General features: G+C 68.6%; 104 protein-coding genes, 2 tRNA genes and 1 other RNA gene (2 of these 107 only partly in view). 49 read left to right on the forward strand and 58 right to left on the reverse strand.

Going from position 1 to position 114409, the window contains the following annotated elements:
• Window positions 1-483, reverse strand: partial view of a DNA gyrase subunit B gene (locus tag HD599_RS08015; protein WP_184235706.1) — the start only. 1605 nt of this gene lie to the left of the window's left edge; the window shows 483 of its 2088 coding nt (coding positions 1-483); it begins with the start codon at window positions 481-483; its stop codon lies beyond the left edge, outside the window.
• A gap of 215 nt (window positions 484-698) precedes the next feature.
• On the opposite strand from HD599_RS08015, the gene HD599_RS08020 reads away from it, so the two are divergent.
• The 3 genes from HD599_RS08020 to alr are packed head-to-tail and all read left to right on the forward strand — an operon-like array spanning window position 699 to window position 2824.
• Window positions 699-932 carry a DUF7455 domain-containing protein gene (locus tag HD599_RS08020; RefSeq protein ID WP_184235709.1) on the forward strand — a complete coding sequence of 78 codons (234 nt, stop codon included), beginning with the start codon at window positions 699-701 and terminating at the stop codon, window positions 930-932.
• Window positions 913-1719: an alanine racemase C-terminal domain-containing protein gene (locus tag HD599_RS08025; protein WP_184235712.1), complete on the forward strand. Its 807-nt coding sequence runs from the start codon at window positions 913-915 to the stop codon at window positions 1717-1719. The genes HD599_RS08020 and HD599_RS08025 overlap by 20 nt, the downstream gene beginning before the upstream one ends.
• Window positions 1712-2824, forward strand: a complete 1113-nt coding sequence (gene alr / locus HD599_RS08030) for an alanine racemase (RefSeq protein ID WP_184235715.1) — start codon at window positions 1712-1714, stop codon at window positions 2822-2824. The genes HD599_RS08025 and alr overlap by 8 nt, the downstream gene beginning before the upstream one ends.
• Window positions 2825-2865: 41 nt before the next feature.
• Here the strand turns inward: alr and HD599_RS08035 are convergent, their stop codons facing one another.
• The 5 genes from HD599_RS08035 to HD599_RS08055 all read right to left on the reverse strand — a co-directional run bounded on the left by HD599_RS08035 (window position 2866) and on the right by HD599_RS08055 (window position 8769).
• Window positions 2866-3615, reverse strand: a complete 750-nt coding sequence (locus HD599_RS08035; protein ID WP_184235718.1) for a cobyric acid synthase — start codon at window positions 3613-3615, stop codon at window positions 2866-2868.
• Window positions 3612-4892, reverse strand: a complete 1281-nt coding sequence (locus HD599_RS08040; protein WP_184235721.1) for a MurT ligase domain-containing protein — start codon at window positions 4890-4892, stop codon at window positions 3612-3614. Before HD599_RS08040 ends, HD599_RS08035 begins: the two co-directional genes overlap by 4 nt.
• Window positions 4893-4896: 4 nt before the next feature.
• Window positions 4897-6234: an RNA polymerase sigma factor gene (locus tag HD599_RS08045; protein ID WP_246376126.1), complete on the reverse strand. Its 1338-nt coding sequence runs from the start codon at window positions 6232-6234 to the stop codon at window positions 4897-4899.
• A 179-nt stretch (window positions 6235-6413) separates the two neighbouring features.
• Entirely contained in the window at window positions 6414-7748 is a 1335-nt protein-coding gene (locus tag HD599_RS08050) for an MFS transporter (RefSeq protein WP_184235725.1), read from the reverse strand.
• A 97-nt stretch (window positions 7749-7845) separates the two neighbouring features.
• Window positions 7846-8769, reverse strand: a complete 924-nt coding sequence (locus HD599_RS08055) for a proteasome assembly chaperone family protein (RefSeq protein ID WP_184235728.1) — start codon at window positions 8767-8769, stop codon at window positions 7846-7848.
• Window positions 8770-8871: 102 nt separating this feature from the next.
• Between HD599_RS08055 and HD599_RS08060 the strand changes: the two genes are divergently transcribed.
• From HD599_RS08060 to sucB, 3 genes are all read left to right on the forward strand, one after another.
• Entirely contained in the window at window positions 8872-10365 is a 1494-nt protein-coding gene (locus HD599_RS08060; RefSeq protein ID WP_184235731.1) for a leucyl aminopeptidase, read from the forward strand.
• 96 nt (window positions 10366-10461) lie between these two features.
• Entirely contained in the window at window positions 10462-11835 is a 1374-nt protein-coding gene (lpdA, locus tag HD599_RS08065; protein WP_184235734.1) for a dihydrolipoyl dehydrogenase, read from the forward strand.
• Window positions 11836-11918: 83 nt separating this feature from the next.
• Window positions 11919-13406: a 2-oxoglutarate dehydrogenase, E2 component, dihydrolipoamide succinyltransferase gene (sucB, locus tag HD599_RS08070; RefSeq protein WP_184235737.1), complete on the forward strand. Its 1488-nt coding sequence runs from the start codon at window positions 11919-11921 to the stop codon at window positions 13404-13406.
• A 25-nt stretch (window positions 13407-13431) separates the two neighbouring features.
• On the opposite strand, the gene HD599_RS08075 is transcribed toward sucB, so the two are convergent.
• Window positions 13432-14964, reverse strand: coding sequence for a protein kinase domain-containing protein (locus HD599_RS08075; RefSeq protein ID WP_184235740.1), 1533 nt, complete (start codon window positions 14962-14964; stop codon window positions 13432-13434).
• A 130-nt stretch (window positions 14965-15094) separates the two neighbouring features.
• Between HD599_RS08075 and HD599_RS08080 the strand changes: the two genes are divergently transcribed.
• Entirely contained in the window at window positions 15095-15805 is a 711-nt protein-coding gene (locus HD599_RS08080; RefSeq protein WP_184235743.1) for a DUF4191 domain-containing protein, read from the forward strand.
• Window positions 15806-16100: 295 nt separating this feature from the next.
• Here the strand turns inward: HD599_RS08080 and HD599_RS08085 are convergent, their stop codons facing one another.
• Window positions 16101-16541: an RDD family protein gene (locus HD599_RS08085; protein ID WP_184235746.1), complete on the reverse strand. Its 441-nt coding sequence runs from the start codon at window positions 16539-16541 to the stop codon at window positions 16101-16103.
• Window positions 16542-16675: 134 nt separating this feature from the next.
• On the opposite strand from HD599_RS08085, the gene glnA (HD599_RS08090) reads away from it, so the two are divergent.
• Window positions 16676-18100 carry a type I glutamate--ammonia ligase gene (gene glnA / locus HD599_RS08090; RefSeq protein ID WP_184235749.1) on the forward strand — a complete coding sequence of 475 codons (1425 nt, stop codon included), beginning with the start codon at window positions 16676-16678 and terminating at the stop codon, window positions 18098-18100.
• Between the two features lie 159 nt (window positions 18101-18259).
• Here glnA (HD599_RS08090) and HD599_RS08095 read toward each other — a convergent pair whose 3' ends face one another.
• The 5 genes from HD599_RS08095 to glnA (HD599_RS08115) form a co-directional block, all read right to left on the reverse strand.
• A complete protein-coding gene (locus HD599_RS08095) occupies window positions 18260-19687 on the reverse strand; it encodes a UDP-glucose dehydrogenase family protein (RefSeq protein WP_184235752.1) in 1428 nt (475 codons plus the stop codon).
• A gap of 59 nt (window positions 19688-19746) precedes the next feature.
• The gene (locus HD599_RS08100; RefSeq protein ID WP_246376127.1) at window positions 19747-21498 is read right to left on the reverse strand and encodes a glycosyl hydrolase; all 1752 of its coding nucleotides are present in this window, start codon (window positions 21496-21498) and stop codon (window positions 19747-19749) included.
• Window positions 21485-23065 (reverse strand): glycosyltransferase family 2 protein, encoded by a 1581-nt coding sequence (locus HD599_RS08105; protein WP_184235755.1) that lies wholly within the window; start codon window positions 23063-23065, stop codon window positions 21485-21487. The genes HD599_RS08100 and HD599_RS08105 overlap by 14 nt, the downstream gene beginning before the upstream one ends.
• A 586-nt stretch (window positions 23066-23651) precedes the next feature.
• Window positions 23652-26588 carry a bifunctional [glutamine synthetase] adenylyltransferase/[glutamine synthetase]-adenylyl-L-tyrosine phosphorylase gene (locus HD599_RS08110; RefSeq protein WP_184235758.1) on the reverse strand — a complete coding sequence of 979 codons (2937 nt, stop codon included), beginning with the start codon at window positions 26586-26588 and terminating at the stop codon, window positions 23652-23654.
• A gap of 5 nt (window positions 26589-26593) precedes the next feature.
• A complete protein-coding gene (glnA, locus tag HD599_RS08115) occupies window positions 26594-27931 on the reverse strand; it encodes a type I glutamate--ammonia ligase (RefSeq protein WP_184235761.1) in 1338 nt (445 codons plus the stop codon).
• A 57-nt stretch (window positions 27932-27988) separates the two neighbouring features.
• Here glnA (HD599_RS08115) and HD599_RS08120 point away from each other — a divergent pair, with 57 nt between their 5' ends.
• From HD599_RS08120 to panB, 3 genes are read left to right on the forward strand one after another with little or no spacing between them, the layout of a single operon-like run.
• Entirely contained in the window at window positions 27989-29719 is a 1731-nt protein-coding gene (locus HD599_RS08120; protein ID WP_184235765.1) for an NAD+ synthase, read from the forward strand.
• A gap of 16 nt (window positions 29720-29735) precedes the next feature.
• Complete coding sequence (locus HD599_RS08125; RefSeq protein WP_184235768.1) at window positions 29736-30182, forward strand: hypothetical protein; 447 nt, start codon at window positions 29736-29738, stop codon at window positions 30180-30182.
• 22 nt (window positions 30183-30204) lie between these two features.
• Entirely contained in the window at window positions 30205-31020 is an 816-nt protein-coding gene (gene panB, locus HD599_RS08130; RefSeq protein ID WP_184235771.1) for a 3-methyl-2-oxobutanoate hydroxymethyltransferase, read from the forward strand.
• 15 nt (window positions 31021-31035) lie between these two features.
• On the opposite strand, the gene HD599_RS08135 is transcribed toward panB, so the two are convergent.
• Window positions 31036-31212 carry a methionine aminopeptidase gene (locus HD599_RS08135; RefSeq protein WP_184235774.1) on the reverse strand — a complete coding sequence of 59 codons (177 nt, stop codon included), beginning with the start codon at window positions 31210-31212 and terminating at the stop codon, window positions 31036-31038.
• Window positions 31213-31244: 32 nt separating this feature from the next.
• Between HD599_RS08135 and map the strand changes: the two genes are divergently transcribed.
• The 8 genes from map to HD599_RS08175 all read left to right on the forward strand — a co-directional run bounded on the left by map (window position 31245) and on the right by HD599_RS08175 (window position 41026).
• Window positions 31245-32114: a type I methionyl aminopeptidase gene (gene map / locus HD599_RS08140; RefSeq protein WP_184235777.1), complete on the forward strand. Its 870-nt coding sequence runs from the start codon at window positions 31245-31247 to the stop codon at window positions 32112-32114.
• A gap of 25 nt (window positions 32115-32139) precedes the next feature.
• A complete protein-coding gene (ppgK, locus tag HD599_RS08145) occupies window positions 32140-32901 on the forward strand; it encodes a polyphosphate--glucose phosphotransferase (protein ID WP_184235780.1) in 762 nt (253 codons plus the stop codon).
• A 427-nt stretch (window positions 32902-33328) separates the two neighbouring features.
• Window positions 33329-33418 carry a K(+)-transporting ATPase subunit F gene (gene kdpF, locus HD599_RS18325; RefSeq protein WP_184235784.1) on the forward strand — a complete coding sequence of 30 codons (90 nt, stop codon included), beginning with the start codon at window positions 33329-33331 and terminating at the stop codon, window positions 33416-33418.
• A complete protein-coding gene (kdpA, locus tag HD599_RS08155) occupies window positions 33418-35094 on the forward strand; it encodes a potassium-transporting ATPase subunit KdpA (protein WP_184235789.1) in 1677 nt (558 codons plus the stop codon). The genes kdpF and kdpA overlap by 1 nt, the downstream gene beginning before the upstream one ends.
• 3 nt (window positions 35095-35097) lie before the next feature.
• Window positions 35098-37209 carry a potassium-transporting ATPase subunit KdpB gene (gene kdpB / locus HD599_RS08160; RefSeq protein WP_184235792.1) on the forward strand — a complete coding sequence of 704 codons (2112 nt, stop codon included), beginning with the start codon at window positions 35098-35100 and terminating at the stop codon, window positions 37207-37209.
• An 11-nt stretch (window positions 37210-37220) separates the two neighbouring features.
• Entirely contained in the window at window positions 37221-37829 is a 609-nt protein-coding gene (gene kdpC / locus HD599_RS08165; RefSeq protein WP_184235795.1) for a potassium-transporting ATPase subunit KdpC, read from the forward strand.
• A gap of 18 nt (window positions 37830-37847) precedes the next feature.
• Entirely contained in the window at window positions 37848-40346 is a 2499-nt protein-coding gene (locus HD599_RS08170; RefSeq protein ID WP_184235798.1) for a DUF4118 domain-containing protein, read from the forward strand.
• Window positions 40343-41026: a response regulator gene (locus tag HD599_RS08175; RefSeq protein WP_184235801.1), complete on the forward strand. Its 684-nt coding sequence runs from the start codon at window positions 40343-40345 to the stop codon at window positions 41024-41026. The genes HD599_RS08170 and HD599_RS08175 overlap by 4 nt, the downstream gene beginning before the upstream one ends.
• A gap of 15 nt (window positions 41027-41041) precedes the next feature.
• On the opposite strand, the gene HD599_RS08180 is transcribed toward HD599_RS08175, so the two are convergent.
• Entirely contained in the window at window positions 41042-41401 is a 360-nt protein-coding gene (locus HD599_RS08180) for a DUF1801 domain-containing protein (RefSeq protein WP_184235804.1), read from the reverse strand.
• A 51-nt stretch (window positions 41402-41452) separates the two neighbouring features.
• Here HD599_RS08180 and HD599_RS08185 point away from each other — a divergent pair, with 51 nt between their 5' ends.
• The 3 genes from HD599_RS08185 to HD599_RS08195 all read left to right on the forward strand — a co-directional run bounded on the left by HD599_RS08185 (window position 41453) and on the right by HD599_RS08195 (window position 42911).
• Window positions 41453-41845, forward strand: a complete 393-nt coding sequence (locus tag HD599_RS08185; RefSeq protein WP_184235807.1) for an SRPBCC family protein — start codon at window positions 41453-41455, stop codon at window positions 41843-41845.
• 112 nt (window positions 41846-41957) lie between these two features.
• The gene (locus HD599_RS08190) at window positions 41958-42422 is read left to right on the forward strand and encodes a DUF2000 family protein (RefSeq protein WP_184235810.1); all 465 of its coding nucleotides are present in this window, start codon (window positions 41958-41960) and stop codon (window positions 42420-42422) included.
• A gap of 18 nt (window positions 42423-42440) precedes the next feature.
• On the forward strand, window positions 42441-42911 hold the full coding sequence (locus tag HD599_RS08195; RefSeq protein ID WP_184235812.1) for a GNAT family N-acetyltransferase: 471 nt from the start codon (window positions 42441-42443) through the stop codon (window positions 42909-42911).
• Here the strand turns inward: HD599_RS08195 and rnpB are convergent.
• From rnpB to HD599_RS08215, 4 genes are all read right to left on the reverse strand, one after another.
• Window positions 42909-43281, reverse strand: an RNA gene (gene rnpB / locus HD599_RS08200) — RNase P RNA component class A. The genes HD599_RS08195 and rnpB overlap by 3 nt on opposite strands.
• A 21-nt stretch (window positions 43282-43302) precedes the next feature.
• A complete protein-coding gene (locus HD599_RS08205) occupies window positions 43303-44043 on the reverse strand; it encodes a zinc ribbon domain-containing protein (protein ID WP_184235815.1) in 741 nt (246 codons plus the stop codon).
• Between the two features lie 62 nt (window positions 44044-44105).
• The gene (locus HD599_RS08210; protein WP_184235818.1) at window positions 44106-44927 is read right to left on the reverse strand and encodes a Nif3-like dinuclear metal center hexameric protein; all 822 of its coding nucleotides are present in this window, start codon (window positions 44925-44927) and stop codon (window positions 44106-44108) included.
• A gap of 28 nt (window positions 44928-44955) precedes the next feature.
• Window positions 44956-48411 carry a cytosine permease gene (locus HD599_RS08215; protein ID WP_184235822.1) on the reverse strand — a complete coding sequence of 1152 codons (3456 nt, stop codon included), beginning with the start codon at window positions 48409-48411 and terminating at the stop codon, window positions 44956-44958.
• 194 nt (window positions 48412-48605) lie between these two features.
• On the opposite strand from HD599_RS08215, the gene HD599_RS08220 reads away from it, so the two are divergent.
• Window positions 48606-50516 (forward strand): clostripain-related cysteine peptidase, encoded by a 1911-nt coding sequence (locus HD599_RS08220; protein ID WP_184235825.1) that lies wholly within the window; start codon window positions 48606-48608, stop codon window positions 50514-50516.
• A gap of 47 nt (window positions 50517-50563) precedes the next feature.
• On the forward strand, window positions 50564-51439 hold the full coding sequence (locus HD599_RS08225) for a DUF1206 domain-containing protein (RefSeq protein WP_184235827.1): 876 nt from the start codon (window positions 50564-50566) through the stop codon (window positions 51437-51439).
• A 37-nt stretch (window positions 51440-51476) separates the two neighbouring features.
• Here the strand turns inward: HD599_RS08225 and HD599_RS08230 are convergent, their stop codons facing one another.
• The 3 genes from HD599_RS08230 to HD599_RS08240 all read right to left on the reverse strand — a co-directional run bounded on the left by HD599_RS08230 (window position 51477) and on the right by HD599_RS08240 (window position 55806).
• The gene (locus HD599_RS08230; RefSeq protein WP_184235831.1) at window positions 51477-53534 is read right to left on the reverse strand and encodes an acyltransferase family protein; all 2058 of its coding nucleotides are present in this window, start codon (window positions 53532-53534) and stop codon (window positions 51477-51479) included.
• Window positions 53535-53929: 395 nt separating this feature from the next.
• The gene (locus HD599_RS08235) at window positions 53930-55180 is read right to left on the reverse strand and encodes a hypothetical protein (protein ID WP_184235834.1); all 1251 of its coding nucleotides are present in this window, start codon (window positions 55178-55180) and stop codon (window positions 53930-53932) included.
• A 71-nt stretch (window positions 55181-55251) separates the two neighbouring features.
• Window positions 55252-55806 carry a recombinase family protein gene (locus tag HD599_RS08240; protein WP_184235837.1) on the reverse strand — a complete coding sequence of 185 codons (555 nt, stop codon included), beginning with the start codon at window positions 55804-55806 and terminating at the stop codon, window positions 55252-55254.
• A 162-nt stretch (window positions 55807-55968) separates the two neighbouring features.
• On the opposite strand from HD599_RS08240, the gene HD599_RS08245 reads away from it, so the two are divergent.
• Window positions 55969-56862, forward strand: a complete 894-nt coding sequence (locus HD599_RS08245) for an AbiTii domain-containing protein (protein ID WP_184235840.1) — start codon at window positions 55969-55971, stop codon at window positions 56860-56862.
• A 129-nt stretch (window positions 56863-56991) separates the two neighbouring features.
• Here HD599_RS08245 and HD599_RS08250 read toward each other — a convergent pair whose 3' ends face one another.
• From HD599_RS08250 to HD599_RS08265, 4 genes are all read right to left on the reverse strand, one after another.
• Window positions 56992-57288 carry a hypothetical protein gene (locus tag HD599_RS08250; protein ID WP_184235843.1) on the reverse strand — a complete coding sequence of 99 codons (297 nt, stop codon included), beginning with the start codon at window positions 57286-57288 and terminating at the stop codon, window positions 56992-56994.
• Window positions 57289-57320: 32 nt separating this feature from the next.
• Window positions 57321-57716 carry a hypothetical protein gene (locus tag HD599_RS08255; RefSeq protein WP_184235846.1) on the reverse strand — a complete coding sequence of 132 codons (396 nt, stop codon included), beginning with the start codon at window positions 57714-57716 and terminating at the stop codon, window positions 57321-57323.
• 435 nt (window positions 57717-58151) lie between these two features.
• Window positions 58152-59462: a HipA domain-containing protein gene (locus HD599_RS08260; RefSeq protein ID WP_184235848.1), complete on the reverse strand. Its 1311-nt coding sequence runs from the start codon at window positions 59460-59462 to the stop codon at window positions 58152-58154.
• Window positions 59459-59932: a helix-turn-helix domain-containing protein gene (locus tag HD599_RS08265; RefSeq protein WP_184235851.1), complete on the reverse strand. Its 474-nt coding sequence runs from the start codon at window positions 59930-59932 to the stop codon at window positions 59459-59461. The genes HD599_RS08260 and HD599_RS08265 overlap by 4 nt, the downstream gene beginning before the upstream one ends.
• Window positions 59933-60445: 513 nt before the next feature.
• Here HD599_RS08265 and HD599_RS17800 point away from each other — a divergent pair.
• Both HD599_RS17800 and HD599_RS08275 read left to right on the forward strand, forming a co-directional pair.
• Complete coding sequence (locus tag HD599_RS17800; protein ID WP_221420461.1) at window positions 60446-60637, forward strand: GNAT family N-acetyltransferase; 192 nt, start codon at window positions 60446-60448, stop codon at window positions 60635-60637.
• 291 nt (window positions 60638-60928) lie between these two features.
• Complete coding sequence (locus HD599_RS08275) at window positions 60929-61717, forward strand: hypothetical protein (protein ID WP_184235854.1); 789 nt, start codon at window positions 60929-60931, stop codon at window positions 61715-61717.
• A gap of 211 nt (window positions 61718-61928) precedes the next feature.
• Here HD599_RS08275 and HD599_RS08280 read toward each other — a convergent pair whose 3' ends face one another.
• Window positions 61929-62573, reverse strand: a complete 645-nt coding sequence (locus HD599_RS08280) for a hypothetical protein (RefSeq protein ID WP_184235857.1) — start codon at window positions 62571-62573, stop codon at window positions 61929-61931.
• A 424-nt stretch (window positions 62574-62997) separates the two neighbouring features.
• Window positions 62998-63070 (reverse strand) — tRNA-Val (locus tag HD599_RS08285).
• Window positions 63071-63126: 56 nt separating this feature from the next.
• Here HD599_RS08285 and HD599_RS08290 point away from each other — a divergent pair.
• Complete coding sequence (locus HD599_RS08290) at window positions 63127-63822, forward strand: DUF1345 domain-containing protein (RefSeq protein WP_184235859.1); 696 nt, start codon at window positions 63127-63129, stop codon at window positions 63820-63822.
• Window positions 63823-63847: 25 nt separating this feature from the next.
• On the opposite strand, the gene HD599_RS08295 is transcribed toward HD599_RS08290, so the two are convergent.
• On the reverse strand, window positions 63848-65110 hold the full coding sequence (locus tag HD599_RS08295) for a M18 family aminopeptidase (protein ID WP_184235862.1): 1263 nt from the start codon (window positions 65108-65110) through the stop codon (window positions 63848-63850).
• A gap of 36 nt (window positions 65111-65146) precedes the next feature.
• Window positions 65147-65626, reverse strand: a complete 480-nt coding sequence (locus tag HD599_RS08300; RefSeq protein WP_184235865.1) for a peroxiredoxin — start codon at window positions 65624-65626, stop codon at window positions 65147-65149.
• 231 nt (window positions 65627-65857) lie between these two features.
• Here HD599_RS08300 and aceE point away from each other — a divergent pair, with 231 nt between their 5' ends.
• The 7 genes from aceE to fabF all read left to right on the forward strand — a co-directional run bounded on the left by aceE (window position 65858) and on the right by fabF (window position 74554).
• On the forward strand, window positions 65858-68584 hold the full coding sequence (gene aceE / locus HD599_RS08305) for a pyruvate dehydrogenase (acetyl-transferring), homodimeric type (RefSeq protein ID WP_184235868.1): 2727 nt from the start codon (window positions 65858-65860) through the stop codon (window positions 68582-68584).
• Between the two features lie 2 nt (window positions 68585-68586).
• Window positions 68587-69777 (forward strand): PucR family transcriptional regulator, encoded by a 1191-nt coding sequence (locus HD599_RS08310; RefSeq protein WP_343061969.1) that lies wholly within the window; start codon window positions 68587-68589, stop codon window positions 69775-69777.
• A gap of 154 nt (window positions 69778-69931) precedes the next feature.
• Complete coding sequence (locus tag HD599_RS08315) at window positions 69932-70780, forward strand: alpha/beta fold hydrolase (RefSeq protein ID WP_184235871.1); 849 nt, start codon at window positions 69932-69934, stop codon at window positions 70778-70780.
• A 193-nt stretch (window positions 70781-70973) separates the two neighbouring features.
• Entirely contained in the window at window positions 70974-71897 is a 924-nt protein-coding gene (locus HD599_RS08320) for an acyltransferase domain-containing protein (RefSeq protein WP_184235874.1), read from the forward strand.
• A complete protein-coding gene (locus HD599_RS08325) occupies window positions 71894-72898 on the forward strand; it encodes a beta-ketoacyl-ACP synthase III (RefSeq protein WP_184235877.1) in 1005 nt (334 codons plus the stop codon). The genes HD599_RS08320 and HD599_RS08325 overlap by 4 nt, the downstream gene beginning before the upstream one ends.
• Window positions 72899-72976: 78 nt before the next feature.
• A complete protein-coding gene (locus tag HD599_RS08330; protein WP_184235880.1) occupies window positions 72977-73225 on the forward strand; it encodes an acyl carrier protein in 249 nt (82 codons plus the stop codon).
• Window positions 73226-73309: 84 nt separating this feature from the next.
• Window positions 73310-74554, forward strand: a complete 1245-nt coding sequence (gene fabF / locus HD599_RS08335) for a beta-ketoacyl-ACP synthase II (protein ID WP_184235883.1) — start codon at window positions 73310-73312, stop codon at window positions 74552-74554.
• A 68-nt stretch (window positions 74555-74622) separates the two neighbouring features.
• On the opposite strand, the gene HD599_RS08340 is transcribed toward fabF, so the two are convergent.
• The 8 genes from HD599_RS08340 to HD599_RS08375 form a co-directional block, all read right to left on the reverse strand.
• Window positions 74623-75126 carry a DUF3145 domain-containing protein gene (locus tag HD599_RS08340; RefSeq protein WP_343061970.1) on the reverse strand — a complete coding sequence of 168 codons (504 nt, stop codon included), beginning with the start codon at window positions 75124-75126 and terminating at the stop codon, window positions 74623-74625.
• A 143-nt stretch (window positions 75127-75269) separates the two neighbouring features.
• Window positions 75270-76940 (reverse strand): bifunctional 3'-5' exonuclease/DNA polymerase, encoded by a 1671-nt coding sequence (locus HD599_RS08345; protein WP_184235888.1) that lies wholly within the window; start codon window positions 76938-76940, stop codon window positions 75270-75272.
• Between the two features lie 134 nt (window positions 76941-77074).
• Complete coding sequence (locus HD599_RS08350) at window positions 77075-77764, reverse strand: hypothetical protein (RefSeq protein ID WP_184235891.1); 690 nt, start codon at window positions 77762-77764, stop codon at window positions 77075-77077.
• Window positions 77765-77816: 52 nt separating this feature from the next.
• Window positions 77817-78221: a DUF779 domain-containing protein gene (locus HD599_RS08355; protein ID WP_184235894.1), complete on the reverse strand. Its 405-nt coding sequence runs from the start codon at window positions 78219-78221 to the stop codon at window positions 77817-77819.
• Window positions 78222-78290: 69 nt separating this feature from the next.
• Window positions 78291-79814: an acetaldehyde dehydrogenase ExaC gene (gene exaC, locus HD599_RS08360; protein WP_184235897.1), complete on the reverse strand. Its 1524-nt coding sequence runs from the start codon at window positions 79812-79814 to the stop codon at window positions 78291-78293.
• A 164-nt stretch (window positions 79815-79978) separates the two neighbouring features.
• Window positions 79979-81190 carry a helix-turn-helix domain-containing protein gene (locus HD599_RS08365; RefSeq protein WP_246376128.1) on the reverse strand — a complete coding sequence of 404 codons (1212 nt, stop codon included), beginning with the start codon at window positions 81188-81190 and terminating at the stop codon, window positions 79979-79981.
• Window positions 81191-81256: 66 nt separating this feature from the next.
• Window positions 81257-83230: an SGNH hydrolase domain-containing protein gene (locus HD599_RS08370; RefSeq protein WP_184235900.1), complete on the reverse strand. Its 1974-nt coding sequence runs from the start codon at window positions 83228-83230 to the stop codon at window positions 81257-81259.
• Between the two features lie 135 nt (window positions 83231-83365).
• On the reverse strand, window positions 83366-84199 hold the full coding sequence (locus HD599_RS08375; RefSeq protein ID WP_184235903.1) for a DUF1684 domain-containing protein: 834 nt from the start codon (window positions 84197-84199) through the stop codon (window positions 83366-83368).
• A 121-nt stretch (window positions 84200-84320) separates the two neighbouring features.
• Between HD599_RS08375 and HD599_RS08380 the strand changes: the two genes are divergently transcribed.
• Complete coding sequence (locus HD599_RS08380) at window positions 84321-84515, forward strand: hypothetical protein (protein ID WP_184240700.1); 195 nt, start codon at window positions 84321-84323, stop codon at window positions 84513-84515.
• Between the two features lies 1 nt (window position 84516).
• Here HD599_RS08380 and HD599_RS08385 read toward each other — a convergent pair whose 3' ends face one another.
• Window positions 84517-85188 (reverse strand): Pr6Pr family membrane protein, encoded by a 672-nt coding sequence (locus tag HD599_RS08385; protein WP_184235906.1) that lies wholly within the window; start codon window positions 85186-85188, stop codon window positions 84517-84519.
• Window positions 85189-85329: 141 nt separating this feature from the next.
• Between HD599_RS08385 and HD599_RS17985 the strand changes: the two genes are divergently transcribed.
• Genes HD599_RS17985 through HD599_RS08405 form a run of 5 tightly spaced genes read left to right on the forward strand, consistent with a single transcriptional unit; the run spans window position 85330 to window position 90809 of the window.
• Window positions 85330-86370 carry an acyl-CoA dehydrogenase gene (locus tag HD599_RS17985; protein ID WP_246376129.1) on the forward strand — a complete coding sequence of 347 codons (1041 nt, stop codon included), beginning with the start codon at window positions 85330-85332 and terminating at the stop codon, window positions 86368-86370.
• Window positions 86364-87716, forward strand: coding sequence for a bifunctional PIG-L family deacetylase/class I SAM-dependent methyltransferase (locus HD599_RS17990; protein WP_246376130.1), 1353 nt, complete (start codon window positions 86364-86366; stop codon window positions 87714-87716). Before HD599_RS17985 ends, HD599_RS17990 begins: the two co-directional genes overlap by 7 nt.
• Window positions 87713-88429: a glycosyltransferase family 2 protein gene (locus HD599_RS08395; protein WP_184235909.1), complete on the forward strand. Its 717-nt coding sequence runs from the start codon at window positions 87713-87715 to the stop codon at window positions 88427-88429. Before HD599_RS17990 ends, HD599_RS08395 begins: the two co-directional genes overlap by 4 nt.
• Before the next feature lie 21 nt (window positions 88430-88450).
• Window positions 88451-89005 carry a Dps family protein gene (locus HD599_RS08400; RefSeq protein WP_184235912.1) on the forward strand — a complete coding sequence of 185 codons (555 nt, stop codon included), beginning with the start codon at window positions 88451-88453 and terminating at the stop codon, window positions 89003-89005.
• A 4-nt stretch (window positions 89006-89009) separates the two neighbouring features.
• Entirely contained in the window at window positions 89010-90809 is a 1800-nt protein-coding gene (locus tag HD599_RS08405) for a glycoside hydrolase family 15 protein (protein WP_184235916.1), read from the forward strand.
• Here the strand turns inward: HD599_RS08405 and HD599_RS08410 are convergent.
• Window positions 90796-91683 (reverse strand): SMP-30/gluconolactonase/LRE family protein, encoded by an 888-nt coding sequence (locus HD599_RS08410; RefSeq protein WP_184235919.1) that lies wholly within the window; start codon window positions 91681-91683, stop codon window positions 90796-90798. The two genes, HD599_RS08405 and HD599_RS08410, sit on opposite strands and share 14 nt — an antisense overlap.
• A gap of 85 nt (window positions 91684-91768) precedes the next feature.
• Between HD599_RS08410 and HD599_RS08415 the strand changes: the two genes are divergently transcribed.
• Window positions 91769-92569 (forward strand): SDR family NAD(P)-dependent oxidoreductase, encoded by an 801-nt coding sequence (locus HD599_RS08415; RefSeq protein ID WP_184235922.1) that lies wholly within the window; start codon window positions 91769-91771, stop codon window positions 92567-92569.
• 88 nt (window positions 92570-92657) lie between these two features.
• On the opposite strand, the gene HD599_RS08420 is transcribed toward HD599_RS08415, so the two are convergent.
• The 3 genes from HD599_RS08420 to HD599_RS08430 form a co-directional block, all read right to left on the reverse strand.
• Window positions 92658-93551 (reverse strand): SDR family oxidoreductase, encoded by an 894-nt coding sequence (locus HD599_RS08420; RefSeq protein ID WP_184235925.1) that lies wholly within the window; start codon window positions 93549-93551, stop codon window positions 92658-92660.
• Between the two features lie 50 nt (window positions 93552-93601).
• Window positions 93602-94342 (reverse strand): response regulator, encoded by a 741-nt coding sequence (locus HD599_RS08425; protein ID WP_184235927.1) that lies wholly within the window; start codon window positions 94340-94342, stop codon window positions 93602-93604.
• A 245-nt stretch (window positions 94343-94587) separates the two neighbouring features.
• Entirely contained in the window at window positions 94588-96831 is a 2244-nt protein-coding gene (locus HD599_RS08430; RefSeq protein ID WP_184235930.1) for an Ig-like domain repeat protein, read from the reverse strand.
• An 808-nt stretch (window positions 96832-97639) separates the two neighbouring features.
• On the opposite strand from HD599_RS08430, the gene HD599_RS08435 reads away from it, so the two are divergent.
• Window positions 97640-98461, forward strand: a complete 822-nt coding sequence (locus tag HD599_RS08435; protein WP_184235932.1) for a VOC family protein — start codon at window positions 97640-97642, stop codon at window positions 98459-98461.
• 5 nt (window positions 98462-98466) lie between these two features.
• On the opposite strand, the gene HD599_RS08440 is transcribed toward HD599_RS08435, so the two are convergent.
• The 3 genes from HD599_RS08440 to HD599_RS08450 form a co-directional block, all read right to left on the reverse strand.
• Window positions 98467-98955, reverse strand: coding sequence for a nucleoside 2-deoxyribosyltransferase (locus HD599_RS08440; protein ID WP_184235935.1), 489 nt, complete (start codon window positions 98953-98955; stop codon window positions 98467-98469).
• A 70-nt stretch (window positions 98956-99025) separates the two neighbouring features.
• Window positions 99026-99646 carry an NAD(P)H-dependent oxidoreductase gene (locus HD599_RS08445; protein ID WP_184235938.1) on the reverse strand — a complete coding sequence of 207 codons (621 nt, stop codon included), beginning with the start codon at window positions 99644-99646 and terminating at the stop codon, window positions 99026-99028.
• Window positions 99647-99661: 15 nt separating this feature from the next.
• Window positions 99662-100072, reverse strand: coding sequence for a RidA family protein (locus HD599_RS08450; RefSeq protein WP_184235941.1), 411 nt, complete (start codon window positions 100070-100072; stop codon window positions 99662-99664).
• A gap of 76 nt (window positions 100073-100148) precedes the next feature.
• Here HD599_RS08450 and HD599_RS08455 point away from each other — a divergent pair, with 76 nt between their 5' ends.
• Window positions 100149-100532, forward strand: a complete 384-nt coding sequence (locus HD599_RS08455; RefSeq protein WP_184235944.1) for a winged helix-turn-helix transcriptional regulator — start codon at window positions 100149-100151, stop codon at window positions 100530-100532.
• A 275-nt stretch (window positions 100533-100807) separates the two neighbouring features.
• Here the strand turns inward: HD599_RS08455 and HD599_RS08460 are convergent, their stop codons facing one another.
• Entirely contained in the window at window positions 100808-101683 is an 876-nt protein-coding gene (locus HD599_RS08460) for a helix-turn-helix transcriptional regulator (protein ID WP_184235947.1), read from the reverse strand.
• 125 nt (window positions 101684-101808) lie between these two features.
• Between HD599_RS08460 and HD599_RS08465 the strand changes: the two genes are divergently transcribed.
• From HD599_RS08465 to HD599_RS08475, 3 genes are all read left to right on the forward strand, one after another.
• Complete coding sequence (locus HD599_RS08465; RefSeq protein WP_184235950.1) at window positions 101809-103005, forward strand: MFS transporter; 1197 nt, start codon at window positions 101809-101811, stop codon at window positions 103003-103005.
• Window positions 103006-103072: 67 nt separating this feature from the next.
• Window positions 103073-103597 carry a cyclophilin-like fold protein gene (locus tag HD599_RS08470; protein ID WP_184235954.1) on the forward strand — a complete coding sequence of 175 codons (525 nt, stop codon included), beginning with the start codon at window positions 103073-103075 and terminating at the stop codon, window positions 103595-103597.
• Between the two features lie 4 nt (window positions 103598-103601).
• Window positions 103602-104336 (forward strand): SDR family NAD(P)-dependent oxidoreductase, encoded by a 735-nt coding sequence (locus tag HD599_RS08475; RefSeq protein ID WP_184235957.1) that lies wholly within the window; start codon window positions 103602-103604, stop codon window positions 104334-104336.
• A gap of 56 nt (window positions 104337-104392) precedes the next feature.
• On the opposite strand, the gene HD599_RS08480 is transcribed toward HD599_RS08475, so the two are convergent.
• Together HD599_RS08480 and HD599_RS08485 are read right to left on the reverse strand one after the other, a co-directional pair.
• Window positions 104393-105436, reverse strand: coding sequence for a zinc-binding dehydrogenase (locus HD599_RS08480; RefSeq protein WP_184235960.1), 1044 nt, complete (start codon window positions 105434-105436; stop codon window positions 104393-104395).
• Between the two features lie 26 nt (window positions 105437-105462).
• Entirely contained in the window at window positions 105463-105783 is a 321-nt protein-coding gene (locus tag HD599_RS08485; RefSeq protein WP_184235963.1) for a carboxymuconolactone decarboxylase family protein, read from the reverse strand.
• 128 nt (window positions 105784-105911) lie between these two features.
• Between HD599_RS08485 and HD599_RS08490 the strand changes: the two genes are divergently transcribed.
• Window positions 105912-106310 (forward strand): (R)-mandelonitrile lyase, encoded by a 399-nt coding sequence (locus HD599_RS08490; RefSeq protein WP_184235966.1) that lies wholly within the window; start codon window positions 105912-105914, stop codon window positions 106308-106310.
• 611 nt (window positions 106311-106921) lie between these two features.
• Here HD599_RS08490 and HD599_RS08495 read toward each other — a convergent pair.
• The 4 genes from HD599_RS08495 to HD599_RS08510 all read right to left on the reverse strand — a co-directional run bounded on the left by HD599_RS08495 (window position 106922) and on the right by HD599_RS08510 (window position 110123).
• Window positions 106922-106995, reverse strand: a tRNA-Ile gene (locus tag HD599_RS08495).
• Between the two features lie 219 nt (window positions 106996-107214).
• A complete protein-coding gene (locus tag HD599_RS08500) occupies window positions 107215-107811 on the reverse strand; it encodes an NUDIX hydrolase (RefSeq protein ID WP_184235969.1) in 597 nt (198 codons plus the stop codon).
• Window positions 107812-107935: 124 nt separating this feature from the next.
• The gene (locus tag HD599_RS08505; protein ID WP_184235972.1) at window positions 107936-109198 is read right to left on the reverse strand and encodes a glycosyltransferase; all 1263 of its coding nucleotides are present in this window, start codon (window positions 109196-109198) and stop codon (window positions 107936-107938) included.
• The gene (locus tag HD599_RS08510) at window positions 109161-110123 is read right to left on the reverse strand and encodes a DMT family transporter (RefSeq protein ID WP_184235975.1); all 963 of its coding nucleotides are present in this window, start codon (window positions 110121-110123) and stop codon (window positions 109161-109163) included. The genes HD599_RS08505 and HD599_RS08510 overlap by 38 nt, the downstream gene beginning before the upstream one ends.
• A gap of 40 nt (window positions 110124-110163) precedes the next feature.
• Between HD599_RS08510 and def the strand changes: the two genes are divergently transcribed.
• Window positions 110164-110730 carry a peptide deformylase gene (gene def / locus HD599_RS08515; protein ID WP_184235978.1) on the forward strand — a complete coding sequence of 189 codons (567 nt, stop codon included), beginning with the start codon at window positions 110164-110166 and terminating at the stop codon, window positions 110728-110730.
• 3 nt (window positions 110731-110733) lie between these two features.
• Here def and HD599_RS08520 read toward each other — a convergent pair whose 3' ends face one another.
• From HD599_RS08520 to HD599_RS08540, 5 genes are all read right to left on the reverse strand, one after another.
• Window positions 110734-111123, reverse strand: a complete 390-nt coding sequence (locus tag HD599_RS08520) for a response regulator (protein ID WP_184235981.1) — start codon at window positions 111121-111123, stop codon at window positions 110734-110736.
• On the reverse strand, window positions 111120-112034 hold the full coding sequence (locus tag HD599_RS08525) for a sensor histidine kinase (RefSeq protein ID WP_343061975.1): 915 nt from the start codon (window positions 112032-112034) through the stop codon (window positions 111120-111122). Before HD599_RS08525 ends, HD599_RS08520 begins: the two co-directional genes overlap by 4 nt.
• Before the next feature lie 64 nt (window positions 112035-112098).
• The gene (locus HD599_RS08530) at window positions 112099-112419 is read right to left on the reverse strand and encodes an SHOCT domain-containing protein (RefSeq protein ID WP_184235984.1); all 321 of its coding nucleotides are present in this window, start codon (window positions 112417-112419) and stop codon (window positions 112099-112101) included.
• A 173-nt stretch (window positions 112420-112592) separates the two neighbouring features.
• Window positions 112593-113258 carry a response regulator transcription factor gene (locus HD599_RS08535; RefSeq protein WP_184235987.1) on the reverse strand — a complete coding sequence of 222 codons (666 nt, stop codon included), beginning with the start codon at window positions 113256-113258 and terminating at the stop codon, window positions 112593-112595.
• On the reverse strand, window positions 113255-114409 hold the 3' portion of the coding sequence (locus HD599_RS08540) for a sensor histidine kinase (protein WP_184235990.1). Its footprint extends 114 nt past the window's final position; 1155 of the gene's 1269 nt are visible here — the last part of the coding sequence; the start codon falls outside the window, past its right edge; it ends in the stop codon at window positions 113255-113257. Before HD599_RS08540 ends, HD599_RS08535 begins: the two co-directional genes overlap by 4 nt.

Genomic DNA, 114409 nt, shown 5'->3' on the forward strand with positions numbered 1-114409 from the left:
GGGGCTCGGTCCGTCGGTATCGGCGAAGTTACCGGGCTCGCCGCGGTGGAACGACATGGCGTAGGTCTTGCCGTCGCGGTCGACCTCGACGTCGAGGCGGGCGGAGAGCGCGTTGACGACGGAGGCCCCGACGCCGTGGAGTCCGCCGGATGCCGCGTAGGAACCGGAACCGAACTTGCCACCCGCGTGCAGCTTGGTGAAGACGACCTCCACGCCGCTGAGCCCGGTCTTGGGCTCGATGTCCACGGGCACGCCGCGGGCACGGTCGCGCACCTCGACGCTGTCGTCGGAGTGCAGGATGACGCTGATCTCGCTGCCGTGGCCGCCGAGCGCCTCGTCGACGGAGTTGTCGATGATCTCCCAGAGGCAGTGCATCAGACCGCGGGAGTCGGTGGAACCGATGTACATACCGGGGCGCTTGCGGACGGCCTCGAGACCCTCGAGCACGGAGAGATGTCTCGCCGAGTAATCCGAACTCGCCACGGGCACTCCTTCAATCGGGAACAAACTGGCCAGTGGCCGTCGTTAACCCTACTGAATCAGAGGCCGGCGACACGTTCCGACACCCGAACCGGCCGGCAACCTGCCAAAGCGATACGCGTTCAGCGAAATACCCGGCAAATGTCGCACCGTCGTAACAACGGCGTGCTTGGATAGCTAGACGTAATCAGTTGTGACCACGCCCGAAGGAGCACTCCATGTCTCAGATCTCCACCGAGAACACCGCCCCCGAGCGTGAGTCTGTCTACACGCTCACCGCTCTCGACCGCTGCGACAGCTGCGGCGCCCAGGCCTACGTGCGTGTGACCATGCAGAGCGGCGAGCTGCTCTTCTGCGCTCACCACGGTGCCGAGTTCAAGGAGAAGCTGTCCGCGACGGCTCTCCACTGGCACGACGAGTCCGACCGCCTCGTTGACGCTTCGCGCAACTAGCGGCATCAGTACTGTCAACGGCAGTACGGCCGGGGCCCGTCGCACGGCGACGATCGATCTGGCCGCACTCACCCGCAACATCACACTTCTCACCGACGCCCTCGGAATCGACGATCCTCTCGTCGACCTGAGGGCGTCGGCGTATGGTCACGGCCTCGTGCCCGTCGCGCGGGCGGCGGTCGCGGCCGGAGTCGTCGCCCTGCGCGTGTCGTTGCTCGACGACGCGCTCGAACTCCGCTCCGCCGGCATCGGCTGCGACATCCTCAGCCCTGAAGCCGCCGAGGGAATCACATTGCTCGCCGACACGCCAGAGGCTCAGGATGCCGCGGCGGCACGCGATCTCGGAGCGGGTGTCTACGGCCTGGCCTCGCTCGGCGGCGTCCCGACCCACGCGGTCATGACACTGAGCGCGGAGGTCATCGCGGTCAAGCACGTCACGGCCGGCACCGGTGTCTCGTACGGGTACACCTACCGTGCGGCATCCGACACCGCCGTCGCCCTCGTGTCGATGGGGTACGCCGACGGACTCCCCCGCCTGGGCTCGAACACCGCGGTCGCGTCGCTCGGCGGCGGGATCCACCCCGTGGTGGGCCGCATCGCCATGGACCAGCTCGTGCTCGATATCGGCGCGACCCCGGCCGAGCCGGGCGACAGCGCCGTCCTCTTCGGCGACGGGTCGCTCGGCCTGCCCACCGCGCTCGACTGGGCGCTGGCCACCCGGCGCTCCCCCCTCGCCCTCACCGCCGGCTTCGGCCGCAGAATCACCCGGGTGCACACCGATGACTGAGCTGCCGAACGGCGCCGCCGCCGTGATCGACCTCGCCGCGTTCCGCCGCAACGTCGAATCGCTCGTCGCGACCGCCGCGCCCTCCGAGGTCATGCTCGCCGTCAAGGCCAACGCCTACGGGCACGGCATGCTGCCGATCTCGCTCGCCGCCCTCGAGGCCGGCGCCACGTCGCTCGGCGTGCTCGAGGTGGGCGCGGGACTCGAACTCCGCGAGGCCGGCATCACGGTGCCGCTCTTCGCCTGGCTGCACGGCACGGGCACCGACTTCCGCGCGGCGGCCGAGAACCGGATCGACCTCGGAGTCTCCGCCGTCTGGCAGCTCGAGGCCATCGCCGAGAGCGGTGCCAGTGTGCCCGCCCGCGTGCACCTCAAGATCGACACCGGCCTCAGCCGCAACGGCGCGAGTGCCGAGGACTGGCCCGAGCTGGTCGAGACCGCCCTGCACCTCGAGTCGCAGGGGTTCCTCGAGGTCTACGGCGCGTGGTCGCATCTCGCCGACGCGTCCGTCGCGGACGACGAGATCGCCCTCGCCAAGTTCGTCGTCGCCGTCGAGGTGGCGACGTCGCTCGGCGCGAGATTCAGCACGTTGCACTTGGCCGCGAGCTCGGCGGGGATCCGCATGCCGGAGGCCCGCTTCGACTTCGTGCGCTTCGGCATTGCCGCGTTCGGCATCTCGCCCTTCGACGACGTCGACGCGCAGGGACTCGGGCTCGAGGCGCCGATGGCGCTCACGGCGCCAGTGCTCTCGCTGCACGGGCTGCCAGCGGGACCGTTCCACCTCGGCGACGTCGCCGTCGACCTGGACGAGCCGGCGACACTCGCCCTCGTCGCCGTCGGCTACGGCGACGGCGTGCAGTCCCCCGCGATCGGCCGCGCCGAGGTGTTGCTCGGCGGGGAACGCCGACGCATCGTGGCACTGGGCGTCGACCGCATGCTCGTGGACGCCGACGACCTGGAGGTCGCTGTCGGCGACCGCGCCGTGGTCTTCGGCAGCGCCGAGCGCGGCGAACCGACCGCGGAAGAGTGGGCCGCCCACGCCGACAGTATCGGCGACGAGATCGTCGCCAGCATCACGCCGCGCGTGCCGCGGGTGTACGTGGGTTGAGCCTCAGGCGGGTTGAGCCTGTTTCGACGGGCTCGATCCAGTCAGAGGCCGAGGCGCTTCGCGATCGCGGCGCGCGCGTTCGACGCGGCGAGATCGACGCTCGCGGCACGCTCGTCGGCCGCCAGGGTCGGGTCGAGTCCGCGCAGCGTGAGCGCCGCGGCCAGAAGCCGGTCCGCCCACTCCGGGTTCATCGGCAGGAACGGGCCGTGCAGATTGGTTGCGATGCTGGCACCGTCGACGACCCCGTCGACCTCAGGCCCGTCGGATGACGCGGCTCCCGCATTTCCAAAGCCGGCGACGACCGTCCCGAGCGGGATTGCACCCGGCTCGAGTGTCGTGACGGCCCCGTGGTTCTCGAACCCGGCCACGCGCCCGTTCTCGGTGGAGAGCACGATCTCGCCCACGGCCCGCTTGGCCACGAGAACGCTCGCCGACGGGAACAGTCCGGCCCCCGGCATCCGCTCGCCGTTCTCGTCTGTCACGGTCGAGCCGAGCAACTGCCAGCCGCCGGCGATGGCGAGCACGGGAACACCCTGTGCCTTCCACTCGCGCAGCCGCGGGGCGATCGACGCGAGGTCGGCCACGACGGCGAGCTGGGCGGTCCGCGGCCCGGAGCCGATGTGGATGAGGTCCACGCTCTCGGGCAGGGTGTCGCCGACGTTGTGGTCGACGACGGTCACGTCGATGCCGCGCCAGCCGGCACGGGTCGCGAGGGCGAGCACATTGCCCGAGTCGCCGTTGATGCCGAGCTGCCGCGGGTAGAGCGACAGGATGGTGAGCGAGCGCGTCACGGTGCGTTCTCCAACTCGAGGAAGCCCAAGAGCTTGCGGATGAGCATCATCTGCTCGTAGTTGACGATCATGGTCTTGGTGCCGCGCCCGGGCTTGGGCAGCGCGAGGAAGGCCTCGAGCGCCGGCTTCAGTTCGGGAACCACTCGGCCGACGGCGATCTCGCCGTAGCCGAAGCGTGTGGCGAGCTGCCAGGCCTTCGTGCCCGAGACGATGTCGACGTGGTCGATGTGGCTGAAGTCGGTGTCGTACATCCACGACGGGTCGGGCGTGCCCTCGTCGACGGCGACGAACAGCTGCTCGGGCGCCTCCTCGAGGTAGTCGAGGTTGAGCTGCAGGCTCGGCGGGTTCTTCATCATGATGACTTCGATGTCTTCGCCGTTGTAGCTGAGCACCTCGCCACGTCCGTAGACGGTGTCGAGGGAGAGCATGGCGGATGCCACGAGCTCGGGCCGGAACGACTCCCCGAGGAGGCGCTCGGCCATCGCGGCCGCGCCCGCCACGTCGACCGCGTAGTGCAGGCCGCGCGCGGGCAGGCGCACGTCGACGTTCGCACCGGCGACGGTGAGCGACGCGTCGATGCCCGAGAGGCGCTCGACGACGACCGAGGGCACAGGGGCCGCGGCATCCGTGGGGCTCGTGCCGAGCGCGGAGTAGACCTCGGCGTTGGCGAGACCGTTGGGCGAGCCGCTGAGCAGCGCGGGATCGACGCCGAAGTAGCTGACCTCGGCCGCACCCGTGAGCGCCGCCGCCACGGCGACGAGGTTGTCGTCGTTCGCGTTGACCACGACGTGGGCGTCGGCGGCTCCCGCGATCGTGGCGAGCATCTTCACGACGCGGTCGGGCTCGAAGAAGCGGTTGAGCTGGTCGATCTGCACATTCAGCAGCAGCACGCTCGACGGACGCAGCACCTTCGCGAGGTTGACGCCGTAGGCCTCGTCGACCTCGAGCACGGCGATCTGCTCGCGCAGCCGGCCGTCGAGGGGAACGCTCGCGAGCAGCGCCGACGCGATGCCCTGCGGGAGATTGCCGCCCGAGGGGTTGCTGAAGACGTCGACGCCGTGGGCACGGAGGATGCCGACGAGCATGTTCGTCGTGGTCGACTTGCCGTTCGACCCGGAGACGAACACGACGCCGAGCGGCATGCGTTCGACGGCGCGCTCGAGCGCGTTCGGGGAGACCGTGAGCAGCACCCGTCCGGGTACCGCCGATCCCCCGCCACGCAGTCGGGTCGCCCAGCGGGCAGCCCTGCCGAGCAGGATCCCGGCAGCGGTTCTCACCGGTTTACTCGAGGTAGTCGCGCAGAGACTGCGACCGGCTCGGGTGACGCAGCTTGGCCATGGTCTTCGACTCGATCTGGCGGATGCGCTCACGCGTCACACCGAAGGTGTCGCCGATCTGGTCGAGGGTCTTGGGCATTCCGTCGCCCAGACCGAAGCGCATGCGGATCACGCCGGCCTCGCGCTCGGAGAGGGAGTCGAGAAGGCTCTCCAGCTGCTTCTGCAGCATGGTGAAGCCCACAGCGTCGGCGGGGACGACGGCCTCGGTGTCCTCGATGAGGTCACCGAACTCGCTGTCGCCGTCTTCACCGAGCGGCGTGTGCAGGGAGATCGGCTCGCGACCGTACTTCTGCACCTCGATGACCTTCTCGGGGGTCATGTCGAGTTCGCGGCTGAGCTCTTCGGGCGTGGGTTCGCGACCGAGGTCCTGCAGCATCTGGCGCTGCACGCGGGCGAGCTTGTTGATGACCTCGACCATGTGCACCGGGATCCGGATGGTGCGCGCCTGGTCGGCCATGGCACGGGTGATCGCCTGGCGGATCCACCAGGTGGCGTAGGTGGAGAACTTGAAGCCCTTGGTGTAGTCGAACTTCTCGACGGCACGGATGAGGCCCAGGTTTCCCTCCTGGATGAGGTCGAGGAACTGCATGCCGCGGCCGGTGTAGCGCTTGGCGAGCGATACCACGAGGCGCAGGTTGGCACCCAGCAGGTGGCTCTTGGCGCGTGCACCGTCCTTCGAGACCCAGATCAGTTCGCGGCCGAGCTGCGACTTCTTCTCGGCGTCGCTCATCTGCGAGAGCTTGTCTTCGGCGAACAGACCGGCCTCGATACGCATGGCGAGCTCGACCTCTTCGGCCGCGTTCAGCAGGGCGACCTTACCGATCTGCTTCAGGTAGTCCTTGACCGGGTCGGCGGTGGCGCCGGTGATCGCGGACGAATAGACGGGGATGTCGTCTTCCTCGTCGGCGATCGAGATCACGAGGGCGCCCGTGGGCAGGGCCTCGTCCTTACCGGTGGACTTCGGCTCGGTGTCGGCCTCGTCCTCGGTTTCCTCGGTGTCCGCGTCCTTGACGTCTTCGGTGTCGGGGACGACCACGGCTACGACGTCGTCATCGTCGTCGTCGCCGTCGATGGGCTCGGTCGGCTCGTCGCCGTCGGGGTCGATCGCCTTGGGGGCGCGCTTCGTCGTGGTCTTCGCGGCAGCCGGCTTCTTAGCGGCCGGTGCCTTCTTCGCTGCGGGGGCCTTCTTGGCCGGGGCCTTCTTCACGGGAGCAGAATCGTCCTTGACCTGCTCGACGTCGACGGCCTCTGCAACGGCCGCGGTCTTGGTTTGGGTTGCCATTAGAACACCTTTCAGGGTTTTCGGGCAGTACTAAGACCCATGTCAAGTCCTTCTTCACAGCACGACGAAGTCGACGTGTGAACTAACGGAACCTGAACGGGTCTTAGTTCAATTATTGCACGAGTTGGCGGTGGAAACCGCCACGGCTATTGACAAGCGAGTCCGGACGGGCAAGCCCGTCAGCCGTTGGCGCGTCTCCTGCGCCATCCACGTACTAATGCAACCCAGAGGGGGGCCACTTGTATTCCCTCGTCCTGGTGCATCCGGCGTCGTGTCCGGCGGCGCGCGAGCAGCAGGAACACGACTCCGAGGCCCACGACGGGGAACTGGACGAGGAACGCGATGCGGAACGAATCGAGCGCGTACAACTCGGCGGGGACACCGCTGCCGCCGTGCGACCGGTCGATGGCGTCGAGCACGACACCGATGAGGAACACCATCACGAAGCTGGCGAGGAAGCCGCCGACGTTGACCACGCCGCTGGCCGACCCGAGGCTGCGGGCGGGATTGAAGGTGCGGGCGAAATCGAACCCGATGAGCGAGCCGGGCCCGCCGACCGCGACGACGACCACGAGCAGGACGACGAGCCAGAACGGAGGCTGGCCCGGCCAGAACAGCACGGCCGCCCACGCGACGCCCATCGACACCACGATGCCGAGGACGAGATTGCTGCGACGGTACGGATGACGCGCCGACAGTATCCCGAGGATGGGACCGGCGATCACGGCCGTGACCACGATCAGGGTCAGGAGGAGTGACGCCGTCGACGGGCCGTAGCCGAGGCCGACGGAGAGGAACGGGAAGCCCCAGAGCAGGGTGAAGACGGTGCCGGGCGACTGGGTCACGAAGTGCGACCAGAAACCGAGCTGCGTGCCCGGCCGGGCGAGGCTCTCGCGCAGCTGGTGGAGCGCCGCGGGCCAGCCGGTGGGCCGGTCGATCTGGGCCGTGCCCTCCGGCGCGTTGGAGACGACGACCAGGACGAGCACGAGGGCGACGACCGAGAGGGCGGCGGCGCTGAGGTACGCGGGCTCCCAGCCGAAGTTGTGGAGCACGATCGAGAGCGGGATCGCCGAAAGCACCTGGCCGAGGGCGCCGATCGTGCCGGTGGCCTGCGAGAGAAGAGGGAGTGTGCGGCCGCTGAACCAGGACGCGACCAGCCGCGAGACGGAGATAAAGGTCATGGCATCGCCGGCACCGACGAGGATGCGCCCGACGACCGCGACCCCGATGCCCGGGGCGAGGGCGAGCGTCGTCTGCCCCGCGATCATCAACACGGCGCCCGCAACGATGAGGATGCGCGGGCCGTGACGGTCGAGCACGACCCCGACCGGGATCTGCAGACCCGCGTAGACGACGAGCTGCACCACGGTGAGGCTGGAGAGCGCGGCCGCCTGCACGTCGAAGCGCTCGGTGGCATCGACGCCGGCGATGCCGAGCGACGTGCGCTGCATCACGGCGACGAGGTACGCGAAAACGGCGACCGAGAATACGATCCAAGAGCGCCGAGAATTCACGGTTTCAGCGTACCCGGGCGGGAGGGTGGTTCCGGACTGCGCCGCCGGTCACCGACAGTGACTACGGCTACGGCTACGGCTACGGCTACGGCTACGGCTACGGACGAAGGTCGTCGTCGCCGCTGCGGCGCAGGGCGAGGAAGTTCTCCAGTTCGGCGGCGATGTCGTCGGCGCTGGGCAGTTCGCCGTCGACGTCGGTCAGCGGGGAGCGCAGCGGGTTGTCGATCATGTAGCTGTCGTGACGCTCTTCGAGCGTGCCGACGAGCTTCGCGAGCTCCTGGTTGCTCTCGACCTGGCCGTCGATCTTCGCGATGAACTCGCGGCCGTCTTCGCGCAACTGGTCGGTCGGGAAGATCAGCCCGGTCGCGGCGCTGACGCTCTCGAGGGCGGTGACGGCGGCGACGGGGAACTCGGTGTCGGCGAGGTAGTGCGGGATTAGGAGGACGAATCCGGCGATCGGGTGGCCCAGCTCCTGCAGCCGGTACTCGACGAGGTGCAGAGCGTTGGCGGGCACCTGGGTCTGCGGCTTCCAGATCGACATCGAGTCGATCAGCTCGGAGCGGTTGCCGCTCACGGTGACGCCGATCGACCGGGTGTGCGGCACGGGCATCGGGATGGCGTGCACCCACGTCGTGGTCTTGACCCGGTACAGCTCGATGAGCCCGAGCACGGCGGCGGTGAAACGCTCCCACTGGAAGTCGGGCTCGTAGCCGGTGAGCAGGAGGAAGGGCTGGCCCACCTCGTCGGTCGCCAGATAGAGCTTCAGCGTCGCGGGGCGGTAGTCGCTCAGGTGGTCGTGGTCGAAGTAGATCAACGGCCGGCGGGCACGGTAGTCGAGCAGCGCGTCGCTGTCGAAAGTCGCGATCTCGCGGTAGTCGAGCGTGTCGAGCAGATACTCGCTCAACTGGGTCACGGCCGAACCGGCGTCGGCGAACCCGGTGAGTCCCGCGACAAGGTGGAGCCCCTCCGGGACGTCAATGACGTCGGAGGTGAGGTCGTAGAGGCCAGCCGGATCTCGCATAGTCCAACTCTAACCGCGGGCTCCCCGCGAGGCTCGGTGCTGCGCGCGGCGCGCGTGATGCTCACAGCGAACAGGCCCGAGAGGCATCGGTACGATGAAGCAATGACTGTTGCGGCGCTCAGCGTCTCCCCCGAACCCATCCTCTCCATCGATGCCGACGTCCTCGTGATCGGTGTCGCGTCCTCCGACGACGGCCCCGTCCTGCTGACGGACGTCGCGGAGATCCTCGAGCTCGCCCCGTCACTCGCCGGTATCGGCGTGAGCGGCGGCGCCGACGAACTCGTCCGACTTCCCTTCGCGGGAGCTGCGGCCGGCAGCCTCGCGCTGATCGGCGTGGGCAGCAAGAACGTCACCGCCGATTCGCTGCGGAGCGCGAGCGGTTCCGCCGCCCGCCAGTTGCGCGGCATCTCGTCGGTAGTCATCGCACTCCCCGCCGCCGACGACACGCAACTGCTCGCCGTGCTCGAGGGCGCGGCGATCGGCGCCTACGGCTACACCGACTACCGCTCGAGCACGCTCGAGTCGACCAAACTGACCGCGTCCACCATCGTCGTCGCGAGCACCCTCGACGCCGGCGCTCTCGTCGAGCGTGCCACCGTCGTCGCCGGAGCCGTACACACCGTGCGCGACCTCGTGCACCAGCCGCCGTCCGACCTCTACCCGGCCACCCTCGCCGACGCGGCCGTGGCGCTCGCCGCACACACCGACATCGAGGTCACCGTCTTCGACGAGGCCGCGCTCGAGGAGGGCGGCTTCGGCGGCATCCTCGGCGTCGGCAAGGGCTCCTCACGCGGGCCCCGCCTCGTCAAACTGGCCTACTCCCCCGCCGGTGCCGCGAAGCATCTCGCGCTCGTGGGCAAGGGCATCACGTTCGACTCGGGCGGGCTCTCGCTCAAGCCCGCGGCATCCATGGTCACTATGAAGACGGACATGACCGGAGCTGCCACCGTGATGTCGGTCGTCATCGCCGCCGCGGAGCTCGCTCTTCCCGTGCGCCTGACCGCGTGGATGTGCATCGCCGAGAACATGCCGTCGGGCACCGCCGCCCGTCCCGACGACGTCTTCCGCATCCGTGGCGGCAAGACCGTCGAGAACCTCAACACCGACGCCGAAGGCCGCCTGGTTCTCGCCGACGGACTCGTCGCGGCGAGCGAGGAGAACCCCGACGCGATCGTCGACGTCGCGACGCTCACCGGCGCGCAGATGGTCGCGCTCGGCAACCGCTACGCCGGCGTTCTCGGCGAGGACGCGCTCGTCGGCCGGGTCGTCGCACTCGGCACCGAGGTCGGCGAGACCCTGTGGCCGATGCCGATCCCCGCGGAGGCCCGTCCGCTACTCAACTCGGACATCGCCGACATCGCCAACGTCAAGCCCGGAAACACGGCCGGCGGAATGTTGATCGCCGCCGCGTTCCTCCGCGAGTTCGTCGGCACGACCGGCGAGGGCGACGACAAGCGCCAGATTCCGTGGGCGCACCTCGACATCGCCGGCCCGTCCTGGAACGGCGGCGGAGGCTACGGCTACACGCCCAAGGGTCCGACCGGAATAACTGTGCGAACGCTGATCGCGCTGGCCGAGGAGTTTTCCCGCGCGTAGTACAGTCAATGGGGCGGGTTAAGCCCGCCCCATTCGGCCGGGGCATACGAGCCACCGGTCGACTCCACTACCCGAAACACCAAGGGAGTTGCGTAAGTGTCGGAACAGAATTTTGACCTTGTGATCCTGGGCGGCGGAAGTGGCGGCTACGCGGCCGCGCTTCGCGCAAGTCAGCTCGGAATGACCGTAGGACTCATCGAGAAGAACAAGCTCGGCGGCACCTGCCTCCACGTGGGCTGCATCCCGACGAAGGCGCTCCTGCACTCGGCAGAGGTCGCGGACGTCACCCGCGAGTCCGCCAAGTACGGCGTCACCGCGACCTTCGGCGGCATCGACATCTCGGCCGTCACCGCGTACCGCCAGGGCATCGTCGCCAGCAAGTACAAGGGACTGCAGGGTCTGATCAAGGCCCGCGGCATCACCGTCATCGAGGGCTCGGGCCGTCTGGTCTCCCCGCACTCCGTGCAGGTCGGCGACGACGTGATCACCGGCAAGAACGTGATCCTCGCCACCGGTTCCTACTCCCGCTCGCTTCCCGGCCTCGAAATCGGCGGCCGCGTCATCACCTCCGAGCAGGCGCTCGAGCTCGACTTCATCCCGAAGAAGGTAGCCGTGCTCGGCGGCGGTGTCATCGGCGTCGAGTTCTCCAGCGTCTGGAAGTCGTGGGGTGCCGACGTGCACATCATCGAGGCGCTCCCCCACCTCGTTCCCAACGAAGACGAGTCCGTCTCCAAGCAGTTCGAGCGCGCGTTCCGCAAGCGCGGCATCGGCTTCACGCTCGGCGTCCGCTTCCAGAGCGTCACGCAGAACGAGAGCGGCGTCGTCGTCACGCTCGAGAACGGCGAGACGATCGAGGCCGACCTGCTGCTCGTCGCCGTCGGCCGTGGTCCGTCGACCGCGGGCCTCGGCTTCGAAGAGGCCGGCGTCACCGTCGACCGCGGCTTCGTCATCACCAACGAGCGCCTCGAGACGAGCGTGCCCGGCGTCTACGCCGTCGGCGACATCGTCCCCGGCCTGCAGCTCGCGCACCGCGGTTTCCAGCAGGGCATCTTCGTCGCCGAAGAGCTCGCCGGCCTCAACCCGATCGTCGTCGACGACCTCAACATCCCGAAGGTCACCTACAGCGACCCCGAGGTCGCGTCCGTCGGACTCTCCGAGGCCAAGGCCGCCGAAAAGTACGGCGCCGACAAGATCTCCTCGTACGACTACAACCTCGCCGGCAACGGCAAGAGCCACATCATCGGCACCGCCGGCTCGATCAAGGTCGTCCGTGTCAACGAGGGCCCGGTCGTCGGCGTCCACATGATCGGCGCCCGCGTCGGCGAGCTCATCGGCGAAGCGCAGCTCGCCGTGAACTGGGAGGCATACCCCGAGGACATCGCTCCTCTGGTCCACGCGCACCCGACCCAGAACGAGGCGCTCGGAGAAGCGTTCCTCGCCCTGGCCGGAAAGCCGTTGCACGCAATCTAAGAAAATTTCGACCTGTGCCAATCCGGTACGGGGCAGAACTAAGCTGGCTAGAACAAGATTTTGGTTACTAAGGAGCATCACTGATGAGCGAATCCGTCAACCTCCCGGCACTCGGCGAGAGTGTGACCGAGGGCACGGTGACCCGCTGGTTGAAAAACGTGGGTGACCGTGTAGAGGTCGACGAGCCATTGCTCGAAGTGTCGACCGACAAGGTCGACACCGAGATCCCGTCCCCGATTGCGGGCGTGATCGAGGCAATTCTCGTAGCAGAGGACGAGACGGTCGAGGTCGGCACGGCACTCGTGACGATCGGTGCCGGCGAATCCGCACCGGCCGACGAGGCACCTGCCGCCGAGGCACCCGCCGCCGAGGCACCGGCCGAAGCGCCCGCCGAGGAAGTACCGTCGACGGATGCTCCGGCTCCCGGCGAGTCCGAGGCACCCGCCGAGGCTCCCGAGCCCGCACCGGTCGACCCCGCGCCCGCCGTGCAGGAAGAGGCACCGGCCGCTCCCGCGCCCGAGCCGGTCGCAGCCCCCGCTGCAGCGGAGCCCGCCGCGGCGCCCGCTCCGGCCGCGGCAGCCCCCGCGCCCGAGCCCGTCGCAGCCCCGGCTGCGGCAGCTCCCGCTCCGGCCGCAGCACCGGCACCCGCCGCAGAGCCCGCAGCGGCCCTGTCGGCCAACGCCGGCTACGTGACCCCGATCGTGCGCAAGCTCGCCAACGACCGCGGAATCGACCTCGCGTCGCTCACCGGCACGGGCATCGGCGGACGCATCCGCAAGCAGGACGTGCTGGCGGCCACCCCCGCGGCGGCCCCGGCAGCAGCGGCATCCGCCCCCGCCGCTCTCGAGACCTCGCCGCTGCGTGGAACCACGGTTCCGATGTCGCGACTGCGCAAGGTCATCGCCGAACGCGCGGTCATCTCGATGCAGGCGTCGGCCCAGCTCACCTCGGTGATCGAGGTCGACGTGACCAAGGTCGCCGCGTTCCGCGACAAGGTCAAGGGCGAGTTCGCCGAGAAGGCCGGCGTCAAGCTGTCCTTCCTCCCGTTCTTCGCTCTCGCCGCCGCCGAGGCCCTCAAGGCCTACCCGATCGTCAACGCGACGATCGACGGCGACTCGATCGTCTACCCGGCACACGAGAACATCTCGATCGCCGTCGACACCGAGCGCGGACTGCTCACGCCCGTCGTGAAGGACGCGTCGTCGCTCGACCTGGCCGGCATCGCCAACCAGATCGCGGACCTCGCCGCCCGCACCCGCGACAACAAGCTCAAGCCCGACGAGCTCGCCGGCGGAACGTTCACGCTGACCAACACCGGTTCGCGTGGCGCGCTGTTCGACACCCCGATCGTGTTCCTCCCGCAGAGCGCCATCCTCGGAACCGGCGTCGTCGCCAAGCGTGCGGTCGTCGTCACCAACGACGGCACGGACTCGATCGCGATCCGCTCGATGGTCTACCTGGCACTGTCCTACGACCACCGCATCGTCGACGGCGCGGACGCAGCCCGCTTCCTCGTCGCGGTGAAGAACCGCCTCGAGGGCGGCGACTTCGCCAGCGTTCTGGGTATCTAGTTCTGGACACACCCATTCGGCCGTCTTAGGGCGGCAGATACGCACGGATCCGCCAACCGGCCTCGCCCCTCATCACGAGGGTCGAGGCCGGTGTGGTTTCCGGACCGTTCCCGAGGCCGACGAGCGCCGAGTCGCCGAGGCGCTCGACCAGAGTCAGCGTGCCGACGGGGACGGACGCCCCGGGCGGACGCTCACCGCCGGCGCGGATCGACTCGACCAGGGCCGTGTCGGCGGCCATCGCCGCGGATCCCGGTTGCAGCACCCCTTCCAGGCAGGCGAGCGAGAGTTCGCGCAGACACTGCTCCCGTTCGTCGAGGAGCACTGCGACGGCCGCGACCGGGTCGTCGGGTGCGCTGCCGTCGTCGGGTGCGCTGCCGTCCTCGGGTGCGCTGCCGTCGAGGGGGCCGTCCACGTCGGGCACCTCGCTGGCGTCCGACGGCGGACTGGCGACCGGCGACGGTGCGCCGGTCGTGGAGCCCGCGACCACCGCACCCTGCGAGCCCTCCGACGACTGGGGCACGACGGCGAGGGCGACGACGAGGCTCAGCGCGACGCCGCCCGCGGTGAGCCAGAACCGCGGGCGGATGTTCCGCAGCTGCCCGAGGAACGCGGTGAGCGCGGTCGGCCCGCGACGTGCTGCGCGCGGCTCCCGCCGCGGTCGTGCTCTGGGCGGTCTCGTCGCGGGCAGGGGTGGCGGAGTACGCGGCGCGACCTCCCAGCGCGGCCCCCGGGCGGCGACCGCGGCGTCCTGACCCGTGTCCGCGGGATCCGGCGCCTCGAGATGCGCGCCCGAGCGACGCAGCATCCGCACGGGCTCCGGCTCGGCGAGCTCGAAGATGCGGTCGGCCAGCGAAGCGCTTTCGGTCGTGGGCGCGAGGACGCCCGAGGCGAGCGACTCGGCCAGCACGGCGGCGGCGGGTGCGGCGACCCGGGCGAGCACCGCGGCAGCCAGCTCGCCGAACGCCTCCCGGTCGCGCGCGGCCGCCGCGTTGGCCGACCGGGCCGCCCGAGACTCCCCCGGCGCGAACACCGCGGCGTGGCCGAGACCGACGAGCACCGGGGCGCCGGTCTCCCGGAAGGCGACCGACGGCACGCGGAGTCCTCCGTGGGCGACCCCCGAGCGGTGCAGAGTGTCGAGCGCGTCGGCGATCGGCGCGAGGATCGTGACCGCTTCGCCCCCGGTGAGCGTCGACCGCTCGCGGAGCAGCCGGGCCAACCCGCCGCCGGCGAGACGTTCCAGGACGAGGCACTGCTGGCCGCGCGACGTCGTGGCCAGGTCGCGCACCGCGACCACGTGCGGGTGGGACGCGCGACTGAGGGCTTCGAGCTCGGTCGAGATGTCGTCGTCGGCGACGTCGGCCCGGAAGACTTTGACCGCCGCGGTGGCGGGAGCCGCGGCATCCGGACTCGACTGGGCGACGCCCAAATAGATCTCTGCGCGAGAGCCCGCGCCGATCAGCCGCACCAGACGGTACCCGCCCACGCTGTCGCCGGGCGAGAACCCCGTGTCGCCCGCGTGGGCGGACGGCGGGGCGAGCGGAGGCCGGGCGATCGACATCTCCCGATCATCGCTGCAGCGGCGATTTCCCGGGGCGGAAGTCCGCAATCTGCGTGCTGATCGCTGGAAGCGGAACTGTGGAGGACCCGGCGCGGATTCGCGGCCGCAAACTGCCCGTATCCTAGTAACCATGGCACGCACCAAGAAGGACCCGAACAAGGAACCCGGCCGCATCAAGCAGATGTGGTCCGTACTGCAGATGACCCGGCGCTACGACTCGCTCGCGGTCTGGTACCTGACTCTCGCCTTCCTGCTGCCCGTGCTGCTCGGCGTCGCGCTGGCGTTCATCTTCTCCAACCCGGGCGAGCAGATCATCGGGTTCATCCTCTTCATCGTCGCCGGTGTACTCGGCGGGCTCCTCGCCTTCCTGATCGTGCTCGGACGCCGCGCCGAGAAGGCTGCCTACTCGCAGATCGCGGGCCAGCCCGGAGCCGTCGGCGCCGTGCTGAAGAGCTCGCTGCGCCGTGGCTGGGCCGCGAGCGAGATGCCCGTCGCCGTGAGCCCGAAGACGCAGGACGCCGTCTACCGTGCCGTCGGCAAGGGCGGCATCGTCCTCATCGGCGAGGGCCCGCGCAGCCGTACGCAGCGCATGCTGGACGACGAGCGCCGCTCCGTCGTGCGCATGCTGCCGAACGTGCCGGTCAACTTCCTCTACGTCGGACCCGACGCCGACTCGGTGCCGCTGCACAAGCTCTCCGGTCGCCTGAACAAGTTCAAGACCGCGCTGCGCAAGCAGGAGATCCTCGCCGTCAGCAACCGCCTCAACTCGCTCGGCAAGAACCAGCTGCCGATCCCCAAGGGCGTCGACCCGTTCAAGGTGCGCTCTAGCCGACCGCGCTGACCCGTTCCGCACGAATGCCCCGCGTCCTCTGGGACCGGGGCATTTCCGCGTCTGCGGGCGGTGAGTCTGGGGCAGTTCGTCCGCGTGCTGCTCGCCGCGGGGCGTCGCCGCGCCACCCCGCCCCCGCGCGCGATCGGAAACTCAGGAAGAGTGACCTTGGGCCGGCCGCGCTCCCCCGGATCTCCGCGGGCGGTGCGCCGCGGCATCCACGTTCTTCCTGAATTTCCGAATTCGCGGGTCGGCGTTCGGGGCGATGGATGGCGCGGCCGCGGTCGCCGCAGAGAGCGCGAGGCGCTCAGCGGCGCACCAGCACCGTGCCCACGAGGCGGTCGTGCAGGCCGCGGTGGTCGCGGTCCCAGATGACTGCGGGGATGAACAGGCAGAGCAGCACGGTGCGGGCCGCGGGCTTGAAGACGCCCACCCAGGCCGGGTTGAGCGGCACGACGCGCATGCCGAAGACGAGATGGCCGACGCTGCCGCCCAGGGTTGCTATGAAAATGATCTGTAAAACGGCGAAGATTCCCAGCGTCGCGAAACTGTTCGACTCGAGGATCCGGTCGGCGAGGTCGCCGTGCGTGGTCGGGAAGAAGCCGACGGAGATCGCCGAGGCGAGCACCCAGTCGAGCACGATGGCCAGCAAACGCCTGCCTCCGCGGGCGATCGAGCGCGGCCCGCGCTCGGGAAGTCCGAGTCGTTGACCCGGCCAATCGGCTGAAGCGGGGGTCGCGGAAGGCATTCGCTAATCCTAAACCGGAACATTCTCGTAACATGCCGGAAACATTTGCGTCACCACGGCGAAACTCCCTACGCATAACCTCGTGGGTGGCTGCGATTGCAGTCACCCGCACCAAGCTCATTGGAGTCCCTCACATGTTCAGTGATTCTTCCGAAGTGCTCAAGTTCATCAAGGACACTGACGTCAAGTTCCTTGATATTCGCTTCACCGACCTTCCCGGCGTGCAGCAGCACTTCAACATTCCCGCGTCCACTGTCGATGAGGAGTTCTTCTCCGTCGGCCAGCTCTTCGATGGCTCGTCGATCCGCGGATTCGCGTCGATCCACGAGTCCGACATGCAGCTCATCCCGGACGTCACCACGGCGTACCTCGACCCGTTCCGTGTCGAGCGCACGCTGATTATGATCTTCGACATCTACAACCCGCGTAACGGCGAGATCTACTCGCGCGACCCGCGCCAGATCGCCAAGAAGGCGGAGAAGTACCTCGCGTCCACCGGCATCGCCGACACCGCGTACTTCGCCCCCGAGGCCGAGTTCTACATCTTCGACGACGTGCGTTACGAAGTGAAGCAGAACTCGAGCTTCTACTCGGTCGACTCCGAAGAGGGAGCCTGGAACACGGGCCGCGTCGAAGAGGGCGGAAACCTCGCCAACAAGACGCCGTTCAAGGGCGGCTACTTCCCCGTCAGCCCCGTCGACAAGCAGGCCGACCTCCGCGACGACATCAGCCTCAAGCTGATCGACGCCGGCCTCATCCTCGAGCGCGCCCACCACGAGGTGGGCACCGGCGGCCAGGCCGAGATCAACTACCGCTTCGACACGATGGTGCACGCGGCAGACGACATCCTCAAGTTCAAGTACATCGTGAAGAACACCGCCGAGCAGTGGGGCAAGACCGCGACGTTTATGCCGAAGCCGCTCTTCGGCGACAACGGCTCGGGCATGCACACGCACCAGTCGCTGTGGAACGGCTCGACGCCGCTCTTCTACGACGAGTCCGGCTACGGCGGACTGAGCGACATCGCGCGCTGGTACATCGGTGGCCTGCTCAAGCACGCTCCGGCAGTGCTCGCGTTCACCAACCCGACGCTCAACTCGTACCGTCGCCTCATCCCCGGATTCGAAGCCCCCGTGAACCTGGTCTACTCGGCCGGCAACCGTTCGGCCTCGATCCGCATCCCGATCACGGGTACCAACCCGAAGGCCAAGCGCATCGAGTTCCGCGCGCCCGACGCCTCCGGCAACCCGTACCTCGCTTTCGCCGCGCAGCTCATGGCTGGCCTCGACGGAATCAAGAACAAGATCGAGCCGCACGAGCCCGTCGACAAGGACCTGTACGAGCTTCCCCCCGAGGAAGCCAAGAACATCCCCCAGGTTCCCGCGTCGCTCGAGGAGGCGCTCCGCGCTCTCGAGGCCGACCACGAGTTCCTCACCGCGGGTGGCGTGTTCACGAACGACCTGATCGAGACCTGGATCGCGTACAAGCGCGAGAAGGAGATCATCCCGGCCGCTCAGCGCCCGACCCCGTTCGAGTACGAGCTGTACTACAGCGTCTAACCTCGGCACCAGCGACGGCCGCATCCCTCGGGGGTGCGGCCGTCGTCGTTTAAGAGCGGGCGGGATGGCGCAGCCGGCGCCGCCCGGAAACGACGAACGGCCGCACCCTCCTGGACGAGGGTGCGGCCGAACGAGTCGGTGGGGCTGAGGGTCTGCCGGCTAGCGGGCGCCGACCAGCGTGCGGATCGGTCCCGTGGTGAGCGCCGCCGGCTGCTCGTCGACGGGCACCGGGCGACCGAGGGCACGGAACTTCCAGCCCGCCGCGCGCCAGGCGTCGGCGTCGAGGCAGTTGCGGGCGTCGATGACGACCGGCGTGTGCACCAGGTCGAGCATCGCGACGGGGTCGGCGTCGACGAACTCGGCCCACTCCGTGAGCACGAGCAGGGCGTCGGAGTCGGTGACCGCGTCCTCGATGGTGTCGACGTAGGTGAGCGTGGGGAACATCGCCTTCGCCGTCGCGCCGGCCTCCGGGTCGAACACCACGACCTGCGCGCCCCGCAGGTGCAGGGCGGCGGCCACGTTGAGCGCCGGCGAGTCGCGGACGTCGTCGGTGTGCGGCTTGAAGGCCGCGCCGAGGACGCCGATGCGACGGTTGAGCACCGATCCCCCGAGCGCCGTCAGCGCCAGGTCGATCACGCGCTGCCGCTGCCCCATGTTGATCTCGTCCACCTGCTGCATCAGCGACGCGGCCGAGTAGGCGCCGAGTTCGCTCGAGCGGTACATGAGGGCGCGGATGTCCTTCGGCAGGCAGCCGCCGCCGAAGCCGAGCCCGGCGTTGAGGAACTGGCGTCCGATGCGCACGTCGTGGCCCAGCGCGTCGGCGAGCACGGAGACGTCGGCGCCGGCGGCTTCGCAGACCTCGGCGATCGCGTTGATGAACGAGATCTTCGTCGCGAGGAACGCGTTCGCGCTCACCTTGACCAGCTCGGCCGTCGGCAGGTCGCAGGCGATCACCGGGGTGCCGGTGGCGATCGGTGCGGCGTAGACCGTGCGCAGCAGGGCCTCCGCTTTCTCCGAGGCGCCTCCGAAGACGATGCGGTCGGGCGTCAGCGTGTCCATGACCGCCTTGCCCTCGCGCAGGAACTCGGGGTTCCAGACCAGCTCTGCGGTGATACCCGCGGGGATGACCGACGCGACGATGTCACGCAGGCGCATTCCCGTACCGACCGGAACCGTCGACTTGCCGACGATCAGGCCGTCGTGGGTGAGGTTGGCCGCAACGGCTGCCGTGGCATCCTCGACGAACTTCAGATTGGCGGCGTTGCTGCCACGCTGCTGGGGCGTACCCACGCAGATGAAGTGCACGTCGGAGAGGGCGGTCGCTTCGGCGATATCGGTGGTGAACCGCAGGCGACCGCTCTTGACGTGCTTGAGGATGAGCTCGGGCAGACCGGGCTCGAAGAACGGCACCTTGCCGGCGCTGAGCGCCTCGACCTTCTTGGGGTCGACGTCGACGCCGAACACCTCGAAGCCCATCTCGGCCATCGCGGCGGCGTGGGTGGCCCCCAGGTAGCCGGTGCCGATCACGCTGATGCGCGGTGCGTTGACTGAACGGTCGATCTCTGGTGCGTCTGTCGTGGCTTTCATTGTGGACCTCCCTGATGGCGTTGCGTGGGGTGTGCGGTTGTGGTTGTGGGGTGAGCGGGTCATGGGGCGGGTATCGGTGTCAGGTTGAAGTTCTCGTCGGGCCTGACGACACCGATCTTGAAGGCGGCGAGTGTCTCCGGTCGGGAGTCGACGCGCCAGTCGTTGGTTCCGAGTTCGCCCTCGATGTAGCTGGTGACCGCGAGGTTGAACCAGGCCACACCGACGATGTCGTTGTTCTTCGGGTCGGCGAGACTGTCGAACATGCTCTCGACCCACTGGGCCTTCTTGCCGCCGATCTCGGACGCTCCCACCTCGGCCAGGACGATCGGCTTGCTGGTGATCGCACGCAGCGCGTCGAGGCTCCGGTCGAAGGTGTAGTCGAACTCGAAGGGGTTGTCCGGCTCGTACTCGGGACGGAGGTAGCCGGAGAGGCCGACCCAGTCCACGTAGTCGTCGCCGGGGTAGAGCGCCGCGAGGAACTCCGGCGTCTTGTTGGCGGCGGGCAGCTTGTTCACGATGTTCGGAGCCCAGGTCCAGATGACGAGGTTGTTCGCACCCTCCTGTTCGAAGATGTCGTGCACGTGCTGCCAGACCTTCACGTAGTCGCCGACACGGTTGCCGTTGATCGGGTCGCCGTTGCCCTTGGTCTCGGACCAGGGGTACCAGACGCCGTTCATCTCGTGGTCGAAGCGGATCGCGAGCGGGAGCCCGGTGGCGACGATGTCTTTCGCGTACTGGTGCAGGTAGGCGTCGTACGAGCCGGGTATGCCGGATGCCGCGTCCCCGAGGATGTCGGGAAGCTGGTAGTCCGGCTCGTCGATCTGGCTGTTCGGCGATCCGATCGGGCGCGACTCCCAGGTGAGCATCGGCAGGGTGCCGCGGTCCCAGGCACGGGTGACCGCGTTGGCACGGAACGCCTCGTCCCAGCCGCCGAAGTAGCCGACGAGACTCGGCTCGGCGCCGATCTTCGTGGCCGCGTCGTCGTACGTCGCCCAGTTGAACGGGGCCTGCGCGGTGTAGAGACCGAAGTAGCGCGACGTCGGGTTGACGATCTCGGCCTTGGTCGGCACCACCACGGGCACCACGACCGGCGGGGTGACCGGTGGCGTCGTGGGTTCCGGAGCGGGGGTCGGCACCACGGGCGGCGTGACCGGCGGGGTCGTCGGTTCCGGGGTCGGCACCGGTGCGGTCGTCGGCTCCGGCGTCGGACTCGCCGAGGGCTTCGGTGTCGCAGAGGGCTTCGGCGTCGCAGAGGGTTTCGGGGTCGCAGAGGGCTTGGGCGTCGAGGACGGCTTCGGCGTCGCCGAGGGCTTGGGCGTCGAGGACGGCTTCGGGGTGGTCGTCGGCTTCGGGTCGTCGGCGGTCGGATCGGTCGTCGACGGCTTCGACGGCTTGGACGGGGTCGTCGTGCTGCTGCCCGGCGCCTTCACGAACGGGGCGGACGCGGTCGGCGGGGTCGAAATGCGGATCGTGACCGGCGGAATGCCCTGGATCTCGGCGAGTTTGCGCTTCGAGCTCTCGTAGGCGCTGGTGAGCCGGGCGAGCTGGCCGTTACGGTCGTCGACCTTGCTCTGCAGTTCCACCGTGCGGCTGAGGAGCCGGTTGCGCTCGTCGGTCATGGAGTTGACCGCGCCGGTCTCCTCGACAACGGTCTCGATGCCGGCACGGACCTGGCTCGCCGGGCTGGCGGGCGACATCCAGACGAAGTAGCTGACGCCGGCGAGGGCGAGTCCGATGAGCGTCGCGCCCACCGCCGTCCGCCTGGCGCTGCCGGTGCTGGATGCCCACCACGAGTTATCAGACTTGGACAAGGAGTACCGCCTCTACAAAAAAGATGGTGAAGCCGATGAGATAAGGGAACGCCGCTTTGGGGTTGAGACGACGCCGCGGAGTTGTCTGTCGCATGACGGGCTTCTGAACATTTGGTCGGATGATTTCTGCCCGGCGCTCGTCGACGAGTACGCTTCCGACCGCGAGCGGCTGGGTGCCGTCGGTCGTCGCCGTCACCGTGCCGCCGGAGAGCGTCCACGCGGCGTCGATGTCGCCGAGATCCGCGGTGCCGGGGGCCGCGAGGCGGCCGGGTTCGTCGACCGCGTGTTCGCGGGCGGCGTCGGCCGCGTCATCCTGAGCCCCGCCGGCGTAGGCGCCGGCTCTCGTGCCCCAGCCGCTGGCGTGACCCATGCGGAAGAAGCCGATGAGACGCACGGGCATCAGGAAGAACGTCGAGGCGAGGATGAAGACGGGGAGGCGGAAGAAGTCGGAGGGCTTCTCGCCGAGGTGCCGCATCTGGCGGATGCCCATGCTGAGCACCGACGAGACGACCATCAGGGCGATGATCACGAACAGGCCGGACTGCACGCCGTATTCCTGCAGCAGTCCCTCGTAGAAGTTGATGCCCTCGCCGGTGAAGGCGCGGTAGACCCAGCCGCCGATCACGCCGGCGAGGAGGAACGGCAGGATGATGTCCATCACGAAGAACAGCGCGAGCAGCGGCGCGTGCCCGAGCATCCAGGGCAGCATCCGCAGGGTGTTGTACTGGCTGCCGCGTGCCCAGCGCAGCTGCTGCTTGAACAGCTTCTTCACCTGCAGGGGCGCGTCGGTGTAGACGAGGCTGGTGTGCTGGTAGACCGTGCGGTAGCCCTCTTTGAGGGTGAGGTTGGTGAGCGTGCGGTCGTCGGAGACCTCGAGGAAGACGCCCATGAAGCGCTCGGTCATGAATTTGTCCATCACCGTCATCAGGATGCTGCGGCGGAAGGCGATCGTGCGGCCGGGGAGGCAGCCGACCTGGCCCATCACGCTCTGCGCGGGCATCGAGTACAGCGATCGCGAGTTCTCGAGCCAGTCGGCCCAGCGGGTGATCCACGAGCGCTCCGGTTCGAGGATGCGCTGGCGGGTGGTGACCCCGCCGACGCGGCTGTCGGCGAAGGGCTTCACGAGCTCGTCGAGCGCGTTCGGCATCCACACGGTGTCGGAGTCGACGAGCACGGTGATGTCGCCCGTCGACATGTTCGTGCCGATCATGACCGCGTTGCGCTTGCCCGGGATCGGGGTGTGCACCCAGCGGACGAGCGGCGCGTACTCCTCGCACACCGCCTGCAGCGCGGGGTTCTCGGCGCCGTTGATGACGACGATGATCTCGCCCGGCTTCTGCTCGACCATGCGCTCGATGACGTCGCGGAAGAGGTCGAGCGGCTCGTCGACCACGGGGACGACGACGCTGGTCGTTCCGGTGAAGGTACCCGTGAACGGCCGGTAGCGGCGCGAGACGAGGACCTTGATGATCCAGAGGCCCCAGATGCACGCGGAGTAGACCGTGAACAGGTAGAGCTCGGGGTGGCCTTCGATGAGATGGCGCAACTGAAGGATGAAAATAAACATCTGTCCCCAACGTTGGTGTGAAGAAAAGCGGCTTCCACAACATCGGGGAACTGAATGGTGACGCGTCGGGTAGGCCCCAGTATGTGTGCCCCTATCGGGGGGCCGCAAGCGACGAAAGCGCGTGACCGTAGCGTTGCGATACGGCGCGGCCGGGTCGCCGACGCGGGGGTGGAATCTCCGAGTCCCCGTTAAGGGGGACTCGGTTTTCGAGGCCGAAATCGGGATGCCGCGGCCGCCCCGCGCGCCCCGGAAAAGCCGCCCGTAGAAATGTCGGGCCGCGCGACAAACAGCCGGTCACCCGCCCCTCGACCGGTGCCGCCCCGACGCCGGCGGGCGACGTCCCTCGACTGGATGAGGGTATTAGCCAGCTGCCCGAGCGAGGTACAGAATCCGGAAACGGGGTACAGGAATGTTTGACCGTTTCAACGGCCGAACCGGGGTCGAAAATTGGTTAAAGAATATTCCGCTCACCATTTGCCGACGCGGGATTAATGACCTCGAACAGCTTCCCGTGCAACAAACCTGCGTGAGAAGACTCTCATCTGCGACCCTCGGGGGGTGACCCCGGGGCACGCCGCGAAGCGACTCAGGCCGTGGTGGGAGCCGGATTCGACGGCAGACCGTAGAACTCGCGCTCGAAAACGTGCCGGGCGAGCCGGGTCGTGCGCAGGTAGTCCTCTTCGAGCAGCGACGCGGAGCCGGGGGCGTATTCGAGCAACCGGGCGACGCCCTCGAGCTGGGCGCGGTCGGTGGGCAGCACGTCGGCGGTCTTCGAACTCCAGAGCGTGATCGCGCTGCGCGCGCGCGAGGCGAGGACCCAGGCATCCCGGAGCTTCGCGGCATCCGCCGGGGTCACCAGGCCGGCGTCCACGGCCACCGCGAGGGCGCCGAGGGTCGAGGTGGTGCGCAGTCCGGGGATACGGGCGCCGTGCTGCAACTGCAACAGCTGCACGAACCACTCCACGTCGCTGAGCGAGCCGCGGCCGAGCTTGAGGTGGCGCGAGGGATCGGCGGCCTGCGGAAGGCGCTCGGACTCGACCCGCGCCTTGATGCGCTTGATCTCGCGCACGTCCCGGTCGGAGATGGACGGGGGGAACCGCACCTCGTCGGCGAGCTTCTCGAACTCGGCGATGAGCGGGTCGTCGCCGACAGCGCCGCGGGCACGCAGCAGGGCCTGCGCCTCCCAGGTCAGCGACCAGCGGGCGTAGTACGCGCGGTAGGAGTCGAGCGAGCGCACGATCGCGCCGGTCTTGCCCTCGGGACGCAGGCCGATGTCGAGGTCGAGCGGGGTGCGCAGGTCTTCCGTGAGCCGGGAGAGCGACCGCACGATGTTCTCGGCGCGTGACTGCGCCTCGCCGTCGGTCGCGCCCGCGGGGCGGTAGACGTACATCACGTCGGCGTCGGAGCCGAACCCGAGCTCCGCTCCCCCGTACCGCCCCATCGCGATGACGGCGAACTCGATGCCGTCGCCGTAGCGATGGGCGATCGCGAGCGCGCCGGTGAGGACCGCCGTCGTGATGTCCGACAGGGCGCGGCCGAGCTCCTCGATCGTGATGGTGCCGAGGATGGCACCCATCGCGACGCGGAGGATCTCGCGCCGGCGGGCGGTGCGCAGCACGAGCGCCGCGGCGTCCGCGTCGTCGTAGTGCCGGGCCACGGTGGCCCGCGCCTCGTCCAGCAGCACCGCGGTGGGCCGGGGGCGCAGCTCGGAGTCGCTCTCCAGCCAGGCGGCGGCCTCGGGGATGCGCTCGAAGAGGTCCCCGACGAACCGGGAGCCGGAGAGCACGTGGGTGAGCCGCTGGGCCGCGCCCGACGAGTCCCGCAGCATCCGTAGGAACCAGTAGGCCTCGCCCAGGTCGTCGCTGAGCCGGCGGAAAGCCAGGAGCCCGTGGTCGGGGTCCGCGCCCTCGGCGAACCACTGCAGCATGACGGGCAGGAGGTTGCGCTGGATGGTCGCGCGGCGCGAGACTCCTCCGGTGAGCGCGGCGATGTGGCGCAGGGCGCCGGCGGGGTCGGTGAACCCGATGGCAGCCAGGCGCGCGGTCGCCTGGGCGCTGCTCAGTGCCAGGCCGTCCTCGGGGAGCGCCGCGACGGCGGAGAGCAGCGGCCGGTAGAAGAGGCGCTCGTGCAGCCGGCGGACGGCGTTCTTGGTGCGCTTCCACTGCTCGGCGAGTTCGACGCCGCTCGCTGACACCCCGCTCGCCCGCGCGAGGATGCGCAGCGCCTCGGGGTCGGTGGGCATGAGGTGCGTGCGGAGCAGCTTGGTGAGCTGCAGGCGGTGTTCGAGCAACCGGAGGAACCGGTAGTCGCGGGAGAACTCGGCGGCTTCGACGCGGCCGATGTACCCCTGGTCCGCGAGGGCGATGAGCGCGGGCAGCGTGGCCGCCTGCCGCACGAGCGGGTCGCTCTGGCCGTGCACGAGCTGCAGCAGCTGGATGGTGAACTCGACGTCGCGGAGCCCGCCCGGGCCGAGCTTGAGCTGCACGTCCAGCTCGTCGCCGGGGATGTTCTGGGTGACCCGCTCGCGCATCCGCTGCACCGAGTCGACGAAGCCGTCGCGGCTCGCGCTGGACCAGACGAGCGGCGCGACGGCCTCGACGTACCGGGTGCCGAGCACGAGGTCGCCGGCGAGTGGCCGCGCCTTGAGCAGGGCCTGGAACTCCCAGCTCTTCGCCCAGCGGTCGTAGTACGCGAGGTGCGACTCGAGCGTGCGGACGAGGGCGCCGTCCTTGCCCTCCGGGCGCAGGTTCGCGTCGACCTCCCACAGTTCGGGTTCGTAGGCCGGTTCGTGGATGCCGCGCATGGTCTCCATGGCGAGGCGGGTGGCGATCTCGACCGCACGGTCGTTCGACAACCCGTCGGCCGCTTCGCCGACGAAGATCACGTCCACGTCGCTCACGTAGTTGAGCTCGCGGGCGCCGGCCTTGCCCATACCGATCACCGCGAGGCGGGTGAGCGCCACGTCGGCGGCCGGGAAACGCACCACGGTGCGCGCGTGCGCGAGGGAGGCGTCGAGCGCGGCGCCGGCGAGGTCCGCCAGCGCGGCGGCGACGACGGAGACGGCGGCGAGGGGGTCGGACTGCTCGAGATCCCACGCGGTGAGCTGCACGAGGTGGCGCCGGTAGCGCACCCGCAGCGCGGTGACCGCGGCGTCGCCCTCCAGCCCGGCCATCGAACCGAGGATGTCGGCGGTGTACTCGGCAGCGCCCGGCGGCCCCGCGATGGGATCGCTGATCGCGGAGAGTTCGGACGGCCGGCGGCTGAGGAAGTCGCCGAGCCCCATCGAGGCGCCGAGCACGCGCACGAGCCGGGCAGCGGCCGCGTCATCCCGCATCACCGACTCGAGCTCCGTCGGGGCTCCCTCCCGCAACCGGCCGAGCAGCAGCAGGGCCTGGTCGGGGTCGGCGGCGTGCGCGAAGAACGGGATGACCGAGTCGTCGAACTCGGCCAGCCGCTCCCGCGACGTCTCCAGATCGGCGAAGCCGAGCCGGGCCAGATCAGTCAGCGTTGTCTGATGGCGCATGGTGCCTACAGGATCTCGAGATTGCTCTCCAGCTCGTACGGCGTGACCTGGGCGCGGTATTCCTTCCACTCGCGACGCTTGTTCAGCAGCACGTAGTTGAAGACCTGCTCGCCCAGGGTTTCCGCGACGAGCTCGGAGTCTTCCATGAGGGAGACGGCGTGGTCGAGGCTCGCCGGCAGCTGGTTGTAGCCGAGGGCGCGGCGCTCGGCGTCGCTGAGCTCCCAGACGTTGTCTTCGGCCTCGGCGGGAAGCTCGTATCCCTCTTCGATGCCCTTGAGCCCGGCCGCGAGCAGCAGCGAGTAGGCGAGGTACGGGTTCGCCGCGGCGTCGAGCGCGCGGTACTCGACGCGCGCGCTCTGTCCCTTGTTGGGCTTGTAGAGCGGCACGCGCACGAGGGCGGACCGGTTGTTGTGGCCCCAGGTGACGAAGCTCGGAGCCTCGTCGCCGCCCCACAGGCGCTTGTACGAGTTGACGAACTGGTTCGTCACGGCCGTGATCTCGGGGGCGTGCTTGAGCAGGCCCGCGACGAACTGGCGGCCGATCGTGGAGAGCTGGTAATGCCCGCTCGCGTCGTAGAACGCGTTCGAGTCGCCCTCGAAGAGCGAGAGGTGCGTGTGCATTCCACTGCCGGGCTGGCCCGACATCGGCTTCGGCATAAACGTCGCGTAGACACCCTGCTCGATCGCGACCTCTTTGATCACGGTGCGGAAGGTCATGATGTTGTCGGCCGTGGTGAGGGCGTCCGCGTAGCGCAGGTCGATCTCGTTCTGGCCGGGGCCGGCCTCGTGGTGGCTGAACTCCACCGAGATGCCGAGGTCCTCGAGCATGCGCACCGAGCGGCGGCGGAAGTCGTGCGCCGTGCCGCCGGGGACGTTGTCGAAGAAGCCGGCGGAGTCGACCGGTTCGGGCTTGCCGTTCTTCAGCTTCGACGACTTGAGGAGGTAGAACTCGATCTCGGGGTGCGTGTAGAAGGTGAAGCCGCGGTCGGCCGCCTTGGCCAGCGTGCGCTTGAGCACGTGGCGGGGGTCGGAGACGGCGGGCTGGCCGTCGGGCGTGGTGATGTCGCAGAACATGCGCGCGGTGGGGTCGATCTCGCCGCGCCACGGCAGGATCTGGAACGTCGTGGGGTCGGGCTGCGCGAGCATGTCCGCCTCGTACGCGCGGGTGAAGCCCTCGATGGCCGAGCCGTCGAATCCGAGACCCTCGGAGAACGCGCCCTCCACCTCGGCGGGGGCGATCGCGACGCTCTTCAGCGTGCCGACGACGTCGGTGAACCATAGGCGGATGAACTTGATGCCTCGTTCTTCAATGGTTCGAAGAACGAAGTCTCGCTGCTTGTCCATCCGGCTCCTCATGTTGCTCTGGGGGTAGTCGTTTACCGCGCTATTAGGCTACTGGCTATGCCCCGTCTCCGCTTGGCACTCGCCCAGTCGAATCCTATTGTGGGGGACCTCGCGGCCAACGCCGAGCAGATCCTCGCCGCGGCCCACGACGCGGTATCCCGGGGCGCCGACCTGCTCGCGGTGGGCGAGTGCGCGATCTCCGGCTACCCGATCGAGGACCTGGCATCCCGGCCGAGTTTTCTCGCGGCCTCGCGTGTCGCGGTCGCCGACCTCGCCAAGCGGCTGCAGGATGCCGGGCTCGGCGACCTGCCGGTGATCGTCGGCCACCCCGACGGTCCGTTCGAGCCGCGGCTGCTGGGCACGAGCAACGCCCCCACGGCGATCGCCCAGAACTGCGCGAGCGTCCTGCAGCACGGCCATGTGAAGGCCCGCTACGCCAAGCACCACCTGCCCAACTACTCGGTGTTCGACGAGTACCGCGTCTTCATCCCCGGCGACGAGCTGCTCGTGCTGCGCCTCAAGGGCGTCGACGTCGCGGTGATCGTCTGCGAGGACCTCTGGCGCGACGGCGGCCCGCTCGGCCGCGTGCTCGAGGCCGACGCCGGGCTTCTCGTCGTCATCAACGCGTCGCCGTTCGAGCGCGACAAAGACGAGGTGCGCCTCCCCCTCGTCACCCGGCGCGCGGTGGAGACCGACACCGTCGTCGCCTACGTCAACATCGTCGGCGGCCAGGACGACCTGGTCTTCGACGGCGACAGCGTGGTGGTCGACGGCACGGGCGACATTCTCGCCAGGGCCCCGCAGTTCGAACCCCACCTGCTGGTGGTCGACATCGAGGCGGATGCCGCGACCGACGCCGCGGCCGTGCCCGCCGTCGCCCGGGTGGCACTCGCCGACGCACCCCACGCCTATCCCCCGCTCGAGCGCGACATCGCGCTGCTCCCCCACGACAGCGAGCAGGTGTGGAACGCGCTCGTGACCGGCGTGCGCGACTACGTGCAGAAGAACGGCTTCGGCTCCGTCATCCTCGGCCTGTCCGGCGGCATCGACTCGGCCGTCTGCGCGGCGATCGCGGCCGACGCCCTCGGCGCGCACCGGGTGCACGGCGTCAGCATGCCGAGCCGCTACAGCTCGGGGCACTCCCGGTCCGACGCCGACGACCTCGCCGAGCGAATCGGCCTGCACTACTCGGTCGAACCGATCGCCGACCTCGTGCTGCCCATCGAGTCCCAGCTGAAGCTCACCGGCACGGCCGCGGAGAACGTGCAGGCGCGCATCCGGGCGATCATCCTCATGGGGCTCTCCAACCTGCACGGGCACCTCGTGCTGACCACGGGCAACAAGACCGAGCTGTCGGTCGGCTACTCGACCATCTACGGCGATTCGGCCGGCGGGTTCGCTCCGATCAAGGACGTGCCGAAGACCACCGTGTGGGAACTGGCGCGGTGGCGCAACGCGGCGGCGACGGCGCGCGGCGAGACCCCGCCGATCCCCGAGAACTCGATCGAGAAGCCGCCGTCGGCCGAGCTGCGTCCGGACCAGACCGACCAGGACACGCTTCCGCCGTACGAGATCCTCGACGGGATCCTCGAGGCCTACATCGACCGCGCCCTCGGCGCCGAAGACGTCATCGCCCTCGGGTACGAGCGCGACACCGTGCTCGCCGTGACCCTGCTCGTCGACCGGTCGGAGTGGAAGCGCCGGCAGGGTGCGATCGGCCCCAAAATCAGCGGGATGGCGTTCGGCCGCGACCGCCGCCTGCCGATCACGTACCACCCGCACGACTAGACGTACACTTCTGAGAATGCCCACGCAGCGCCCCACCTCGAGCAGGACGACCAGACCCCGCTCGACGACGAGATCCCCCGCGACACGCGCGGCCTCGTCTCCCGCGCGACGGGCCGCCCCGGGTCCCGCCACGCGCCGCCCGACGAAGAAGCCAGCCCCTCGTCAGAACCGCACCACCCCCGCGGTCGTCGTGATGTACCTCGCCTTCGTGCTGGTCTTCGTCGTGATGGCCTTCTACACCGTGCTGCACCTCGTCTTCTTCGGATTCAGCGGCGAACCGGTCGGCATCGACTTCGGCCTCGCCTTGGTACTGCCGCTGCTCTGGATCGTCGGCCTGCTACGGGCCGTCGCGACGCGCGCGCGACCCGCCGTCTCGCTCGCCTGGGGTATCGCGTTCATCGTGCTGGTCGTCGCGGTGCTGGCCTTCGACACGGTGCGTTTCACGCCGATCCTGTTCGGCTGAGGCCGGGACTAAACTCGAAACCATGGCAGATCAGGCAGTCAAGCGCGTTCGTACCAGACACTTCCAGAACGCGAAGGAAGCCGGGATCAAGATCACCGGGCTCACCAGCTACGACCAGCTCACGGCATCCATCTTCGACTCCGCCGGAATCGACTTCCTGCTCGTCGGCGATTCCGCCGGCAACGTCGTCTTCGGACACGGCACCACGCTGCCCGTCACGGTCGACGAGCTCATCCCGCTGACCCGCGCCGTCGCCGGCGCCGTCAAGCGCGCGTTCGTCGTCGCCGACATGCCCTTCGGTTCGTACGAGATCAGCCCCGACGAGGCATTGCACACCGCGTTCCGCTTTATGAAGGAGACTGGGGCGCACGCGGTCAAGCTCGAGGGCGGCGTGCGCAGCGCCGAGCAGATCCGCCGCATCGTCGAGGCCGGCATCCCGGTCATGGCGCACATCGGCTTCACCCCGCAGAGCGAGCACGGCCTCGGCGGACACATGATCCAGGGCCGCGGAGAAGGCGCGGAGAAGCTGCTCGCCGACGCGCGCGCGGTCGAGGACGCGGGCGCGTTCGCCGTCGTGCTCGAGATGGTGCCGTCAGGAATCGCCGCGCAGGTGACGAAGGAACTCCGCATCCCCACGATCGGCGTCGGCGCCGGCCCCCACGTCGACGGGCAGCTGCTCGTCTGGACCGACTGGGCGGGGCTCGGCAACGGCCGCGTGCCCAAGTTCGTCAAGCAGTACGCCGACCTGCACGGGGTGCTGACGGATGCCGCGACCGCCTACATCGCGGACGTGGCGACCGAGTCCTACCCGGCCGCCGAGCACGAGTACCCGGAGTAAGCCGGTTCCGAGGGGCTAGCGCTCCTCGGCCTCGCGCTCTTCCTCGGCCCACTGCTTCGCGCGGTCGGCGATGATCTGCTTGGCGTTCGCCGCGTCCTCACGGCTGGCGAACGGGCCGTCACGGTCGGAACCGAGCGACTGCGGACCTTCCTCGACCTCGCCGGTCTTGTTGTTGAACCACCACTGGGTCATGAGAGCCTCCTGTCGAAACTAGAGTTGAGCTTATGCCTCGCGACATCAACGGACACCTCATCCCCGGCCGAATCTCACCTCCGCGGAGCGTGCCACAGGGCATCGCGCGTCCGGAGTACGTGGGCAGGAAGACGCCGAAGACCTTTACGGGGTCGGATGTCTATTCCGCGTCATCCATCGATCTGATCCGGGAATCGAGCGTCATCGCCGCGCAGGCGATCCAGGCCGTCGGCGCGGCGGTGCGCCCCGGCATCACCACCGACGAGCTCGACGGCATCGGGCACGACTTCGTCGTCGCGGCCGGCGCGTACCCGTCGACGCTCGGCTACCGCGGGTTCCAGAAGTCGACCTGCACGTCGGTCAACGAGGTCGTCTGCCACGGCATCCCCGACGACACCGTGCTGCAGGACGGCGACATCATCAACATCGACATCACCGCCTACAAGAACGGGGTGCACGGCGACAGCAACGTGACCTTCGTCGTCGGCGAGGTGGCCCCCGAGGTCGCGGACCTGATCGACCGCACGCGGGAGTCGCTCAACCGCGGCATCAAGGCGGTCGCGCCGGGCCGCGAGGTCAACGTGATCGGTCGCGCGATCGAGTCGTACGCCAAGAGGTTCGAGTACGGCGTCGTGCGCGACTTCACCGGGCACGGTGTGGGCGAGGCATTCCACTCCGGGCTGATCATCCCGCACTACGACTCGGCCCCGCGGTTCGACGACGAGATCGTCGAGAACATGGTCTTCACGATCGAGCCGATGCTCACGCTCGGGGGCTCGCCCGAGTGGGAGATGTGGGCCGACGGCTGGACCGTCGTCACCAAGGACCGCAGCTACACGGCCCAGTTCGAGCACACCCTCGTCGTCACGGCCCGCGGCGCCGAGGTGCTGACGCTGCCGTAGTCTCCCGTTCCCTTAGGCTGGGGGCATGACAACGGCGCTCGGAATCGATATTGGCGGAACCGGAATCAAAGGGGCCATCGTCGACGTCGACAGTGGCGAACTGATCACGGACCGCATAAAGCTCAACACCCCGGAGGGCGGTGAGCCCGAGGCGATCCTCGCGACCGTCATCGAGCTCATCGCGAAGCTGGGCAGTGCGGCCGACGGGATCCCCGTGGGCGTCTGCTTCCCCGCCGTCGTGCGGCACGGCAAGACCATGTCGGCCGCCAACGTCTCGAAGAAGTGGATCGGCCTCGAGGCCGAGGCGCTGTTCGAAAAGGGACTCGGCCGCGATATCTCCTTCGTCAACGACGCGGACGCCGCCGGCCTCGCCGAGGTGCGCTACGGCGCGGCCAAGGGCGTGCAGGGCCTGGTGATGCTGACCACGCTCGGCACCGGCATCGGAACCGCCATGATCTACGACGGCGTGCTGATCCCGAACTCGGAGCTCGGCCACCTCGAGATCGAGGGCAAGGATGCGGAGACGCGCGCCGCCTACTCGGCCAAGGAGCGTCACGAGCTGAGCTGGGAGCGCTGGGCGAAGCGCCTGCAGAAGTACTACGTCACGCTCGAGGCGCTGTTCTCCCCCGACCTGTTCATCGTCGGCGGCGGCGTCTCGAAGCACCACGAGGACTTCCTGCCGCTGCTCGACCTGAGCGTGCCGATCGTGCCGGCCAAGCTGCGCAACAACGCGGGCATCCTCGGCGCTGCCGCCCTCGCGGTGAAGATCCCGGGCGGCATCGCCTAGGCAGCGCCGCGCCCGCGCCTCTGCGCACGGCTGCCGCGCATCGTGCTCGCCCCGCGCCACCCTTCGGAAATTCAGGAAGAGTCGCACACCAACGGCAAACGCCCCCGCGATACATCGCGGGGGCGTTTCACGTTGCGCCGCAGAGTTCCTGAATTTCCGAATTCACGCGGGCTCGGAGCGGGGTGCGCGGGGCTCCGCGTCGGGGGCGCGTTAGGGAACCCCGGCCCGGCGTTAGGAAGTCGTGAGGACGCGTCGGATCGGCGCGCGGCGGGTGTTGCATCTCTACGTGGCCCCGGCCACCGGTGTGCGCTCGGAAGCGCACCCGTCCCTCGCAACCGGAGGCATTCGTGCTCGATATCGCTTTTATCCTCGGCGTCATAGTGCTGGTCGCTATCGTCGCCCTCGTCGGGTGGGGGGTCGAGAAGCTGTGATCGTGTTCAGCATTCTCGGCCTCGCCCTGGCCTTCGCCGCCGTCGGGTACCTCGTGTACGCGCTCGTGAAGCCGGAGCGGTTCTGATGGCGCCCGTCTGGGCGGCCGTCGCCGTCGTCGCCACCGTCATCCTGATCCTCGCCCTCGCCTACCGCCCGCTCGGCGACTACATGGCGCGGGTCTTCAGCACGTCCCGCGACCTGGCCGTGGAACGCGGCCTGTACCGCCTGATCGGCGTCAACCCGTCGGCCGAACAGAGCTGGCAGGTCTACCTGCGCAGCGTGCTCGCGTTCAGCGCGGTCGGCATCGTCGCGGTCTACCTCGTGCAGCGGCTGCAGGCGCTCCTGCCGTTCGCGCTCGGCCTGCCTCCCGTCGAGGAGTCGCTCGCCTTCAACACCGCGATCTCGTTCGTGACCAACACCAACTGGCAGAGCTACTCCCCCGAGCAGACCATGGGCTACACCGTGCAGCTCGCGAGCCTCACGGTGCAGAACTTCGTCTCGGCCGCGGTCGGGCTCGCCGTCGCCGTCGCCCTCGTGCGCGGATTCGCCCGCGCGAAGACCGGCACCCTCGGCAACTTCTGGGTCGATTTGACTCGCGGCGTGACCCGCATCCTCCTACCGCTCTCGGTGATCTCGGCCGTGCTGTTGGTGGCCACGGGCGTCATCCAGAATCTCGCAGGTTTTCAGGATGTCGCGACGCTGGCGGGCGGCGCGCAACAGCTGCCCGGCGGACTGGTCGCCTCGCAGGAGGCCATCAAGCTGCTGGGTACCAACGGCGGCGGATTCTTCAACGCGAACTCGGCCCATCCGTTCGAGAACCCGAACGGCCTGAGCAACCTGCTGCAGCTCGTGCTGATGTTCCTGATCCCGGTGTCGCTCACGCGCACCTTCGGTGTCATGGTGGGCGACAAGCGCCAGGGCTACGGCGTGCTCGCCACGATGGGCGTCATCGCCGTCGCGAGCATCGCCCTGCTCGTGGCCGCGGAGACGATCGGCGCCGGTTCGGCCCCGACCGCGGCCGGCGGCGCGATGGAGGGCAAGGAGACCCGCTACGGCCCCGTGCTCTCGGCGATCTTCGGCGCTTTCTCCACGCTCACCTCGACCGGCGCGGTCAACTCCATGCACGACAGCTTCACCGCCCTCGGCGGCGGCGTCGCGATGGTGAACATGATGGTCGGCGAGGTGGCCCCCGGCGGTGTCGGATCGGGCCTGTACGGAATCCTGGTGATGGCCATCATCGCGGTGTTCGTCGCCGGTCTGATGGTGGGCCGCACTCCCGAGTACCTGGGCAAGCGCATCGGCCGCCGCGAGATGACCTTCGCCAGCCTGTACATCCTCACCACGCCCGCCATCGTGCTCGCCGGGACCGCGCTCAGCTTCGCGATCCCGCCCGTGCGCGAGGACGTGCTCGGCACGAGCATGGCGAACGACGGCCTGCACGGCTTCTCCGAGGTGCTCTACGCGTTCACCTCCGCGGGCAACAACAACGGCTCGGCGTTCGCCGGGCTCACGGCCAACACCCCGTGGTTCAACACCGCGCTGGGCGTCGCCATGCTGCTCGGCCGCCTGCTGCCCATCGTCTTCGTGCTCGCCCTCGCCGGCTCGCTCGCGGCGCAGGACAGGGTCCCGGTCACCGCCGGAACCCTGCCCACCCACACATCCCTCTTCGTAGGCCTGCTCGTCGGCGTGATCGTCATCGTCTCCGCGCTCACCTACTTCCCCGTCCTCGCGCTGGGTCCCCTCGCGGAAGGTCTGCTCTAAACCATGACAACCACCACTCAGTCGCCCGCCGGTCTCGGCGTGCGCCAACTCGTCGACGCGCTCCCCGGGGCGCTGCGCAAACTCGACCCGCGCACCATGGTGCGCAACCCGGTCATGTTCATCGTCGAGGTGGGCGCCGTCTTCACGACCCTGCTCGCCCTCGCGCAGACCCTCGGCCTGCCCGACGACCCCGCGACCGCGTCGAGCACGCTGCTCTTCTCCTGGTCGATCGCCGTCTGGCTCTGGCTCACCGTGCTCTTCGCGACCGTCGCGGAATCGGTGGCCGAGGGCCGCGGCAAGGCCCAGGCCTCGGCGCTGCGCAAGACCCGCACCGCGACCATGGCCACCCGTATCGTCGGCTACGACGAGACAGCGGATGCCGCGGCCGCCGCCGCCCGCACGGAACAGGTCGCCTCGGCCGACCTCGTGCTCGGCGACACGGTCGTCGTGACCGCGGGCGAGCTCATCCCGGGCGACGGCGACATCGTCTGGGGCATCGCCTCGGTCGACGAGTCCGCCATCACCGGCGAATCCGCTCCCGTCGTGCGCGAGTCGGGCGGCGACCGCAGCGCGGTCACCGGCGGCACCCGCGTGCTCTCCGACCGGGTCGTGGTGCGCATCACGTCGAAGCCCGGCGAGACGTTCATCGACCGCATGATCGCGCTCGTCGAGGGCGCCAGCCGCCAGAAGACGCCGAACGAGATCGCGCTGAATATCCTGCTCGCGAGCCTGTCGATCGTGTTCCTGCTCGTCGTCGTGACGATCAACCCGATCGCCGGCTACTCGGGCGCGGCCCAGTCGCTGCCCGTGCTCGTCGCGCTGCTCGTCTGCCTGATCCCGACGACGATCGGCGCGCTGCTCAGCGCGATCGGCATCGCCGGCATGGACCGGCTCGTGCAGCGCAACGTGCTCGCCATGTCGGGCCGCGCGGTCGAGGCCGCCGGCGACGTGACGACCCTGCTGCTCGACAAGACGGGAACCATCACCTACGGCAACCGCCAGGCGAGCGAGTTCGTGCCGCTCGCGGGCGTGGACAGTTTCCGCCTCGTCGCGGCGGCTGCCGCGTCATCCGCCAGCGACCCGACGCCGGAGGGCACGTCGATCGTGGAGTTGGCGGAGGCGCAGGGCTACGGGCACCGCGACGTGGACGACGCCGTCGTGGTGCCGTTCACCGCGCAGACGCGCATGAGCGGACTCGACTACCCGGACGGCCGGCAGGTCCGCAAGGGCGCCGGTTCGTCGGCGATCGCCTGGGTCGAGGAGACGACCCCGATCGGCCCGAGCCAGCGCCGCGAACTCGACGAGCTGATCGCCGACGTCTCACAGGGCGGCGGCACCCCGCTGGTCGTGGCGGAACGCGACGCGGCCGGCGCGGCCCGTGTCCTCGGCGTCATCCATCTCAAAGACGTCGTCAAGACGGGGCTCAGCAACCGGTTCGCCGAGCTGCGGGCCATGGGAATCCGCACCGTGATGGTCACGGGCGACAACCCGCTGACCGCGAAGGCGATCGCCGCGGAGGCGGGAGTCGACGACTTCCTCGCCGAGGCGACGCCCGAGGACAAGCTCGCGCTGATCCGGCGCGAGCAGGCGGGCGGCAACCTCGTCGCGATGACCGGCGACGGCACCAACGACGCCCCCGCTCTCGCGCAGGCCGACGTCGGCGTCGCCATGAACACGGGCACCTCCGCCGCGAAGGAGGCCGGGAACATGGTCGACCTCGACTCCGACCCGACCAAGCTCATCGACATCGTGGCGATCGGCAAGCAGCTGCTCATCACCCGCGGCGCGCTCACCACGTTCTCGATCGCGAACGACGTGGCCAAGTACTTCGCCATCATCCCGGCGATGTTCGCGGCCGCCATCCCCGGCCTCTCCGCGTTGAACTTCATGCAGCTCGGGTCGCCGTCGAGCGCGATCCTCTCCGCGGTGATCTTCAACGCGATCGTCATCGTCGCCCTCATCCCGCTCTCGCTGCGGGGTGTGCGGTACCGCGCGGTCTCCGCATCGTCGCTGCTCGGCCGCAACCTGGCCGTCTACGGCATCGGCGGCCTGATCGCGCCCTTCGTCGGCATCAAGCTCATCGACCTCGTCGTGAGCCTCCTCCCCGGATTCTAAGGAAACGAACAATGTCTACTCAACGCGGAACCTTCCGCCAATACTGGGTCGCCGTACGCATCCTCGCGGTGTTCACCCTCGTGCTCGGCGTGCTCTACCCGATCGTCGTCACCGGCGTCGCGCAGGTCGCGTTCGCCGGCCCGGCCAACGGATCGCTCGTGACCGTCGACGGCGCGACCGTCGGGTCGGGCCTCCTCGGCCAGTCGTTCGCGGATGCCGACGGTGCCCCGCTGCCGCAGTGGTTCCAGTCGCGGCCGTCGGCCGCCGACTACAACGGGCAGGGTTCCTCGGGCAGCAACCTCGGCCCCGAGAGCGCCGACCTGGTCGCCGCCATCGAGGAACGGCGTGCGGCGGTCGCCGCACTCGAGGACGTCGATCCGGCGTCCGTGCCGGCGGACGCGCTGACCGCGTCGGGGTCAGGGCTGGACCCGGCGATCAGCCCCGAGTACGCGCGGCTGCAGGTGCCGCGGGTCGCCGCGGAGCGCGGGCTGGACGAGTCGGACGTCGCCGACCTGGTCGAGTCTAAGATTCAGGGTGGGGACCTCGGCTACCTGAGCGAACCCACCGTGAACGTGCTCGAACTGAACGTGGCCCTCGCAGACCTGGACGCAAATGACTGATCGAACGGCGCTCGTCGGATGAGCCGCGGCCGTCTGCTCGTGCTGCTCGGCGCCGCACCCGGCGTGGGCAAGACCTACGCGATGCTCGAGGAGGGGCGCCGGCTCGAGGCCGCCGGCAGAGACGTGGTCGTCGCGGTCGTGGAAACCCACGGCCGCGCGGCCACGGCCGCGCTCGTGGACGGCCTCGAGGTCGTGCCGCGGCGCGCGGTCGACCACCGCGGCGTCGTCCTCGACGAGATGGACCTCGACGCCGTGCTCGCCCGCTCACCCGAGTGGGCGCTGGTCGACGAGCTGGCGCACACCAACGCGCCGGGATCGCGGCACGCCAAGCGCTGGAACGACGTGGAAGACCTGCTCGCGGCCGGCATCAACGTGATGTCGACCGTCAACGTGCAGCACATCGAGAGCCTCAACGACGTCGTGCAGAAGATCACCGGCGTCGCGCAGCGCGAGTCGATCCCCGACGCCGTGCTGCGCGGCGCCGACAAGGTCGAGCTGGTCGACCTCGCACCGCAGTCGCTGCGCGACCGTCTCGGCGAGGGGCTGGTCTACCCCGCGGCGCGCGTGGATGCCGCGCTCTCGAACTACTTCCGCCTCGGCAACCTGACCGCGTTGCGCGAGCTCGCGCTGCTCTGGCTGGCCGACGAGGTCGATAGCGCGCTGCAGAAGTACCGCGCCGAGCAGGGCATCGACGACAAGTGGGAGGCGCGCGAGCGCGTCGTCGTCGCCCTGACCGGCGGCGCCGAGGGCGAGACACTGTTGCGCCGCGGTGCGCGCATCGCGGCCCGGTCGGCCGGCGGCCAGCTGCTCGCCGTCCACGTCACCACGACCGACGGGCTCGCCGAGATCAACCCCGGCATCCTCACAGCGCAGCGCGCCCTCGTCGAGACGCTCGGCGGCAGCTACCACCAGGTGGTGGGCGAGCAGATCCCGCGCGCCCTCGTCGACTTCGCGCGCAGCGTCAACGCCACCCAGCTCGTCATCGGTGTGAGCCGGCGCGGCTGGCTGAGCGCGCTGCTCACCGGTTCGGGCAACGGCGCGTCCGTCATCCGTGAAGCCGGCGACATCGACGTACACATCGTCTCGCACGCCTCGGCAGGCCGCCGGGCTCTGCCGCGTATCGGCGGGGCGCTCTCCCCCACCCGCCGCCTCGCCGGCCTGGGCCTCGCCCTCGTCGGCCTGCCGCTCATCACCTGGCTGCTCAGCATGGTGCGCAGCGCCGAGTCGATCACGACCGACGTGCTCGCCTTCCAGCTCTTCGTCGTCGTCGTCGCGCTCGTCGGCGGCATCTGGCCGGCCCTGCTGTCGGCGCTGCTCGCCGGGTTCCTCCTCGACTTCTTCTTCGTCTCGCCGCTGTACACCGTCACCGTGGGCGACCCGCTGCACCTCGTCGCCCTGCTCGTGTTCGTCATCGTCGCCGTGCTGGTGAGCATCGTCGTCGACCAGGCCGCTCGGCGGTCGCGCGCGGCCGCGCGGGCGATCGCCGAGTCCGAGACGCTCGCCACGGTCGCGGGCAGCGTGCTGCGCGGACAGGACGCGCTCGACGCCCTCATCGGGCGAATGCGCGAGGCGTTCGGCATGACCAGCGTCATCGTCTACGACCGGGACGTGCCGCTCTACACCGCGACCGACGCGAGCCTCGCCTCCGACGAGGACGTGGAGACCACCCTCCCGCTCGGCGCCGACGCCACGCTCTACCTGCGCGGCCCCGACCTGCCCGCCGCCGACCGGCGCATCCTCGAGGCCTTCCTCTCCCAGATCGAGGCGGCGCTGGCCCAGCGCTCCCTCGTGTCGGAGGCCGAGGGCATGCGCCCCATCGCCGAGGCCGACCGGCTGCGCACCGCGTTGTTGGCCGCCGTCGGGCACGACCTGCGCCGGCCGCTCGCCGCCGCTACCGCCGCCGTCACGAGTCTGCGCTCGACCGAGGTGACCCTGTCGGGAGCGGACCGCGCCGACCTGCTCGAGACCGCCGAGGAAAGCCTCGACAACCTCGCGTCGCTCGTCACCAAGCTGCTCGACGCGTCACGGCTGCAGGCCGGGGTGCTCGGCGTCTCCCTCGAGCCCGTGGTGCTCGACGAGATCGTGCTGCTCGCGCTCGACGAGCTCGGCCTCGCGCCCGGCGACGTGCAGTTGGTGCTCTCCGCCGACATCCGCCCGGTTTCTGCCGACCCGGTCCTGCTGCAGAGGGTGGTGGTCAACCTGCTCGCCAACGCCCTGCGGTTCTCGCCCGACGGCACGGCCCCGGTCATCTCGACGAGCGAGTTCGGGGACCGGGTCGAGCTACGCGTCATCGACGACGGTCCCGGCATCCCGGCCGAGCGCCGCGATGACGTGTTCGTGCCGTTCCAGCGGCTCGGCGACACCGACAACACGACGGGCGTGGGCCTCGGCCTGGCGCTCTCGAAGGGCTTCGTCGAGGCCATGGGCGGTACGCTCGAACCCGAAGACACCCCGGGCGGTGGCCTCACCATGGTCGTCGCCCTCCCTCCCGCCAACAGCACATCGGATGCCGCGTGAAAATCCTCATCGCCGACGACGACCCGCAGATCCTGAGGGCGCTGCGCATCACCCTGTCGGCCCGCGGCTACGACGTCATCACGGCGTCCGACGGGCGCGAGGCGCTGCGCCAGGCCGCCGACGGGCACCCCGACATCATCGTGCTCGACCTCGGTATGCCCGGGCTCACCGGCATCGAAGTGATCGAGGGGGTGCGGGGCTGGTCGGCTGTGCCGATCCTCGTCGTCTCCGGGCGCAGCGACTCGCTCGACAAGGTCGAGGCGCTCGACGCGGGCGCGGACGACTACGTCACCAAGCCGTTCGCCGCCGACGAGCTGCTCGCCCGCATCCGCGCCCTCGGCCGCCGCACGCCCGCCGCGACCGACGAACCGGTCGTGACCTTCGGCGACGTCACCGTCGACCTCGTCGCGCACGTCGTCACCCGCGCCGGCGCCCCGGTGCGCCTCACGCCGACCGAGTGGCGGCTGCTCGAGGTGCTCGTGCGCAACCCCGGGCGGCTCGTCACGCGGGAGACGCTGCTCACCGAGGTGTGGGGGCCGCAGTACACGACCGACACCGGCTACCTGCGGCTGTACCTCGCCCAGTTGCGCAAGAAGCTCGAGGCCGAACCGTCGAAGCCGCAGCACCTGCTCACCGAGACGGGGATGGGCTACCGGTTTGTGCCGGGCGCGGCGGCCTGAGCGCGCGGCAGCAACTCAGAGCAAGGCCACCCAGTCGCGCACCACGTGCTGCAGTGCGAAGCGTTTGTCCGCGACATCCTCGGCACTGGTGAAACGCAGTTCGCGTCGGTCGGCCCACGTGCCGCGCATGAGGCCGGTCGGGTCGTCGACGAGCCCGTTCGGGAAGACCAGGATCAGCCGCAGGAACTCGGTGGGCCGCAGCTCGAACGCGCCGAGGTCGTCGGGGCCGACGTGGAAGCTCGGCGACTTCCACTTGATGCGTTCGGTGACCAGCGGGTGCGCGGCGAGGATGTACTCGCGGACCGTCTGCACCTCCGCCGAGAAGGGGTGATCGAGTTCTGCCATGTACGCGTCGACCGCGGCTGCGCCATCCATTCACTCAAACTACTGGTTCACACGGATGCCGTGGGCGGTTAGTTTGGGGCAATGGCTACCGAATCGCTCCACCTCAGCACCGTCATCGCCCGCTCCCCCGAGGCCGTGTACGAGTTCGCGGCCGATCCGGAGAATCTGCCGGAGTGGGCGAGCGGGATCGGCGACAGCATCGAGCACGTGGACGGCGAGTGGGTCGCCCAGGCGGCCGAGGTGACGCTGACGATCGCCTTCGCCCCCGCGAACAACTTCGGCGTGCTCGACCACGAAGTCGTGATGAACGGCGAGCGGTTCTACAACCCGATGCGGGTGATCGAACACCCCGAGGGCAGCGAGGTCATCTTCACGCTGCGGCGGTTCGCCGACGAGAGCGACGACGAGTTCGAGACGGATGCCGCGACCATCGTCACCGACCTGGCGACGTTGAAGCGGCTGCTCGAGGCCTAGTCCGCCGGGGCGATCCGCGTGTTGCGGAGGTGCTCGTAGACCACGGAGGTGCGCACGTCGGGAGGACGTCTGCCTACCATGATGCCTCAGCCCCGTACGAAGAGGAACCACAGTGAGCGTCCCCGCCTTTACCCCGACCGAGATCCAGACCGCCGACTCCACCCGGGCCTCCCGGTTGAAGTGGGTGGTCGTCGTCGACCGGGATACCCCGCCCGGACGAATGGTCAACGCCGTCGCCTGCATTTCCGCGACGACGGGCGCGGCGGTCGAGGGCATCATCGCGCGGGGCGGGGTCGACGCGTCCGGCTACGAACACCCGGGCCTGCCGTGGGCCGGATGCACCGTACTCGCGACCAGCGCCGAGAAGCTGGCGAACGTCCGCAACCGGGCGGCGCTCGCCGAAGAGCTGCTCGTGGTCGACATGCCGCTCAGCGCCCAGACCAACCGTGTCTACGATGCCTACCTCGCCGAACTTGCCACCACCCACCCCGCCGACCTCGCCGTGAGCGCGGTGAGCATCGTCGGCGACCGGGAGGCCGTCGACGCGATCGTTAAGCGGCTGTCGCTGCTCACCTGAGCCTGCGACCATGGAGACATGACCGTCCGACTCGCTCCCATGCCCGCCGACCGGCTCGCCGACTGGATCGAGCAGGGGCACGTGCACTACATCGAGTCCCGGATGCGCTCGGGCGAGAGCCGCGAGGTGGCGACCGAGAAGGCGCTGCGGTCCCGCGCCGAGAACTTCCCCGACGGGAAACCGCTCGTCACCCACAGGGTGTTCGACGTCGTCGCCGACGACGAGACCGTGGGATGCCTGTGGCTGGGTCCGCTGCCCGTCGGCAGCACCGACTGGTGGGTCTTCGACATCGAGATCGACGAGGCGCACCGTCGGAAAGGGTACGCGCGCCGCGCCCTCGAACTGGGCGAATCGGCCGTGCGCGAGCTGGGTGCCACGACTCTCGGCCTCAACGTGTTCGGCTACAACACCGGGGCGAAAGAGCTCTACGATTCGCTCGGCTTCGAGGTCACCGCGACGCAGATGAAGAAGTCGTTCCGAGAAGAGTGAATGGGCCGGCTGATACGCCGGGTTCTGTTCACGCGCGTCACAAAACGCGCGCTGGACGGCCATCTATCTACGACGTACGTTGCCGCACGCCTCTAGCGGTCTACCCGGAAACTGGGCGAGCAACCCGTAACGCTTCCTGTTCGACCTTGCTCCTGGCGAGGTTTACATAGCCGACCGGGTCACCCCGGCCGCTGGTGGTCTCTTACACCACCGTTTCACCCTTACCTCCGGCCTGAGCCGGCGGCGGTCTGCTTTCTGTTGCACTGTCTCGCGGGTTACCCCGGGTGGGAATTACCCACCGCCATGCTCTGCGGAGCCCGGACGTTCCTCGGGGCCTGTTACCAGACCACGCGACCGTCTTGCCGACCCATTCGAGGGTCGAGTCTACCGGCTAGAGACCCGACTCCTTGGTGCGCACGAGGATGGCCTCGCTCGACGCGCACATGATGACATCGTCGGGGGCCGCCGCGCGGATCTCCTGCATCTCGTTCTCGAGCAGCTTCACGCCGCTGGCGCTGGAGACGCCGAAGCGCAGGTGCGAGGCGCCGACGCCGTAGCGGCCGCGCTGCTTCTCGTACAGCGCGAGCAGGTCGGCGGGCACCGTGGCGGCCACCGTCGCACGGTCGGCGTTCGCGGCCGCGATGTCTGCCTGCAGTACGACGAGTTCGGCGTCGCGCTCGGCGACGATCGCGTCGATCTGCGCCTGCAGGTCGGCGATGGTCGCGCTGGTAGCGGCGACGGCCTGCTCGCGGTCGTCGAGCTTCTCCATCACGGTGAGCTCGATCTCTTCGAGGTCGTACTGGCGCTTGGCGAGGTTCGCGAGCTCGTGCTCGAACGCCTGGGCGTCCTTCGCTGAGGTCGAGGCCTGGGCACGCTCGTTGTCGCGCGCGATGCGGGCGGTCACGACGGCGACATCCGACTCGATGCGGCTGAGTTCGAGCTGCACGTCGTCGCGGGCGCCGGTCTGCTCGAGAAGGACGATACGCAGGGCGTCCATCTCGACCGAGAGCTTCTGGATGGCCGCGTGCTGCGGCAGGCCTTTGGCGCGGTGGCTGAGCTGGGCGATCTTGGTGTCGAGGGCCTGGAGGTCGAGCAGGATCGCCTGCGCTTCTGGACTGGCTTTCAGAGCCATGCGGTCTTCACCACTTTCTTGTTGTCGTGCGAATTCGGGGTCGTTTCGGTCGAAACGGAGAGCTATTGGAGGACGACGAAATCCCACGGGTCGGTGCGGATCTCGCTCACGGTCACGGTCACGCCGGGAAGGGCGCCGCGCAGCTCGGCGGCGGCGGTGTCGAGCCACAACCACTCGCTCGCCCAGTGCGACACGTCGATCAGGGCGGGGCCGCCGGCCACGCGGGCGTTCTCGAGCGCCTCGGAGGCCGGGTGGTGGCGCAGATCGCTCGTGATGTAGACGTCGGTGGCGAGCACGGCGGGGTCGGAGAGCAGCGAGTCGCCCGCTCCCCCGCAGAGCGCGACGCTCTCGACCACGCGGTCGAATTCTCCGGCGACACGGATGCCGCTCGCCGTAGCCGGCAGGAGTTCGCCCAGAGCCCGGGCGAGGGCGCCGAGCGTGACCGGCTGGGCGAGTCGGCCCACGCGTCCGAGACCGCGGGTCGGGATGCCGCTGGATGGCACGATCGGACGGGCGTCGAGCAGCCCGAGCCGGTCGGCGAAGACGGCCGAGGTGCCGCTCTCGACCACGTCGGCGTTCGTGTGCGAGGCGATCAGGGCGCAGTCGGCCCGGATGAGGCGTGCCAGCAGAGCGCCTTTGTAGCGGTCTTCGGCCACCGACGTCACCCCGCGCAGCAGCAGCGGGTGGTGCACGAGGAGCAGGTCGGCCCCGGCTTCGATCGCCTCGTCGACGGAGTCCGCGACGGCGTCGACGGCGAGGTGGATCGTCGTCACGTCGGCGGCGGGGTCACCGGAGAGCAGGCCGGGGGCGTCCCACGACTCGGAGCCGGAGATCGGCCACAGGCGCTCGACGGACGCGGCGACCTCGGCGAGGGTGTGGGACATGCGTCGATTCTACGTTGGAGCGGCGGGGTCAGATCTTCCGGGCGGCAGCTTCTTGCCGGCGGATCGCCGGGATACCGGAGACCAGCGGCGTGAGGATGCCGAGGAGCAGCGCCACGACGACACCGAGGTCGCTCGAGGCCAGATCGCCCGCGAGCGGCACACCGGCGAGGGCGAACCCGTAGCCCTGCCAGCCGAGGCCGGCGGCCGTCGCCGTGGTGAGTCCCCAACCGATCACGGTGATGACGACCAGCGCGGGAAGGTTGATCCAGTTGACCCGCGGGTAGACGCCGCCGGGCGCGAGCAGGGACTCGGTGTGGAACGGGCGGTTGCGGATGATCGTGTCGGCCGCGAAGATCCCGGCCCAGGCCGCGACGGGCACCGCGAGCGTGGTGGCGAGGTCGCGGAACAGGTCGGCGAAGTCGACGTCGAGCACCGTGAAGACGGCAGCGCCGAGCGCGATGAGAGCGCCCGCGAAGAGCACGGCCCACTGGCGCTCGAGCCGCAGTCCGACGCCCTGCAGCGCGAAGGCGCCGGAGTAGACGGTGATGATGACCGCCGAGAACAGACTGAGCGCGACGGCGACCATGAGCGGGATCGAATACCAGGTCGGAAGCAGCTCGGTGAGCGCGTCGATCGGCGAGGAGACCAGGGCGGTCGCGAGGGCGGGGTCGGAGGCGGCGAGCAGGGCGCCGTAGGCGATCAGAAGGAACGTCGGCAGCGTGGCCCCGAAGGTCGCCCAGAGCATGTTGCCGCCGCCCGAGCCGCCCGGACGCTGGTACCGGGCGAGGTCGGAGCTGCTGTTGGCCCAGACCAGGCCGACGAAGCTGAACACGAGCACGGTGCCGGTGAGCACGAGAATCCACGGTCCGTCGTCGACGGTGAGCGCCGTCTGTACGTCGACCCGGGAGGCGGTGAGGGCGACGAAACCGACGATGAGCAGGGTGGAGACGATGCTGACCACCAGCTGCACCCGCGCGAGCAGCGTGTAGCCGAGGAACGCGACGAGGCCGGCGACCATCACACCGATCGCGATGAAGACGATGGCAAGGCCGCTGGTCGAACCCGTGGGGCCGACGGTGGCGGCGATCGAGGTGGCGAACAGCCAGAGCAGCACGGCTCCCCAGAACACGCGGGAGACGACGGCCAGGGCGGCCGGCACGATGTTGCCGGCGACGCCGAACGCGGCGCGCGAGACGACGACCGTGGGCTGGCCGCTGCGCTTGCCGGCGAGGGTGCCGAGGCCGAGCGGGATGAAGGAGATCGCGACACCGGCGAGAGCGGCGACGATCGACTGCCGCAGGCTCATGCCGAGCGAGAAGATCACGGCGCCGAACGCGATGCCGACGATCGACGAGTTGGCCGCGAACCACAGCCAGAACAGCCGCGCGGCACGACCGACCCGGTACTCGACCGGGGTCGGTGCGAGGCCGGACTGTTCGAGGCTGAAGAGCGGCAGGCGCACGGGCTCGGCCGGGAGAACGGGAGCGGTGTCCTGGCGCGCGGTGTCGAGCGGGGCCGCCGTGGGCGCCGACGGGGTCGCCGTGGCTTCGGCGAGGATCGCCTCGTCGGCGGGACCGCTGAGCAGGCTGTCGAAGTGCGGGTCGGGGGTGGATGACGCGGCCGGCGTCGCCGGCGGAAAACCGAACGCAGCCGACGCCGGGGCTGCCGGCTCGACGGGCCCCTCGGTTGTCGCATCCGCCTCGGCGGGCTTCTCATGCGCCGTGTCGTCGAGCTGGAACAGGTTCTCGAGCAGCACGGGAGTACCGGCGGTCGGCGTGGGATCGACGACGACGGGTTCGACCAGAGCGGGCGGTGCGAACGACGACAGGGGTATTTCACGGACGATATCGACGGGCTCGGAGGGGGTCGGTTGGGACGGCGCGGGCTCGAACGGCGCGGGGGCTGTCGTCGGCTCGGGCGCAGCCGGGACATCGGGGGTGGTCGGAGCGTCGGGTGCCTGCAGCGGTGCCTCGGGAAGGTCGGGGATCTCCGGCGTCGGCGGAGTCTCCGGCAGCTCAGGGGTGACCGGCGATTCGGGCAGCTCGGGCACGGCGGGCGCCGGCACCTCGAGGGGGCTCGGCTCCCACGGGGTCACGGGTGTCGCCGGGACATCCTCGGGGTGCGGGAACCCGGGGCCGGTCTCGTCGGAGTCCTGGTCGGTGTCGTCGCTCGAGGCGACAGCTTCCGCGTCGGCGACGGTGTCGGCGGCCCGGGCGGCCTCGGCTTCCGCCGCGGCGAGGGCCGCGGCATCCACGATCGCAATCTGCTGCGTCGGCGTCGGCTCGAGCTCGGCGGGGATCACGATCGCGCTGAACTCCGGGCGCACCTGTTCGATGACCGCGAGGGCTTCGGGCGTGCCGACGGCGAGCATCGAGTCTTCCCAGTCGCGGTACTCCTGCAGCTCTTCCTCGCGGAGGCGCATCTCGTTCTCGAGCGCGTCTATCGCGCTGAGTGTGCCGCCGGGCTGCTGGTCGGCGGCGTCGAGCGTCTCGAACAGGACGTCGTCGGGCAGCGAGCGGCGCTGCGGGATCCACGGTTGCCCGGCGGGCGGCGCCTGCATGGCGAGGGCCGCCGCGGCCTCGTCGTCGCTCATGGTGGCGGCGTCGGGCTCAGGCGCAGCCTCGGCCTCGGCCTCGACCTCGGACACGGACACGGACACGGACTCGGACTCGGACTCGGACTCAGGCTCGGCCTCGGACTCGGACTCGGACTCGGCCGCAGGCTCGGCCGCGGTCTCGTCGCCAGGCGCGTCATCGACGGTGGGGTCGGGGGCTCGGGTCGCGGGTGCGGCGTCCGGAACGACGGAGTCGACGGGTGCTGCCTCGTCGGTGTCCGCGTCGGGCCGCGGCGTCGCCGGGAACAGGTCCTCCCACGTGGCGGCGCGCCACGAGTCGTCGGTCGGCGGTGTCCACGGGCGGTACCGCGCGTCGGTCGTCGTCTCTGCGGCGGGAGTCTCGTCGGGGACCGCGGAGAACGGGTTCGCGACCGCCTCGTCGACCACGGGGACGTCGTCGAGCGACCACGGCGCGTGAGTCGCCGCTTCGGGCGATTCGTCGGCTTCGGCGTCGCCCGAGGTGCTCGGTTCCGCCGGCACCTCGGGTGCGGGCTCGGCCGCGGGCATCGCGAAGATGTTCTCGGCGGGCGCTGCGGGCGGAGCCCAGAAGGATGGGGGTGGCGCCTGCTGCCAGGAACCGGTGTCGGAGGTGGGCGGTGCCCAGTCCGACGGCAGGTCGCCGGTCTCGACCGGAGGCGCAACGGGCTGCTCGATCGGCGGCTCGACGGGGACGGTGAACGGGTCGGCGAACGCGGCAGGTTCGTCGTCGTCGACGGGCTCCGGCTCCGGCTCCACGATCAGGTCGCGGTACTGCGGCGGCGGCGTGTAGGTCGACCGGCGGAGTCGCGGCGGAGCGAAGATTTCCTCGTCGGATTCCGCGGGCGGATCGCCGAGCGGGTCTCGGTCGCGCGCGTCATCCGTGGTGCTCATGCGCAAATCCTAAGTCGCCGGGGGCTCGAATTGCGTTAGCCGAGCCGTAATCAGGATAGATCCGGCGGTGCCCGAGTGCTCCCCCGCACTGGGGTGATCGCGCCGCATCGCCGCGGGCATAGGATCGGCGTGGCTAATTCTGATACCCATCGGCCTGAGCCCTCCGCTTCCCGTCTCAGCCCCGAGGATCACCCGTGCCCCAACGCAGCCGCAGCCCCCTCTCCGCCGCCGTCGCATCGGTCGGCGCGATCGCTCTGGTCGCCGGCCTCGCCGCCTGCACGTCGGACACCGGGACCGCGGGCGACGGGGGCACCTGGACGGTGCTCACCTACGAGATCGCCGACACCGACCTCGAACCGTTCATGATGACCGACGTCGCCGAAATGGGCGAGGTCGGGGGGCAGGACGGCTTCTCGCTGATCTCCCTCGTCGACCGCGCCGACGGCTACACCGACGAATCGGTACTCGGCCTCGACGACTGGGTCGGCGGCAAGCTGCTCGAGCTCACCGACGGTGGCGCGGAGGAACTCGACGACCTCGGCGACATCAACACGGGCGACCCGCAGGTGCTCGCCGACTTCATCACCCGTGGCTTCACGGACTACCCCGCCGACAACTACGCGCTGATCATCTCCGACCACGGCGCGTCGTGGCCCGGCGTCGGCGCCGACGAATCCTCCGACGAGGACTCGCTCAGCCTCGCCGAGATCGGCGAGGGTATCGCGACCGGGCTCGCGGGAGCCGACATCCCGAAGCTCGACCTGCTCGGCTTCGACGCCTGCCTGATGGCCACCTACGAGGTCGCCAGCGCCCTCGCTCCCCTCGCCGACCGCATGCTCGCCTCCCAGGAGCTCGAGCCCGGCCACGGCTGGGACTACGCGTCGCTGCAGCCCGCCGCCGAGGGCGCCGACGTCGACGAACTCGGCTCCAGCCTGATCGCCGGATTCGAAGCCCAGGCTCAGGCGGAGGACACCCAGTCCGAGATCACCCTGTCGCTCGTCGACCTCACCCGGATGACCGCGGTGGACGACGCGCTGGCCACCCTGACGTCGCAACTGGTGGACCGTGCCGCGAGCGTCTCCCCCGTCGTCGGCCGCACGCTCGCCTCGACGCTCGGCTTCGGCAAGAGCCCCGACCCCGAGCAGGACTCCTCTATGACCGACCTCGCCATGCTCGCCGGCGAGATCGGGGTGGACGCCCTCGACGTCTCCGATGCCACCGACGACCTCGTGCGCGCCGTCAACGACGCGGTGGTCGACAAAGTCGACGGCCAGGCCACCCGTGGTGCGACCGGTCTCTCCATCTACTTCCCGCCGCAGTCGCAGTACTTCGACGAGTCGTACCGCGAGCTCGAGGTCGCCGGCGGCTGGACCGACTTCCTCTCCAACTACTACGGCGAGGGCGCCGCGATCCCCGTCGAGGCCCAGGCGCAGTTCGCCACCGGCGATGCCGAGGTGTCCTTCGACGAGGAGGGGCTCACCATCACCGGCACCTTCGACAGCGCCACGCAGGACAACCTCGCGTCGAGCCACATCCGGTACGGCATCGTCGAGGACGACGGGTCGGTGACCTACGTCGGCGAGGAGCCGGCCGAGATCAGCGACGACGGCTCCGGCCTCGCCGTGGGCGTCTACGACCTCACGACCCTCACCATCAGCGACGGCGAGGACACCGCGACCGCCTACCTCCAGCTCACGACCGCGGAGGACGGTAGCTTCGTCACCTTCGACGTGCCGATGGCGTACTACGCTGCCGACGACGTCGAGGGCGAGACCTACCAGGACGCCCCGCTCTCCATCGTGCTCGACGGCGAGACGGGCGACATCACGAGCGAGACCTACTACTCCTACGACGAGACCAGCGGCAACTACGGCGAGCTGACCGCCGACACCGAGGGCATCATCGTGCCGCAGGTCCTGAATGTGACCCCGGATGGCGCGGAGGAATGGATCTCGACGAGCGACACCGGCCTCTACGCCGACCTGCCCTCGCTCGAATACGACCTCCCCGACCTCGAACCGGGCACCGCGGTGTACATCGAGCTCTGGGTGACGGACTTCGGCGGCAACAGCGACATGGTGAGCGCCACCGTCACCGTCCCGTAGGCACCGGCCGCGGCATCCTGCACCGATGTCGGATAGGTTTCACTACTGTGTCCGACAACGCCCACCCCCTCCCCGCGGAGGGGACGGCGCATGGCGAACCGGCGAACTGGCTCGTGCGGTCGGGGCGTTCGGTGGTCAACACGGCGCTCGGCGCCCGCAAGCACCGCACCTGGCGGATCCTCGCGCAGGCAGGTCTCGTCTTCAACGGCATCGTCAATCTCATCATCGGCAGCGTCGCGATCGCGGTAGCGGCCGGCGCCGGCACCGAGGCCAACCGCTCGGGCGCCCTCGCGGCGATCGCGGAGACGCCGGTCGGCCGCGCGGCGCTGTGGGTCGCCGCCGTCGGTCTCGCGGGACTCGCGGTCTGGCAGTGCACCGAGGCGGCCGCACTCGCCTCCCCCAGCCGCACGAAGAACATCTTCCGCTGGTTGCGCGACCTCTCGAAGGCGTTCGGATTCCTCGTCGTCGGCGCGGGCGTCGTGGTCTTCGCATCGGGCGGCCGCACCGACACCGCCCGCGCCACCTCGCGGGCCAGCGAGTTCCTGCTCGAGAGCATCGGCGGCGCGATCACGCTGTTCGCCATCGGGGGCATCGTGATCGCGGTCGGCGTCTCGTCGATCGTCCGCGGCATCCGGCGCACCTTCCTCGAGGAGGTGCGGCCCCTCCTCGGCGCGCGCCGGCGCATCGTGCAGACCGTCGGCATCGCCGGCCACGTCGCCCGCGGACTCGGCTTCACGACAATCGGCCTGCTCGTGCTCTACGCCGCACTCAGCGACAACCCCGGCCAGGTCGGCGGGCTCGACCACGCACTGCGCTATCTCGCGACGCTGCCCTCGGGCATCGTCGTGTTCGTGGTCATCGCCGTGGGGCTGATCGCCTACGGGCTGTACCTGTTCGCGCGCGCCCGGTTTATGCGGCGCTGAGCGTCGGCCGCGGCATCCGGCCCCGTGGCTGAATGCCCTACTGCCTGAACTGCGCCTCGAACTGGTCCGCGAGCGACAGCGAGGCCTGCGGGGTGATGTGGTTGGCGTCGCGGAACACCGCGAGACCGTCCTGCATCAGCGCGCAGTCGCCGTTCGAGCAGACGGAGTCGGTGAAGTCGAGCACGGTCGCGCCGTGCTCCTCGGTCGTGGCGGTCATCGCGTCCCAGGTGGGCTGCTGGCGTTCGGCCTTCGAGCTGAGGGAGGTCTCCATGGCGGGGTTGCAGGAGCCGAGCAGCAGGGAGATGTTGGCGCACGTCTCCATGCCCTTCCACTCGGCCTGCGTTGTCGGGAAGTCCTCGAGCCAGTAGTTCGGGATCGGCAGGATCATCACGACCTCGTGGCCGGCGCGGGTGAGACGGTCGATGACGTTGCCGAGTCCGTTGGCGTACCACGCGATCTTCGCGGTCTCGTCGTTCGTCTGGGTGCCGTCGGCCGCGGTCACGGTGATCTCGGGCGTGCGCAGGTAGTAGTCGGAGGCGCCGAGGAACACGGTTCCCGGCGTCGCGCTGTCGAGCCAGGTGAGCGCCGCGGTCTGGTACTGCAGGCAGCCCTCGCGGCTCGGCGCTCCCGAGCCGGTCTGGTACATCTGGTCGCCGACGACGGGGCAGGCGCTGTAGGTGAAAGCGGTGAACGGGGCATCGGCGTTCTCGGCCGCGGCCTTCACACCGGGCGAGAACATGTCGGCGTTGGAGTCGCCCAGCAGGTAGACCGGGTCGGCCGTGCCCGCGGGGTTCTGCACGCACGTGAGCGGGTCGCGGATCGCGCCGGGTGCCTGGGCGAAGCAGCCGGGCACGGTGCCGGTCACGGTGTTGGCAGCCTGCAGCACCTGCACGTTGCTGCTCCCCCAGCCGTGCGTCGACCCCGCGCTCAGCCCGAGCGCGAGCACGAGAGGCACGGCGGTGACGACGACCATACGGCGGGCCAGCCGCGGCCACGAGATGCGGGGAAGCTTACGCAGCGGCTGCTCGATAAAGCGATACGAACAGAGGGCCGGGATGACGGACAGAACACACGCGATCACCGACGCCCAGACGTTGGCGGGCCAGATGGTCAGCGCGAAGACGATGAACGGCCAGTGCCAGAGGTAGAGCGAGTACGACCAGTCGCCGATGCGGGCGGGGCCGCGCATCGAGAGCAGCCGGGGCACGACCGCGCGGGTGTTGTTGCCGGCGATCAGCACGAGCACGGTGCCGGCGACGGGCAGCAGCGTCCACTTGCCGGGGAACGGGGTGTCGGCGGTGATCAGGAAGAGCGAGGCGAGCAGCATGCCCGCACCGAGGATTCCGGCGGTCTCCGCGACGTAGCGCTTGCCGAACAGGGCAAGCGGGCCGATGAGGGCGAGAAGCGCTCCGGCGCCGAACTCCCACGCACGGGTCAGCGGGCTGTAGAAGCCCGACAGCCAGTTGTCGGCGAGCGAGGCGATGTTCGGGCCGTACATCGCGAGCAGGAAGGACGGGATCGCGATGAGCAGCACGACGACGAGCGGGCCGACCCAGGTGCGCGAGCGCTTCCGGGCGAGCATCCAGCCGGTGAAGATGAGCCCGGGGAACAGCAGGTAGAACTGCTCCTCGACCGACAGCGACCAGGTGTGCAGAAGAGGATTCGATTCGGCGGGGCCGTCGAAATAGCCCCCGGATGTCGCGGCGATCACGGCGTTCGCCGCGAGCAGCAGCGCGCCGATCGCGGTCGCGCTCGTCGTGGTCTGTTCCGAGCCGAGCGGCGACTGTAACAGGCCGGACAGCAGTACGGTGACGAGCACCATGACCGCCAGTGCCGGGGTCAGTCGCCAGTAGCGGCGGAGCGCGAACCGCCCCAGACGGATCGTGCCGGTCGCCTTCCACTCGCGGGCGAGCGCCGCGGTGATGACGAAACCGGAGATGACGAAGAAGACGTCGACGCCGACGAACCCGCCCGACATAGGCAGTCCCGCGTGGTACGCGAGCACCACGATGACGGCGAAAGCGCGGAGACCCTGGATGTCGAGGCGAGGGGTTGACCGCTGCGGTTCGACACCGGGTCTAAGGCCTGCGGACAATGACGTCTCCTACGGGTGGATGCCTCCACACGCGCAGTGCAGCTGAGAAGCATGGAGTTCGGTCCGTGGAAGGACCTCTCCGAGATCATACGTGAACTCTCGGGCTCGAACGGGTGACACGGCGACGGGTGAGGCGTAAGCGCCGACCCCTACGCGATCGAACGATGTGTGGGCCCTACCGGGCTCGAACCGATGACATCCACGGTGTAAACAAGCGTGTCATGAAACGATGCGGAGGCGCCACCCATGAAGATCCGCGGCCGCTCGCAGGATAGTTCGCGCCTCGGCTCTGGAAAGTTCCAGACAATAGCGGGCATTTGCGAACGTCCACCGACATCTCACCTACACGATTGGACTCCGGGATCCGGCTAAGAACAGACCAGCCGACGGTTGAGCTACCCCAGTAACACAGGGCGCGAGTTCTCCGCGGAGTTCCGGGTCCATCTCCGGTCGCCCAGCTTGTAAACCACTTCAGCAGTGAACTCCGAAATGGGGTTTCCGCTCAGCTCGCCAGCGTCAATAGGGATGGGTTCAACTTCGAGAGTCGCCTTGTGTTCGTCGTTTGCTGCCAACCGAAAATGAAACTGAGGATAACGTATCGCTTTCAACGGTGGATCGAGTGCGAACTTCTCGATCACTACGGGTCGGTCGCTGTCATTTGTAATCTCGACGTGAAGACTTACCATCTCCAAGTTCGGCACCGAGTTTTGCCCTCTTCCTCCTTTGAGTGCAATCGTCACCAAACCAGCTTCTTCCTCGGCGCGCTGTTCGGAGTTTCGGCTTTCCATCTTCAATGCCGTCCGTTCCTCCGCGCGCTGCTGCTCCAACGCGAGTGCCTGCGCGATGTCAGTCCGGGCCGCCTCAATCGAGGGGAAGTCTGCCTTGTCGGAAAACACTGCTTGGAAGATCGCATCGTTGCTCTCGATCTGTTTCCGCGTGCCTTCGAGTATCAGCGCACCCGCTACTAAAAATCCAACCGCGATAATTACAGCAAAGCCCCATCCGTCGAGGTCGAGACGCCACGGGAGGAGAGCACTAATAGCAACAAGCGGGAGTGCCACGCCAAACCGGAAAGCCGCTTCAGCCTCGGCACGGTCATAACGGTCGAAGAGATCCCGGCTGTCGGCGAGAAGTCTCGTCGCTACCAGCGAAATTTCCATATACATCTGAGTTGTGAGAGTGGCTGCAATGCGCGAAACTAGCTCGTTCTCCGAGAGATCGCTCTCCTCGCGCATACCGCGTCGCTCGACATACGGCTGCATCTCAGAAAGCTCGGGTGGAAGGCTTACGCCTGCTCGAACCATGTTCAATGCCACCTTCCTCGCAAGTTGACGGGATTCAATGCTGGAGGCCATCGACAAGCGCCGCCCGCTTGTGGGGACGACACGCAGAAGGAACTGAACGATTGCGGTGCCCGGTCGGACGAGCAAGACACCGATGATGTAGGCGACAAAGGATAGAACGGCAACGAGAGCGGCGGGCCCCAACGCCCCGAGGATTCGATACACCTCTTCGGCAAGTCCGCTGGCTTCGTCGAGCGTTGGGATCACAGGATAAGTTGCAAGCCACACGACAACGAGCCAGAGAAACCCGGTCGCGAGCGGTACGCGAAGATCGCGAAAACCAGGGAGAAGACTTGCGAGCATTCGCTCACACTAGCGTTCTCTAGTTGAAAGTGAGCGGCTGGCTAACTCTGACCCCGGACACGCTCGGCGCCTTACTCACCGGAGAGAGCCCGATAGGCGGTCGCCCGCGAGCAGCTGACCTCCCTCGCAATTTCGACAACCGAGTGGCCGCCGGCGTGCAGCTGCCTCGCCCATTCGATCGCGCCCGGTGTCAGAGCCTTCGGGCGACCGCCTATCTTCCCGCGCGCCTTCGCTGCGGCAAGGCCAGCGACGGTCCTCTCGCGGATGGTGTCGCGCTCGAGCTCGGCGAACGCAGCAATGATCGTGATCATCGCGCGGCCCATGGCGCCGGTCGTGTCGAGACCCTCGGTGAGGCTACGGAAGCCGACGCCCAGCTCAGCGAACTCAGCGAGCTGACCCAGCGTGTGCCGGGTGTTACGCCCGAGGCGATCGAGCTTCCACACAACAACTGTGTCGCCTTCGCGTACGTACTCGAGGAGAGCGCCCAGACCAGGCCGCTTCGCGATGGATCCTGAGACGCCCAGGTCCGAGAAGGTCTTCGTGACACCGGCCGCACAGAGCGCGTCCTCTTGCAGGTCACTGTTCTGACCGTCGACGCCGGAAGTCGAAACCCCGGATGTAGCCAATGCTGCCCATGATCTGCTCCATAAACGTGTGAGACCGGTTCTGAGACGAAACGGTTCTGCGAACGACTTCTGAGAACACCATGCGCGGCGGGTCGCCGGAAAGTGACCGTCTCGCAGAACCCACCGTTTCTGAAAGGCGCTGCGGCCCGATAGCTTGAACCCATGACACTGCTGGATGAAATCATTGAGGCGAGTACCGGCGAATCAGGCACCACAGCGAATCTGTTGCGAAAGGTACGCGTGGCGTCGCACCGGCTTGGGGCGTCCGAGATTTCGGCCTGGGCCCAGCACGAGCTATCCGGCTATCCCTCCGACGCTGCCCTTCCGGATTACCGAGTTCAGGACACCTCCGTTCTGGGCATCTTCTCCGGACCGATGCGTTCTCAAATAAATCACGACCTGCCGAAAGTAGGTGACGATTTCGAGGGCTGGTTCAGCATGGACATGCGTCAACCGATTTCGGAGCTCGAGAGCTTCGCCGGTGCTGACACCGATGCTGTGCGCGAGTGGCCCGCTTGGCTGGTGCAGAAGTACGAGCAGGCCGGCTTCTTCCGCATGGAATTTCACGTACTTTTCAGCGCGCACAATGTGATCCCGCGTCAACGAATTATTGGACTAATCGACACGGTAAAAACTCGCGTGCTGGACTTTGCGCTGGAGCTTCAGACTGAGTTCCCAGACGCCGGTTCCGCCGACGGACCTACGGTGGCGTCGGAGCCGTCCCTCGCGCGGACTGTGAATCACATCACCAACAACATCACCGGGCACGGCGTGAACGTGGCGATCGGCAATGAAACGGTTCGTCAACGCAGCATCGTGAACACGGGTGACACCACCGCCTTGAAGACGGAGGCAGAAGCTCTAGGTTTGACTGCAGACTTGGCCAAAGAGTTTGTAGCAGCGGTCGAGGCAGATCGCAGCACCGACGGGCCGGAAGTTACGAGCTTCCTTGCACGCTTGCGCGCGGGTTCGATTTCGCTGGGCTCGTCGCTCACCAGCGACGTCGTAGCCGGCTCCCTGATCGAGCTAGCCAAGGGATTTCTCGGCCTCGCCTGAGCTCGGCGCGAACTCTGAGGTTGTTCCGTCCTAGTTCACATTTTCACGGCCTGGAGTACCTTCGTCGGCATGGCAGATCATCCGATCTGGGCGCGCGACTCGGTCGAGCTAGAGGGTACTGAGGAGTGGCTAGAAGTCGATGCTGACGGCGGAGCCGTCATCCATGAATACCATGGCCTGCTCGAGCGTGTTCGGCGTAGTCAGCCCACACCCGAACTCACCGCCGGCGAAAGTACCTCGAATGTCTAACGCGCCGCCGGGAGTCTGGATCCGTTCGGTGACCTTGACATCGGTGAAGACGTCCTCGCCGAGCTGAGCCTCGATCGGCTCAAGGCATGCCTCTTCGGCGCCGCCGCCTGCGGAGCATCCGGTGAGAAGAGCGGCGGCTGCGAGTGTGACGGCGAGCAGGCCGAGGCGACGGTTCATGCTCGCAGCCTAGCGGCGATTGCGAGTGATGCTCAGCCGAGATCCGGTAGACGCTCAACGACCTTGAGGACCTCCGGGATTCGGCCGGCGACAATGAGGTCGAAAGCCGAGCCGTCGCCCCACGGACCTCTAGACCAGAAAAGCCAGTAGACCGCTTCCTCATCGTCACGACCGTGACCTCGAGACGGGACCATCGCTCGCATCACCTCGCCGGCTGCGGGCAGTAGACCGAAGCCCTCGCCCGTACGGAACTGCCGCACGGGCAGAAGCATGAAGCCGTCGCTGGTGGTGATCGCCCAGGCGTCCCCCTCGTGCACTAGGCGCTCGACCTCATCGACGGTGACGCCAAGCTTCTCGGCCACCGTCCCGGGTTCATACCAGGGCCCGGCGACGGCGTCGAGGCTCAGAGGGTCCGGGTCGTCTGCCATGAAGCTGACGGTACACCGGCATCGGCGTACCTCCCTATAGGAGGGCGTGAAGAAGGCCGGCCCGTCGGACGGACCGGCCCCATCAGGTTGATAGATAGCATGCGTGTGCGCGCGCACATGCATGCACTCACTCTCGCACGCACGCACTCATGCGCCCACGCGCGTACGAATGCGCGTATGAGTGCGTGCATTCACGCTAGCTTCGGCTGACGAACTCCGGAGGAATCCCCATTCTGGCGCTCGAGGTCGACTCGTGCACGACGCTGAGAGATTGACGCCGTGGACAGCGAGGAGACAGGCCAGAAGAGCCGGGCGAAAGTGCGAATGATCCGCGGCTGCTACCTCGTCGCGCACACGGCACTTGCCGGCGGGTTGTGCGTGGCGACACAAGCGCGACCGGCCTTACGTCGGATCAGATTCTGGCCGCGGACTGGCTCAGACCCGCACTTCGCGGTGCAACTGTTCGTCAGCTTGCGCCGCACGCACGACCATCCGGTCGACTAGGAGCTGCACGGTCGGCGTCTGATGCTCGGCAGGCAGACTCGCGACGACTGCGTTGAACACGGTCGGTGCGGTCGCGGCGAGTAGTTGCGCCCAGTCGATGAACGCCTCCGGGTCGAGGCCTGCATCGCGCGCCACCGCTTTCCACTCGAACGGCCCCATGGCTCCTGCCTCGTAGGACCCGGAGACCCTCATCGACAGCTTCGTTTTATCGAACGCGACCAGCAGGTCGGAAGGCTGATCTCCGCGCGGCTTCGCGTACGGCAGGAACGAGGAGACATCGTACATCGGGGAAAGCGTGGACACCTGCGGGGTGAGGTCGAGGGAGTAATTCTTTGCGTGCGCGTCGGTATTCAGCACCAGCCACGAGAACAACATCGACTTCACGAACCGCTCCTTCGCCTCGGCGACGCTCGCCCGCGGAAGCCGGTCAAGAAGCGCAAGCATCTTGCGGTAGTCCGGGCCGCCGTCCTTCTCGTACTTGCGGAGCCTAGGTACGCCGAGAGCCTGGGCTACATCCTCTTGGTGGATACGGCGGACCGGCCCACTGATGCGCTCTTCGCGGTCGAACCGCGTCACCACTAGCGAGTGCTCTCCGGCGAACGTCGTGATCGCAGTTTCCGCTGCGGGGAAGCCCAGGAGGAACATCGACGCCATCGTCACGTGCTCGACGATCTCGCCGTCGACCATCCCGGTGACCTTCGGCTTGAAGATGTGCGTGGACGGGTGGACGCCTGTGGAGTCGTGCCAGCCGCCGTCGCGGAGTGCGAGGGCGAACTTGCCCTGCGCCCCACCGAGGGAGAAGTACCCGTTGCCGGATTCCTCCGCGGTCGGGACAGGCAAGTTGTCGCGGATCGCGCGGATTCGCACTGCGATCTCCTCGTCGGACACCGCGGCAAAAGATCCGTCGGCTCGAGGTGTGGTGCCGGCCGGATAGAACTCGAGCGCGCCGGCGACGTCGGCGCCGTGGGCGGCGAGCAAGTGGAAAGGGTCAGCGTCGGAGAGCCCAGCTTGCCTAGTCCACTCCTCGCGGACGGCGGTGCTGTCGGGTAGCAGGTTGTCGAGGAAGTCGAAGACGGTGCGGCCGGTGTGCACGCGCGCGGTCTTCGGGAGGGAGTGGGAAATCGCGGGGCCGTCGGATTCGCGCCATACTTCGTTGTAGGCTAGGCGGTATCGCTCTCGATCGAGGTACTCGAGGACGGCAGCGTGCTGCCCGAGTAGGTGCACGTCGATGCGTTCGGTCATTCCCGCTCCTCAATGCTGCGCTGCGCCCGCTTAGCGGCGATCTCGGACATCGAAGCGATCATCGGTTGCGCGAGCCGCTTCATCGCCTCCTGATAGGAGGTGTTGCTGGTCAGGGAGTCCAGCGCCGACCTCGACGACTCGGACATTCCGGACCTGCTCATGGCGCGTCGGATGTTGGCGGACATGTCGTCCAGCAGGTCTCTGTTGATCTCGGCGACTGACCTCATCGCGGCCTCTTGCAAAGTTCCTTCGGGCACCGCCGACGGCGCACTGACGTCGAGGTCGAGGTCGAGCTCGCGGAGCACGGCGAGCACCTTCGACAGGCTCACGTCCGATTTCGCGGTCTCGAATCGGGAGAGCCACTGGCGGGTGACGCTGGTACGCTCGGCGAGGTCGTCCTGGGAGAGGTTCAAGTCGATTCGTCGCTGTCGTGCGACACGTCCGATGTCCTCGGGCCACGGTGTCTTCATCGGATCTGCTCCTCTCGGGGACGATATTGTTCCATGTAGGCGATGGAACGCGTGCGTCCCATTGTAGCAATGGAACGTCTTCGTTACATCAGTAAAATGGAACGCCTTCGTTACAAGGTAGACGCGCGGCGGACTAGAACTTGATTGCGTGGACCGGCCGCCGAAGGGGATACTCCGTGGAGGCAAGGGGCGGTCATGTCTGCGAACGAGGATCGTGCGGTCGCCGCGGCGAAGAGCCGATTCGCGCTCTTGACCGCGCCGATCTTCGGACTGAGCTACCTCCAGATCGAGGCGACTGTCGGCAATTTAGTGTCGAGTGGTGCCGCGAATCGTGCGTGTCGGTAGCCTTCTCAGCGTGTCTAGTGAGTTCGTCATTCGCTCAGCCATGCCTAACGGTGCCGAGCACATTGCTGCAGTCCACGCCGCTTCCTGGCGCGAAACCTACCGCGGTACGGTTGTCTCCGACGAGGTGCTCGACTCACCCAATTTCCCCGGGACAGAATGAGGTTCTGGATGGCCGCTCTGACCGACCCGTGCTGGGCGGCGAACACCATCTTCGTTGCCGAGATCAATGGTGCGCTTGTTGGGATTGACATGTCCGGTCCGGCTAGCGGGGAAGAGTGGACGCGCGATCTTCACGTGCTCTACGTCCTCGCCAAGCACGACGGAACTGATGTCGGCACAGCACTTCTGAACTCGGCCTAGATCCCGCTGAGCCCGCGGCCTACGGGTAGGTGACCCCGTTCCACGGGCTCAGGCGTTCTACCGGAACAATGGATTCGTCCTAGACGGAGTTGCGAAGATCGCAAAGTAGTGTCCGCGAGATCCGCATGCGACGTCACGGAACTGGGTGAGCTCGCTGCGCCGGCGCGACCGCTCGTTCATTGATCCCTCGAGATTCCAACGTCCGACAGGAGATACGAGAGAAACGCCGCTCCACTGGCGGCTTTGTTGAGAGCACCGATAGCTTTGTCCTCGAACTTGAAGGATGCAGCTATGAACGACGAGTCACCGAAGACAACTGAGGTCAAGGGAAAATTTCGACCGCCAACCGATGGGTCTACACTTCCCTCGCTCACTTTCGCGCTAACAAATGAGGAAGCGCGTGCGGGCGCGCCCGAGGACGTCGTGGCCGAATTCATGAAAACTTGGGCGCCGCCCGGAGCAAGCTCTTGGTACTCCATGAAGATCAATGAGACACCGGGAAACGGGCGTCAGAGCATCGAAGCGTCCTTGGTTGTTCCTAGCGCCAACAAGTGGGAGCTTGGCGAAGCACGGATCTCTCGAATTGGTGGCCGGGCTCCTTCCGATGTGGACTTCCGAAACCTGCTCTACACGCGAATCGGAGCGTCGGCAGTGGCGGGAGGTCGGATCGAGGCTGCCATGAAGCGGCTCATCCTGCACATGTCGGGCACATTAGAACCTGCATTTGCAGATGCGGAGGATCAGTGGCTGACCCTCGAGAAGAAGTTGCGTGCCGCAGCAATGGCGGTGGGCGAAAGAGCGGCTGACGTCATCGAAGTCTTGGACTGGGGGCAAGCAAACAAGATCCGCGAGATCCGAAACGACATGATCCACGCTTACTGGTGGGACTACTCGAATGTCGGTATCACGCGTGGCCGCGTTCATCGGGACGGTACAAGCGAAGTCATATTGATGACACCTGAGCAACTAGATTCAGACTGTGGCAAGCTACAGAATTACGCTGAAGCCCTCGACTCAGCGATGGACGGAATCTGGCTAAATATCTACCTGCCTCGCCTGAATGACGAGCCCACCGCCTGATCTATGGATGTTCAGCAGGATTAGAAGTGCCCGCAAGCCGATCCCTGAACGGGCGTATCGTGCGGCTGTGTGCCCTGCCGAAAAAATTGGCTCTCGTCGATCGGTAAGCCTGCACGGCCGCATCAATTCTTGGCTGCCCGGTCGACGCAGTGACCCGCGAACGCGTCACCGGGGAAGGAACAGATCTACGCCAGTTGCGGCGACGACGGGGCTAGCTCAAATATAAGAAACTGCGCATGAGGGTCGTGAGATCTGTAGATTCCGTGATCTCGACGTCGAGTCCGCCGCTGAATATCTGGTTGTAACCACGGATGGTTGCGTCCCAAGTCCCGTGTACTAAGCCCGATGCTTGCTCGCTGACAATGAGAATGGATCCGCCATCATCTGACTCGAAGAGCGCCTTCGGCCGAAGATCTCCCGCGCTTACTGTCACGTCGACGGAGCCTCCGTTAGCCCACGACGTCTTCGACGCAAGGAACGCTCGCGATGGCGAATACTCGCCAGGCAACAGCGCTGCATAATTCGCACCGCCAAACCGCTCACGGAGATCGATCTTGACCGGCCCCCATTCTCGTGGCGGTTCGGGCAGCTTCAAATCCGCCCAGGTCGGCTCATCATTGACCGCGTACTCCGGTACAAGTGTCGTAATCGAGCCCTCGAGATGAAGCCTCACCTCAACGTCGTGCAGGAAGGTCTGCGTCTTATTGGTGATCGAGATCTCATTCGGTGGTAGCGAGTGACGGACGAAGAGTTCGACAGCTCCAGGCCAAGCCTGCCTGAAAGACGTTTCCCAACGTGTGATCGCATACCGATACTCATCTTCCGTTCTCGCCTTTGGCTTCTCGCTGACGAACATTGAGGATTGCTGGATCTGCCCGGCGAACCTTGCTATGTCGCTGCCGGCATAGAAAATGTCGAAAAAAGAGGTGGCTGTGGGTCGCGAGTTTTTAACGGCTCCGGGGTCGGAAGGGCGCTGATCAGCCGTCGACGCACTGATCTTATGAGTTCTTCGAGAGTGCGCTCCTCATCGACATTGACTGCAGTCACGGTGCCCACAACCGAAACCTCGATCTCAAACTCCGCGCTGCGGTTGCCGCGCCGGCTGTGACTGAGCAAACCGATCGGTCGTGATCTCTCGGCACCACCAAGTTCCAGATTTTGCCCGCTTCGGCTGGGCTTTTCTGTTTCACCAACATCTCGCCAACACAGCAAGCCAGATACAAACTGAGCACGTCGCCTTCAACGCAGAAAACCCCCGCCTGAGCGGGGGTTTTTCTCTGTGGGCCCTACCGGGCTCGAACCGATGACATCCACGGTGTAAACGTGGCGCTCTACCAACTGAGCTAAAGGCCCGTCAATCCGCCGTGGCGGAACAACGAGCCTCCATCCTACGACATACACTCAGCCCAATGAGCACCAACACCGAGGAACGCGCCGCGCGTGCCGAACACCGCTGGCCGGCAGTCGTCGCACTGCTGATCGCACTCGCCCTGTACGCCCTGCTGCCGAGCAGCTTCCTCCCGATCCTCCGCTACAGCGCGGTCGCGGTGGGTGCGCTGATGCTCATCCCCCTCATCTCGGTGAACCCGCTGCGGTTCCAGAAGCAGACGAAGTGGTCCCGCCGCCTGTCGGTCGCGCAGGTTCTGTTCCTCGCGTTCGTGAACCAGGTCGCGCTGGTGCAGCTCGTCTTCGAACTCATCGGCGCGGACAAGAGCGACGGCCCGTCGCTGCTGCTCGCCGCCCTGCAGGTCTGGATCACCAACGTCATCCTGTTCGCCCTCATCTACTGGGAGCTCGACCGCGGCGGTCCCGTGGTGCGCACTCAGGCGCAGCGCGCGGATCTTCCCCGGGCCGACTTCCGGTTCCCGCAGGACGAAGACCACGACGCGATCACCGAGGTCGCCGTGCGGTCGTCGCAGAAGTCGGACTGGACGCCGAGCTTCGTCGACTACCTCTACTTCTCGTCGTCGAACTCGATGGCGTTCAGCGCCACCGACACGATGCCGCTCTCGCACCGCGCCAAGGGCCTGATGCTCGTCGAGTCGTTCGCCGGGTTCGTGATCCTCGCCCTGGTGATCGCGCGGGCGGTGTCACTGCTCGGCTGAGCCGCCCGACGCCGGGGCTCGGGCCCTATGCCGGGGCGAGGAACGCGGTGAGCGCGCCGGCCAGAGCCGCCGGGTCGTCGACCGCGCAGAGTTCGCGCGCGGAATGCATCGACAGCAGCGGCACGCCGATGTCGACGGTGCGGATGCCGAGGCGGGTCGCCGTGACCGGGCCGATCGTCGAGCCGCACGGCACCGTGTTGTTGGAGACGAACTCCTGATACGCGACGCCGGCCTGCGCGCAGGCACGCGCCCACTCGGCGGCACCGGCCGCGTCGGTCGCGTAGCGCTGCTGCGCGTTGATCTTGAGCAGCGGACCGCGGCCCATCACCGGACGGTTGGCCGGGTCGTGACGCTCGGCGTAGTTCGGGTGTACCGAGTGTCCGGCGTCGGCCGAGAAGCACCAGGATGCCGCGAAGCCCCGCAGTCGCTCCGACTCCGTCGCGCCGAGGCCGTCGGCGATGCGCGCCAGCACGTCCGCGAGGAACGGACCGGCCGCACCCGAGCGGGTCGCGGAACCGACCTCTTCGTGGTCGAAGCCCGCGAAGACGGAGACGTGCGACGCGTCGAGCGGCGCGGCCGTGATCGCCGCGAGTCCCGCGTGCACCGAGACGAGGTTGTCCATGCGGCCGGCCGCGAAGAAGGCGTCGTCGAGACCGAAGACGGCGGGCGCGGCCGTGTCGGCCACGACGATGTCGTAGCCCGCGACATCCGCCGCTTCGACGCCGGCGAGGCCGGCCAGATGGCCGAGCAGGTCGGCGCCGGAGAGGTCGCCGAGGCCGAAGACGGGATTGAGGTGCTGCTGCGGGTCGAGGCGGAGGCCGTCGTTGACGCCGCGGTCGAGGTGGATGGCGAGCTGCGGGATGCGCAGGAACGGGCCGGTGCGCACGAGCACCTCGGTGCCGTCGAGAGTGACCAGGCGGCCGGCGAGCTCGAGCTCGCGGTCGAGCCAGGAGTTGAAGAGCGGTCCGCCGTAGACCTCGACGCCGGCCTGCAGGAATCCGTTCGACGCGGTGGTCGACTTCGGCTTCAGCTTGAAGCCGGGCGAATCGGTGTGGGTGCCGACGATGCGGAACGGGATCTGGGGAACCGCCGCCTCGGGCTCGACCCAGGCGATGACCGCGCCGTCACGGACGACGAACCGGCGCCCGGGGCCCGTCGGCCACTCGGCAGTCTCGTCGAGACGGTCGAAGCCCGCGGCCTCGAGCCGGCGTGCGGACTCGTGGGCGGCGTGGAACGAGGACGGGGAGGCGGCGATGAAGTCGGCGAGGTCGCCGAGGTGTGCGGTCATACGACCATTCAACCAGCAGGTGCCGGGTGCGAGAGGCTAGGCGGTCACCGGGACGGGGACGATCTCCTCTAGAGCTGCGCGGTATTCCTCGATCGACCGCGCCTCGCCCGGCGCGGTGATGAAGCTCGCGCGGATGATGCCGTTGATGTCGATGAGGAAGGTGGCGCGGTTGGCGTAGCCCTTCTCCTCGAGGAACACGCCGTACTCCTTGGCGACGGCGCCGTGCGGCCAGAAGTCGGCGAGCAGCGTGAAGTCGTAGCCCTCTGCCTCGGCGAACGCGCGCAGCGTCGCCTTCGAGTCGGCGGAGATGCCGATGAGCTCCACGCCGTTGCTCTTGAACATCGAGAGGTTCTCGCTCAGTCCGCAGAGTTCGCTCGTGCAGGTCGACGAGAAAGCGAGGGGGAAGAATACGAGGGCGACGGGCTTCTTGCCCTTGAATTCGCCGAGTCGCACGTGCTCGCCGAACTGGTTGGCAAGTTCGAAGTCGGGTGCCTGGGTGTCGTTCTCCAGAGCCATGATTTGCGTCCTTTCGTGCCCGGCATAAACCGTCGAGCAAACACGAAGCGCTATCTTACGCTCGCGATAGCGAATCGTGCAGAAACACGCATTGAGGGCGGAAAACGCACGCGCAGGTTGTCACGTCGAGCGGTGCATAGAATGTTCTGGCGTAGCCGTTACTTACCCGCAGGTGCAAACCCTTACCCTGCGGCGGCTGGGCACGATCACTCACAAAGGAAGAGGTCAACGGTGACGGTTAACGACCAGGATCCATACTCGGTGCACAACATCGATTCAGACCCTGAGGAGACCGCCGAGTGGCAGGAATCCCTCGACGCCCTCGTGGCGGCACTCGGACACGAGCGCGGACGCGAAGTTATGCTCAGCCTCCTCAAGCGCTCGAAGGAGCTCCACCTCGGCGTTCCGATGGTGCCGACGACTGACTACCTCAACACGATCGCTCCCGAGAACGAGCCCGAGTTCCCCGGCAACGAGGACATCGAACGCCGCTACCGCGCGTGGATCCGCTGGAACGCGGCCATCACCGTGCACCGTGCGCAGCGCCCCGGCATCGGTGTCGGCGGCCACATCTCGACCTACGCGTCGTCCGCCGCCCTCTACGAGGTCGGCCACAACCACTTCTTCCGCGGTCACGACGCGCCCGGCGGAGCCGACCAGGTCTTCTACCAGGGCCACGCCTCACCCGGCATGTACGCCCGCGCCTTCCTCGAGGGACGTCTGACGACCGACCAGCTCGACGGTTTCCGCCAGGAGAAGTCGCACGTCAGCGGCGGCCTTTCCAGCTACCCGCACCCCCGTCTGATGCCGGACTTCTGGCAGTTCCCGACGGTGTCGATGGGTCTCGGTCCGATCAACGCGATCTACCAGGCGCAGGCCAACCGCTACCTCACCAACCGCGGCATCAAGGACGCCTCCGACCAGCAGGTCTGGGCGTTCCTCGGCGACGGCGAGATGGACGAGGTCGAGAGCCGCGGCGCCCTGCAGTGGGCGGCCAACGACGGCCTCGACAACCTGAACTTCGTGATCAACTGCAACCTGCAGCGCCTCGACGGCCCGGTGCGCGGCAACGGCAAGATCATCCAGGAGCTCGAGAGCTTCTTCCGCGGCGCCGGCTGGAACGTCATCAAGGTGGTCTGGGGCCGCGAGTGGGACGACCTGCTCAAGAACGACCACGAGGGCGCCCTGCGCGACCTGATGAACCGCACGCCCGACGGCGACTACCAGACGTACAAGGCCGAGAACGGCGCGTACGTGCGGGAGAACTTCTTCGGACGCGACCCGCGCACGCTCAAGATGGTGGAACACCTCACCGACGACCAGGTCTGGGGCCTCAAGCGCGGCGGTCACGACTACCGCAAGGTCTATGCCGCGTTCAAGGCTGCCACCGAGCACAAGGGCCAGCCCACCGTCATCCTCGCCAAGACGGTCAAGGGCTACGGTCTCGGCCCGTCCTTCGAGGGCCGCAACGCGACCCACCAGATGAAGAAGCTGACGCTCGACAACCTCAAGCAGTTCCGCGACGAGATGCACATTCCGATTACGGATGCCGCACTCGAAGAGAACCCGTACCAGCCGCCGTACTACACGCCGGGTGAGAACGACGAGGCCATCCAGTACATGCACGAGCGCCGCCGCGCGCTCGGCGGATACCTGCCGGAGCGTCGCTCGAAGTACACGCAGATCAACCTGCCCGAGGAATCGGCCTGGGACATCGCGAAGAAGGGCTCCGGCAAGCAGGAGATCGCCAGCACCATGGCGTTCGCCCGTCTGCTGAAGGACCTGCTGCGTGCGAAGGACTTCGGTCACCGCATCGTCCCCGTCATCCCCGACGAGGCGCGCACCTTCGGTATGGACGCGTACTTCCCCACGGCGAAGATCTACAACCCCCAGGGCCAGCACTACACCTCCGTGGACCGCGAGCAGCTGCTCGCCTACAAGGAGAGCCCGCAGGGCCAGATCGTGCACGTCGGCATCAACGAGGCCGGTGCCTTCTCCGCGTTCACCGCGGCCGGCACCTCCTACGCGACGCAGGGCGAGCCGCTGATCCCGGTCTACGTCTTCTACTCCATGTTCGGATTCCAGCGCACGGGTGACGCCATGTGGGCGGCCGGCGACCAGATGACCCGCGGGTTCATCATGGGCGCCACGGCCGGACGCACGACGCTGACCGGCGAGGGCCTCCAGCACGCCGACGGCCACTCGCTGCTGCTCGCGTCGACGAACCCCGCCGTCGTGTCGTACGACCCGGCCTACGGATACGAGATCGGCGCCATCGTCAAGGCCGGCCTCGAGCGCATGTACGGCGGGACGCACCCCGACCCGAACGTCATGTACTACATCACGCTCTACAACGAGCCGCTGCAGCAGCCCGCCGTTCCCGAGAACTTCGACGAGGAAGGCGCCCTCCAGGGCCTCTACCTGCTGAAGACCGGTCAGGAGCACGGGCCCAAGGTGCAGCTGCTCGCGTCGGGTGTCGCCGTGCCGTGGGCTCTCGAGGCCCAGGAACTGCTGGCGAACGACTGGGGCGTCTCCGCCGACGTCTGGTCGGTCACCTCGTGGACCGAACTGCGTCGTGAGGGCCTCGCGGCCGAGGAGCACAACTTCCTCTACCCCAACGAAGAGCGCTGGATCCCGTACGTGACGCGCAAGCTGTCGCGCACCCAGGGCCCGTTCGTCGCGACGACCGACTACATGCACGCCGTGCCCGACCAGATCCGCCAGTTCGTCCCCGGCGACTACGCGACCCTGGGTGCCGACGACTTCGGCTTCTCGGACACCCGTGCAGCGGCACGTCGGTACTTCAAGATCGACGGACCGTCCATGGTGGTCCGCGCGCTCGAGTCGCTCGTGCGCCGTGGGGAGATCGACTCGTCGGTTCCCGCGGCAGCGATCGACAAGTACCGTCTGCTCGACGTCAACGCCGGCACGACCGGAAACGCCGGCGGCGAAAGCTAACGGTGGCCGTCACCCCCAAGACGAAGGAGCAGACGCTCGCCTGGCTGCGCACCATTTCCGGTGAGCTGTCCACGGCGACGTTGAAGCGGCTGGACGACACGCTGCCCTGGTACGGCGATATGCCACCGGGGCGGCGGTCGGCCGTCGGTCTCGTCGCCCAGGCGGGCATCACCTCCTTCATCAGCTGGTTCGAAGACCCGAAGTCGACCCCGTGGATCGCCGCGGACGTCTTCGGGGCCGCCCCGCGCGAACTCCTCCGTTCCGTGTCGCTGCAGCAGACGCTGCAGCTGATCCGCATCACGGTGGAGGTCGTCGAGGCGCGCATCGGCGTCGGCGACGATGTGCTGCGCGAGGCGATCCTGCTCTACTCGCGGGAGATCGCGTTCGCCTCGGCCGACGTGTACGCCCGCGCCGCCGAGGCGCGCGGCCTCTGGGACGCGCGCCTCGAAGCGCTCGTCGTCGACTCGATCCTCAGCGGCGAGTACGACACCGAGCTGCCCAGCCGCATCGCCGCGCTGGGATGGAACGGCCACGGCGAGGTCTGCGTGCTCGTGGGCACCACACCGCGGATGCTCGACGTCGACCAGCTGCGCCGCACGGCCCGTCACCTCGACGCCGACGTGCTCATCGGGGTGCAGGGCAACCGGCTGGTGCTCGTCATCGGCCGCTCGACCCCCATTGCCGACGAGGCGGATGCCGCGACCCGCATGCCCTTCATCGAGATCGCCGCGCAGCTCGAGCCCGGTTTCGGTCCGGGACACCTCGTGCTCGGCCACGAGGTCTCGACGCTCGTCGACGCTTCCAAGAGCGCCAAGGCGGCACTCGCGGGGTTCGCGGTGGCGCGCGCCTGGCGCAACGCCCCACGCCCGACCCTGGCCGACGACCTGCTGCCCGAGCGCGCCTTCGCGGGCGACCCGCTCGCGCGTTCCACCCTCATCAACCGCATCTACCGGCCGTTGCAGCAGCACTCCACCGAGCTGCTCGCCACTCTCTGGTGCTACCTCGACAACGGCCGCTCGCTCGAGGCCACGGCGCGCGAGCTGTTCGTGCACCCGAACACCGTGCGCTACCGCCTCAAGCGCATCAGCGAGGTCATCGGCTGGGATGCCACGGGCGCCCGTGAGGCGCTCATCCTGCAGTCCGCGCTGATCATCGGCTCGATCGCCGAACCCGACGCGGCGCGCAAGCGCTGAGCCGCGCCATCCACCCCTCTCTCTCGCCGCCCTACGTTCGGAAATTCAGGAAGTTGTGCCACCCGCACACGCATACCGGGCCGTATGGGCCCGTTTACTGTCGCTCTTCCTGAATTTCCGATGAGCGGGGCGGCGCGGGTGGCATGCTCGGCGGGTGACAGCGACGACGCACCGCACCATAGCCATCGAGAGCGCGGATGGCGCCACCTCGGTCATCGAGACGTTCGGCGATGACGGACCGAACGTGCTGTTCCTCCCGGCGCTCGGCGTGCCGTTGCACTACTACCGGCCGCTGCTCGCGGAGTGGGCGTCGCGCGGGTACCGGCTGTCCGGGCTCGAACTGCGTGGGATGCCGCAGAGCTCGACCTCCGACGTACGTGCCAACGACTTCGGCTACAACCACGCGCTCGCGCTCGACATCCCGGCCGCCGTCGAGCAGCTGGAGCCCGGCCCGTTCCTGCTCGTCGGCCACAGCCTTGGCGGCCAGCTGGCGTTGCTCTACGCCGCCGCCCATCCCGACCGGGTGCGCGCCGTCGTCACGATCGCCAGCGGGTCCACCCACCACGGGGCGTTCCCGGGTGCGGCGGCCCGCGCCAAACGGCGCCTGCAGGTCGGGGTGGTGCGCGGAGTGACCCGCACCCTCGGCTGGTTCCCCGGCCACGTGCTGCGCTTCGGCGGACGACAGCCCCGCACGATGATGTCCGACTGGGGTTTCGAGGGCGCCCACGGCCGCTTCGTGCTCGCGGGCAGCGACGTCGACCACGAGGCGCAACTCGCCGACCTGCGCCTCCCCGTCCTGATGCTCACGCTCGACGGCGACCCGACCGTGCCGCGCCTGTCCTCCGACCATCTGGGCGCGCGCCTGCGATCGGCCGCCGTCTCCACGGTGCACGTCGACCGGGCGCAGAACGAGGGTGTCGCGTTCGACCATTTCCGCTGGGCCCGCCGCCGTCCCGGGGCCGTGCTGGCACCGGTCGCCGGCTGGCTCGACGGGCTGGGATGACCCCCGGCGCCTCGCCTCGACAGGACGAAACGGGCCCGTCGCACGCTCGACAGGATCAGGGGCGGCGCGTCGGCCGCACGGTCCTGTTCGACGGCGTGCACACCGTGGGTTGTGGACACTCGCCAAGGCCCGTGACGAATCTCAGTGGAGTGTGCACAGCGGCTCGTGGCCCCCGGCTGGCAGACTAGAGCGCGTGATTGTTGTCGTTGCGCCCGGACAGGGCTCCCAAACTCCCGGATTTCTCGAACCCTGGCTTGCCGAGTCGCGCTTCCGCGACCAGCTCGCCGGCATCTCCGACGCGGTCGGCATCGATCTCGTGGCGCACGGCACCACGAGCGACGCAGACACGATCCGCGACACCGCGGTCGCCCAGCCGCTGATCGTCGCCGCCGGACTCCTCACCCTGAGCGCCCTGTTCGCCGACGGCCGTCGCGACAGGGTCGCCGGCGTCGCGGGCCACTCGGTCGGCGAGGTGACCGCGGCAGCCGCCGCCGGCATCCTCAGCGAGACCGACGCCGTCGCCTTCGTGCGCGAACGCGGCACCGCGATGGCCGCCGCAGCGGCGGAGACCCCGACCGGCATGAGCGCCGTGCTCGGCGGCGACGAGGCGGAGCTCCTCGCCCGCCTCGAGCAGCTGGGTCTCGAGCCCGCCAACTTCAACGGCGGCGGCCAGATCGTCGTCGCGGGAGCCCTCGACGCCCTCGACGCCCTCAAGGACAACCCGGTCGCCGGCAGCCGCGTCATCGCGCTCCAGGTCGCCGGAGCCTTCCACACCCGCTACATGGAGCCCGCCGTCGCCCACCTGCGCGACTTCGCGGCCACCCTCACGCCGAGCGACCCCACACTGCCGATCTGGTCGAACCAGAACGGCCAGACCGTCGCGGTCGGCGCCGAATTCCTCGACCTCCTCGTCGGGCAGGTGTCGTCGCCGGTGCGCTGGGACAAGTCCATGGCGGCGTTCGCGGAGGCCGGCGTGACCGGCATCATCGAACTCGCCCCGGCCGGCGCACTCGTCGGCCTTGCCAAGCGCGGCCTGAAGGGCGTGCCGACCGTGGCCGTCAAGACGCCCGACGACCTCGAGAAAGCATTCGCCATGATCGACGGGACAGCAGCATGAGCACCCCCACCCTGAAGCAGTCCAGTGGACCGCAGTTCACGCGCATCTACAGCTACGGCGCGGCGCGCGGCGATCTCCTCGTCCCGAACGACGACCTGATCGCCCCGATCAATTCGAGCGACGAGTGGATCCAGCAGCGCACGGGCATCATCACCCGCACGCGTGCCTCCCACGACGTCGGCGCGGTCGATCTGGCGACGGATGCCGCGACCGAAGCCATCGAAAAGTCCGGTATCGCCCCCGAACTCATCGACCTGGTCATCATCGCCACGATCAGCAACGTGCGACAGACCCCGTCGATGGCCGCCGTGGTCGCCGACCGCGTCGGTGCGAACCCCGCCGCCGCCTACGACGCCAACGCGGCGTGCGCCGGCTTCAGCTACGCGGTGACGCAGGCCGACGCGCTGATCCGCGCCGGAGCCGCACACTACGCGCTCGTGATCGGCGCGGAGAAGCTCTCCGACATCGTCGACCCGACCGACCGCAGCATCTCCTTCCTGCTCGGCGACGGCGCGGGCGCCGTCGTCATCGGCCCGAGCGACTTCCCCGGTATCTCGGTCCCCGTCTGGGGATCCGACGGATCGAAGGCGGACGCCGTCGGCATGAACTCGACCCTCACCCAGTTCCGCGACGGGGAGGCCGAGTGGCCGACCCTGCGCCAGGAGGGCCAGACGGTCTTCCGCTGGGCGGTCTGGGAGATGGCCAAGGTCGCGAAGGAAGCGCTCGAACTCGCCGGGATCACGGCCGACGACCTCTCGGCGTTTATCCCCCACCAGGCCAACATGCGCATCGTCGACGAGTTCGCCAAGCAGCTGAAACTGCCGGAACACGTGCTCATCGGCCGCGACATCGCGACCACCGGCAATACGTCTGCGGCCTCGATCCCCCTTGCCACCCACCGCCTGCTGGCGGAGCATCCGGAGCTCTCCGGCGGCCTCGCCCTGCAGATCGGCTTCGGCGCGGGCCTCGTCTTCGGCGCACAAGTGATTGTGCTGCCGTAAGTGCGGCGCACCAGCGCCACCGAAACCCTGCTCTAAACTAACTCTCGGTCAAACGACACACCCTTTAGGAGAAAAACCATGGCATTGTCCACCGAAGAAGTTCTCGCCGGCCTCGCCGAGCTCGTCAACGACGAAACCGGTATTGCTACCGATTCGGTCGAACTGGACAAGTCGTTTACCGACGACCTGGACATCGACTCGATTTCGATGATGACGATCGTCGTCAACGCCGAAGAGAAGTTCGACGTCAAGATCCCCGACGAAGAGGTCAAGAACCTCAAGACCGTCGGCGACGCCGTCAGCTTCATCACCGCAGCACAGGGCTAAGCGCCTCCCATCCGCGGCTGGCCGGCCGCCCTGCGTCCGGCCACGCCCGCGAGTGAGATCTCTGAACTTAAAAAGGATGTTGTTGTGACCAAAAAAATCGTTGTAACCGGTATCGGCGCGACCTCGCCCCTCGGCGGAACCGCACCGGAAACCTGGACCGCCCTGCTCGCCGGGGAATCCGGGATCAAGACCATCGACCACGAGTGGGTCGCCACGCACGAACTGCCCGTGACCTTCGCCGGGCAGGCGAAAGTGCGCCCCGAAGAAGTCCTCGAGCGCCAGGAAATCAAGCGCCTCGATCCCTCCAGCCAGTTCGCGCTCATTTCCGCCCGCGAAGCGTGGGCGGATGCCGGACTCGTCGACGCCGGTATCGACCCGACCCGCGTCGGAGTGGACTACTCCACCGGCATTGGCGGACTGTGGACCCTCCTCGACGCGTGGGACACGCTGAAGGAGAAGGGCCCCCGCCGGGTCCTGCCGATGACCATCCCGATGCTCATGCCGAACGCCGCCTCCGCCGCGATCAGCATGAACCTCGCCGCCCGGGCCTACTCCCGCACCGACGTCTCCGCCTGCGCGTCGAGCACCGAGGCCATCGCCAACGCGTACGACCACCTGCAGAAGGGCTACGCCGACGTCGTCATCGCCGGCGGAACCGAGGCCGTCGTGCACCCGCTGCCGATCGCGGCCTTCGCCGCCATGCAGGCGCTCTCGAAGCGCAACGACGACCCCGCCACCGCATCGCGTCCCTACGACGTCTCGCGTGACGGCTTCGTGCTCGGCGAGGGCGCGGGAAGCGTCATCCTCGAGACCGAGGAGCACGCGCTCGCCCGCGGCGCCCGCATCTACGCGGAACTCGCCGGCGGCGGCGTCACCAGCGACTCATACCACATCACCGCTCCGGACCCTGAGGGTGCCGGTGCAGCACGCGCCGTCTACGCCGCCCTCGAGCAGGCCGGCGCGACGGTCGACGACGTGATGCACATCAACGCCCACGCCACGAGCACCCCGGTCGGCGACATCGCCGAGTACAAGGCGCTGCTCGCGGTCTTCGGCGAGCGGGTGCACGAGATCCCCGTGTCGGCGACGAAGGCGGCCACCGGTCACCTGCTCGGCGGTACCGGTGCGCTCGAGGCGATCTTCACGATCCTCGCGCTGCACAACCGTCTCGCTCCCCCGACGATCAACCTCACCGAGCAGGATCCCGCGATCCTCCTCGACGTGGTGACCAGGCCGCGCCCGCTCGGCGAGGGCCCGCTGCTCGCGATCAGCAACTCGTTCGGATTCGGCGGCCACAACTCGGTCGTGGCGTTCCGTAGCTACAACTAAGGCAGCACAGGCGGATTGAGCCTGTCGAAATTTATGGAGACACGGATTTCGACAGGCTCGATTGTCCTTTAACCGACCTTGTGCAGCCAGACCACCTGGTTGTCCGAGCTGGCGTGCCTGAAGGCTTCGAGCTCGTCGTCCCACGCCTGGCCCAGGGCCAGCCGCAGTTCACGGTGCAGTTCGAGGGCGTTCGAGCCGGCGACATCCATCGCATAGCGCAGTCGGTCCTCGGGGATCACGGTGTTGCCGACCGCATCGGTCTGCGCGTAGTAGATGCCGAGGTCGGGCGTGTGCATCCAGCGGCCGCCGTCGTTGCCCGCGGACGCGTCTTCGGTGACCTCGTAGCGGAGGTGCTCCCAGCCGCGTAAGGCGGAGGCGATCTTCGCGCCGGTGCCCGGTGCGCCCTCCCAGTAGAACTCGGTGCGCTGCACGCCTTTGAGAACGGGCTGCTCGACCCATTTGAAGTTCACGGCGCGATCGATAGCGCGACCCGCCGCCCATTCGATATGCGGGCAGAGAGCGCGAGGAGCGGAGTGCACAAATAGCACTCCGCGAGCGTGTAGTGCAGTCACGTTCTTCTCCGTTCTGTTAGGTACGACTTCCCCATCGACCTGGCAAACGGATGCGCGTGACCGCGCGTGTTCAATTGTGACTGCAGCTTGCATTATGGCGGATGCACCTGCGAAATAACAAGGCTGTACTTACGCCCCGGTAATTACTTGGCCTGCGAGTAGTTGTCGACCACCGCCGTGGTGATCGGGAAGCGCACCGGCATCTCGCCGAAGATCAGACGACCGGCATCGGATGCCGCGGCTTCGAGTTGCGCCACGACCTCGTCCGCGAGCTCGGGCGGGGTGTGCACGATCACCTCGTCGTGCAGGAAGAACACCAGGTGCGGCCGGTCCGTGAACCGACCGCCGCGCAGATCCCAGAGCCTGCCGCGGAGCCCGGCCATCCAGCAGAGCGCCCACTCGGCAGCGGTCCCCTGCACGATGAAGTTGCGCGTGAAGCGTCCCCAGCCGCGCGACTGTCCGCGCGCCGCACGCTGCAGGGCGTCGCTCGCGCCCTGCACCGATGCGCTCTCCTGCAGCTCGCGCCACGCCTCGCCGGGCAATGGAGAGCTGCGGCCGAGCCGGGTCGTCACGATGTCGCCGCGCTCCCCCACGCGGGCCGCGGCCTCGACCACCGCGATCGCCCGGGGGAACGCGCGGGTCAGAGCGGGCATGAGCCGTCCGCCGTCGCCCGCGGTCGCGCCGTACATCGCGCCCAGCATCGCGACCTTGGCCTCGGCGCGGGTCTTCACGGCGCCGCTCGCGACGATGCCCTCGTAGAGGTCGCCGCGGCCGGCTTCGGCCATGGCCCGGTCGGCGCTGAGCGCGGTGAGGATGCGCGGTTCGAGCTGCGCGGCGTCGGCCACCACGAGCTTCCAGCCGGGGTCGGCGATCACCGCGCCGCGGATCTGCTTGGGCAGCTGCAGCGCTCCCCCGCCGCTCGCACCCCAGCGCCCGGTCGCGGCGCCGCCCGGCACGTAGTCGGGCCGGAACCGTCCGTCGGCGATCCAGGTGTCCAGCCAGTTCCATCCGTTGGCGGTCTGCAGCCGGGAGAGTTTCTTGTATTCGAGCAGCGGCGCGATCACCGGGTGGTCGATCTCTTTGAGCTCCCACGACCGGGTCGACGCGACCTGCAGCCCGGTGCGACGCAACGCCTTGAGCAGCTCGGCGGGCGAGTCGGGGTTCACGTCGTGGGTGCCGAGGATGGCGCGCATGCGGTCGAGCAGTTCCTCGAGCTTGGCGGGGCGTTCCAGGCCGCGCGGGCGGTCGCCGAGCAGGTCGGCCAGCAGGCGCTCGTGCACGTCGGCGTGCCACGGCAGCCCGGCGGACTTCATCTCGCAGGCGATGAGCGCGCCGGCGGACTCGGCGGCGAGCAGGAGCCCGATGCGGCCGGGCTCGGCGGCGGTTGCGGTGGCGTCGCGCTGCAGCAGGAACTCGGCGAGCGGGTCCGTCGGCGCGGTCTCGGCCGGGTCGTCGTCGAGGTCGAACAGCGCACCGTGGGTCTCGGGCTTGTCGGCGAGCGGCGTCGCCCGGTCCCAGTGTCCGACGGGCGAGAGGGCCAGAGTGGATGTCGCGGTCAGCGTCGATCCGCGGAGGAGCGCGTGCGACAGCCGCAGGTCGACGCACCGCTCGACGCGCACGCCGGCCGCGAGCAGCTGCGGGTACCAGCGGGTGGTGTCGTCCCAGACCCAGCGCGGACGCTCGCGTTCGAGCCGTGCCACCCACGCGGGCAGATCGGCCTCGGACACCGTCTCGGCGGGCGCGATCTCGGACGCGTCATCCGCGAGCCGGAGCGCGACTATGCCGCGCGAGCTGCGGGAGAGGACGACGTACACCCGTCAATTCTCCCGCCTGTCGCCGACACCGCCGACCGCCCGCGGATCGAGCCTGCGCGGTGTCTCGACAGGCTCGACCCGCTTGGGCGCTCAGCAGAGGACCGACGTCCGCTCACCGGGCGTGACGACCACCGTCAGCACGCGCTCTGGAAGACGACCGGCGCCCACAGCTCGGCGATCACCCCGCCATTCACGAACGCCTGTGCACCCCAGTACTCGTTCTCGTCCTGGCCGAAGTCGGCGTCGTTCGAGTCGGTGTACTCGCCCCCGGCGACCTCGTAGTCGACGTACGTGTTGTCGGGGAGCGCCGAGTTCACGTGCGTGCCGACACCGGGGATCGACGCGACAAGCTCGGTTTCCGGTTCACCGACTGAGAAGCCCGTGGGCGTCTCGATCGACACGTCGCCGACGGTTGCCGATTTGACGGTGAGCTGCACGTACTGCCCCGTGGGGAGCTCGGTCCGCTCCCCCACGAAGTCGTACAGCAACTCCACCGCGTCGTCGCCCCACGTGGCACGCGCCGCTTCCGTGTGGCATGAGTTGTCGCTCGGCCGCGTGGTGACCGCGGGCTCGCTCCCGAACACCGCGGTCAGGTAAGCGACCGTTGTCGCTCCGTCCGACGTGTAGTCGAGCGACGACACCTCCTCGCCGTTCTCATCGATCGCGGTAACACCCGTGCCACCGACGGTCAATACCGCGATGGCCGGTCCCGCGACCGGCTCCGCAGTGGGCGAGGCCGTGGGGTCGGCGGCAACACCCGTGCAGCCGGACAGCGCGACGAGGACGGCAGCGGCGACCAGAAACTCTCGACGATAAATTCTCATGTAGACATCGTGGGGCATGCGGCTCCGGCTCGGGGTAACGAATCTGCATCGACTAGGAGAACGGCTGCGCGGTCTCCATCAGCCGCGAGCGGATCATAAATCGCAGTCCCTCCGGAGCCTCGAGCGAGAACCCACTGCCCCTTCCCTTGACGACGTCGATGGTGAGATACGTGTGGCTCCAGTACTCGAACTGCTCCCGCGACATCCAGAAATCAATGGGCTGTGCCTCGCCACCGGGCGAGATGTCGAGCACCCCCAGCAGGATGTCGTTGTCGCTCGTGATGAAGTCCCCGTCGGGGTAGCACATGGGCGAGCTGCCGTCGCAGCAGCCGCCCGACTGGTGGAACATCAGCGGACCGTTGTTGCCCCAGAGCTTGCGCAGCAGGTCGACGGTTTCCGCCGTGGCGGCGATGCGCGGCAGGGTCTCCCCGGGAATGACGACACTGGCTTCGATCATGGTGTGCTCCGATGGTTCGGTGGCCGGCCCGCACTCGCGGATGAGGCCGGCCACCGGGCTGGTGGTGGTTTAGAAGAAGCCGAGCTTGTTCTCCGAGTAGGAGACGAGCAGGTTCTTGGTCTGCTGGTAGTGCCCGAGGGCGAGCTTGTTGTTCTCGCGGCCGATGCCCGAGCTCTTGTAGCCGCCGAACGCCGCCCCCGCCGGATAGGCGTGGTAGTTGTTCACCCAGACCCGGCCGGCTTGGATGTCGCGGCCGGCACGGTAGGCGACGTTGCCGTTGCGCGACCAGACGCCGGCGCCGAGCCCGTAGAGGGTGTCGTTGGCGATGGCGATCCCGTCGTCGTAGTCGTCGAAACTGGTGACCGCGACGACGGGGCCGAAGATCTCCTCCTGGAAGATGCGCATCCGGTTGTCGCCCTCGAAGATCGTCGGCTGCACGTAGTACCCCTCGCTCAGGTCGCCGCCGAGGTCGACGCGCTCGCCGCCGAGCAGCAGCTTCGCGCCCTCCTGCTTGCCGATGTCGATGTAGCTGAGGATCTTCTCCAGCTGGTCGTTCGACGCCTGCGCCCCGACCTGGGTGTCGGTGTCGAGCGGGTTGCCCTGCACGGAGAGTTTCGTGCGCTCGATACCCGCGCCGAGGAACGAGTCGTAGATCGGCTTCTGGATGAGTGCCCGGCTCGGGCAGGTGCACACCTCGCCCTGGTTGAAGGCGAAGAGCACGAACCCCTCCTGCGCCTTGTCGTAGAACGCGTCGTCCTTGTCCGCGACATCCGAGAAGAAGATGTTCGGGCTCTTGCCGCCCAACTCGACGGTCGACGGGATGAGGTTGGCGCTCGCGTACTGCAGGATCAGCCGGCCCGTGCTGGTCTCGCCGGTGAAGGCGATCTTGCGGATGCGCGGGCTCGACGCGAGCGGCTTGCCCGCCTCGACGCCGAAACCGTTGACGATGTTGACGACGCCGGGCGGCAGGATGTCGCCGACGAGTTCGATCAGCACGAGGATCGATACCGGGGTCTGCTCGGCGGGCTTGAGCACCACGGCGTTGCCCGCGGCGAGGGCCGGGGCCAGTTTCCAGACGGCCATCAGGATCGGGAAGTTCCACGGGATGATCTGGCCCACCACGCCGAGGGGTTCGTGGAACTGGTACGACACGGTGTCGTTGTCGAGTTCGGCGTGGTCGCCGTCCTGGGCCCGGATGGCGGACGCGAAGTAGCGGAAGTGGTCGGAGGCGAGCGGCAGGTCGGCGTTGAGCGGCTCACGGATCGGCTTGCCGTTGTCCCACGTCTCCGCGACTGCGAGCAGCTCGAGGTTCGCGTCGATGACGTCGGCGATTCGGTTCAGCACCGCGGCACGCTCGGTGGAGCTGGTCTTCCCCCACGCGGGGGCCGCTTTGTGAGCGGCATCCAACGCGGCGTCGATGTCCTCGGCGGTTCCGCGTCCGACCTCGGCGAACGGCTTGCCGGTGACGGGCGAGATGTCCTCGAAGTACTGGCCCTTGACCGGCTTGACCCACTCGCCCCCGATCCAGTGCTCGTAGCGGGGTTTGAAGGTGACTTTCGCGTCCGGTGTCCCCGGGGCTGCGTATACGGTCATGGCGTATCTCCTGTCGACGTCGTTGTCAGTGGAGGCGCGGGTAAGCGCCACGCTCAGGCTAGATCGGGCTAGGTTGCATCCCGTTGCATCTCCCTCTCGATGTGTTCCAACCGGGTCACGACGGCGGCGCGCTTGGGCGACCGCGGCGGCAGCAGCCGGAGGCACTAGCGCCACACCTCCCAGTCGTACGCGGCGTCGTCGGTGCGCGCGTAGGCGAGCAGGGTGTCGACGGCCGCGTCGGTGAGCAGCGCCTCGCGCAGCCGCGCGCCCACCTCGGCCCGGATCTGCTCGATACCCGGCGCGCGCGATGTCGGCAGCAGCGGGCCGGGATAGGCGCCGAGCGCGACCCGGTGCGCGCCCCGGTCGAGGAAGGCGAGACAGCGGAGTGCGTCGAGCTCGATGTGCCCGGGCAGCCGGTACGGGCGCGAGAGCGGCACGAGCGCGGCATCGACCGGTTCGAGGGCACGCCGCAGCCGCACCATCTCGGCCCGCAGGGTGACGGTGGCGTCGCCGCGTCCGTAGAGCAGCTCGGCGAGGTGCTCCGCCGAGAGTCCCTCGGTGTGCCAGGCGAGCAGCGTGAGGATCTCGGCGTGCCGCGTCGTGAGTTCGAGCGGGGCGCCTCCCGCCTCGAGCCGGCCAGAGTCGGAGCCCAGCACGCGCAGCAGCGGGCGCGCCGCCGATTCCGCGTGGGCGATGCGGCGCGGGCGGCTCGCCCGCTCGTCCAGCCGGCGGATGCGCAGTTCGGCCTCCACCGCCGCGACGGCCGCCTCGAGCAGCGGCAGGGTGACGGGTGCCACGGCGTCGTCTCCCCCGGTGATGTCGATGACACCGAGCACGGCGTGTGACTCGGGGTCGTGTACGGGCACGGCGGTGCAGCTCCACGGGTGCACCATGCGGGTGAAGTGTTCGGCACGCTGGATCTGGACACCGCGGTCGAGGGCGAGCGCGGTGCCGGGCGCGCTCGTTCCCACGGCACTCTCCGACCAGTCGGCGCCCTCGACGAACAGCATGGCCTCGGCCCGACGGCGCAGGTCGGCGTCGCCGTCGATCCAGAGCAGTCGGCCCGACTGGTCGCCGACGGCGACGATCAGGCCCGCGTCGACGGTGTGGCGCACGAGCAGGCGCTGGATGGTGGGGAGGGCGAACGAGAGCGGGTGGGCGTCGCGGTAGTCACGCAACTCTCCGGCCCCGAGGTCGAGCCGCACGAGCGGATGGTCGGGATCGAGGTCGAGCCGCAGCGACCGCTGCCACGAGTCACGGACGAGGCTGCGTACTCCCGCCGCCTGCTGCCCGTCGCCGACGACCGCGTCGTGGGCCGACGCGAGGCGTTGCCGCAGGGATCGGTCGAAGCGTTCCGTGCCCCATACAGCGCTCACCGGCGACTCCGATCATCGTTGGTCGAATGCCTCCAGCGTAGTTGTTCGCACCCCCGAATGGACCGGTCAGGGGGCGATCGACGCGCCGAGATACGGGGCCAGCGACCTCGAGAACGACGCCGTGAGATGGTGCTCGTCGATGTAGACGACGGCGCCACCGATGAGCGCGTGACAGCGGTCGGCCGAGCAGAAGTACGGCTCGAGGTCGAGGGACCGCACGCCCGCCACTCCCCGCGCAACCTCGGCGACGATGTTGCCGTGCTCCCCCATGCGCTCGGTCGAGCACGGGTCGTCCTCTCCGCGGTGCAGGTACACGCAGTCGGGCACCGGCTCGCTGCTGCCCGGCACGTCGCCGACAGCCACGACGGTGTGGCCGGTCGAGACGAGGGCGGCGAAATTCGCCGCGATCCCCGCGCGTAGCTCCGTCTGGTCCGCGTCGTCGTCGGCCAGGTAGTGCAGCGAGTCGTTGTTGGTGGCGAACACGACCACGTCGATGTCGTCGCGGCCCACGCGCTCGAGCACGTTCCGCGCCCACTCCCGGCAGCCCGTCTCGGTGAGCGGCGACGTCGATGTTCCGGTGCAGCCGGTCTTGCGCATCAGCACGACCCGCCAGCCGTGCTCCTTGCCGTAGGCGTCGAACCCGGCGATCAGGTGGCCGGCGTGCGAGTTGCCCACCACGGCGACCGTGCGGGTCGGATGCCGCGTCTCGCCGAACTCGCAGGTCACGAGCTCCGCGGCCGGGGCCGAGCAGGGTTGCGCGAGCGAACCCTTGTCTGCGGCGGCGAACGCCGTGTCCAGTGACGCGGGGACCGCGAACGGGTCGGCGCAGTCGTTCGCCGGGTCCATGGCCGCGGCGCCGTAACAGGGATCGGTCTCGAACCCCTGCAGCGCGGCGCGGGCCGCCGAGGCGCCGCTGGCCTGCAGCAGGCCGGTCGTGGAGACGCCGGCGACGAGCAGCACGACCGCGACGCCCGCGGCCGCCGCATAGGCGCGCCGGTGATGGGGAACGAGGCGGGCGCGCCCGTGCAGCGGTCCCTCCACGAATCGCACGGTCAGCCAGGCCAGCAGGAGGCTCGCGGCGAGCACAGCCCACGTCCACGCCCCGTCGAGCGGCGCGCCGAGCAGGTACGGGGAGAGCACGACGAGCGGCCAGTGCCAGAGGTAGAGCGGGTACGAGACCGCGCCGAGGAACTGCACGGGCCGCGCGAGGATCGGTCGAGAAGCCGGTCGCGCCGCGATCACCGCCATCGTGCCGACGACCGGCAGCAGCGTCCACGCGCCGGGGAACGGCGTCTGCTCGGTGTAGAACAGCGCGGGCAGCACGATGAGACCCGCTCCGGCCAGCGCGAGGACCCCGCGCACGGCGGGCCGCATCCGGCCGACGACGCCCGCCGGCACACAGGCGAGCAGGCCGCCCGCCGCGAACTCCCACGCCCGCCCGGGGGTGCTGAAGTAGGCCGCCGGGTCGCCGGTCTGTGCGACGGCCAGAGCGAGGGAACCGGCGAAGACGACGCCGAGCACCAGAGCGACGGCGCGCAGCGGGCGGCGGCGAGCCACCAGCACGGTGAGCACGATGAGCACGGGCCAGGCGAGGTAGAACTGTTCCTCCACTGACAGCGACCAGTAGTGCTGCACGAGCGTGGGCGCTCCGTCGGCCCCGAGGTAGTCGACCGAGTTCGCGGCCAGGACCCAGTTCTGCACCGAGAGCGCGCTCGCCGCGATCTCGGTCACGGTGCGCTGCCAGAGCGATTGCGGCACGATGGCGAGCATCGCGACGAAGCTGGCACCGAGGACCACGGATGCCGCGGGCAGCAACCGCCGGATGCGACGACCCCAGAATCCGAGCAGGGCGACGCTGCCCGTCCGCCCGACTTCGGCGCGCAGGTGCCCCGTGATGAGGAACCCGGAGATGACGAAGAACACGTCCACACCGATGTACCCGCCGCGCACGGCACCGGGCCAGAGGTGGAACGCCAGCACGAATGCGACCGCGATCGCCCGCAACGCCTGGATCTCGGGGCGGAAGACGGAACGGGTCACGCCGCGGCACGCTACGCGGCCGGTGTGAACCGGGTGTGAACGGGAGGTGTGCGGCCGAGGTCGACGAGACTGTCGAACGCGGTCCCTGAGCTTGTCGAAGAGCCACTTCGACAGGCTCGGCGACCGGGTGCCGCGCTACTCGGCGTGCAGCAGCGAACCGTCCTTCTGCAGCACCTGCTTCTCGCCGGCCTCGATCGGCACGGCGAAACGGTTCTGCTTCGGGGGCATCGGGCAGTTGAAGTTGTAGCTGAACGCGCAGGGCGGCAGCACGGCCCGGTTGAAGTCGAGGGTGATGGTGCCGTCGGCGTTGGGGGCGACGAAGAGGAAGCGGCCGACGCTGTAGGTGCTGTCGCCGCTCGTGGCGTCGGCGAACACGAGCTGCAGCGCGCGGCCGGCCTTGAAAGCGGCGAGGTCGTAGTCGACGCCGTCCTTGGTGAAGGTGATCTCGCCCGGGACGACCTGGTCGCGGGTCTTGCCGTTGTCCTTGAGGTGCTCGAAGCCGATGGCCTTGCCGCCGGGGATCTCGGTGAACTTGGCCGTCACTACCCAGTCGGGGTTGTAGTCGAAGGAGTCGATCGAGCCGAACTTCTGGATCTCCTCGGAGTTCGCATCCCAGACGCGCAGCGCGTAGTTGCCCTCTTCGCTCGCGATGACGAAGCCGGTCTTGCCGTCGCCGAAGTCGATGTCGCCCGGGGCGTCCGAGTCTTTGCCGCGCACGACCGCGGTGCCGTCGACGAGCTGGCCGTCGACCGTGATGGCGTCGGATGCCGCGGCCGTCACGAGCAGGCCCGATTCACCGGCGGGCAGCGGGGCCCAGCGACCGGGCACGCCGTAGATCGTCTGCTCGGAGTCGATCCACTGGGTGTTGACGAGGGCGAGGTTGCCCTTCGGCTGCACCACGCTCAGTTCGCGACGCTCGTGGTAGGTCGCGAGCAGGGATTCGGGCGTGGGCGTCGTCGTGTCGGTCATGGTTCCATCCTTATCGAGTCACCCGGCATAACCAAAAAGGACACGCGTTTATTGCACGCGGTCGAAAGCAAGCCCCGGCGTGCCATTTCGGCACACCCCGCCGCACTGTTACCGTCCAGACATGACCGATACGACTGACGACACAGGCATGACCGACGACGAGAAGCGCCGCGACCAGCTGCTGCGGCTCTCGGGCTCCACCGAGGCCGACGCCGCACCGCGCATCACGATCGAAGAAAAAGAGGACGGCGTCACCCGCATCGACGTCGCCGACAACGCAGCGGTGCGACCCGGCGACCCCGAGAACAAGGAATAGCTCAGTCCGCTGTGCGGGCGGGCTCGCGGCGCGACAGCCAGAGCACGCCCGCCCCGACCGCGGCGATGACGACCGCGATCAGCACCACATAGAACCAGACCGTGAGGTAGCCGCCGTCGCTCGCGTGCGGGTTGAGGAACGGGTACGGGTACCAGAACGCGTTGCCGCGGATCTCGTCGACGACGAACGGGCCACGCAGCAGCGTGTATGCGGTCCAGGCCAGCGGGAAGATCAGGACGACGAGCAGCCGCTTCGCCCGCACGGGGGTCCGGCCCGGCGCGAACAGCCAGTCGACCAGCAGGTAGAGCGGGGCCACGAGGTGCAGCACTTCGTTCGACCAGCCGAGGGTCTCGCCCTGCGGCAGTTCGATGCCGCGGAGCAGCGTGTTGTACACGATGCCGGTGACGACCATGTAGGTCACGGCGCAGGCGCGGAGCAGCGTGAACCAGCCGGGATCGGCGCCGTCGCCCCGCAGCAACAGCACGGCCCCGATCAGCAGGACGACCGCGGCGAGCACGTTCGACCCGATCGTGAAGAAGCTGAAGAAATTGACCAGGTTGGTGCCCGTCGCCACGCCCGCCCAGACGTCCAGGCTGACCAGCAGCTGGCCGACGATCGCTGCGTCGATACCGACGGCCACCACGGTGCGGAGAATGGCGAACGTCGGTCTCATGGCGGTTCCCCCGGGTCTGTCGAGATTGAATCCCTGTCGGTTCTATCGAATCACGGGGTGTTCGCGCGGCGCTAGCACGACACCCGGCGAGAGTCGAGGTGTATGCATGGATTCGCGGACGAACGTAGCGTGGCCAGTCCCATGCAATTGCCCTCCCCCGCTCCGGTCCGTCTCGGCGCCCACGAAACTCCCGCGGGTCCGTTGCTCACCGCACTCCTCGCCGGGGTGCCGGCCGACGTCGACGCCGCGCTCGCCGCCGCGCCCGCGCTCGGCGCTCTCGCCCCCTCGCCCGGCACCGGCGCCACCGCCGATCTGTGGGAGGGACTGGCCACCGTCGCGGCCGTCGACCTCGGCGCCGCGCGCGCTCTCGAACCGCATCTCGACGCCCTCGCCATCCTCGACCAGGCTCTGATTCGGGATGCCGCGGCCGACCCCGCCCGCACCTGGGGAGTCTTCGCCGCCGAGGGCGGGGCCGACCCGCTGCAGGCCACGCAGACACCGCAGGGCTGGGCACTCACCGGCACCAAGCCGTGGTGCTCGCTCGCCGGCCGGCTGAGCCACGCGCTCGTCAGCGCGCACCTCGCCGACGGCCGCCGCGGGCTGTTCGCCGTCGACCTCGCGTCGGGCGGGGTGAGCTCCGCCCCCGGCGACTGGGTCGCCCGCGGCCTCGCCGAGATCCCCAGCACCCCGTTGCGCTTCGACGCCGTCGCCGTCGATCCCGTCGGCGACCCCGGCTGGTACCTCTCCCGTGCCGGCTTCGCCTGGGGTGGCATCGGCGTGGCGGCCTGCTGGTTCGGGGGTGCCGTCGGCGTCGCCCGTACCGTGTTCGCCGCGGCCCGTGACGACGAGCCCTACGCACTGATGCACCTCGGCGCCGTCGACGAGCTGCTCGAGACCGCGCGCCGGGCGCTCGCCGAGGCCGCGCTGCGCGTCGACGGCGGCGACGCCATCGGCGGAGCGGGGTCGCTGCTCGCCAAGCGGGTGCGCGCCACCGTCGCGCGCGCGGCGGAAGAGATCCTCGACCGGGCGGGCCACGCGCTCGGCCCCGCACCGCTCGCGCTCGACGAGTCCCACGCCAAGCGCGTCGCCGACCTGCAGCTGTACCTGCGCCAGCACCACGCCGAACGCGACCAGGCCGGGCTCGGCCGCGCCATCCTCGCCACCGGGAACGCGCCATGGTGAGCTTCGACTCCACGCTGCCCGGCACCTCCGCCGCCACCTGGCGCGATGACGGCCGGCTCGCCACCCTGCCCGCGCTCGACCTGACCGGCATCGACCGGCTCGTCGTGGTGGCCGCCCACCCCGACGACGAGACGCTCGGCGCCGGCGCGCTCATCGCCGAGAGCGCGCGTCGCGGACTCGGCGTCACCGTCGTGATCGTCACGGACGGCGCGGCGTCGCACCCCGCGTCGACCACCACGGGCGCCGACCGGCTGCGCGCCTTCCGCGCCGACGAGGCGACGGCGGCGATACGGGCGCTCGCGCCCGACGCCACGCTGCACCGCCTCGACTTCCCCGACGGCGCCGTGCTCGAGAACCGTGCCGCGGTGACCGAGGCCGTCGCGCGCCTGCTCGACGCCACGGCCGGCACGGTGCTGCTCGCCTCCACCTGGCGCGGAGACGGTCACCGCGACCACCGCATCGTCGGCGAGATCTGCGCGGAGCTCGCCTCGTCCCGCGCCTCCCGGTTCGTCGAATACCCGGTCTGGCTCTGGCACTGGGCGTCGCCCGACCACCCCGACGTGCCGTGGTCCGAGCTCGTCGCGATCTCCCCCGACGCCGCGGTGCTGGCAGCCAAGACGGCGGCCATCGCCGCCCACGTCTCCCAGGTGACCCCGCTGAGCGACCTCCCCGGCGACGAGGCGGTGCTGCTGCCCGACTTCCTCGAGCACTTCCGCGGCGACCGAGAGGTGTACATCGCCCCGGCTCCCGCCCTCGACCGCGGCTACTTCGACGACCTGTACACCCGCCACGAGGACCCGTGGGGCTTCACCGACCGCTGGTACGAGCAGCGTAAGCGCGCGATCACCCTCGCCAGCCTGCCCGAGGAGCGCTACGGCTCCGTGCTCGAGATCGGCTGCTCGATCGGCGTGCTCACGGCGCAGCTCGCCCCGCGCAGCGTCTCCCTTCTCGCCGTCGACGTCTCCGAGATCGCCGTCGCCCGCGCCCGCGAACGGCTCGCCGGGGCCGACCACGTCACGATCGAGACCGCGGACATCCAGGCGGGCTTCCCAGCAGGCCCCTTCGACCTCGTCGTGCTGAGCGAGGTCGGGTACTACTTCACTCCCGCCGCGCTCGCCCGCGTGGTCGACGACGCGGTCGCGTCCCTCGCACCCGGCGGCACCCTGATCGCCTGCCACTGGCGCCACGTCGTCGACGACTACACGATGACCGGCGACGACGTGCACGCGATCGTCGCCGAGAGGGTCGGGATGCCGCGGCTGGCGCACCACGACGAAGACGACTTCCGCATCGACGTGTACAGCGCCGACGGCCGCTCGGTCGCGGCCCGGACGGGCCTGCGATGATTCCCGCCGCCGTGCTCGTCGTCATCCCCGCCCGTGACGAGGAGGCCCTCGTGGCCCGCTGCCTCGACTCCGTGACCGAGGCGACGCGGGTGCTGCACGCCCGCTACCCCGACCTCGCGGTCTCGGTGCTCGTGGTGGCCGACTCCTGCCTCGACGCGACCGCGCGGATCGCGCGCGGCTACCCCGGGGTCGAGGTGCTCGAGATCGACGCGGCGAACGTCGGGATCGCCCGTGCCACCGGCGTGCGGCAGCTGCTCGCGTCATCCGGCCCCCTCGCCGACCGGCTGTGGATCGCCAACACCGACGCCGACTCCGTCGTGCCGCGCCGCTGGCTTCTCGAACAGGTGGAGCTCGCCGAGAGCGGCCACCGGCTCGTCGTCGGCACCGTGTCCCCCGACCTGGCCGACCTCAGCCCCGCGCAGGTGTCCGCGGTCAGGGCCAGCCAGCCCGACGGCGTGCCGATCGCCAACGGCCACGTGCACGGCGCCAACCTCGGCCTGCGCGCCGACGTCTACCTCGAGGCGGGCGGCTTCACCGGCCTGCCCGAGCACGAGGACGTCGCCCTGGTCGACCGCTGCGTGGCGCTCGGCGTCGTGCCGCACGCCAGCAACCGCGCCGACGTGCTCACCTCCGGCAGACAGGTCGGGCGCACCCCGGGCGGATTCGCCCGGTACCTGCGCGTCGATCTGCTGGCCGAACCGGCACCCCTGTAACCCCCAAGGAAAGGAAAAACAATGTCCACCATCGAACGCAATGTCCAGGCCCCCGCCGACGGAGGCGCCAAGCCCACCCGTCGCCAGAACGCCGAGAAGGGCTTCACCGCCTCGAAGATCCTCGTCGAGAGCATGCAGCGCGTCCACGTCGACCTGATCGAACTGCACCTGCAGGGAAAGCAGGCGCACTGGAACGTCGTCGGCAAGAACTTCCGCGACCTGCACCTGCAGCTCGACGAGATCGTCGAGGAGGTGCGCGAATTCAGCGACACCGTCGCCGAGCGCCTGCGCGCCCTGCACGCCGTGCCGGACGGACGCAGCGACACCGTCGCGGCCGGAACCAGCCTGCCCGAGTACCCGAACGGCGAGATCGACACCGCGGACACCGTCGACCTGATTACCCAGCGCCTCGAAGCTACGGTCGGTACCATGCGGGAAGTGCACGACGACGTGGACGACGAAGACCCCACGAGCGCCGACATCCTGCACGGCATCATCGAGCGCCTCGAGCAGTTCGCCTGGATGGTCTCCGCCGAGAACCGCAAGCCCGCTACATCACCCTCGAAGAAAGGCTGACCGATTGGCACGCCGCACCACCGCCCCGCCCGCCAGCAGAGACTCCGGATACGTGGATCTGCGTTCGTACGGGGCGATCGGTGACGGCCGTACCGTCGCTCTGATCGCCGAGGACGGCTCCGTCGACTGGCTGCCGATCCCGAGTCTCGACTCGATACCGGTGTTCGCCCGGCTGCTCGACGCCGACGGGGGCGGAGCCATCGCGCTCGCCCCCGTCGAGCCGTTCACGGTGAAGCGCCGCTACGTACCGGCGACCAACGTGCTCGAGACCACGTTCACCACGGATTCCGGCGTGGCCCGGGTCACCGACGCTCTCGTCACCGGCGTCGCGGGTCGCCTGCCGTGGGTGGAGCTCGCCCGCCGCATCGAGGGTGTCGACGGCGACGTGAAGTTCCGCTGGAAGGTCGCACCCGGCTCCCGCCTCGGCAGTGCCTCCCCGTGGATCGACGTCACGACGCACGGCCAGGTCATCCGCATCGACGGCGTCACGATCGCCGTGCGCGGCATCGACAACGGCGCCCGCCGCAGCGGCAACCAGGCGATCGCCGGCACCTTCACCACCGCGGCCGGTTCGCTGCACCAGGTCACGGTGGTCGGCACCTCGAACGAACCGCTGCACCTGCCCGACCCCGGCAATGTCGACCGCGGGATCGACCGTACGATCGAGAACTGGCGCGCCTGGTCGCGGGAGTTCAACTACGACGGCCCGTGGTCCGACGCGGTGCAGCGCAGCGCGCTCGCCCTCAAGCTCCTGATCTTCAGCCCCACCGGCGCGATCGCGGCGGCCGCCACCACCTCGCTGCCCGAGTCCCTCGCCGGCGGCAAGAACTGGGACTACCGGTTCGCCTGGGTGCGCGACCTCGCCTACACGGTGACGGCGCTCATCCGCTTCGGACTGCGCGAGGAGACGCACGGCTCGGTCTCCTGGCTGCTGCGCACGATCCGGGACAACGGCCCCGACCTGCACGTCTTCTACACGCTCGACGGCGACGTGCCGTCGGGCGTCGAAGAACACGACATGGCCGGATGGCGCGGCAACAAGCCCGTCGTCACGGGAAACCCCGCGGGCGGCCAGCTGCAGCTCGGCGTCTACGGCGACCTCTTCGACGTGATGCGGCGCTACGTCGAGGCCGGCAACATCCTCGACGCCGAGACCGGCCGGCTGCTCGCCGAGGTCGCCGACACCACCTGCGACGCCTGGCACCGGCAGGACCACGGCATGTGGGAACTGCCCGACGTGCACCACTACACCTCGTCGAAGATGGGCTGCTGGAGCGCCCTCGACAACGCCGTGAAACTCTGCGAACTCGGCCAGATCCCGGGCAGCGCCGCGCGCTGGGCCGCAGAGCGCGACGCCATCAAGGAGTGGGTGGAGGAGAACTGCTGGAGCGAGGAACGTCAGGCGTACACCTTCTACGCCGGCAGCGACGACCTCGACGCCTCGATCCTGCTGCACGGGCCGAGCGGCTTCGAGCGCGGGCCGCGCATGGCCTCGACGATCGACGCCATCCGCGACGAACTGGGCGCCGGACCGCTGCTCTACCGCTACAGCGGTGTGCAGGCGGAAGAGGCGACCTTCGTCTCGTGCGCGTTCTGGGCAGCGGCGGCACTCGCCTGCGTCGGACGCCAGGACGACGCGGTCGCCCTCATGGACGAACTCGTCGATCTCGGCAACGACGTCGGCCTGTACTCGGAGATGATCGACGCCGAATCGCACGCGTTCCTCGGCAACTTCCCCCAGGGGCTGAGCCACCTCGCGCTCGTCAACACGGCGATCACGATCGAGGAACTCAGCCGCGACTGACGAAGACCCGGGCGGCCCGCCCGCTGGTTCCGGTCTGCAGGGCGAAGACCGAGCCAGAGAGCGGATGCCGCTGCAGTTGTCCCTCGGTGAGGTTCTCCCGCGCGCTCGCGACGTAGAGGGTCGCGCTGTCGCCGCCGCCGAACGCCACCGACGTGAGGTTGGGCGCCGGGAACTCGTGCCGCTCGAGCTCGGTTCCCGCCCCGTCGTAGCGCACGACGACCCCGCCGCCGTAGACCGCGCCCCACAGGCAGCCCTCGGCGTCCATGGCAAGTCCGTCGTGCATCTCGCCGGTGTGGAACACCTCGACGCCCGAGATATCGCCGTCGGCGGAGTAGGCGCCGGTGTAGATCGTCTGGGTGCTCGTGTCGGTGTAGTAGATGCGGGTGCCGTCGGGCGACCACTCCAGGCCGTTCGCGGTGCCGATGCCGCCGGCGATCACGCGAGCCCCCTCGGCTGTCACGGAGTAGAACGCGCCGTCCGGCTCGCCCCGGGTGAGATCCATCGACCCGGTGACCCAGCGGCCCGCCGGGTCGACCTTGCCCTCGTTGAGCCGCAGCCCGTCGTGCGCGTGGTCGATCGCGGCCAGCTGGCGCACGATGTCCCCGGCGGCGTCGACGAGCACGACGCGGTCGCCGAGCGAGACGACGTAGCCCCTCGCCCCGTCGAGGTCGGCGAGGTGGAACGAGGCGACCGGTGCCGGCAACGCGATGACCCCGTCGTCGGAACCGTCGGCCGCGCCGTCGAGCGGGCTGCGGTGGAGGAGCCCCGCCGTGATGTCGCACCAGAGCATGGCGGGGGCGTCGGACGCGGCATCCGCCACCAGGCTCTCGCCGAGAATCGCGCGGGCAGAACGAAAGACGGTCGGAGAAGGCATGCCCCCAGCCCACCACGCCGCTTGTCCGGCGGCAAGCGCTTGTCAAGGTCAGGGCGAAATCAGGGGGCCGACATACGGTGGAGGAATGGATCTGAAAATCGCAGGCAAAAAAGCACTCATCACCGGCGCCGACTCGGGAATCGGCTGGGAAACCGCACGCATCCTCCTCGGCGAGGGCGTGACCGTCGTCATCAGCGACAAAGACCAGGACTCGCTCGACGAAGCGGCCGCCAAGCTCGACGCCGCCGAGGGAACGCTCTTCGCCTTCGCCGCCGACGTCACGAGCGTCGAATCGATCGCCGCGTTGGAGAAGAACGTGAGCGGTGCCGTGGGCGACATCGACATCCTCGTCCAGTCCGCGGGCATCACGGGCGCACAGGGGCTGTTTCACGAGATCGACGACGAGGGGTGGACCTCGACCCTCGAGGTCGATCTGATGGGGCCCGTACGGCTCGTGAGCGCGTTCCTTCCCGCGCTGCGGACGGGCGGCTGGGGCCGCCTCGTGTTCCTCGCCTCCGAGGACGCCGTGCAGCCGTACGACGACGAGCTGCCCTACTGCGCCGCGAAGGCCGGCATTCTCGCGCTGGCCAAGGGGCTGTCGCGCAGCTACGCCACCGAGGGCCTGCTGGTGAACGCGGTCTCCCCCGCGTTCATCCACACGCCGATGACCGACGCGATGATGGAGAAGCGTGCCGACAAGCTGGGCACCGACGTGGATGACGCGATCGAGTCGTTCCTCGACGAGGAACGCCCGTACATGGAGCTCAAGCGCCGCGGCGAGCCCGACGAGGTCGCTAACGTGATCGCGTTCCTCTGCTCGGACCTGGCCAGCTTCGTCAACGGCTCGAACTACCGCGTCGACTCGGGGTCGGTCGCGACGATCTAGCGGCTAACGCCCGCGGTCCCTGAGCTTGTCTAAGGGTGCCTCGCGATGAGGCCCTTCGACGAGCTCAGGGACCGGGTGTTGTAGCGCCCTAGTGCAGCGGCTCTCCGCCGCTCACGACGATGGTCTCGCCGCTCGTGTAGCTGGCCTCCTGCGAGGCGAGGTACACGTAGGTCGAGGCGATCTCGGCCGGCTGTCCGGGACGGCCGTACGGCGTCTCCTCGCCGAAGACCTCGATCTTCTCGTTCGGCACCGAGCTCGGCTGCAGCGGCGTCCAGAACGGGCCGGGTGCGACGCCGTTGACGCGGATGCCGTCCTGCGCGAGCTGCTGCGCCATTCCGCGCGTGAAGTTGGCGATGCCGGCCTTGGTCACCGCGTACTCGACCAGCGCGGGCGACGGGTGGAAGCCCTGCACCGACGAGGTCGTGATGATCGCGGCGCCGGGAGCGAAGTGCTTCTTTGCCGCCTTGGTCATCCAGAACATGTTGTGCACGTTGAGGCGCAGCAGGTGGTCGAAGGTCTCGGTGTCGAAGTCGTCGATGCTGTCGACGGTGGGCATCTCGCCCGCGACCATCACGAGGATGTCCAGGCCGCCGAGCTGCTCGGCCGCGTCGTCGACGACCTTGATGCTGGCCTGCTCGTCGGAGAGGTCGGCCGGCAGCTGGACGGCCTTCTGGCCCGCCTTCTCGACCCACGACGCGGTGCTGTCGCCCTCGGGCTGTTCCACGTCGAGGTAGCTCAGGGCGACGTCGGCGCCCTCGCGCGCGAACGCGATCGCGACCGCACGTCCGATGCCGGAGTCGGCGCCCGTGACGAGTGCCTTGCGACCGGCCAGACGTCCGTGGCCGATGTAGCTCTCTTCACCGTGGTCGGGCTTCGGGTCCATCGCCGGGGCGGTGCCCGTGTCGTCCTGCTGCTGCGGCTTGAACGGCGGTGCGGGGTAGAGGTCGATCGGGTTTTTGGGGCTGTAGATGTCGGATGTCATTCCCCCGGTCTACCAGCGGCACCCGAATAGACCCCGATCTGCGCCCGGGCCTAGCTTTTGCGGTCGACCTCGGCTAGCCACGCGGAACCGCCCCGTACGTGGACGACGGGCGCGCCATCCGCATTCACTTTCGTCCTGACGCTCTCGACCGCCCGAGCGGCCGCGGAGTCGACGACCGTGTGGCCGGAGAACCCGAGGCTGCGGATGATGCCGGTGCCGTCGACCGGTTCGCCGCGCCGCTCGATGAGCACGCGCAGCAGTTGCACCTCGAGGCTCGACAACAGCACGGGCTGGCGGGCGCGCCAGACCTGGCTCGTGGCGGTATCGAGCACGACGTCGCCGAAGACCAGGCTGGTCGGCGCGAGTCCGCTGCGGCGGAAGACGCCGCGCAACCGGCGGGTGACCTCCTCGAGGCCGAACGGCTTGGTCATGTAGTCGTCGCCGCCCGCGCCGAAGGCGGCGATGCGGTCCTCCAAGGCGGTGCGGCCGGTGAGGAAGATGACGGGGGTGTCGATGCCGCTCTCGCGCAGGCCCGTGACGACCTCGATGCCGCTCAGGTCGGGCAGCATCATGTCGAGCAGGATCGCGTCGGGGGCGAAACGGGTCGCGGCCTCGACGGCGCCCGTGCCGTTCGCCAGTGTCTCGACCTGCCAGCCCTCGAAGGTGAGGGCGAGGGTCAGCAGGTTGGTGAGCGGTTCCTCCTCGTCGATGACGAGCACCCGGTTCGGTCGCGGCGACGGGAAGGACGCGTCGATGCGGTCGATCACGCCGGTGTCGGATCCGACGGTCACCAGGTCACGCTCACGCTCGTCGTCGGCGGCAGCTCGAGTGCGGCGGGGCTGACCGCCACACTCTGCTCACGCGGATCGGTGCTGACTACGGTGTTCGACACGATGACGGCCACGGTGTACCTCTTTCGACGGCTGGGATGCATCCAGCCTGCTCCCCCGTCGCCGGGATCGCGTCGTCCATTGAGGGGATATCCGTCTAATCCATTCGGCGTACATAGCCGTGAGTTCGCTGGGCGTGCGGCGCGCTACTTCACGGTGACGACGACAGTCGCGGACGACGGCGTCGTGTTCGCCCCGCCGGTGTAGCTGAACACCAGCGTGTGCTTGCCCGCCGTGAGCGAGCCGAGGGCGAAGGTGCCGGTGCCCTTATTGGCGGCGTTCAGGGCGATGGGCTTTCCGGCCGCTCCGTTGTCTGCCACGGTCACGGTGCCGACCAGGCCGACGCCCGGGATCGTCGCGGAGACCTTGACGGCGGCGGTCGTGTCGCCCGCGGCGATCACCGTGGCGGTGGCCCTCGCGACCGTCGTCGACTTCGCCTTCGCGACCGTGTGGCTGACGCTCCCCGACTGCACGGCGGTGGTGGAGTGCACGAGGCGGTAGGTGTGGGTGCCCGCCGACACGGTCTTCGGCAGGGCGAAGCTCGCTGTGCCCGTGGCGGGGACCGCGACGGCGCCGACCTTCGTGGACCCCTCGTAGACGGTGACGGTGCCGGCGACGCCGACACCCTTGCCGTTCTTGGCCGTGATGGCGAGGGTGCCCTGGTTCGCATAGTAGGTGGAGGCTCCCGCCGACGTGGCGGTGACGCTGGCCGCGTTCGCCGCGTCGACCGCGGTGATCACGACGCTGGACTTCGCGGGCAGAGTGTTCCCGGCGCCGGCGTAGGAGAAGGTCAGCGTGTGCTTGCCCGCGGTGAGTGCTCCGACGGCGTAGCTGGCGGAACCCTTGCTCGCGCTGGTCAGGCTGAGCGAGCCGGCGGCCGCGCCATCCTTCGTCACCGTGACCGTGCCGGACAGCGGGATGTTCGTGGGAATCGTGAGCGTGATCGCCGTCGTGGCGCCCGCCGTGCCGGCCGTGACCGTTGTCGCGGATGCGGTGGCGGCCAAGGTGGGTGTCGCCTTGGCGACGGTGAGGGCGACGGAACCGGATCGCACACCCGGGACGGAGTGCACGAGAGTGTAGTGATGGACGCCGGCGGTGGCGGTCTTCGGAATGGTGACGGTCGCGGTGCCGGTGCTCGTGATCGTCGCGGTGGCGATCGCTGTCGATCCCTCGGAGACGGCGACGGTGCCCGTGATCGCGGCGCCCTTGGCATCGCGGGAGACGATCGTCAGGGTGCCCGCCGTGCCGTAGTAGCTGGCGGTGGTGGAGGCGGTGGCCGTGACCTGGGGCGTCGCGGCGTCGGCCTTCGCCTGGTACGCGGCTGCGGTCTGCGGGGTGAGCCTGACGACGGAGACCGTGGCGCGGGTGGCGCTGACGTTGGTGATCGTCACGCCGAGGGTCTGGGAGGCGTTGACGAAGGTGCTGCCCGCGTCCCAGGTCTGCTTGCCGTCGGTGTTGAGCTTCTTCAGGGTCGGGGTCGGGTCGAGTGTGACGGACCCGCCGCCGGCGCTGTTGGCCTTGAGTATCTTCACGCCGGCGCGCACGCCCACGGCGTCGGCGGAGTCGAGGCCGACCGCAGTACGCAGTTCGACGTAGAACGGGATGCCGGTGCTGCTGTCGGTGATGCGGATGGCCTTGGCGGTGGTGATCGTGTCGTCCGCCCACGGGAGCAGCGTGTAGCTGGTGGCCGTGGCGGTCGGCGTGACGGTGAGGACGTCGGTGGCCTTGGTGAAGCCGGCCTCGCTCGCCAGCACGGAGTTCAGTGCGCCGCGTGCGTAGCCGTTCGACATGACGTCGTTGTTGTCGTCGTACTCGACGGTCGCGCAGGTGGTGTTCTGCCAGCCCTTGCCGTTCGCGGCGGGCAGCGAGTCGACGTGGCCGTCGCCGCAGCCGAGGCGGTTGGCGTGGCCGATGCTGAACAGGTGGCCGAACTCGTGGGTCACGATGTTGGCGAGCACGGTGTCGGTCTTCGGCTTCGCGCTGACGATGATCTGTCCGCCGTTCTCGGTGCTGTTACCGTAGGTGGCCGCTGCGACCGACGCGCCGCTCGCCGAGATGACGCTGGTGGCCGGGGTGAACACGACGAGCGTCTTGTACGCGCCCTGGGTGAACCCGATCTCGGAGGCGACCGTGGCGAGAACGCTCTTCGCCGAGTCCGTGGACCTCGCGGCGGTGCGCACGACCGTGATGGCGCTCGGCACGGGGATGACGACGCTGCCCTGGGTCTCTGCGGTCCAGTAGCTGTCGGCGCTGGCGAGCAGACTGCGCATCCGCGCGGTAGTCCAGGTGTTGTCACTTGTCGACTTGTCGGCAGGGATCGCGACGACGACGGTGAGCGCCATGGTGTGGGCGCTCGACGTGGCGGCGTTCGCGGCGGGCGCGGAGGCCACGACGGAGCCGAGGACGATGGCGAGGAAGGCCAGGATAGCGACGGACAGACGCGCGACAGCGCGGGGGTGGGTAGGAATGGGGTACTCCGAGGTAAGCGACGTTCACAGCGGCCGGGAATCTCTCGGCCGTCGGTAGTCCCGCGATCTCGGGCATAAACGCGGCGTTCTCGGCGATCGGACATCGGGGGCGGGTGACCGCGACGCCATCGGAGAGAGGGTCGGCGGCGACACCCGAGATGTGGAACATCGGGTCACCCACCTCGTTGCCCGCGGGGACGGGCAACGCTGGAGGCCAGGACTAGGGGAGACTGCTTCCAGCGGTGCGGTGACTCGATATGTATCCGTAAGCATGGACCTTGCGGATTGGGCAACCTGTGAACAAGTTCGCGACACCCTCGGCCGCGTACAGCCTCACCATATCGCTGAAACGCCTTCAGAAACGGAAAAACCCCAGATCGGGGCAAAGTTTATAACGAAACAGTTTCACTACAGGCGTTGTTCGCCACCGTGTCGCGGCGCTACTAGCACCCCCGAACTGGGGGTGCGGGGTGGCGCAGTCCGGGCCGCCGTGGGCTCGGCGGGGTGGCGGGTTGTGGCAGCTCCACCGCCGTGTTGTGGAAATTCAGGAAGTCTGAACATCGCGGCCGAGCGCTCCCCCGCCATTCCGCGGCGCGGTCACGGCTTCGCACGCAGAGTTCCTGAATTTGCAACATGGGCCGCGCTCGGGGCGGCGTCGGCGTCCGGCGCCAGACCCTCGTGCGGCACTGCGCGCCGGGTCTAGCCTGTCGAGCGAACCGAGGAGGACACCATGCCCGAGCAGCGCACCTACCCGACCGGCGTCACGTGCTGGATCGCCGCCGAGGAACCCGATCCCGAAGCCGCCAGCCGCTTCTACGGCCGGCTCTTCGGCTGGTCGTTCCACAACGTCATGCCGCCCGACGCACCGGTCTACCTGATGGCGTCGCTCGACGGCGCCGACGTCGGTGCGATCTCGGCCGGCACGGGCGCACCACGCTGGACGACCTTCGTCGCGACGGACGACGTCGACGCGACCACCACCGCCATCGGGCGGGCGGGTGGCACCGTCGTCGCCCCGCCGCGGGATGCCGGCACCGACGGCCGCACCGCGACCGCGCTCGATCCGCAGGGAGCCGAGTTCCGCCTCTGGCAGGCTCAGGACCACCCGGGGGCGCAGCTCGTCAATGTGCCCGGCACGTGGAACTTCAGCGACCTGCTCTCGAGCGACCCGGAGGCGGCGCGACGGTTCTACACGGGGGTGTTCGGCTGGCGGTACCTCGACTTCGGAGCGACGGTCGAGGCGATGATCGCCGTGCCCGGGTACGGGGACTATCTCGCCGCGACATCCGACCCCCATATCTACGAGCGTCAGGCCGGCGCCCCCGAAGGCTTTGCCGACGTGATCGGCGCCGTCGAGCCCGCCCCCGCGGGTACGGCGTCCCGTTGGCGGGTGAAGTTCAGCGTCGCCGACCGCGCATCGAGCATCGCTCTGGTCGAGGACCTCGGCGGCACGGTGCTCGCGACCGACGACCAGGTCTGGGCGCTTCTCGCCGACATCCGCGACCCGCAGGGCGCCGAGTTCACGATCAGCGAGTTCCGCGACCCGCGCTGACGGGTTCAGCCGCGCGACGCCCACCACTTGGCGACGGCCGCCATGGCGTCGTCCTGCCCGGCGACGACCGATTCGACGGATGCCGCGATCATCAGGTTGTCGACCGCGCCGTGGTCTTCCACCCGCAGGCCGTCGGGCGCGACCTTCTCGCGGTACTCCCGGAGATCCTCGGTGTAGCCGAAGACGGGCTTGCCCAGGGCGACCGCGAAGCCGATTTCCCAGACCGTCCCGGGGTCGGCGCTCGGGCCGCGGAATGGCGTCAGGTCGGCGACGACCGCGTCGGAACGGAGCAGCCGGTCGACGTTCAGCCGGTAGATGTCCTGCATCGTCGGCTGCGGCGGGAAGTCCACAGGGCGGTCGAGCACGTCGCCCGGGACGATCGCCACGAGCCCGTGCGCGTCGGCGTTGCGGTGCGACGCGGCGATACGCTCGGCGAGGTCGGGGAAGAAAACGGCGGGGCCGGCGGTGTAGACGCGGGCACGGGTCGAAGTCACAGGGGTCCTTTCGGAGGGCGAGCTTCGAGGCTACAACGGGCCGCGGGCTCGGCCCGCCCCCGCCCCCTCGTTACAGTTGCACCTTCCCAGCTCCCGCGAGCACGGCGAGCTGTGCATCGACGTGCGCGGTGTAGTCCTCGATTCCCGCGGTGATGTCGGTGCCGCGGAAGATGTCGAAGATCCCGTAGCTCTGCAGCACGGTGAAGCCCACGAACCTGTAGCTCGCGCTGATGCCGAGCAGCAGGTCGTCGACGGTCTTCCCCTCGAACAGCACGCTGTCCGGGTTGCCGAATGTTCCCGCGGGCGCACTCCACGTGGCGGCGACGAAGAACCCCTTGCCGTGCATGTGGCCGCCCGTGCCGTACTGACGGGTCGGGTCGCTCCGGGTGCGTCCGTCGTTGTCGAGCAGCCTCCTGCTGTGCAGACCGGCATTGAAGACCTCGTCGACGTACCGCTTGTACGGCCACGGTGCACCGAACCAGTTGATGGGCGTCTGCAGGATCACCAGGTCGGCGTCGATATAACGCTGGACTTCGCTTTCCGGGTCGACACCGTCCTCGATCGCGGTCTCCGTCACCTCGTGGCCGAGGGCTCGGAGGTGGTCGCGCGCCCTGTCGGCCATCGAGCGGTTGAGTCCGCCCTCCGTCCAGTCCGGGTAGACGAGGTGGGCGTTGACGATATGTATCTTCATCTCTTCGTTCTCCGCTCAGTCGAGGACCGCGTAGGCCTCGACCTCGACGAGCACGTCGTCTTCGAACAGGATGTCGACACCGATAAGCGACGCGGGCGGCAAAGGCAGCGGCAGGGCGAGCTCCTCCGCGACCAGCGCCACACCCGCCATGAACGCGTCCATCTTCTCCGGCGCCCACTGGGTCACGAAGAATCGCAGGCGCACGACGTCGGCGAACGTGGCGCCCGCGCCCGCGAGGCCGCGCGCGGTGTTGCGCAGCGATTGCGCGACCTGTCCGGCGAGATCGCCGACGGCGATGTGGTTGCCGTCCGCATCGCGGGAGATCTGCCCGGCGACGTGGACGTGGCGGCTGCCCGTCGCGATGGAGACGTGCTCGTAGGGCACGGGCTGGAACATTCCCTCGGGCGAGAAGAGCTGGACTGTCATGAGATTCCTTTGATCGGTGAGCAGGTACCCCATGTCTACCTAGTGCACGAAAGGAACTTCAACGAGACTAGGTGGCATGGAAGAAACCAGACACCCGGATGCCGCCCTCCTAGAGGTTGACGCCCCGCACCGCGAACTCCTCGATCAGGTATTGGACAAGTGGTCGCTCCGCGTCCTCGATTCGCTGTGCGGTCGCCCCATGCGATTCAACGAGCTCCGTCGTGAGATCCCGGCGGTCGGCCAGAAATCGCTGACCGCGACTCTGCGTCGCCTGGAACGGAATGGCATGGTCGAGCGGGTCGTCATCGATACCCGGCCGCTCGCCGTGGAATACCGCGTGGCGCCGATCGGCAACACCCTGAACGAGCTCATCGACTCACTGCTGCGCTGGACCACGATGAACATGCCCGAGGTCGAGCGCGCGCGCGAACGTTTCGACGACGAGGCCGACGCCGTCTGAACCGGTGATGGCGTCGGGCCGCGGGCGCGCCGCCGCCATTCTGTAGGGCGGACGGGACTTGAACCCGTAACCGACGGATCGAGTCGACCTGTTCGGCTGGAGGGACGATCCGATCCACGACCTCGGCGACATCGCTTCGTCCCGTGGTGCCGAGATGTACTCTCCCCTGTTGCTCGAGCTCTCCCGCAAGCTCGGATCCTTCGACTTCGGCATCGGCATAGACCTCGCGGTACATCCCGTACCGCGACCGTAGAGCGTCGCTCGGGGCGTTGGACCTACTCGACGGTGGCGGCACTCACGTGGTTCGCGGCCCAGCTGGCCAGTAATCTCAACCGTTCGGAAGACGGCGACCCCGGTTCGGCCGTGTACACCATGAGCACGAGGCCGGGATCGGCCGTGATGTGCAGTTCCTCGTAGGCGAGTGTTACCTCGCCGACGAGGGGGTGGGTGAAGCGCTTCGTCCCCGACCCGTGGCTGCGGACGTCGTGGGCACCCCACAGGCGACGGAAGATCTCGCTGCGGGTGGACAGCTCACCGACGAGGTCGTGGAGCCCCTTGTCGTGCGGGTCGCGGCCCGCCTCCGTCCGCATGATAGCGACGCACATCTCGGAGAACAGGTCCCAGTCGGGGTAGAAATCCCGGGATGCCGGGTCGAGGAACTGGAACCGGGCGAGGTTCGGAGTTCGCCCGCCGTCGCCGATCAGCGGCGAGTAGAACGCACGCCCCAGCTCGTTGGTCGCTAACAGGTCCTGGTGCTGGTCGCGGACGAACGCGATGCCCTCGGTGATGGAATTCAGCACCCACTGCAGGCTCTCCCGGCTTCCCGCCGACCTAGCGGAACGGCGCCGCGGCCGTCCGGACAGCGGGATACCGTCGGCGGCCCTGGCCAGGTCGAACAGGTGCACACGCTCGGTGTCGTCGAGTTGCAGCGCCGAGGCGATCGCGTCGAGGACCGACGACGACGCGCCGGCGATCGCTCCTCGCTCGAGCTTGGAATAGTACTCGACGCTCACTCCGGCGAGGACGGCCACCTCGGTGCGTCGTAGCCCGGGCACCCGGCGGTTCGGTCCGGCCGGTAGTCCCACCGTGTCCGGAGTCACCTTCGCACGTCGGGACACCAAGAATTCGCGAACTTCAGCCTGATTGTCCATAGTCCGACATTATTGCCCGGGCCGTGTCCGTGGGGTCCCCTGCGAGTACACGCTTCGGCAGGGACTCCCTCGCGCGCGGCTACCCGCTTTCACTGGTTGTATCTTTCCGATCAACGAGGAGCCGCATGACCGCCACACCCACCACGGCCCCCACCGACATCGTCGGCACGAAGCGGCTGCCTCTGGTGACGTTGACCTCCCTGGCGGCGATCGGCTTCGTGCTCGTCGCGATGGAGACCATGCCCGCCGGGCTGCTGCCAGTCATCGCCGACGGCATGCACATCAGCGAAGGGACAGTCGGTCTGTTCGTCAGCGCCTACGCTCTCGGGACCGTGGTCGTGACGGTGCCGGCTATCAGCCTGACCCGGGGTGTGCGGCGGAAGCCGCTCCTGCTCGCGGCGATCGCCGGACTGATCGTCGCCAACAGCATCACCGCGATCTCCGGCGACGCGACGCTGTCGCTCGCCTCTAGGTTCGTCGCTGGGGCGTTCTCCGGTGTCATCTGGGGCATGCTCGCCGCGTACGGCAGGAAAATCAGCCCCACCCGGTACGCCGGGCTGTCGCTGTCGATCGTGTCCGTCGGCGCCCCGGTCGGTTTCGCCCTCGGAACCCCGCTCGGCTCCTGGCTCGGGATGACCTTCGATTGGCGGTGGGCCTTCCTCGGCCTCTCGGCTGTCGCCGTCCTCGCCGGCATGCTGATCGCGGTTGTCGCGCCGGACGCCCCCGGCCAATCCGGCACATCCCGGCTCCCACTGCTGCGGGTCGTGCGCATCCCGGGGATCGTGGTCATCCTCGCGGTCATCTTCACCTGGATGATCGCGCACAACACCATCTACACCTACATCGCCCCGTACCTCAGAGCCACCGACGCGACGATCACCGTCGACGTTCTCCTCTTCGTCTTCGGCATCGCGTCGATCGGCGGCATCGTCGTCACCGGCGCCCTCCTCGACCGCCACCCCCGACTTCTGCTGCACGGCAGCGTCGCCGTTTTCGTCGCTTCCGGGGCATTCCTCCTCGCGGGCCACATGGCCACGGCGGCAGTGGTCGTCGCGACCGTCCTATGGGGAGTCACATTCGGCGGCGCGTCGGCCCAGCTGCAGGCTGCCCTAACCACGACCGGTGGGAAGGACGCCGATGTCGCCAACTCGTTCCTCCCCGTCGCATTCAACCTCGCGATCTTCACTGCCGGCATCCTCGGAGCCGCCCTGCTGACCGCCTTCGACGGCCTGGTGCTCCCGGTCGTTTTGATCGCCTTCGGCCTCGTCGCGCTGCTGCTGACCGTCTACGGCCGCCGGTCCGCGTTCCCCGCACGCATCTGACAGACTGCCCGGCATCCGGGCGTACCGCCCACAACACCAGATCCATCCGCACCGCAGAAGGGATGACATGAAGAGGATTCTGCCCACGCTTATCGCAGTCGCGCTGCTCTCGGGCTGCGCACCCGCGCCGGGCAGCTCCACGCGTCAGGAGTCCGGTCCGAGCACGACCCGGGAACGGACATCCGCTCCGACACCGGTACTGCCCACGGGCGCCCCGCACGACGTGGTCGGCACCGTCGTGCGATTCTCGTCGGATCGCACATCCGTCGACGTCACCGTCGACCAGGACACCCCCGCGGTGCGCGAATTCCTGTCGGTACTTCCGCTCGAACTCGTCGTCGAGGAATTCAACGGCAAGGAGAAGATCGCCTACCTGCCCCGTGAGCTGGACGCCGCCGAAACGCCGGGGTCCGACCCGGAAGACGGCGATCTCATCTACTTCACCCCGTGGGGCAACCTCGGGTTCTTCTACGACGCGACTGGAATCGGGTACACCGACCAGACCCTCCACATCGGCACCTTCACCGCCGGCCGCGAGGAATTGGCTCTTCTCGAAACGGGCGCGGTGACCGTGGCGGTCGTGGAAGAGTAGCGGCATGGCTCGAATCTTCGTCACCGGGTCCGCAGACGGACTCGGACGGGCGACCGCCCAGTCGCTCCTCCTCGACGGCCATGAGGTCGTCGCCCACGCGCGCAATCCGCAGCGCGCAGAATCGATGGGCTGGTTCACGCAGCGCGGGGCGGATGTCCTGATCGCCGACCTCTCGGTGCGGGCCCAGATTCTCGAGCTCGCACACCAACTGCTGGGGATCGGTCCGCTCGACGCGGTCGTCCACAACGCCGGCGTCATATCGGGCCGGACCCTGATGCCGGTGAACGTGGTGGCGCCCTACCTGCTGACGGCGCTGCTGCGAGACGTCCCTCGGCATGTCTACCTCAGCAGCGGTATGCACCGGGGCGGGAGCAGCAGCCTCGACGGCATCGACTGGGAGGGCCGGCGCGCATCGGGCAGCTATGCCGACAGCAAGCTGTTCGTCACCGCTCTCTCCGCAGCCGCGGCCCGGATCCGGCCCGCGGTCATGAGCAACGCGGTAGACCCGGGATGGGTCGCGACGAAGATGGGAGGCGCCGGTGCGCCCGACGATTTCGCGCAGGGCCATCAGACGCAGGAGTGGCTCGCGGCCGGCGCCGCGCCGGAAGCCATGACATCCGGGGGCTATTGGTACCACCGCGCGCCCAACCGCACCCATCCGGCGGTGCACGACGTCGCATTCCAGCAACGCCTGCTCGAGTCCCTCGAGGCCGCGACCGGGGTGCCGCTCACCGCCTGAAAAGCGAAGAAACGTGCCGGGCGACCCCGAGGGACCGCGCCGGCACGTCGAGGGTGTTACGGGGTAACCAGAACCTTGAGCGCTTCGCGGGCGTCCATGGCGGCGTACCCTGCAGGGATGTCGTCGATGGCCACCGTGCGGTCGAAGACCTTGCCCGGGTCGATCGTGCCGTCGAGCACGAGCGGGATCGCCTCGTCGATGTATGCCCGCACGGGGGCGGGCCCGCCGGTCAGGGTGATGTTCTTGCCGAACAACGACATGAATCCGACGGGGGCGTCTTCGTACTGCGGGACGCCGACGCGGGAGATCACACCGCCGGCACGGACGATGCCGACCGACTGCGTGTAGGCGGGCATGTGGCCGACGGCTTCGAGGACCACGTGCGAGCCGTACCCGCCGGTCAGGTCGAGGACCTTCTGGATGCCTTCGTCGCCGCGTTCGGCGATCACGTCGGTGGCGCCGAACTCGATACCGAGGTCGGTGCGGGCCTTGTGGCGGCCCATCAGGATGATCCGTTCGGCACCGAGCTGCTGCGCGGCGAGAACCGCCGACAGACCGACGGCGCCGTCACCGATCACCGTGACGGTCTGCCCGTCCCGGATGCGGGCCATGTGGGCGGCGTGGTAACCCGTGAGGTACACGTCGGAGAGGGTCAGCAACGATGGAAGGACCGCGGTGTCGTTCTCGGTGACCCCGGGGACGACGACGAGGCTGCCGTCGGCCAGCGGCACCCGGGACAGCTCCGCCTGCAGGCCCGCGGTGTCGGGAGTGGCGTAGAAGCCGCCGTGCGGGCACGCGGTCTGGAAGCCGTCCTTGCAGATCGGGCAGGTGTTGTCGGCGAATGCGAACGGGGCGATGACGAGGTCGCCCTTCTTCACGGTGCGCACCGCGGATCCGACTTCCTCGACGACCCCGAGGAGCTCATGGCCCATGCTCTGGCCGTGCTCCGTCGCGGGCATGTCGTGGTACGGGTGCAGGTCGGAGCCGCAGACGCAGGTGACGACGGTGCGCACGATGGCGTCAGTCGGCTGCTGGATCGTCGGGTCGGCGACGGTTTCGACGCGGACGTCGCCCGCACCGTACATGATGGTGGCCTTCATGATGGTGGTCCTTTCGAAGGTGGTTGTTACTCGGAGAAGACGCGCTTGGCGACGTCGATGGCGGACAGTGCCTTCGGCCAGCCGGCGTAGAACGCGAGATGGGTGAATTCCTCGAGGATCTCGTCCTGGTTGAGTCCGTTGCTCAGACCGATCCTGATGTGGGACTCGAGCTGGGTGAAATTGCCTCCGGTGACCAGAGACGAGATCGTGATGAGGCTGCGGTCGCGCTTGGACAGCTCGGGACGTTCCCAGACGTCTCCGAACAGGACGTCGTCGGTGAGATCGACGATCTTCGGGGCGAAGTCGCCGAGCATCTTCCGGATCGCGCTGGGCTGGGTGTCAGCCATGGTGGTTCCTTTCTCCACGGATTGCTTTATCCCACTAGACGCCTTCCCACACGCGCGCGGGAGTCTCTGTCGAAAGGTGTACCGGCAGGGGATCCCAATCCTCTTCCCGCCGTCGTAGCGTCGCACTCATGCAGATCCAACCCAAATCCCCCACAACCAAGAATCCGGCGGAGCAGTTCACCGGCGACGTCTACCTCGACATCATCTCGACCCCTCAGTCCGACCAGCAGCAAACGGTCGTCGCCAAGGTCCGGTTCTTGCCGGGCGCGCGCACGGCGTGGCACTCGCATGCCAACGGCCAGACACTTCACGTCACCGAGGGCCTGGCCTGGATGGGCACCCGGGATGGCACCGTCATCGAGGTCCACCCGGGCCAGACCGTATACACCCCGGCCGACGAAGAGCACTGGCACGGTGCCACCCCGACCGACTACATGGAACACCTCGCGATCGTCGAGAACGGTGACGACCCCGCCGCGACGACCACTTGGCTCGAGCACGTCGCCGACGAGGACTACCACCTCTGACAATGCGCCTCCCAATGGGGTGGGGGCGGGCGGAAGGCACCGCGCCGGAAGGCGGCGCCGTGCCTCGCAGCACTGTGCGTCCGATCGAATTGGATACAGATCACCGATGACCGCCCGCACCACCCCGCTCGTCCCTCCTCCCCCGGCACAATTTCGCCGACAGCACGCTGTCGAGTCCCGGTATGCGCGAAATCGCGGCCGTCCCGACGCCTATGCACGCCCGGCTGCAGCTCCAGATCGAATAAGCGCGCAAGTCGGCCGTGCCGCTCCACCTCCAGGTGATCCAGCCACCACGTGATGGAGGCGAAGTCGGTCCTCCCGGTCCGCTCCCGCGGATTGTCTATATCCAGCGTTCCGCGTAGAAGAGACAGGATCTCGGGCAGAACATCGCCGCACTGACGGACAGGGAAAGGTGTTCAGCATCCATGGCACTGAGGTGTCCGAGGCCATCCCAGATGGGTAGAACCGGGCCGAGGAACCTCATTGTGAGGGACCTAACCGCCGGTTCTTCCGGGTAAGCCGTGAATAAACGGTGAGCCCATCGAGTCTCGTCCCTTCCTTTGGACAAGAAACCCCGGTCAGACCGTCGTTCCAGTAGGCCGTCGTTCCAGTAGGGCGGACGGGACTTGAACCCGTGACCGACGGATTATGAGTCCGCTGCTCTAACCAGCTGAGCTACCACCCCGCGCACCGCCCCGGTCACCGGAGCGAGCGCAGGCGGCCCGAGAGCCGCCGCGCATCCACGATACAGGCTCGGAACGCGCGGGCGCGTGAGGGCGCACGGCGCCGCCGACGCGCGCGTCGGCCGCGCCATCCACCGCCCGCCCCTCAGTGGAAATTCAGGAAGTCTGCGCACCAGGCGCCAGCGTGCACCCGGAATTGCGCCGCGCGTGATCGCGGCGGCCTACAGACTTCCTGAATTTCCGACAGCGGGGGTGGGAGGGAGGGCGGCCAGGGCGGTGAGGATGCCGGCGAGCCGGCGTCCGAAGCCCGGGGGCACGCTCGGGGGCAGAGCGTCGACGGGCCACCAGGCGACGTCTTCGCTCTCGTGGCTGGTGACCGGCACGGCGTCCGCGGGGGCGAGGGCGACGAACCCGAGGTCCCAGTGCACCGCGCACGATCCGAACGCGCCGGGGAGGGCGTGGCGGTCGACGTCGAGCGGAGTGCGGCCGAGCGGCGTGAGGTCGGCGATACCGGACTCCTCGAGCGCCTCGCGGAAAGCCGCGGAGGCGACGTCGGGGTCGCCCGGCTCGATGTGTCCGCCGAGCTGCACCCAGAACTGCCCCTTGCGGTGGAAGCACAGCAGCACGCTGGAGAGGTCGGGCGTGAGGACGAAGCAGCTCGCCGTCAGGTGTTCCGGGCCGCCGGAACGGTCGAGCGCCGCGTCTCCCCCGGCATCGACGAACGCGACGTACTCGGTGCGCAGCGCCGCCTGGGCGGGATCGGCGGGGGTCCAGCGCAGCAGGTCGGCGCGGATCGTGGCGGCGGGGTGCGAGAGCATCCGGTCAGCTTACGTCGGGTGCGGCATCCATTCGACAGGACAAAACGGGCCGGACGCGCACTCGACAGGACCGAACGCGGCGTGCCGAACGTGGTCGACCTGTCGGACGGGTGCCAGAGAGAGCCTACGGCGCCGGCGTCACCGTCGGGGTGTCGATGACCACGTCGGGGATCGGCTCGCCGCGGTAGATCGCCTCGAAGGTCGAGACCGTGCGCTGGATGTCGTGCGCGGCCACGATGCGGAGGCTCTCCTGCTTGAATCGCTGCAGCTCGTCCTCGGGCATGCTGAGGATGTCGGTGAGGCGGGCCGCGAATTCCTCGACGTTGCCGGGCTCGAACAGGAATCCGTTCTCGCCGTGGTGCACGAGGTGGGGCAGCGCCATCGCGTTGGCGGCGACGACCGGGAGGCCGGACGCCATGGCCTCCATCGTCGCGATGCTCTGCAGCTCGGCGATCGACGGCATGGCGAAGACGGTGGCGCGGGTGAGCGCGTGGCGCAGATAGTCCTCTTCGGCGTAGCCGGTGAAGGTGACGCGGTCGCGCACGCCGAGCTGCGAGGCGAGCGACTTGAGGTTGTTCTCCTGCTCGCCGCCGCCGACCAGTTCGAGCTTCGCGTCGAGCGCGGGGTCGAGCTGCGCGAACGCGCGGATGAGCTTGTCGAGCTGCTTCTCGTGCGTGATGCGTCCGACGAAGACGATGAGGTTCTCGGTGCGGGGCGTGAAGTCGGGGGTGTAGTGCTGCGCGTCGACTCCGCAGGAGATCGCGAGTACTCCGCGCACCTTGGTGTAGTGCTCGAGGAAGTCGGCGGCCTTGCGCGTCGGGGTCGTGACGACCTCGGCGCGCGCGAAGGAGCGGGCGGCGGCTTCCCAGGCCAGCTTGACCGCGCGGCCCTGCACGAACTTCGGAAGCAGGGTGTGCTCGAGCATGTTCTCGGGCATGAAGTGGTTGGTTCCGACTATGCGGATGCCGCGCTTGACTGCCTGGTTCGACAGGCCGCGGCCGACGATGATGTGCGACTGGAAATGCACGACGTCGGGCTTCACCTCGTCGAGGACGCGCGCGCTGTTCTTCTCGATCTGCCACGGCAGTGCGAAGCGCAGCCACGGGTGCGGGTACCAGCGCCAGCTCTTGAGGCGGTGCACCGTCATCGGCTGGCCCTCGAGCGTCTCGGTCCACGTGCCGTGCTTGCGGCTCGCGGCGGGCGCGACGATGTGCACGTCGTGTCCGCGCTCGACGAGGCCCGCGGCCAGTCGGGCGGCGAAGGTCGCTGCGCCGTTGATCTCGGGGGCGAACGTGTCAGCGCCGATCAGAATGCGTAGCGGCTTCTCGGTGGTCGGCGTTTTCGGCGAATCAGGCAACAGGTTTGGTTTCCTCAGGTGTCGGCACATGGACTCTGGACAACAGGAACACACCGTAGATGGCGATCCCACCCGCTATCAAGAGGGCGAACATGGTCCAGAGCGGCGCGCCGGCCATTTCATTGAGGACCACGATACCGATCGTGACCGCGACGAGCGGGTCGATCACGGTGAGTCCCGCGACCACGAGGTCGGGCGGGCCGTGCGAGTGGGCCGACTGGACGAAATACGAACCGAGGGCGGATGCCGCGAGCAGAGCCACCACACAGAGCAGTGTCAGCCACTCGAAGCTGTCCGGTTCGAACCCGGCCATGGTGATGGTGGTGATGCGGTCAATGACGGTCTTGGCCAGGGTCGCGACGAAGCCGAAGAGCACTCCCGCTCCGAGGATGTAGAAGACGGCCTTGAACTTCTTGCGCAGCGTGACGAAGATCACGGCGAAGATGACGAGCACGATGGCCAGCAGGATCAGCACGGTCGCCAGCTGCGATGCCTCGATCGGCGACGACTTCGCGAACGGCGCGGCGAAGGCGACGAACAGCGTCACGCCGCCGACCGAGAAGACGATCGCGCGGATCGCCTGCCGGGTGAGCTTCACCTTGCTGATGCGCGAGTTGACGATGGCGGTGACCACGAGGGCGACGGCGCCGAGCGGCTGCACCACGATGAGCGGCGCGAATTTGAGGCTGAGCAGCTGCAGCACGATCGCGGCGCCGAGCATCAGCGTGCCGATGACCCACGAGGGGCGGCCGAGCAGCGCGGTCAGCTGGCGGACGCTGAGACCGGCTTTCGCGCCGGAACCGAGGTTGTCCTCCACCTTGGTGACACCGCGGTGTTGGAACTGGGTACCCAGAGCGAGGAACACGGCGCCGACCAGAGCAATCGGGATTCCGATGTACTGGTCAGGGGTCAGGGAAGTGACCTGGTCTGTCAGGTCGCTGAGTTCGGGCGGCACCTGTCCAAGCTACCCGCACTCGGACGGATATTCTTGACGAATGGCCGTACTCCCCATCCGAATCACTGGTGATCCAGTTCTCCACTCCCCCGCCGTCGAGGTCGAAGATTTCGACGACGAGCTGCGAACGCTCGTCGCCGACATGTACGAGACGATGGAGCTGGCGCCCGGCGTCGGGCTCGCCGCACCCCAGGTGGGCGTGAATCTGCGCCTGTTCGTCTACCACTGGGTCGACGACGACGACGTTCTCTGGCGCGGAGAGGCGATCAACCCGCAGCTCTGGATCAGCCCGCCGCCGATCGGCGCCGCCGACGAGGACGAGGAATCCGAGGGCTGCCTGTCGATCCCCGGCGAACGCTTCCCGCTCCGGCGTGGCGAGCTCGCGATCCTCACCGGCGTGAACCTCGAGGGCGAACCCTTCGAGATCAAGGCCGAGGGCTGGCTCGCGCGTATCTTCCAGCACGAGTACGACCACCTCGACGGCATCCTCTACGCCGACCGTCTCGAAGCGAAGCACGCGAAAGCCGCTGCCCGCGAGATCAAGCGCAACGGCTGGGGCGTCGACGGGCTCGAATGGATGCCGGGAGTCGACAACCTCGACGAATAACCGTCAGCGGTTCGCCGCCGCCGCGCGCACGATCGACAGCAGGACCTCGGGTTCGACGTCCTTGTAGACCATGGCGTAGACGCCCGCGTCGGCGGCCGGCGGCACCTGGTCCTCGAGTTCGAGGGCCGTGACGAGCACGATCCGCGGAGCGGGACCCAGCGCGCGCACCCGGGCGTCGGTGGTGATGCGTTCGCTCGCGACGAGACCGTTCACCCGCGGCATCCGCACGTCCATCAGCACCACGTCGGTGACGGTACGGCGCACCTGGGCGAGCGCCTGCGCACCGTCGCCCGCCTCGCCGAGCACCTCGATGTCGGGCTGGCTGTCGAGCACCATGCGGAACCCGGCACGCTGCAGCGGCTGGTCGTCGACGATGAGGACGCCGATCGTCACGACGGGTCCAGATTCACTCCGTGCACGCCGTTGTGGTACCGCAGCGACGGGAAACTCGCCGCGATCGAGAAGCCGACCCCCGCGTTGAGGGTCGACGTGAAGACGCCGCCGAACAGCTCGGTGCGTTCGCGCATCTCGGTGATTCCCGCGCCGCCGATCACGCCGGTGAGGGCGGTGAGGTCGTCGTCGATCTCGCCCGGACGGTGCTGCGACGCGTCGTTGGGGTTGAGGCCGCTGCGGCGCAGCTCGTTGCGGATGCCGTCGTCGTCGACGCGCAACTGGAAGCCCTCGCCGGTCCAGGTCTGCACCACGGTGACGTTGGTTCCCTCTCCTCCGTGCGTGAGCGCGTTGGTGAGCGCCTCCTGGAGGATGCGGTAGATCGCGAGTTCGGCGCCCGGCTTGAGGTCGTAGCGGTCGCCGCTCTCCTCGATGGTGAGGCGCAGCCCCGCTTCGGTCATGACCTTGAACAGGTGGCGCGAGCTCTTCAGCTGCGGGTGCACGTCGACGTCGACTTCACCCTCGCGGACGACGGTCATCACCCGTCGCAGGTCGGCGAGGGTGTTGCGCGCCACGTCGGCGATGGTGGCGACGGCCCGCACGGCGGCGGTGGGGTCGGATTCGGCGGCGTAGCGCGCACCGTCGGCCTGGCCGATGATGACCGACATGTCGTGCACCGAGACCTCGTGCAGCTCGCGGATGATGCGGAGGCGGCCCTGCTGCTCGGCGAGCGAGAGCTCGAGGTCGATGCGCTCGCGGTCGAGCCGGATGCGCTTGGCGGCCTCGCGGCGTCGGGTGCGACGCGCACGCAGCCAGAGCGCCAGCAGCACGAGGGTCGCGAGCAGCAGCGCAGCGCCGGCGGCGGCCAGCGCGATGATGAGAACCATCGAGTTCTCGGCGATCCAGTCGTTCACGCGGCGTCTCCCTCTCGGCCCGGTGTGGCCGTGGCCGGTGTGGGCCAAGAGAGAGACTATCGCGTCAGCGCTCGGGTGCTCCCTCGGGATAGGCGTTCGCCCGCAGCACCTCGAGGCGGGCGCGGTACTCCTTCTCGTCGATATCGCCCTGCGCGAAGCGCTCGGCGAGGGTCGACTCGGCGCGGCGGGCCGGCTGGGCCCACGGTGCGCCCGGACCGAAGCCGCGCGCGAACATCGCGCGGCGCGAACGGCGTGCGATGAAGAAGACGAGCGCGATCACGGCGATCCAGAAGAACGGGATGAGCAGGAAGAACCAGCCGAATCCCGCGCCCCACGGGCCGCCCGCATGGGCGGCGATTCCTACAGTGGCAAGTGTGTCTAACACGGTCTGTCCATTCGTCAGGGGTTCCGGCGGAACCACTGCGTCCAGACTCGCCGTGACGCGTCCCCGGCGAATCTGCCCGCGGGCGGCTCGTGGATACTACCGGGAGAGCAGATTCGAGGCGGGCAGCTACACCGCGTCGGTCAGACCATGCGGCGAACAGGCAGAGCGGCCGACTACACCGCGCGCCCGGGGCGCACCAGACCGGTCTCGTAGGCGACGACGACGAGTTGCACGCGGTCGCGGGCGTGCAGCTTCGACATGATGCGCGAAACGTGCGTCTTGGCCGTCAGGGGGCTGAGGAACAGCTCGCGGCCGATCTCCTCGTTGGTGAGGCCGAGGCCCACGTGGCCGAGAACCTCGCGCTCGCGGTCGGTCAGCACGGCGAGCTGGCGCTGGTCCGGCGCCTCGGTCAGGTCGCCGGCGATCCGCTCGAGCAACCGCTTGGTCACGCCGGGGCTGAGCAGCGCGTCGCCGCCCGCGACGACCCGCACCGCCCGGATGAGTTCGACCGGTTCGGTGTCTTTGACGAGGAACCCGCTGGCCCCGGCGCGGATCGCCTGGCCGACGTACTCGTCGAGCTCGAAGGTCGTGACGATCACGATGTGGGTGCCGGCGAGGGCGGGGTCGGCGGCGATCTTCTCCGTCGCCCAGAGACCGTCGCCGTCGGGCATCCGGATGTCCATCAGCACCACGTCGGGCCGTTGGGCCGTGACGAGCGCGACGGCCTCGACGCCGGTGCCCGCCTCCCCCACGACCTCGATGTCGGGCTCGGAGTCGAGCAGGCTGCGGAAGCCGCCGCGGATGAGCTGCTGGTCGTCGGCGATTGCGACACGGATCATTGCTGGTCTTCTCTCGGGGTCTTCTTCGGGATGCTCGCCGCGACGCCGAACCCGCCGCCCGGGAGCGGCCCGGCGTCGAGGGTGCCGCCCAGTAGTTCGGCGCGTTCGTGCATGCCGAGCAGCCCGCGGCCGCCCGGTTCGGAGTCGCGCTCGGTGTGATCCTGCGGGCCGGTTCCGTCGTCGGTCACCCGCACGTCGTACCGGTCGGGCGTCTCGCGCAGTTCGACCCGGGCTCGGGTGGCCCGCGAGTGCCGCACGACGTTCGTCAGCGACTCCTGCACGATGCGGTAGATCGCCAGCTGGGTCGCCTGGGGCACGTCGCCGAGGGCGTTGTCGAGGTCGACCTCGATTCCCTGCGAGGTGACGGATGCCGCGAGCCCGGCGAGCCGCGACAGGTCCGGTTCGGGCACGAGCGGTGCGGAGGGATCCCCGCCGGTCTCGGCCCGGAGGATGCCGAGCACGGCCCGCACCTCGTCGAGGGCGGTCTTGCTCGTCTCCTTGATGTTGGCGAGGGCTTCCGCGGCCTTGTCGGGCTGCCGTTCCATCAGGTGCAGGCCGACGCCCGCCTGCACGTTGATCTGGCTGAGCGAGTGGGCGAGCACGTCGTGCAGCTCGCGGGCGATGCGCACCCGCTCGGCCTGCACCTCGGCCTGGCGCCGCACGGCGATGCGGCGGCCGAACTCGGCGACGCGCTCCTTCTGGGTGCGCACCCCCTCGGCCGCGGCGACGACGAGCAGGATGCCGATCGTGATGCCCGCGATGCGCCACGGCTGCCAGGAGACACCGACGAACGTCGAGAGCACGATCGTCGCGAACCACGCCACGCCGATCGACACCCACGCCCAGACCCGGGCGCCGCGCACGATCGCCGACCCGATGGCGAAGGCGAGCGCGATGTACGGCGGACCGTCGGTGTTTCCCGAAAGCAGCAGGTCGATGCTCGCGGCGAGAGCCACGACGGCGACGACCGGTCCGGGGAACCGTCGCGCGAACAGCAGCGCCGCCGGTCCGACGAGCGCGAGCCCGAGGGTGAGCGCGAGGTCGTCGCCCGCGACGAACTCGGGCCGTGCGCCCACGCGCCAACGAAAGAGGGATGTCGGTACCTGCACGAACAGGGAGATGACGACGGGGCCCCACAGCCGCACCCATTG

Origin of the sequence: Conyzicola lurida, assembly GCF_014204935.1 — a bacterium.
Lineage (GTDB): Bacteria > Actinomycetota > Actinomycetes > Actinomycetales > Microbacteriaceae > Conyzicola > Conyzicola lurida.

What these genes read in the sequence shown, in the direction of transcription:
- HD599_RS08020 (WP_184235709.1), top strand. Translation starts at nt 699, where the DNA reads ATGTCTCAGATCTCCACCGAGAACACCGCCCCCGAGCGTGAGTCTGTC.
- alr (WP_184235715.1), top strand. Translation starts at nt 1,712, where the DNA reads ATGACTGAGCTGCCGAACGGCGCCGCCGCCGTGATCGACCTCGCCGCG.
- HD599_RS08045 (WP_246376126.1), bottom strand. Translation starts at nt 6,234, where the DNA reads ATGGCAACCCAAACCAAGACCGCGGCCGTTGCAGAGGCCGTCGACGTC.
- HD599_RS08055 (WP_184235728.1), bottom strand. Translation starts at nt 8,769, where the DNA reads ATGCGAGATCCGGCTGGCCTCTACGACCTCACCTCCGACGTCATTGAC.
- HD599_RS08060 (WP_184235731.1), top strand. Translation starts at nt 8,872, where the DNA reads ATGACTGTTGCGGCGCTCAGCGTCTCCCCCGAACCCATCCTCTCCATC.
- sucB (WP_184235737.1), top strand. Translation starts at nt 11,919, where the DNA reads ATGAGCGAATCCGTCAACCTCCCGGCACTCGGCGAGAGTGTGACCGAG.
- HD599_RS08075 (WP_184235740.1), bottom strand. Translation starts at nt 14,964, where the DNA reads ATGTCGATCGCCCGGCCTCCGCTCGCCCCGCCGTCCGCCCACGCGGGC.
- HD599_RS08080 (WP_184235743.1), top strand. Translation starts at nt 15,095, where the DNA reads ATGGCACGCACCAAGAAGGACCCGAACAAGGAACCCGGCCGCATCAAG.
- HD599_RS08085 (WP_184235746.1), bottom strand. Translation starts at nt 16,541, where the DNA reads ATGCCTTCCGCGACCCCCGCTTCAGCCGATTGGCCGGGTCAACGACTC.
- glnA (WP_184235749.1), top strand. Translation starts at nt 16,676, where the DNA reads ATGTTCAGTGATTCTTCCGAAGTGCTCAAGTTCATCAAGGACACTGAC.
- HD599_RS08095 (WP_184235752.1), bottom strand. Translation starts at nt 19,687, where the DNA reads ATGAAAGCCACGACAGACGCACCAGAGATCGACCGTTCAGTCAACGCA.
- HD599_RS08105 (WP_184235755.1), bottom strand. Translation starts at nt 23,065, where the DNA reads ATGTTTATTTTCATCCTTCAGTTGCGCCATCTCATCGAAGGCCACCCC.
- HD599_RS08110 (WP_184235758.1), bottom strand. Translation starts at nt 26,588, where the DNA reads ATGCGCCATCAGACAACGCTGACTGATCTGGCCCGGCTCGGCTTCGCC.
- glnA (WP_184235761.1), bottom strand. Translation starts at nt 27,931, where the DNA reads ATGGACAAGCAGCGAGACTTCGTTCTTCGAACCATTGAAGAACGAGGC.
- HD599_RS08120 (WP_184235765.1), top strand. Translation starts at nt 27,989, where the DNA reads ATGCCCCGTCTCCGCTTGGCACTCGCCCAGTCGAATCCTATTGTGGGG.
- HD599_RS08125 (WP_184235768.1), top strand. Translation starts at nt 29,736, where the DNA reads ATGCCCACGCAGCGCCCCACCTCGAGCAGGACGACCAGACCCCGCTCG.
- panB (WP_184235771.1), top strand. Translation starts at nt 30,205, where the DNA reads ATGGCAGATCAGGCAGTCAAGCGCGTTCGTACCAGACACTTCCAGAAC.
- HD599_RS08135 (WP_184235774.1), bottom strand. Translation starts at nt 31,212, where the DNA reads ATGACCCAGTGGTGGTTCAACAACAAGACCGGCGAGGTCGAGGAAGGT.
- map (WP_184235777.1), top strand. Translation starts at nt 31,245, where the DNA reads ATGCCTCGCGACATCAACGGACACCTCATCCCCGGCCGAATCTCACCT.
- ppgK (WP_184235780.1), top strand. Translation starts at nt 32,140, where the DNA reads ATGACAACGGCGCTCGGAATCGATATTGGCGGAACCGGAATCAAAGGG.
- kdpA (WP_184235789.1), top strand. Translation starts at nt 33,418, where the DNA reads ATGGCGCCCGTCTGGGCGGCCGTCGCCGTCGTCGCCACCGTCATCCTG.
- kdpB (WP_184235792.1), top strand. Translation starts at nt 35,098, where the DNA reads ATGACAACCACCACTCAGTCGCCCGCCGGTCTCGGCGTGCGCCAACTC.
- kdpC (WP_184235795.1), top strand. Translation starts at nt 37,221, where the DNA reads ATGTCTACTCAACGCGGAACCTTCCGCCAATACTGGGTCGCCGTACGC.
- HD599_RS08170 (WP_184235798.1), top strand. Translation starts at nt 37,848, where the DNA reads ATGAGCCGCGGCCGTCTGCTCGTGCTGCTCGGCGCCGCACCCGGCGTG.
- HD599_RS08180 (WP_184235804.1), bottom strand. Translation starts at nt 41,401, where the DNA reads ATGGATGGCGCAGCCGCGGTCGACGCGTACATGGCAGAACTCGATCAC.
- HD599_RS08185 (WP_184235807.1), top strand. Translation starts at nt 41,453, where the DNA reads ATGGCTACCGAATCGCTCCACCTCAGCACCGTCATCGCCCGCTCCCCC.
- HD599_RS08195 (WP_184235812.1), top strand. Translation starts at nt 42,441, where the DNA reads ATGACCGTCCGACTCGCTCCCATGCCCGCCGACCGGCTCGCCGACTGG.
- HD599_RS08205 (WP_184235815.1), bottom strand. Translation starts at nt 44,043, where the DNA reads ATGGCTCTGAAAGCCAGTCCAGAAGCGCAGGCGATCCTGCTCGACCTC.
- HD599_RS08210 (WP_184235818.1), bottom strand. Translation starts at nt 44,927, where the DNA reads ATGTCCCACACCCTCGCCGAGGTCGCCGCGTCCGTCGAGCGCCTGTGG.
- HD599_RS08215 (WP_184235822.1), bottom strand. Translation starts at nt 48,411, where the DNA reads ATGAGCACCACGGATGACGCGCGCGACCGAGACCCGCTCGGCGATCCG.
- HD599_RS08235 (WP_184235834.1), bottom strand. Translation starts at nt 55,180, where the DNA reads ATGCTCGCAAGTCTTCTCCCTGGTTTTCGCGATCTTCGCGTACCGCTC.
- HD599_RS08245 (WP_184235840.1), top strand. Translation starts at nt 55,969, where the DNA reads ATGACACTGCTGGATGAAATCATTGAGGCGAGTACCGGCGAATCAGGC.
- HD599_RS08250 (WP_184235843.1), bottom strand. Translation starts at nt 57,288, where the DNA reads ATGAACCGTCGCCTCGGCCTGCTCGCCGTCACACTCGCAGCCGCCGCT.
- HD599_RS08255 (WP_184235846.1), bottom strand. Translation starts at nt 57,716, where the DNA reads ATGGCAGACGACCCGGACCCTCTGAGCCTCGACGCCGTCGCCGGGCCC.
- HD599_RS08260 (WP_184235848.1), bottom strand. Translation starts at nt 59,462, where the DNA reads ATGACCGAACGCATCGACGTGCACCTACTCGGGCAGCACGCTGCCGTC.
- HD599_RS08265 (WP_184235851.1), bottom strand. Translation starts at nt 59,932, where the DNA reads ATGAAGACACCGTGGCCCGAGGACATCGGACGTGTCGCACGACAGCGA.
- HD599_RS17800 (WP_221420461.1), top strand. Translation starts at nt 60,446, where the DNA reads ATGGCCGCTCTGACCGACCCGTGCTGGGCGGCGAACACCATCTTCGTT.
- HD599_RS08275 (WP_184235854.1), top strand. Translation starts at nt 60,929, where the DNA reads ATGAACGACGAGTCACCGAAGACAACTGAGGTCAAGGGAAAATTTCGA.
- HD599_RS08280 (WP_184235857.1), bottom strand. Translation starts at nt 62,573, where the DNA reads ATGTTCGTCAGCGAGAAGCCAAAGGCGAGAACGGAAGATGAGTATCGG.
- HD599_RS08290 (WP_184235859.1), top strand. Translation starts at nt 63,127, where the DNA reads ATGAGCACCAACACCGAGGAACGCGCCGCGCGTGCCGAACACCGCTGG.
- HD599_RS08295 (WP_184235862.1), bottom strand. Translation starts at nt 65,110, where the DNA reads ATGACCGCACACCTCGGCGACCTCGCCGACTTCATCGCCGCCTCCCCG.
- HD599_RS08300 (WP_184235865.1), bottom strand. Translation starts at nt 65,626, where the DNA reads ATGGCTCTGGAGAACGACACCCAGGCACCCGACTTCGAACTTGCCAAC.
- HD599_RS08325 (WP_184235877.1), top strand. Translation starts at nt 71,894, where the DNA reads ATGAGCACCCCCACCCTGAAGCAGTCCAGTGGACCGCAGTTCACGCGC.
- HD599_RS08330 (WP_184235880.1), top strand. Translation starts at nt 72,977, where the DNA reads ATGGCATTGTCCACCGAAGAAGTTCTCGCCGGCCTCGCCGAGCTCGTC.
- HD599_RS08350 (WP_184235891.1), bottom strand. Translation starts at nt 77,764, where the DNA reads ATGAGAATTTATCGTCGAGAGTTTCTGGTCGCCGCTGCCGTCCTCGTC.
- HD599_RS08355 (WP_184235894.1), bottom strand. Translation starts at nt 78,221, where the DNA reads ATGATCGAAGCCAGTGTCGTCATTCCCGGGGAGACCCTGCCGCGCATC.
- exaC (WP_184235897.1), bottom strand. Translation starts at nt 79,814, where the DNA reads ATGACCGTATACGCAGCCCCGGGGACACCGGACGCGAAAGTCACCTTC.
- HD599_RS08375 (WP_184235903.1), bottom strand. Translation starts at nt 84,199, where the DNA reads ATGACCGACACGACGACGCCCACGCCCGAATCCCTGCTCGCGACCTAC.
- HD599_RS08380 (WP_184240700.1), top strand. Translation starts at nt 84,321, where the DNA reads ATGACCGATACGACTGACGACACAGGCATGACCGACGACGAGAAGCGC.
- HD599_RS08385 (WP_184235906.1), bottom strand. Translation starts at nt 85,188, where the DNA reads ATGAGACCGACGTTCGCCATTCTCCGCACCGTGGTGGCCGTCGGTATC.
- HD599_RS17985 (WP_246376129.1), top strand. Translation starts at nt 85,330, where the DNA reads ATGCAATTGCCCTCCCCCGCTCCGGTCCGTCTCGGCGCCCACGAAACT.
- HD599_RS17990 (WP_246376130.1), top strand. Translation starts at nt 86,364, where the DNA reads ATGGTGAGCTTCGACTCCACGCTGCCCGGCACCTCCGCCGCCACCTGG.
- HD599_RS08395 (WP_184235909.1), top strand. Translation starts at nt 87,713, where the DNA reads ATGATTCCCGCCGCCGTGCTCGTCGTCATCCCCGCCCGTGACGAGGAG.
- HD599_RS08400 (WP_184235912.1), top strand. Translation starts at nt 88,451, where the DNA reads ATGTCCACCATCGAACGCAATGTCCAGGCCCCCGCCGACGGAGGCGCC.
- HD599_RS08410 (WP_184235919.1), bottom strand. Translation starts at nt 91,683, where the DNA reads ATGCCTTCTCCGACCGTCTTTCGTTCTGCCCGCGCGATTCTCGGCGAG.
- HD599_RS08415 (WP_184235922.1), top strand. Translation starts at nt 91,769, where the DNA reads ATGGATCTGAAAATCGCAGGCAAAAAAGCACTCATCACCGGCGCCGAC.
- HD599_RS08420 (WP_184235925.1), bottom strand. Translation starts at nt 93,551, where the DNA reads ATGACATCCGACATCTACAGCCCCAAAAACCCGATCGACCTCTACCCC.
- HD599_RS08435 (WP_184235932.1), top strand. Translation starts at nt 97,640, where the DNA reads ATGCCCGAGCAGCGCACCTACCCGACCGGCGTCACGTGCTGGATCGCC.
- HD599_RS08445 (WP_184235938.1), bottom strand. Translation starts at nt 99,646, where the DNA reads ATGAAGATACATATCGTCAACGCCCACCTCGTCTACCCGGACTGGACG.
- HD599_RS08450 (WP_184235941.1), bottom strand. Translation starts at nt 100,072, where the DNA reads ATGACAGTCCAGCTCTTCTCGCCCGAGGGAATGTTCCAGCCCGTGCCC.
- HD599_RS08455 (WP_184235944.1), top strand. Translation starts at nt 100,149, where the DNA reads ATGGAAGAAACCAGACACCCGGATGCCGCCCTCCTAGAGGTTGACGCC.
- HD599_RS08460 (WP_184235947.1), bottom strand. Translation starts at nt 101,683, where the DNA reads ATGGACAATCAGGCTGAAGTTCGCGAATTCTTGGTGTCCCGACGTGCG.
- HD599_RS08465 (WP_184235950.1), top strand. Translation starts at nt 101,809, where the DNA reads ATGACCGCCACACCCACCACGGCCCCCACCGACATCGTCGGCACGAAG.
- HD599_RS08470 (WP_184235954.1), top strand. Translation starts at nt 103,073, where the DNA reads ATGAAGAGGATTCTGCCCACGCTTATCGCAGTCGCGCTGCTCTCGGGC.
- HD599_RS08475 (WP_184235957.1), top strand. Translation starts at nt 103,602, where the DNA reads ATGGCTCGAATCTTCGTCACCGGGTCCGCAGACGGACTCGGACGGGCG.
- HD599_RS08480 (WP_184235960.1), bottom strand. Translation starts at nt 105,436, where the DNA reads ATGAAGGCCACCATCATGTACGGTGCGGGCGACGTCCGCGTCGAAACC.
- HD599_RS08485 (WP_184235963.1), bottom strand. Translation starts at nt 105,783, where the DNA reads ATGGCTGACACCCAGCCCAGCGCGATCCGGAAGATGCTCGGCGACTTC.
- HD599_RS08490 (WP_184235966.1), top strand. Translation starts at nt 105,912, where the DNA reads ATGCAGATCCAACCCAAATCCCCCACAACCAAGAATCCGGCGGAGCAG.
- HD599_RS08500 (WP_184235969.1), bottom strand. Translation starts at nt 107,811, where the DNA reads ATGCTCTCGCACCCCGCCGCCACGATCCGCGCCGACCTGCTGCGCTGG.
- HD599_RS08505 (WP_184235972.1), bottom strand. Translation starts at nt 109,198, where the DNA reads ATGTGCCGACACCTGAGGAAACCAAACCTGTTGCCTGATTCGCCGAAA.
- def (WP_184235978.1), top strand. Translation starts at nt 110,164, where the DNA reads ATGGCCGTACTCCCCATCCGAATCACTGGTGATCCAGTTCTCCACTCC.
- HD599_RS08535 (WP_184235987.1), bottom strand. Translation starts at nt 113,258, where the DNA reads ATGATCCGTGTCGCAATCGCCGACGACCAGCAGCTCATCCGCGGCGGC.